Below are 115343 nucleotides of genomic sequence, written 5' to 3' on the forward strand. Positions count from 1 at the left end.
TTGGTTAATTCATTGATAGATAAAGTCACTATCAGTCAGAATTAACCGAACTGCCACATTCAACGTCAGACCGGAAAAGCTCCGGTCTCCACTAATGATTCTGATATGGAGGTGATTGAAATTCCACGCACGTTGTGCGGGATTCTCTTGATACATTCCATCGCATATATACCTTCCGAGCCGGAAGGGTTTGACACATTTTTGGACAATGTGTCGACATGCGTGAAAATGTATAACGTTTTTCAAACTCTCAATAGATCGTGTCAGAATCGACAGCGACCAGCTCACTGAGAGCACCCCTACAACAGTAGTCTTGTATTTATACATTGTGTGTCAATGATTGACACGGATATATATTAGATGCAAATATAAGCCATTCCTGACAGAACATATCGTAAAATTATTACCATTGTGTGGCTTTTTACAGATGTCCTGAACATAAGTGAAAATGAAACGAAATCGGCATCAATGGACCGTAATAATAAAAATTGACAGATTTTTCCTTCACACGGAACTGGTCGTAATAGTTGCCCTGACAGGCCTTCTGGAACGCTGCTGTGCCGTGACCTTTACCGGGATAATATATCTTACATTACACATCCCCAAAGAAGCTACAGAAATAGCCAATGAATAAATTACAAGCAAAAAATGGGAAATGACCTGATCGTCCATAGTATACAATACAACCCACCTGATGCCTACGAAGTATACTATAGAAGGATCTTCAATGGCATACCATCAATAACGGGATAGAAATGGAGCCCAAAGTAGGGATCGATGTCTATACAGGAAAGATTTTTACCTTGACATGCCGCCTATTGACCTTTAAAGGGCTAACAACCACCATTTCCTATTTATACAATTAATCGTGTAGTTTATATGATTATTATGGATACAACTACACAACTGAGGGATCGCTTTTTACGGCGATAAACCGATTCGAGACCGAAAGATAAGCATTTTTGACACGACCCTTCGTGATGGCGAACAAACCCCCGGTGTATCCCTTACTCCTGAGCAAAAGATAGAGATCGCTCATCAGCTTGCAAAGCTTGGAGTAGATACTATCGAGGCAGGATTTCCAATTGCCTCCGCAGGCGATATGGAATCCGTACACAATATCGCAACCGCGGGCCTCACATCAGAGGTATGCGGACTTGCACGTGTCCTCACAAAGGACCTTGATGCCTGTATCAAAGCAGACGTAGGAATGATACACACATTCGTCTCCACCTCTGACATCCAGAGGATACATACCATCAAGAAAAGCCGTGAAGAAGTTGTTGAAATGGCAACCAATGCCGTACAGTATATCAAGGACCACGGCATGCGCTGCATGTTCTCTGCAATGGACGCTACCCGAACAGATATGGACTATCTGATAGAGGTCTACAAAGCAGTAGAAGATGCCGGGTGTGACATCATCAACGTTCCTGATACAGTGGGAGTGATCGCACCATCAGGCATGTATCGCCTCATAAGTGAACTGGATAAAGAGATCAACATCCCTATCGACACTCACTGCCACAATGACTTCGGACTCGCCGTAGCAAACAGTCTGATGGCCATAGAAGCCGGTGCAAGCCAGGCACAGGTTACGGTCAACGGACTTGGAGAGCGTGCAGGGAATGCAGATCTTGCGGAGACAGTAATGAGCTTGTGCTCCATCTATGGTGCAAAGACAAACATCAACACCGAATACATCGTTGAAACTGCGCGCATGGTAGAACGCTGCACAGCAGTCACCATCCCACCGCACATGCCGGTCGTCGGAGAGAACGCATTTGCCCATGAATCAGGCATACACACACACGGCGTCCTTGAAAACTCCGATACATTCGAACCCGGCATCATGACACCGGAAATGGTTGGTCACACACGCAGGATAGTACTCGGAAAACACGCAGGCAAACATGCAGTTCTCAGATCACTTCAATCTGCGAACATCCAGCCTTCCGATGAACAGCTCGATGCCATCATCGATAAGGTGAAACTGCTTGCAGACAAAGGTAAACGCATAACCGATGCCGACCTCTATGCAATAGCATTCGATATCCTTGGTAAACCGGAAGGAATGCCAACCATCGACCTCAAAGAGGTGAGCGTGATGACAGGAAACGTCATCACATCCACAGCTGTTGTAAAGGCACTGGTCAACGGAACCGAGCGCATCACATCCGACGTAGGTGTCGGACCTGTGGATGCAGCTCTGAAAGCCGTTGAGACCCTCATCGGAAAACATGCAACAAACGTAAGCATACATGACTTCAGAATAGAAGCCGTGACCGGCGGTGCAGATGCACTAGCAGAGGTCATTATCGGCGTACAGGACAAAAAAGGCAGAATAGTCACAGCCCGCGCAGCAAATGTGGATATTGTCCTGGCCTCGGTAGAAGCACTCGTAACAGCTATTAACATGCTCCTTAAAACATAAGGAGCATGCAAGAGGTCATAGATTCGCACTGTCACCTGGATTTTCAGAAATTCAATCGTGACCGTGAAGAAGTAATTGAACGAGCACGCAATGCGGGTGTTGTTGAAATGGTCAATTCAGGTATTGATCTTAAAACAAACCTTTCAACACTCGCACTTGCAAAAGAATACGATTTTATTCATCCTACAATAGGCCTGAGTCCACTTGTTGTTTCCCATTACGGTAACGAAGTTGCCGATGAGATCCTTCTCCAGCTTGAACAGGAAGCCGGGCACAGCGTTGGTATCGGCGAAGCAGGTCTTGATTACCACTATTATAAGGACAGCAAGGAAAGGGAACACCAGAAAGAATACTTCCGAAAGGTCATCGAGATAGCAGACAGTTACGATAAACCCCTCGTCATCCATGGAAGAGAAGCCGAAGAAGATTCTTTCGAGATGGTACGGGACCTTGATAAGGTCATCTTCCATTGCTACGGAGGCTCAGTAGAGACCGCCAATATGATAACAGATGCCGGATACTACATCTCAATCCCCACGATCGTATGTTTTTCAGATCATCACAGGTCCATAGCTGAAAATGTACCCCTTGACAGAATACTGATCGAAACCGACAGCCCATACCTATCCCCCAGAAAGGGACGCAATGAACCTGCATTTGTCCTGGACACAATTCCGGTAATTGCAGAAGCAAAGGGAATTGAGGAAGGAACAATTGCAAAGGCAACCCTTAAAAATACAAGAAGTGTATTTGGTCTTTAAGGTCACAAAAGGAGACAGATAATGAAAGTTCAGAGGATCAACACATCGCCATATGCATCCAATTCATACCTTATCAATGGAAAGATACTCATCGACCCGGGAATGGATATGAACAAGCTTGTCGAAAAACTTGAAGAACTGACCGATCTCAGGAACATCGACCTTATCATCCTCACCCATGGTCATTTCGATCACAGTGCAGCTGCAAAACCTGTAGCCGAGCTCTGTGATGCACCCATCGCGATACACAAAGACGATGCCTCATCTTTGAAAAGTGAAGAAACAAGCGCATCCATGTTATTCTCATCCCCGGCACCAAACTTTGAACCGGATATACTATATGAGAACGGTGACATCGTCCGGATAAGTGATACCGAAGCACTTCAAGTGATCCATACGCCGGGACATACTCCAGGTGGTATCAGCCTCTACGAGCCTTATTCCAAAGGACTATTTTCAGGGGACACCGTGTTCCCTAACGGAGGTATTGGCCGTACTGATTTTGCAGGAGGGGACATGGAAGACCTTTCAAAGTCGATCGAAAGGCTCACCGAACTTGATGTCATCACCCTTTACCCCGGACACGGACCTGTAACCAGTGAGGACGTGAACAAACAGATACGTCTGTCCCTGCAGATGTCAAAAACATTCCGATAAAGAGAAAGATAATGTCAGGAAAAAAACGTAAACAAAAGAGCTCTGATGAGTCAAAATTCCTCCCCATGGACCGCAAAGAGTGCAAAAGACGCGGATGGGATGAGCTTGATATTATCATCGTGACCGGGGATGCATACGTAGACCATCCCGGTTTTGGTGCAACAATAATAGGTCGTGTTCTCGAGGATGCCGGTTTCAAAGTTGGGATCATCGCCCAGCCAGAATGGGATAATACTGATGATTTCATGAAACTTGGCAGACCACGCCTCTTTTTCGCAGTAGCTGCAGGCAACACTGACTCAATGGTCAGCAATTACACACCTGCACTCAAGCCCCGGCCAAAGGACCTGTACTCCCCTGGCGGCAAAACCGGACTGCGTCCGAATCGCACAACCGTCGTATATTCCAACAGAATAAAGGAAGCCTACCCTGACGTACCGATCGTGGTAGGAGGTATTGAGGCATCCCTTCGCCGTTTTGCAGAATATGACTACTGGTCCGACAAAGTAAGGCAATCCATACTTGCAGATGCCCCTGCAGACCTGCTGGTCTATGGAATGGGAGAATTGCAGACCGCGGAAATTGCCCGCAGGCTTGATGCAGGCGAAGATATCAGCAGCATAAGGGATATCAGGGGAACCGCCTGGAAGCTGGAAGTGAAAAAGTGGAAGGAAATGAAAGCAAATGCGGATAGCACTTTCCCTTACGTGGAGCTTCCCTCCTACACGGAAGTATCATCTGACAAGCAGCTCTATGCAAAAGCATTCAAACTGATGTATGAACAGCAGGACCCTGTCAGAGGCATAGCGCTAATACAACCCCATCCAAAAACGACCATCATCCAGAACCCTCCGATGAGGCAGCTTTCCCAGGAAGAACTTGACCATGTCTACGAGTTGCCTTACACAAGGGAAGAACATCCCTCTTACAAGGAAAAAGTGCCGGCACTGGAAACTGTCAAATTCTCCATTACCACTCACAGGGGCTGTTTTGGTAGCTGCTCTTTCTGCGCCATAACCCAGCATCAGGGGCGTACCGTCTCAAGCCGAAGCATCGGTTCCATAGTGCATGAGGCTCACTTGCTTACGAAACTAAAAGGATTCAAAGGCAATATAATCGGAGTTGGAGGTCCCAGCGCCAACATGTACGCCATGAAGTGCAAGAAATGGGAAAAGAGTGGAGCATGCAAGGATAAGCTCTGCCTGTACCCGGAACCCTGCCCTTCCATGGACACATCCCACAAAGAGAACATAGAGATGTTACGTCGCCTTCGGGAGATCCCGGAGGTAAAGAACGTCTTTGTAAGTTACGGTGTACGCTACGACCTTGCACTCCTTGATCCCGAATATATCGAAGAGCTATGTGAACATCATATCAGTGGCCAGCTGAAGATCGCTCCTGAGCACTATTCAAAAGAGGTCACTGACTGCATGAAAAAACCTGGAAGAGATGTTTTCGAGGAATTTGCCGATATCTTTGAGAAGACGAACAAGAAGCTTAACAAAGACCAGTATCTCGTAACATTTCTCATGTCAGGACACCCTGCCTGCACCATGGAAGATATGATCGAACTGGCAGAGTACATCAAAGAAACGAACAGGTATACTGAGCAGGTGCAGGACTTCACACCAACACCTATGACAGCTGCCACCTGCATGTTCCACACAGGGCTGGACCCCTTTACAGAGAAGAAGGTATATGTAGCTACATCACGAAGGGAAAAGAACATACAGCGTGCTATGATGCACTACCGTGACCCCCGCAACCAGACTCTTGTATACGAAGGTCTCAAACAGGCAGGTCGACAGGACCTCATCGGAAATACATGGAACTGTCTCATATCGAGAAAAGGAAAGAAAACATCATCATATACGAAAAGATGAAAGATTTTATAACATAAGGATATCGGTAATACTTGAAAGGGTCAGAAAATAGCAAATGTGGCGTTACTGCGATTTAAAATATCAAAAAAGTGTAGCGCACACAAAGTTTCATTATCGTTTCGAGGATCTGTTATAAATCCGTTATAGTTTTCATGGAGAAAGGAATGAACCAGAAAGAAAGGTCAAAGATACTCATCATCGACAACGAAGACCTCAATGTCGAGCTTCTGGAATCCATTCTTATCTCTGAATATGACATGATCAGATCATATTCCGGAATCGAAGGGCTTCAAAAAGCCATTGATGATGAACCGGACCTTATCCTGCTTGATAACATGATAGCAGACATTGCTGCCCATGAGATATGCAGAACACTGAAGAACAACGAAAGGACAAAGCTCATACCAATAGTCATTATCACAACTCCCGATGAAAAGGATGAAAAGATAAAAAGCCTTGAAGAAGGAGCTGATGATTTCGTTAACAAACCAGTAAGTTATCTGGAGATCTCCACCCGTGTGAAGGCTTTGTTAAAGATCAAGCGTTTGCAGGATAGAGTTGTCAAAGAACGTAATCAGGCCTACCAGTACCTTGATGTTATCGGTTCCATCATAATAATACTTGATAAAGATGTAAGCGTTGCTTTTGCCAACATGAAAGCTTGTAACGTGCTGGGATGGAAGAAAAAGGACCTTATCGGCAAAAGCTGGACCGATTTCTTCCCGGAAGATACAAAGGAGATCCAGGAAAAGGAACTATTCCAGATACTTGAAGGCAAGATGGAACTGCCTGAATTCCACGAACTGCCGTTATTGACCAGAAACAGCGATGGAACCACAGAAAAAAGGCTGATACTATGGCATGATGTGGTCTTGAAAGATGAGGAAGGAAAGATCATCGGCATGATCCGGTCAGGAGAGGACAACACCGAAAGAACGAACATGGAAGAAGAGCTCACAAAAGCAAACGAGAAACTTCGTCTTTCCCATAAGATGAAAGATGAGTTCCTGGCAAATATCAACCATGAGCTTCGTACTCCCCTGATATCGATAAAAGGATTTAGTGAACTTATATACAATGAGCGTCTGGGTGAACTGAACGAACATCAAAAGAAGACCATGAAAACTGTTGTGCATAACTCAGAACGTCTTCGGCATTTGATAGAATCCCTGTTCTATGTCAGCGACATGCAAAATGAGACCATAAAGTACACATTTAGCCTGATGGATCTCAAAGAGATGCTGGAAAACGTAACTACCGACATGCTCTCCAACGTAGAGCATAAAGGTATTGAATTCAAAAAAGAGATAGCTGACACATTGCCAATAGTAAAAGGTAACAGCAAATATATCGAATCTGTGCTGATGCATCTGCTTGACAATGCAATAAAATTCACTCCTGCCGGAGGAATGGTATCGCTATCCGCTTCAGAAGATAACGGAATTGTGCATATTATTGTACGAGATACAGGTCCGGGAATTCCAAACGAGATACTTTCCCAGTTTTGTACCGACATTCCGGAAAATGCCAGTGAAAGTAACATCTGCTGCACTAACCGTGACTATGGCCTGATCATTTGTAAGAAGATCATAAATGCACACAAAGGCGATATGGGAATCGATAGTGAGAAAGGCCATGGAACTGAGATACATGTCCGGTTACCAGTGTTTGAAAATGAGAAAACCATCAGTGAATAAGGCAAGATCGGTAATCACTGGACTTTAGATCGAATAATAAACAGCTGGAGATCAGTTCAATTCTTTATTCTTTTTTTGCGCCCATGTCAGAAGATCCAAAAGATCGATCACCGGAATTTCACTAAATGGTGCCATATTGGTACGGCATAATGGACAACACGTCACAATGTAATCCACGCCTTCCGGAACTTCTGCAACTCTCTTTTCTGTAAGCGCTTTTGAGAGTTCAGGATAACCTTTGCGAACACCTCCGCCTCCACCACAGCACCTCGCATTCTCCCTGGATGTTCTCATTTCCCTGAGCTCACAGACAGCGGTTATTAATTTTCTTGGTGCATCAAATATCCTGTTTGCCCTTCCAAGGTGGCATGGGTCATGATATGTTACAGTGATATCAAGCCTTTCAAGTTCTAATTTATCCAGGTTCTCTGCAAGGAATTCCGTGATATGAACAACCCTGAACCTGTCTGGGTAGTCATTTTTGAGAGTATTATAGCAACCTGCGCAACTGGCGATCATGGTATGGGCACCCACCTCTTCCATCTGCCTGACATTATGTGCTATCAACTCACCTGCATCAGACCCTGTTCTCAAAAGCGGGGAACCGCAACAGACCTCATCAGGAAGCACTGTCACATCGAGATCGCTGATCAGGTCGTATGTCCTAAGTACGGTTTCCTGATAGCGATAAGATCCAAGGCAACCAACAAAATACACGTTCTCAGCATGATCCGGCACATCACGCTGTTCCATAAGCCATTCGAGCCTTGGATGTGTTTCATTCATCGGGTTACCTGTGGAAAGCGTGTTCTCACGTAGGTCCTTCTGGGACTCTGTCTCCTTGCCCATTTCTACAATTTCATGCCGTATATTTTCAAAAACATCAGGAGGTATTGCTCCTGCAGGACACATCTCCTCACATATACCACATGTCGTGCAGGTATTGATGCTATCAATAATGCTCTCATCAAGGTCCATCCCCTCAGAGATCCCTTTTGCGATCATCATGCGGCCCCTGGTGCTGAAAGATTCCCATCCGAGCTCTTCAAATATCGGGCATACCGAGCGGCACGTTCCGCAACGCACACATTTCAATATGGACCTTAACTGCTCATCCTCCATCATCACAACCCCATCTTTCCCGGATTCAATATCCCGTGAGGATCAAGCGCCTTCTTGATCTGTCGCATCACATACATCGATGTGGGGTGTTCCAGCTCCATATAGCTCTCGCGCGCCTTTCCCACCCCATGTTCAGCACTCACAGTACCACCAACATCGATAACACGCCTGTATATCCGGTCAGCCACAGTGTTGACCCGCTCCATCCCATTTTCATCCAGCATATCGATGGTCATACCTGTGTGAAGGTTCCCGTCACCAATGTGCCCATAGGTCATTATCGGGATATTGAACTCCTCTGACAATGAACGGACATATTCCAGCATTCCGGGAAGCTCCTTTATTGGAACCCCGATGTCCTCTCCAACATAAACGCGGGTGCGTTTTGGATCTATTCGGGATACGGCAGCACCCACAAGCCTGCGCGCATTCCAGAGACGTGCACTTTCATCTGCAGTTGAAGCGACCTTTATTCCAGAAGCCAGTTCAGAACATACCTTACCGACAGCATCTGCCTCTTCCTTCACAGCATTCTGCATCCCATCCACTTCTATCAGCAGAATTGCCCCTGCATCAGGAAGCTCCACAGTCGGATCATATCTGCGGACAGTCTCGATCGCAGTGCTATCAAGGATCTCACATGCAGAGGGGATAATTCCTGCTGACAGTATCTTTACCACTGTTTTGCCAGCAAGGGCGGTATTATCAAAAGAAGCCAGTATCACACTTCGAGCCCTGGGAAGCGGATGTATCCTGAGCACTGCCTGAGTGATAATTCCAAGTGTCCCTTCCGAACCGATCATAAGATCGGTCAGATCGTATCCGGATGCGGTCTTGAGTGTCCTTGAACCTGTCCGAACGATCCTGCCATCCGCCATAACGACCTCAATGTCAAGCACATAGTTCCTTGTTGTACCATATTTTACGGAACGCATCCCGCTTCCGTTGTTCGCCATCAGTCCACCAATGGTACACATGGCAGTGCTTCCGGGATCCGGCGGGAAGAAAAAACCATAGGGAGAAAGTGCCTGGTTCAGTTTCTCATGTACAACTCCCGGCTCCACAGTTACCTGGAGATCATCAATATCAATGCCAACAATGCGATCCATCGAGGACATATCAAGTACAATACCACCATTAACGGGAACAGCGCCTCCGCAAAGACCGGAACCTGCACCCCTTGCGACCACAGGTAGCCCAAGCTCACCCGCCAGCCTGACAACCGCTGCAACCTGCCCGGAATCGTGAGGTCGGACAACGGCATCAGGATCTCCTTTTGCCTGGGAAGCGTCAAAAGAATAACAATAAAGCTCTGAGGATCTTGTTGAGATGTTTTCCTCCCCAACAATGGCTTCCAGTTGTTTCTTGAGCATTAACATACCCTGCAACCTTTTTGAAAATAAACGTTTGGGTATTTCAAACAAATTCGGTAGAAAAGATTTACATCTACCTTAAGCATATTAGAGAAACATGACATCGTATTTTGAGGTAGAACAGCGGGATGGTGCTGCCCGTATTGGAAAAATTCTCCTTTCAACACCTATCAGGACACCACACATAATTGACACGGTATCACTTAACGATCCAACAGGTCCTTTTGCAGATGCCGGGTCCATGTGGGACCTTTCTGCAGAAGAAGCCATGGAAAATATCCGTAAGATACGCGAGCTTTCCGGTGATGACGTAATCCTCATTTTGCCGCACCAGGACCTCACACCCGATGTGCCGGATGATGTGGCAGAGAGAATTGCAAAGAAGATCGAAATGGAAGCTACAGGTCCTGTAGGCCGCATTTACCGACATGGTCAGGATATAAAGAAAGCGGACCTTTACAGTATGGAAGGAGCAGGTTCCTTCCAGGGCAATGCCAGGAAGTTCATGGAAAGGATAATTGAGATCCGGGAGAGAATAGCACCTGACACTGCTCTCTATGTCCCGAACCTGTGCACACCTGCAAATGCTGCCATGCTGATCTACCTTGGCATCGATATCATGGACAACACCCGCGCCACTGTTGCCGGGTACAATGATATTTATCTTAACACATCAGGAAGTTACTTTGTCGACTCTATGGCCGAACTTCCATGCAGATGTGATGCCTGTGCTCCCATAACACTGGCAGAACTCAAGGAAATGCCAAAAGCAGAACGTGCTGAGATATTAACAAGGCACAACTGCAACATGCTTGAAGCAGAGGTCGTCCTGGCAAGAGAGAGGGTACGCGCAGGCAACCTGCGTGAATACGTGGAAGGCCAGTGCCGTGTAGAACCCTGGCTTGCAGGACTCCTGAGACTTTTCGATACCCAGTATGGTTACATGGAAGAGCATGCACCCCTTGCACGCTCCAACCAGTTGCTTGCAACAACTTCCGAATCAATGACCAGACCTGAGGTCGTTCGCTTTGCCAGAAGGATACAGGAAAGATATACCCCTCCTGAAACCGATATTCTGGTGCTGTTGCCCTGCTCTGCCAAAAAGCCATATTCGATCTCGAACTCACATAGCAAGTTCATAAGATCACTGGGCAGGAACCGCAGATACGTCCATGAAGTAATAATCACATCTCCGCTTGGGATCGTACCAAGGGAGCTCGAACTTACCTATCCTGCATCCCATTATGACACCGTTGTGACCGGGTACTGGGATGCTGAAGAGATAAAATGGGTAGCATCGTGTCTCTCTGAATATCTTTCCAAAAACAAGTATTCACATATAATAGCCCATGTGGAAGAAGCATACAGGGAGATCTGTGAGATGGTTTCAAAGGAGCTTGATATTGAGATCATCTATACAAGCTCGGGCAGTGTGACCTCCTACGAGTCCCTTGACAACCTCAAGAACACCATATCCGGCATAGTCGCAGAAGGAGAATTTGGACAGAACAAACCAAGAAGCGACCTGATGCGCGCTATTGCAGACTACCAGTTCGGCCCTGGTGCGGGAAAGTTGCTTGTTCCTGACAATTCAAAGATAAAGGCACCATTCCCCAAACACCAGGTATTCATTGACAAGAAACAGATAGCTACCCTCATACCACAATATGGAACAATAGCACTTACTATCGATGGCACCCGTCTGCTTGCCACATCAGACGATTATGAAGGCTACACTGTAACGATCGATGATTTCCTTCCAAGAGGTTCTTTGCTTGCACCAGGTGTTATTGATGCTGATGAGAAGATCCGACCCGGGGACGAGGTCCTTGTCACAGGAAGCAAAGCGATCGGAGTAGGGCGTGCTATGATGAGCGGGAAAGAAATGGTTGCCTCCTCAAGAGGTGTTGCCGTTGATCTGCGTCACATAAAAAAGGCTGATCAAGTTAAGGATTGATATTTAAGGTCCTTTTCTTCTTTTTTTCAATATTCTTTTTAAGAAAAAGAACATTATATTCCATGATGATCATCAGACAGTTTGAACCTTATGATTTTGAAGATGTTCTGAACATTGAAATGGAGGCTTTCACAGAACACAATCCTTTTGTCTATATGAATTTCTATGAAATGAACAAAGAAGGGTTCTTTGTCGTTTCCATGAACAACAGGATTGTGGGTTTTGTCATGGGATATCGATCTGCAGTTAACGAAGGCCGTATCTTTTCGCTGGCAGTTAAGAAAGAGTATCAGGGAATGGGAATCGGGAGTCAGCTTATGCAGACCATACTGAACGTGTTCCAGCAGCAGGGATTAAGGTCCGCTACCCTTGAAGTAAGAGCCAGCAACCACATAGCTAAAAAGCTATATCAGGATCTGGGGTTCATAGCATGCTGGGTGGAACAGAGATACTATTCAGACGGAGAGAACGGCATCATAATGAAGAAGCAGCTTTCCCCTCTATGCTGGGTTAATAGCATCCAAGCTAGCCTTTAAGGATATGTTTTATACCTGAAAATGAGATCAGGTTAACCGACAGCATTTAATTGTTGCTACCGGAAACATTCCTGCTGGTACGTTTTGCAAATTCCTGCATTCTGGCGGAGGTTCTGCCAATACCTGAAAGCTCATCTTCTGACATTATTGATGCAAGATGGTTACCAAGTACGAATATAGCATGTTTGTGCTCTGCCTTGCTTCGATGGATGTGCACAGGACTTATGGCAAGCGACTGGTACTCAGAAAAGTCATGATCTGTGTCCTGGGTTTCCAGATGCCTCTTTATTTGAGCCAGCAATGTATGCAATTGAATCAATTCATCTTTGTGCATGGTTTTTATCCATATTCATTTTTTATACGACAGCACTGCGTAAGAGCGGGCTGCAATATAATAAACTAAAAACTCAAATAAAACCATTTTTCGCAGCAATGCCCTTCCTTATCATCACATAAAGCTTTTTCGATTTAATTTTTATGAATAATAATGCACAATAGGGGGAAAAAAGAAAAAAGAGAAGTAAAAGGGGGTAAAACCCCCTTAGAAGATCAGAAATCTGATGCTGTTAGAACATTGACGGTCGCAGGACTCTTGGCAATGTTACCTTTCTTTACACCTATAAGGTTCTCGATACCTTTGTCTGATGCTATGTCAAGGATGCGCTGTGTCACTACACCATCAAAAACAACTGTCTTGATGCTATCACTGGTCTCTTTGAGAGTGTTGACAAGATCGCGAACTGCGGTCTCCTCAATGACCTTATCCTTTGAATCCAGGAGCCTGGCCCCAAGAGTACCGAGAAGTGCATCGGAATGAGGCTTGAACCTGCGAGCCTGTGGAGATATCTGAGCTGGTTTAGCCGGTTTAGCTGGCTTAACCAGTCTTGCCGGTTTTACCTGTTTAGGCTCTTCCTCAGAACGGTCTGCCTTCTTCTCCAGTTTCTGTGCACCTGCAGATGGCCTTGAAAGCTCACCTTTAACTCTTTCCTTGCGCTTTGGCAAACGTGCGATCCTGCCTGTCTTAGCTGGCTTTTCTTCTTTGGCTGGCTTGGACTCTCCCTTTATGCTATAGCTTTCAAGGGCCTGCTCCACAGGGATCTTCTGCCTCAGGGAACGTACGATCTCTCTCTGCACAAGGTCTTCCACGCTCTTTCCATCAGGAGCACGTGCAATATAATCAATGTCTGCAACCTGCAAAAGCTCTTTAATGATGAGCTTCCCTCCACGGTCACCATCTGTGAATGCAGTTACTGTCTTCTTCTTTGTAAGTTCAGCAACTTCAGGAGGAACATTGGTCCCACCAACACAAATGGTATTCTTGATACCGTATCTCAAAAGGTTCAGGACATCTGCCCTGCCCTCGACGACCACAATGGCATCTGAATCAATCACATTAGGACCACATGGGATCTTGTTCTTACCGTAGTACTGCATCTCTTCGATACGAACTGACTGGCGAACTTCATCTGCGATCTCCTGTGACTCAGGAAGGTTCTCATCGAACATGTCGGTAAGTATGTATTTTGCACGGTCTATGATCTGTTTCCTCTTGGTAGCACGGACATCTTCAACCTGTGACACCTCGATCTTTGCAGTGCATGGACCGACCCTGTCGATGGTCTCAAGGGATGCTGCAAGTATTGATGTTTCAACTCTGTCAAGGCTGGATGGTATGAAAATATTACCTTTGGTCTTGCCGCCTTTTGCAGCAACTGAGACCTCGATCCTACCAATTCGTCCTGTTTTCTGCAGATCGCGCAGGTCAAGGTCTGAACCTAGCAAGCCCTCGGTCTGACCAAAGATCGCCCCGACTATATCCGGACGTTCGATTATCCCATCAGCATTGATCTTTGAATGAATGATATATTTAGTTGTATCAGTATTTTGCATATGTAAGTCTCCATTTGTGTGTGGTATATTGCCTTATAGACAGTATCCGAACGTAACAGAACAGCAAAACAGAATCATTCGGACATAACACAAATATAGGATCTCGAAGATCAAGGGAAGAACTACTTATCGGCTACTGGTATCCTGACCATTAGGATGCTTGTTCTATAAGCAATCCCGTTAAGGAGATCCCTGTTTGTTCAAACTAACAAGTAATGCATCAACTATCCGGATAGTCCACAGACCTGACCGCTTAACGGCTGGCAAAGGAACTACATTATCAGCATGTAGCTATGCCATGGCATTATTTGTGAACGTTCCGGCATTTATTTACCTTGAACCGTATGAACGGTTATGGAACAATATGATGCTAGATCTAAGATGCCGGTTGGTTCAATTCCAATAAGATATGAATGAAACCTGGTCCTTTAGATAACTCCCTACGTTTGTATTATGTGATGTGGTACAACTATTTTCCCAATAGTGTGACCATGATATGATTCAGATTATATTTTGATGATCTGCTTACCCCCATTGGATAAAGCACCCAATGGGATTTTTGATAAACCAATTAAATTTTACTTATGACGTGATCTTGCTTCGATCACAATAGGCTAATTAGTCCTTACAGTTTAATAACCTTGTGGTTTTCAACTTTCAGGAATATCTCTGCAACACGATTATAATAAAACAGTATAAATTGTCCTCATGACAAATAAAGTTTATATTTGAAAACAATGTATTTTGTCTTGTATTTTTCCAGAAAGGAATCCTACAATAAGGAGCTACAATAAGAGAAATACATTGCATAGAACTTCACAAGGGGATTCACCAACATATATATATAGAATGATATTGTAGAACACCATTAGACGAGCGGGACACATTATTTTTTGCTACAATAACCCCCCACTCCCCAAACTCGCTCGTCGATTAACTTCATCTTTTTCTATACATTCTTAACATCATTCTTGCATTGCTTATTCTATACGTTGATTGTCTATACATTTTTAACATTGCTAAACCTGTTAGTTCAGGTTCTGTACAAAAATCTATTAACCAGGCTGTCGAACTTATATTATGAAAGATATTACAAAATATGACGTTACCATTCTCGGCGGAGGAGCCACCGGAATGTCAACCGCCACACATGTGAGACGATGCTGTGATCTTTCTGTTATTGTTATTTCGAAGGACAGTCATGTATCCTACAGCGAATGTGGAATACCTTTCAAACTGGCAGGCAAGGTACAGGATTTTGATTCCCTCATCGTAAGAACCCCGGATTTCTTTGATAAAATGGGAATCGATATCCTGCTGGAAACAGAAGCAAAAGAAATAGATCTTAACGAAAAGAAGATAAAACTGGAGGATAGGGATATCGGTTTTGACAAACTGGTCATTGCTACCGGTGGAACCCATCACATCCCTTCTCATCTGCAGGCTTTCTGTGAAATGGACGGCGTATTCACCTTGCAAACACTTTCTGATGGCATGAAAATAGAAAGTGCACTCCTGTCTGCTGAAAATGTGGTTATCATCGGTGCCGGTGCCATTGGAGTGGAAACAGCTGCAGGAACTGCAAAACGCGGCATAAGAACCACACTGATCAATCGCAGTTCCTCGATACTCTCGCGACTGATCGATACTGACATGTCGGAGATAGTTAAAGGCTACCTTACCTCCATAGGGGTCGATCTTATCACAGGAGAGGTCCCGGAAAGCATTGAAGGGAAGAGTAAGGCTGAATATGTGGTCCTTTCAAAAGAAAAGGTTCCCGCAGATGTAGTTATTATTAGTACCGGGATAGTTCCTGACATAGAAATTGCAAAGAAGGCAGGTATTTCCATTGGGGAAAGAGGTGGTTTGGTCGTCAATGATAATCTTCAGGTCCGGATCGATGATCAATTCTCAACCGATGTCTTTGCCGGTGGAGATTGCTGCGAAGTTACCGAACTTGTCACAGGAAGGAAAAGCATGATCCAGCTGGCACCTGTGGCAAGAATGATGGCTACCGTAATAGCAGACAATATCTGTGGTAAAGGAACCGTATTGGAACCTGTTCTCGGACCCAGTGTTTATGTTGCAGGAGATCTCCTGATCGGTTCTGTGGGCCTGACTTCCAGAAAAGCAGAAACAGAGAACATCGGGATAGTAACAGGATATGCCAAAGGAGTAACGCATGCGACCTTCTATCCGGGCAGCAGTGATATCCATATCAAACTTCTTTTCAGGGAAGAATATCTTATGGGTGCACAGGTCATAGCCAAAGACGGAGTTAAAGAACGGATCGACAGCCTTGCCTTCATGATAAAGAAAAAGACCACGGTAGATGAAATGCTCATAATGGAAACCTGCTATGCACCACCAGTTGCCACTGTTGTAGATCCCCTTTTCTATGCTGTAAAGGATGCTTACAGGAAAATGAGGAACGTTAAATGAGGAACTGGCAATGATCCATATCGACGGATCCTACGGTGAAGGTGGTGGCCAGATATTAAGGACATCAGTAGCACTTTCAGCAGTCACCGGGGAAGCGGTGCACATCACTGACATACGCAGCAATCGCCCAAAGCCAGGCCTTTCGGCCCAGCATGTAAAGGCAATCGAAACAGCTGCCATTATCTGTGGTGCCACTGTGGAAGGTGTTAGCATTGGTTCTACCAGCATCACTTTTTCTCCACACGAAGTGAGGGGGGGTTACCATACTATTGATATTGGCACCGCCGGCAGCATAGCCCTTCTGCTCCAATGTATCATGCCGGCTGCAGCATACTCTGATACTGATATCGAGCTGAACATTATCGGAGGCACAGACGTTTCGTGGGCTCCAAGCATTGATTACCTTGAGAATGTCACACTGAAAGCACTGTCAAAGATGGGATACAGATGTGAGATAGATACTCGCAAAAGGGGATACTACCCCCGTGGTGGCGGAGTTGTTCATGCAACGATCACTCCATCAGAACCGGAACCCCATGACTTTACAGAAGAAACCGGGGACATACTTGGCATATCTCACTGCTCGAACCTTCCTGAACATGTTGCAAAGCGTCAGGCAGATTCTGCAAAAGACATCATTGGAAAAGCCGGATATGACTGTAACATAATCACCGAATGTGCCGAATATCCTTCCACAGGCAGTGGGATAACATTATACTGTGGAATGAAAGGAGCATATGTTCCGGGAAAAAGAGGATTACCTGCCGAAAAGGTCGGTGCTCAGGCAGCTGCGGAACTTCTGGATGAGCTCTCGAGCCGCTCTTCTGTCGACGTACATCTTGCTGACCAGCTTATACCCTATATAGGACTCGCAAAAGGAGGTTCATTCACAGTTAGAGAGATCTCATCTCATACAACAACGAACATCCGGGTTACAGAACAGTTCCTTGATGTGAAGTTCAAGATACAAAAAAAGGATAATATGATGGAAATATTAGCAATATGAACAAATTTGTTCACTCTTCAATTTCCACAATGGTCAGATATTCAGGCGGTACAGATTCGGTCAGAACGATGTCATCGTTAACAGCCATGAACTCAATGCCGTCATTTTGTGCCTCATCCGCATCTATCTCAAGTACAACCGGATTCTCTGTGTGAACTGATGCTGATTCCGTAGCCTTTTCCAGAGTTGTGCTAAGATGCACGTATGTCTGCCTGAGAGGTGCAATACCGGCATCGAGAAGCATGTCAACTTCTTCCTGGCTGACACCGTAGTACAGGTAAGGCAATTCATTCTCAGGATAATCCAGTTCCACATCTACAGAATGACCGTATCTTGCCCTTATTCCGGAACCTGTTATCTCATACCTGTTCTTAACGTCAGATTCTACAAGTGATATAAGGCGCTCCCTGCTTGCCCACCTGTAGCGGCGTTCCATGAGATCACAAAGCAGGTCCATGTTGACCCAGCCCTGCTTATCCATTGTAAGACCTACATCATCCGGAAAATGTCTCAAGGCACCTGAAACGAACCTTCCAAGGCGTTCTTCACGTTCGTCATCCAGTACATACCTGCCACTTTTGCCGCAATCAGGACAAACTTCGCCTCTGAAGTATCCATGCTCTTTACATTTTCGAATCATGCTATCTAATTGCAGATGCATTTAATAGTTAATATAACTTTATCCATAATCCCGTTCACAGGAAGCCGGATATAAAAATGATTCCGGAAGATGAATATAAGAAAACTACAACGTGTCTTTCGTCAGGATTATATCATATCGGATTAAAGTTAATCGGAGTTCATGCTATTGCAAAATAGAGGGACGAACAAATTGCTTTACATATCACATATATTCTAAACGGTTCTGCGAACCCATGTTCCAGAACCTATTTACAGGTGTCATCAATGGACGATATAACTGAAATCTACAATAAGCTTGGAGGCATTATCAGCGAAGATGATTTTCGAAAAAAGGTCGATGAAAAGGTCGATCAGATGAGTGGTCTTTGTGATACTAAGACAGCGGCAATGCTTGTTGCCCATGACCTTGGTGTCACGGATACCGCAAAAGAAGTTATAAAAATAAAGGATATAACCCCTGAGATCGGTAATGTCAACTTCGTTGCAAAGATTGTCTCAGTATTTGATGTACGTGAGTTTAACAGGAATGACGGTACCACCGGAAGGGTCGGCAACATCATGGTAGCTGATGAGACCGGTTCTATCAGGCTGACACTATGGGACGAACGTGCTGAGCTTATTAAGAACGGAAGTGTAGAGGTAGGCGACTGTATGGAGATCAGTGGCTATGCAAAAGATGGATATTCCGGCACTGAGATCAACATCGGAAGGTATGGTGTCATCAATAAGACCGACCAGAACGTCGAGGTCAGAATGGACTCACAAAAGATATCTGAGATAAAGGATGGCATGGGTGACATCAACGTCTCCGGAAAGTTGCTGGATGTATCAGATGTCAGGACATTCCAGAAGAAAGACGGCAGCCAGGGCCGTGTTTCTAACATACTCATTGGTGATGAGACTGGAAAGATACGTGTGACATTATGGGATGAAAAGGTCGATTCTGCCAGTAGCCTGAACCTGGATGATGCTGTTGAGATCATAAACGGATATGCCAGGACCAACAATTTCAGCCAGCAGGTCGAGATCCAGATAGGCAATCACGGAGTTCTCAGGAAAACAGATACCAGTGTCGAATACAAAGAAAGCTTCACTCCAATAGCTGACATAATACCCGGGGAATCCTATTCCATCGAGGGTTCAGTTTCAGGTCTTGGAGAGCTAAGGGAATTTGACAGGGATGACGGAACAACTAACATGGTCTCAAATATCTATGTATCAGATGACACAGGACGTATCCGCATAGCATTGTGGGGAGATCATGCACTTCTTGTGGACGAACTGGACATTGATACCCCTATCAAGATCATTGATGCATACTCAAAATCAGGCTTTAACGACGAAATCGAACTAAGTGCAGGAAACCGCACAAGGATCAACATATTGTGACCACAATCACCTATATATGCTATTAAGTCAGAATATTCTTTGTGTAGTGTGGGAACACAAATAATAGCATAGGAGGGTGATATCGTATGGTCATTAGGACCAAATGGGATGTCGAGGCTGATGGATCTGCAAATCAGTTCCTGAACGATATTGTCGTGCGTGAGATCATGACACCGGACGTTCTTGTCCTTGACATTACCAATACAGCACTTAAAGCCGCTCAGACAATGAAGGAGAACAATGTAGGTAGCCTCATTGTCTCGAAAGATGGCAACCCTGTAGGTATTGTCACTGAAAGGGATATTGTTCACAAGATCATGGCAAAGGATGTCAAACCCAGCACCATGCTTGCTGAAGAGATAATGTCATCTCCTATTATAACAGTAAAACCATCAACAGATGTTATCAAAGCATCTGAGATCATGGTCAAATCCGGGATTCGCAGACTTGCGGTTACCGATGAAGAGAAGATCATTGGTATCATCACGGATCGGGATATCCTTACAGTAGCTCCAGGTCTGAATACTATTCTTGAAGACTTGATAGAAATTAACCGGGAGCAGGATGATATTCCTGCAACGACCGAATTTGAAAGGGGGATCTGCCAGAGATGTGATTCGTATGTGGATAGCCTTAGCCCTGTTAACGGTCTTATGTTATGTGAAGACTGTAAGGAAGACGAAGGCTACTACGACTGATCCGCTTCTTTGAAAGATCGTATGGACGGGGGTTCGTATGAAAGTCAATGAAATTATGGCAAAGGATGCCGTATGCATAAAAGAGCATGATAACATCACCCATGCACGTCAGTTGATGAGAGATCACTATCTCAGGGGTCTCCCTGTAATAGATGAGAAACAAAAAGTTGTTGGAATACTAAAGGACCAGGATGTCCTCAATGTCAAGTCCACACGATCCAATGTCACGGTCGAAGGGTACATGCACGATTGTCCGTTGATAACTCCGGAAACAGACATTGCTGATGCTGCAAAGCATCTTCTCGATTCGAAGATAGGGCGTTGCCCTGTCATTGTTTCCGGTGAGGACAGGACGATAGCCGGAATGTTAAGCAATTCAGACATACTTGCAAACATTGGCAGTGACAGGAAACTGAATGCAGCTGTGGCTGACATCATGACCGCAGATGTGATCACCTGCACACCACAAGAAAATCTCACAAAGGTCTGGCCTGTTCTGCTCGAATCAAACTTTTCCGGCCTGCCTGTGGTCTCCGACAAGGATGAACCCATTGGAATGGTAACAAGAATGGACATAATACGTTCCGGATTCGTCAGGACAGCCCTGAACGATACACACGGCACTCAACCAAAAGATACCACTGCAGTTGAAAAGATAATGTCCACGCCTGTTTATACCGTGTCTACCGACACATCGGTAAAGGAATGTCTCGAGAAGATGCTCCATTATGATGTTGGCAGAATGACGGTTCTTGATAAAGATCGGATCGTGGGTATCGTGGATCGCACTGATATCTTACGGGTATTTGTAATGGGAACTGATCCTGTTCAATAATGGAGGGAATTCCATCTGAAATTTATAAAGTAGTTAAATCCGGGTCTGTATCCTAAATCCCAAAGATCATTCCGGGTAATCTAAAAATCACTCCCGAACCCGTATCGCCAGTCGAACATTATTAAAAAGAACGAAAAATATGGAGGATAAAATGAAACTTGAAGCACATAGCCCTACGAAAAGCAGAGTTCAAAAAAAGGATAATGTGTTGATCACCACTTCCGGCACAATGGATCGTGGGGCTTTTGATTTTCATACAAGGATCTCAGAGCATGAAGGAGATATTATGTCGGTGGCAACCCGGGAAGTTATCACGGCCCCGCCTACTACAAGGATCATCGATGCCATAAAGATCATGACAAAAAAGAACTTCAGGCATATCCCCCTTACTGATGCTGGCACAAATCGGATAGAGGGTATCGTTACCTCTTTTGATGTTATCGATTTCCTTGGAGGAGGGGATAAGAGCCAACTTGTTGAAAAGAGGTATAAGGGCAACCTGCTTGCAGCCATCAATGCAGATGTAAGCACCATAATGCAGCATAATGTGATATCGATACGCAGTGATGGTAATATCAAAGAAGCTTTTGATCTTATGCTCAAGAACAATATCGGAAGCCTTCCGATCGTAGATAATGCAAATCATGTACATGCCATCTGCACAGAGAAGGATTTCCTGACATTTACAGCTGGAATAGTTACCAACAAAACTATCGCTGAGTACATGAGCAAAAGAATTGAGAAAGCGTCTGCAGACATGACCATTAGTGATGCTGCAAAGATAATGGTAATGAATCGTTTCCGCAGACTTCCTGTGGTCAAAGGAGATATTCTCATTGGTGTTGTTAATGCGTCGTCCATAATGCACTTCCTGGGAAATGGAGAGGCATTTGAAAAGCTCACCACCGGTAACATCCATGAAGCAATGGATGCTCCTATCAGCTCACTGATCTCAAAAGATGTTGTCTGGGTATCATCAGATGCAGATCTTGGGAAAGCAAGCGAGCTTATGGTGAAAAATGGTGTTGGGGCACTGCCTGTAATTGACAACGGAAAGCTCTGTGGTATAATCACAGAAAGGGATATACTTAGAGCAATGGCTGAATGAATGAAAATCCACAAGGATAACAAAAGAACAAGGAGGATAAGATATGAAAGTATCAGACATTATGACATCGCCTGTCCATGTAATGGGACCGGATGAACCTGTATCACATGCAAGGAACCTTATGCTCAGGCACAAGATAAGCACTGTTGTTGTTGTAGAGAACGACAAGATGGTGGGGATAGTCACTAAGTCCGATCTGGGAAGACGTCTTGCACAGGCAGAACCCATGTGGAGAAGAAGACCGATCGACAAGGTCCCTGTAAAAATGATAATGACAGAAGAACCTGTCACGATCTACCCTGAAGCATCTGTTTCCCAGGCGACGGCACTGATGGTCGATAACGATATCAACAATATCCCTGTGGTCAACAAAGACAGCCTTCTGGGAATTATCACAAGAGTTGACGTGGTACGCTGCATGTCAGAACTTCCAACTGATAAGAAAGTTGGTGAAATAATGACAAATGATCCTGTATTTGTACACAGGCATCACACCGTCAATCACGTGGTCGATGAAATGGAAAGTAACAATGTCAGCAAACTTATTGTTACCGATGATTCCGGTGAAGCTGTGGGAATCATAACCACAAGAGAACTTGCACTCCACGTACTGGCAAATAATCAGGGAGAGCTACCATCCAAGAACATCAAGATGGCAAGAAAACCACAGGCAGGCGGTGAAAAGGTATACAGATATGTGAAGGCAGTTCCCCTTGTTGCTGAGGATATGATGGCCGAGATTGCAAGCATATTGGATATAAATGACCCTATCACGGAAGCTGCAAAGGTGATGATCGATAAGAACGTCACAGGCATCCCCATTGCTGAGAACGATGAGATCGTTGGTATTGTCAGCAGAACAGATGTAATGAAGGCAGCCTGATAAAAGGTGTAGCAAGGAAGTATAGACTAAGAACATGAGTTAAAGAGGTGACAGACATGCAAGTAAAGGACATAATGGTACAACCAACATCAATTGACAAATCAGACACGATCTCACATGCACTTGATGTGATGGAGAAGAAAAGTACACGTCGCCTGTTAGTGACACATGATAATGATCTGGTCGGTGTTCTCACCATGAGAGGCCTTACCAAAGAACTGGGAACACGAAAGAAAGGTGCAAAACCAGCTTCTTCACTTCATGTTGCTACTGCTGTATCAGACAACTATGTGAAGGTCCTGCCTGATATGGATCTCAATGATGCGGTCGTATTAATGGCTAAAAACAGTGGTGTTATCATTGTAAGCGACAATGAGAACGTTCTTGGGTGGGTCACGCCCGCTGAACTGCTTCAAAATGTAACATTCGACGGGTATGCTGCCGAGGTTATGAACAGTAACCCGATAACTATACATCCCGGAGACAGGGTAAGCCATGTCAGGCATCAGATGCTTGATGAGGATGTTGGAAGGTTCCCTGTTATTGAGGATGATAAGCTTGTGGGAATCGTTACAGAGAAGGATATTGCAAAGTCAATGCGTGCTTTCAGGGATGTGGTTTCAGGAAACAAGCAGGATTCCCGTATCAAGAACCTCATTGTAGAGGATATCATGAAGAGGGGGGTCAAGACCGTACAGACCAACACCCCGGTATCAGAAGTAAAAGAAATGATGCTTGAGGAGAACATTGGTGGTGTGCCTGTTATAAACCTCGAAGGATATATGGTCGGGCTCATTACAAGAAGGACGCTTGTGAACACCATTGCAAAGTGAAAACTATGCAACGGGATGCTGGTAAAGATATTGAACTGGACATAGAGGGTGTGGCAGAATATCTTGGCATACCCATTTCCAGACTTCAGAGACTGCTGGATAAGCGTGAGCTTTTGCAGAACTGGGGAGAATACCAGCATCTTTTTCGTTTTGAAACCACTTTTTCACAGATCGAAAGTGGAACTGTTGTCTAGCAGAAGGATGGCTGTTTTGAGCTGATCAAGGGTTTTCCAAAGATAAAGCGAGCCATGCTGCTTGAACCTGCCATCAATTCCCAATTTTCCGATATTGATACCGTCTGTGTGGAAGAGAAGATGAATGGCTTTAATGTACGAGCCATAGCTCTGGACGGAAAGATAACCGCTATCACACGCGGCGGATATGTCTGCCCCTATTCCACCGAAAAAGCAAGGTACCTGCTGAATATTGATTTTTTTAATGACCATCCGGACCTAGTCCTTCACGGGGAAATGGTCGGACCCGATAACCCTTATGTGCCCAAGAAAATATACGATATCGATTCCCTTGACTTCTATGTCTTCGATATCAGGCATAAGGACAGTGGTGAACCTCTGCCTGTATATGAAAGAAGGAAGATGGCAGAAGAATATGGTTTTACACAGGTCAGGCTTTTCGGGGAATTTACAAAAAAAGAGGCTCCTGCGAAGATACGTGCCATTATCAAAGAACTCGGGAAAATTGAACATGAAGGTGTTGTGATCAAAGACCCCGATATGAATATCCCGCCCATAAAATACACCTGTTCACAGAGCAATTGTGCGGATCTGCGACATGCTTTTAGGTTCTATAATGATGTTGGACGTGACTATCTTTTTTCAAGGGTGGTGCGGGAAGGTTTCCAAGCCTTTGAATGGGGAGAAAGCGAAGAAGATTTCAAAAAGCGCTGCCTTCAGCTTGGGGAGAGCATACTTAGTCCAATGGCAGACTCCATTACTGAGATAGGAAAAGGTGAAAGAGTATCTGAAGAAGTACAGATACGGGTTAGAAGTCTTGATACTCTTTCAAAGTTCAAGGAATACCTCCGGCGGCAGGGAATAGATACAATGTTCGATGAACCGGAAAAGATCGGCGATGAATTCCTTGTGAAGATAAAAAAGCTGAACAAGAGTACTAATGATAAGACCTTGTCCATGTTCAAAGGAGAACTCTGGTGATCTCAAAAAAGCATATATGACAAAAGGTATTTCTGTACACTAAAAGTGTGATCACATATGACAAAAATAACTATTATCGGAAGCGAAAAAAGCGGCAAAACCACCCTTGCTTCAAAACTTGGGAAAAAAGGAAATACAGCGGACATTACGATGTACGATTTTTCCAAGAACGACAGGGTCCTGACGACCATAGATGCGGTAGGGTATCCAACTTCTATCAAACCCATGGTTACCGCCTTCAATCTTTCAGACATTGTCCTCTTGTGCGTACCTCCTGAAGGCCTTGATGCACATACAGGCGAATGTATCATCGCACTTGACCTCCTGGGATACAAGCACGGCATCATCGTCCTTACAAAGGCAGATACAAGCTACCCTTATGCTTTAGATGAGCTCAAGGAGAAACTCAAGAAGGTAACAGCGGGTACTGCTCTTGAGAACTGGGAATATATCTCCGTATCCACAATTTCATTTGAAGGAATGGAAGAATTGAAGGAAATGATATTCGAGACAGGAGATATAGTTGCAAAGGAGCAAGAGGAACTGAACGATCTGCCAACACGCGTTGTTATCGACCAGTCCTTCAATGTAACAGGTATCGGTTGTGTGGTACTTGGAATTGTGATGCAGGGCACCCTGAACGCAAAGGACAAACTTGTAGCGTTCCCAACAGACAAAACCATCGAAGTACGCTCGATACAGCTGCATGATGTGGATGCCAAGAGCGCACCTGCAGGTGCCCGGGTGGGACTTGCACTCAAGAACGTCCAGTCAAAGGACATTGAGAGAGGTTTCATACTCTCGGAAAAGGAAGATGTGACCGAAGACCTTACACTCAAATGTCAGTTTTCACCATTCTCAAAAGGCTTTGCAATCGGAGATGTTCCACATATCTTCGTCGGACTTCAATCATCCCCGATGAGAGTTGAAAAGATAGTTAAAGATAGCGAAGAAGTTGATAGAACAACAACTGACGCCGAATGTATTGTAACACTATTAGGATCGAAGTTACTGGCTTACAATGAATCAGACAGGTTTACCATCTGTAATCTGGATGATAAACAGAGATTCGCGGGATATGGTTACAAGGCTTAAAGCCCAATATCCCACATTTTATATTTTATTTCTTTGGCATTAATGGTTTGAAACCATCAAGATTTGCAGGGCGTTCAACAGCTTTGGCCAGGGAAGTACACGAAGGATTTTCAAGAAACTTCGGACGGCCCACAGGAGCAAATATAGCATCATTTCCTGCATAATCTTTGTATCCCTCGGGAGCCTCTTCCTTCGGCTTCTTGAAAGCCAGTTCCTCCGATAAAGAGTACTCTCCTTCCTTTTTCATTGCAGATGTTACAGAACCGATATTAAGTCCTTTTTCCCTCGCAATGCCACCTTCGCCTTTGCCCTGAATGTACTTGTCGGAAACAATATCTCCAAGGCCCAGACTGTTGGCGAGGCTTTCCAGCTTCACAAAATTCTCTTTAACCCAGCCGATCTCCGAGTGCTTATGGTAACCCACCTCAAAGCCAAGCTCAAAGGCTTTCTTTTCAACTTCTGCCCTTTTCAGTTCAGCAAGGGTAGGCTTATCCTTATTTTTATTGGACAGGTCCATTTCCACACTGCCATTATTCAAGGTAGGAAGATACTTTCAGTCCTTTCTCAGTGAACTCAAGCTGCATCATATTACAATCATGCTTTGTTCCACGCATCTTTATGATCTGCAATGCACGGGTCATCTTCTTGCCATAGAGGAAGTTGTGAAGGAACATTACTCCATGTGATGCAAACTGTTCTGTTGAATATGCAGTCGGATCTGTCATCTCAGAAAGTAGTATAGTAGTGCACCCAATGCGCTTCAGATTCCTGATGAACCTTCCCATCTCCTTTTCTTCTGAAACACGGTCCTTTGCCGTAAAACGGATAGCAGATACAGAGTCTATAACAAGCCTTTTTACATTGTATTCCTGAACATAAGCAGCGATCTCTTTGAACACCATTGCAGGGGAAGGAGCTTCACCTTCTACAGATGAGTGGCTTACATCATAATCTGAAGTTATAACTTCATGGAGGTCATCCATGTATCCGTATTCCATTCTGGGACCAAGATCTGCAAAAAGCAACTTCTTCATCTTTATTAAGGTCGCCACGTTCAACGAGTAATTGGACATATCATTGATGATGTTCTGGGGGCTTTCAAGCAGGCTAACATAGAGACCGACATCCCCAAAAGTAGCACCCTGTGCAAGGAATTGCATGCCAAAAGTGGTTTTTCCGCTTCCAGGGGGACCACTTAAAAGATAAACACGTTCCGGAACCAGTCCACCTTGAACAAGTTCATCGAAACCTTCAATTCCAGATTGTATCCTCATATTAAACCTCTCTTTAATAACAAACCATGAATCTCTTAGATATATTTGTATGGAGATATATTTTAAGTCATCGATGAAAGTTATATTTATCATTTACAGATTATAAAAAGTGGAACAGTTAAAGTTAAGTGAAATCCTGATAAACATAAGTAAGAACTAAGAATACAATAACTGTTTATTCAGACAAATATCATTTTACTCTAAATTATAACTCTGAATAACCATAGTCCAAATCGAACAAGTGACAAAAATGATCAATATAGCAATCCCAAAAGGCAGTTTAGAAGAGCAGACATTACTATTGTTCAAGCAGGCAGACCTTGAGATAAAAAAGACATCCAGGGAGTACAGCCCAAAGATCAATGATCCAAGGATAGAAAAAATAAAGATCCTGCGCCCACAGGAGATCCCAAAATATATCGAGGAAGGCTATTTTGATCTCGGTATCTCCGGACGTGACTGGGTAGTGGAATCAAGTTCAGATGTGGTAGAAGTTGCCGATATGCCCTACAGCAAGCAGGGTGCCGGTATTGTAAAGATCGTTATTGCTGTTCCACAGGACAGCGATATCCAGAGTGCCAAGGATATCAAGCCCGGAAGCAGGGTTACAACCGAGTATCCGAATATTACAAAGAAGTTCTTCGATGACCTTGGTATTCCGGTCGATCTGCACTTTTCATACGGTGCAACCGAAGCAAAGGTCCCTGACCTTATGGATGTCGTGGTCGACCTCACAGAAACAGGATCCACTCTCCGTAAGAACGGACTGAAGATCGTGGATGTTATGCTGGAATCTTCTTCAAAGCTTATAGCTAACAAGGAAAGCTGGGACGATCCTGCCAAGAGGAAAGAGATAGAAGAGATCAAGACCTTGCTTCTGGCGGTTATCGAAGCACGTGGAAAAGTACTCATCGACATGAACGTACCTGCTGACAAGCTGGACTCTGTGATCAAGGCACTTCCATCACTCAAAAGGCCAACTGTCTCCCAGCTTTACAATTCTGATTACTATGCCGTAGAATCTGTTGTGAACAAGAATGAAGTGAATATCCTGATCCCAAAACTCAAGGACCTCGGTGCTGAAGACATCCTTGAGCTTGATATTTCAAAGATAGTTCACTAAAACGAACAATAATGAGAAAGGAAGAAAGCAGCCAATTCAAAATAAAACGGAAAGATGTAATATGGTCAGTGAAACTGTTCACGCTATTTACGATACTGGCCTTTGTATTCAGCATATCTGTTTACGTAGTTGCTTTCTTCTTTTCACAGCCTGAATCGGTAAGTGCTGTCCTGATCTCAACAGCACAGGCTGCTACTTCAGAAGTTGATGTCGTCAACGAGGCAATTATTTCAACCTCAGAAGCTGCTACTTCAAAAGTGGACTTCGGTGCCAGATATATCGGTCCGCTATATTCTGTTTTTTTCTTCAACATAATAGCAATATTTGTCACATCTATCGGTGCCGGAGCCATAACATACAGTCACAGAATAGTATTCAAAGAATTACTATTGCGCTCTCAGCACCCGTTCTATTCTAAGATCTCCTGTAATATGGAAAAATTATCTTCACCCTTTTTTTCATTTGTACAGAAGGTCGCCCTGCACATCTATCCTGATATAAAGAAATATGATGTGGATGAGAAAAATGATAGCTCAAATTCTATCTGGAAACATTGCGGTTATACAGGCGAGGACTACAGGGCAATAGCATCAGTACTCCCACTCATATTTCCTGTGATGACATTGTTCCTAAATGGCCTTATAGCAGGAACTATCCTTGCATTTTTCGTGTTCAATGGTATACTGTGGGGGATTCAAACAGCAGGATTTGCTGGTATTGTTCTAGGAGCAGACTTCGCTTTCATATATTACCTTGCTTCAATACTCCCTCATGGTATCATTGAACTGCCGGCAATTTTCATAGCAACATCCATTGCATACAGGTTTGCAAGAGTGCACTCAGAAGAGATCATAAAAGGGCATTTATTCGAAGCTGAAAAAGAAGAGGATCTAAAAGAAGACATTAGAATAATCGAGAATATCACAAGAGCATATCTGAGATCCAGATACCTGTATAAAATATTTTCAATTGCGATCTTTATGCTCCTTGTTGCTGCATATATAGAAATACGATTGACACCGACAATAGCAGGATATGTGATCGACCTGATGGATATGTTGATCAGCAGGATCCTGATATGATCTATATGTTGTGTTTTCAGTACCTGAATTATCTTATTTGGAGAACTTTTCGATACCTTCGGATACATTCCTGAGCAATTGTCCTGCGATCTCCTGTGTTGGCCAGGAACCAAGACCACAATCAGGACCAACATACTTAATGCGATCCCCGAATATGGAATCTGCTTTTTCAAGGCGCTTTGAGATGACATCCGGAGTTTCCATTTCCGTTACGATCTCCGACAGATACTGAGTGTCCTTCCAGACATTGGTGTTGTACTTTTCGTTGAGTACAGACGCAAGGTTGAAAATATCGGTCCTCGCAACACCCACACGCAGGAACGAATCAGTATCTTCCAAAACTTTCCTGTCGATAAGATCAAGATAGGAAGGGTTTGCTGCAGACTCCACACCTATGACATTAATGGTCGGTGTATCACAGGCTATCCTATAATGAAGCGGGGAGTGCAGATGGATCTCCACATCCACATCCTGCTTGCCGGCATAGGAAGTGGCAGTGCTCAGTGCTTCCACCAGTTCGGCATCCTCGAACATGATCTGTGGATTGATACCAATACTTGGCTCATCGATGGACACCGTCCTAATGTTGAAGTTCTTTGCAGACTTGATCGAATTGCTTATGAAACGGTCGATACTTATTGCAAGCAGATTCAGGATGTCTGTGTACTGGGTTCCCCCGAAGTCCTTAAGATAAAGTTCAAGCGGACCGGTCACACAGATACGGACATCCGGTTTTTCACCGGTCTCATCCCTGTATTCTGCAGCAGCTTCTTCTATAACATCAAGCTCAAGAATACGTGCGCTGTCCTCTTTGACCTTGAAAGGCTCTTCCACACATTCCGGATCATTGATAATTGACAGGAACTGCTGGTTCATGTCCTGGAACTGGGGATATGTTGCTACCTGCACACCAGCATCAAGTTTCTGACTAAAGGCCGAACGTATGACAGAAAAAAGCTTCTCATCACTATCCCTTTTCGAAAATGCACTCTCCATCCACTCCTTTGTTACGCCTTCAGGTAGCGGATAACTGCCAATGTCATCAAAGATCAGGTCACTCATAACTATCGTATGTGCGAGTATCATTTATAATGTTAGCGAATTATTTTCTTTGGGAGTATGGAAAAAAGAACTAAATGCCGAACCTGCAAGTTTTATATGTAAAGACTCCCAAGTTGAAAAGAAGCTTAATAGACAGTAATTTTCTTAAATAATATCATTCTACCACTGGTGAGATAATTGAAAATAATGATCATAGGCGGCTTTCTCGGAAGTGGCAAGACCACCACATTGTTAAGGCTCGGTAAGCATTTGAGCGAAACAGGCCACAAGATCGCGATAATCGTGAACGAGATAGGTGAGATCGGACTTGACGGTGACACACTTTCAAGCACCGGGATCGTCACTGAAGAACTTACAAGCGGCTGTATCTGCTGTACTCTCAAGATCAGCATGGAATACACCCTTGCCAAACTTTCAGATGACTTCCACCCTGACGTTATTATTATCGAGCCTACAGGCATCGCCTTCCCAAGGCAGATCAAGGAAGATATCAGTCTTATGAAGATAGATGACTTAAGCTTTGCACCGATCGTTAACATTGTGGATGGAACAAGGTTCAACACTGAGATAAAGCAGACACCAAAGTTCATCCTTACACAGATCGAAGATGCTGAGATCCTCTGTATCAACAAGGTCGATATCGCAGAGGAAGAAAAGGTTGCAGAGGTCAGGAATTTCCTGGAGGAGATCAACCCCGAAGCAGAAGTTATCGAATTCTCTGCAAAGGAAGCCGATGAGAAGTTCCAGAGGCTCATAGACCTGCTGGCAGGCAAGAGCAGGGAAAGGGAATCAAGAGAAGCCATCAATTCTATTGAAGCCTCTGAGGTCAGTTCCTATTCCGGAGAACTTACCATCAAGGACTGCGAACTGGAAGAGCAAAAGGCAGAAAAGTATGCAACAGATGTCTTAACTTCCATCAGCGGGCAGGTCAAAAAGCTCAATCCGGATTTCGTAGGTCACATAAAAATGGCTCTGGAATACCCCGGAACCCTCATGAAAGCCAGTATCACATCTTCCGAAAGCATACCTCATATCGAGTTCTTTGAAACAAAAGGAAAGGATTGCAGCGTGAAGTTCCTTTCAGCAGTTACAAATGTGGAAAAAGAAGAGCTTGTGAAGATCGTTGAGGGCACGATAAAAGAGCATCTGGAGCAGGAAGGAATACCTTTCAGTAACAAGGTCAAGAATATACAGACCATCAACATCCTTTAAGCTCAACTACCTTTGAGCATAAGATAATTAAATTGAAGCATAGACACTATTAAAGAAGATTCTTTGGAAAAAGTTGACCTTTTCCTTACCTCTTTTTTGCAGAACACTATTTGTTCAAAATGGCCAGTTCTCACTTTTCCTCGAACAGTTCAATGCCTTCAAACCTGCATTCCGCAATTCTTCTTTCAAAGAGCAGATAGCGGAAACGTTTGAACAGTGCATACATCCTGAAATATAAGCCGAACAATTTTTCAGAATACCTGTCTCCAAGATAGAATACTTTCTTATCGTCCTGAACAGAATCATCCACAAATCTGACCACACCACCGGCATTGGTCAGTTTTACCAGGGTGCCCTGAGGAAGCCGGGGTCCGAGTACGATAGCATCCTCTTCCATCCCATCATCGCCTAAGGTATCTTCAATGAAACCATAGTTGAATATTGTAGGTATCGGGGAAAAAAGGACTCTTTTGTACTCATCATCCACTTTCTGATACTTGAAAAAGCTGAATTTGGGAGTTTCGATCCGTATCTTCATTATTGAGTAATCAACTCCTTTTTTATAAAACGCTTTGTAGACTAGTTTTTCAGATAGGTATCTGAAATCAATGATGCAGCTACATAATAGCCACACGATGATCATATGATGGTGATACTATCATCGCATGATAATTGCATTATTCAATGGTCTCAAAAAATTGCCGGTAAAGCATATTCCAGAAAAAGATAGCCTTCCACAATAAATATCAGGGGCATCCCGATCCTGAATTTCGGATGTCTGGTCTTATGCCTGAACTTCTGCATCCCCATTATGGAACCTATGCTTCCACCCAGCAATGCCCAGGTGAAAAGGGTCTTTTCCGGTATCCTGTACTGGTTCTTAATAGCTTTCCTTTTGTCAGAGTACATCAGCCAGAAAGCATAAGCATTTACTAAAAAAAGATACAGGAGAAAGTACATGTATAATTTCATATTCCATTCTCCCTGGTCTGTGTTGATATGTTTTTCATGCCTGACTTACATCGATTCCGGTGCACCCATTCCAAGGGTGTCCAGAGTGTTAGCAAGCACTATCCTTGCACAGTCCACAAGAGCCAGACGGCTTGCACGGACATCCTCTTCCTCAGCATTGAGGACGGACACGAAGCGATAGAACTGGTTGAATGCATCTGCAAGTTCCCTTCCGTAGATAGCAAGCATATGAGGTTTTAGTTCCTTTGCACACTGGTCCAGAACATTGTCGAACATTCCCATCTTCTTGATAAGAGCTATCTCAGTATCTTCCACAAGAAGTGAAGGGGCAATAATTGCCTCACTGTCCCACAGGCCTTCATCCTTTGCCTTTCGCAGGATACTGCAGGAACGTGCATGTGAGTACTGTATGAAAGGACCGCCCTGCTTCTCGAAATCCAGAGCTTCCTTCCAGTCGAAGACCGTGGATTTCTCAGGGGAGACCTTCACGATATCGTACCTGACAGCACCGATACCGACCATGTCAGCAACCTGTTTCTTGAAATCGTCAGGCATCTCAGGGCGGCGCTTGTCCACTTCTTCCAGTGCCCGGACCTTGACTTGGTCGAACAGTTCGTCGGCACTTATGAACTTGCCGCGCCTTGTGCTCATTGAACCTTCAGGCAATGAAACGAACTCAAAGATAACGAACTCAGGTTCTTTTTTGCCTATGGCATTCAACGTGGCCTTGAGCTGACCGGAGATAAGTTTATGGTCTGCTCCAAAGATATCGATGATCCTGTCAGCACGCTCTCCCTTCCATTCATGGTATGCAAGGTCACGTGTTGTATAAAGTGAAGTACCATCAGAACGCTGTATAACGAGCGTCTTTTCAAATCCGTAATCCAGAAGATCTACAACAAGCGCACCATTGTCGATCTCAGTACGTCCTGTAGCCTTGATCTCATCCACTATCCTTGAAACATCACCGGACCTGATGAAACTTGATTCCTTCGGGAACTCGTCGTGGGAGACGTTCATCTTTCCGAGGGTTTCCTTGATACCTGCAACTGCAAGACCTACAGCCTTATCGAAACGCTCGATCGTCTCCTCATCACCGCTCTCAACAAGCTGCATGAGCCTGTCTATCTCGGCAACCTTTTCGGGGTGTGCCTCAAGCTCTGCGTTCGCCTTTATGTAAACATTTGCAATAGCATGGTCGGGCTTGGAACTTTCATCGAACTCGAAGTGCTCAAGAGCCCAGGAAACTATGGCTATCTGTCGACCCATGTCATTTACATAGTAGTGCAGTTCGACATCATATCCTGCACGTTTGAGGATACGTCCAAGGGTATCTCCGATAATGGAATTTCTTATGTGTCCGACATGAAGAGGACCATTAGGATTAGCAGAAGTGTGTTCAAGCAGTATCCTGCCCTCACAGAAATTGCCTCCGAAAGACTCCTTTTTCTCCCTGATCCCGAACACGATAGCATCAATAAAATCGCGACTGGCACTGATATTCAGATACGGACCCAATGCCTCTACCTTCCCGATATAGGAACCCTCTGGTATTACTACCTCAGAAGCGATCCTGTCAGCAACGTCCTTTGGGCTCTGTTTTGCAACAGAGGCCAGCCTGAATGCGACCCTTGATGAAAGGTCTGCATGCTGGGACGGACCAAGCTCCGGATCGTTCACTTCAAAACCTGCCGAACGGACAGCATCGTTCAGTACGGATGTAACCTGCTGTATAAAATTTAGGAACAAAATGATCACCTGTTAATTAGCCTCAGATGCCTGTGTTGAAACGCAAGATAGCAACGATACCACCAAAAGCGTTCAGAAGCTGTGCACCCTCTTCAAAATCAGTGGAAATGAATTCTACCGTGGTACTCATCTGGTCACACATTTCGGATAGTTCATCCACAACATCGACCTTCTCCACTACCTCAAGATAGGAACCACATTTCGGGCAGTTACCAAGACTTGTCTTCGAATCACCAGGCTTGAAATCCCTGGTGGTCTTTTTCTCATAATCGCAAGACGTACACCTGACGGTCTCCCTCTCAGCTCTTAGGTCTTCTGATACGAGCATTATATCGACAGCACCTATCAGGAGGTTCTCACGTACGTTGTCCTCACCATAGGTCGCTTTGCCTGAATCCGATACCAGTTCCTTGAAGAACTGCTGCATCAGTTTCTTCTCTACCATGAGATCAAGGTCCTCAAGCCTTTCACTTGCCGCGTTCACAAGTTCTGAAAGACCGGACTCATCCGTATATGCTACATCGAAAAGCCCAAGTATCTTCTTCTCTATTTCATGGTGGAAGAAATGACCGGACTCGAACTCCTCTTTTGTTGGTGAAGGACCACCAACAAGCACGCCTTCAAAGTCCTTCTGGTCAACTGTGAGGAAGACCTCACTTGCTGCATCACCGATACGCTTGTAGAAATCGTGTATGGCAATAAGTCGAAGCTGCTGGAACCTGTGGGCACTCTGTCCTCCTTTCCTTTGTTTACCAGGAACGGTTGAGGTCAGGTTACGATATGGTTCTATGTGCTTGCCCACCAGGAGCCCTACTGAGGCCTCACGCCTGTCAAGGACGAGCAGACCATAGGTCTTTGCTTCCCTTAACATCTCCTCCAGTGGATCAAGGTAGAATGAAGAATCACAGTGATACCTGTATGTAATAATAGGCTGTGGAGGCTCAATGATAGTTGTCTCCATATTTGTCTTGTTGGCTCCGATATCAACAGCGCCTGTGAAATAGACGATACCGTTCTCAGGGACTGTCAAATACCTGAGTCTGGACATAATGGATTCTATGGCGCCCTGCACATTTGTCTTGGTCAGCTTGGATTTGATGTTGGAAGCCTGACCGTGCTCGGTCTTGAGCTGTGCAACCACATCTGAAAGCTGTTTGTCAGGGGGAATATACAAAGAGATCAGTTCAGTACCACGACCTCGCTTATTCCTTAACGATTCCAGTTTCTTTTTAAATTCATATTTTTGATGTGAAGATTGGTCAGCCATTGTGGGAATACTCCATAATAAGGATCAATTGTGATTATAGATGCGTTGAGCATCTTGATGATCATGTTCTGCATACAGAACATGGATGCTATTAGCTAAATGGATGTACCCTATGTAAACAAGGATATAAATATAGATTGTGACTGGCCAGAAGCCAGAAACTCAGCTTTGATCAAGATAGCTAACTTTACCGTCCTTTGAAATCAATGCGATGCGGCTTACTTCCACTTCATCTGCAATGGTATATCCAAGATGGTCAGCAAGTTCTTTTGCAAAGCTGACAACTTCCTCATGTGAAGGCATCGCTTCACGAGGAAGGCGACCTCTGGAAAAACCAAGGTGCATATATGCCTTGACCTCAACGTAATCCGGATCTGCTATCTCAATAAGACGTGCATAACCTGCCGGATCGATCATGTTCATACCCTTTACAAGGGTTATGCGTATTGCTTTGCGGTTATTCTTCTTTCCAAGTATTTCCAGGGACCTGTTTATATTGTCCCATAGTTCAGCGGATTTCGGATTGCAGACCTTTTCATATGTTTCCCTGTCAGGAGCATCAAGGCTCATGTATAATTGAGAAGGTTCGATCCTTTCCATCATATCAGGAACAGTACCGTTGCTTACAACAAAAGTGGTAAAACCCTGTTTCTCGTACTCTTTCACAAGTTCAGGCAGATACGGATACAAGGTCGGCTCCCCTGAAAGTGAGATGGCAACGTGTTTGGGCTGGTTTGCTTCCTCCCAGCGCTCCCTTGGCGCAGAACCACCAAATCCGGATATTAATTTTCGCTGTGCATTGATTGATGACCCCACTATTTCCACTGGAGAATCCCAATCTTTCGGGAAAGATACCTCCGCTTCTGTAGGCCTCCAGCAAAAAAGACAGCGCTGGTTGCACCTCAAAGTAGGTGTCATCTGCAGACAACAATACGAAGTAATACCATAGAACCTGGACTTATAACAGTCACCTTCTCCTTTCATGGAACGACCAAGCCACAGGCAGGTCTTTACAGCAGAATGGGTACCTGCGAGACTATATCCCTGCTTTTTCAGCAAGGCCTCAAAGTCAGGTATTTCAGGAATTGTCATAAGTTCTTCCTTCTCTTTCAGGGACATCTGGTGCATACTTTCCTGTTGCACTATATATAGTAATCGGATTTGAAAAAGAAGTGATCATCTTTTACCATGGAAACACGAACAAGACAAACTTGCCATTAGTTTCAAAACATAAGATGCTCATTCCAGAACTATAAGGTACTATTTCAGAAGTGCAAGAGGGTTGTCCTGAGAGTTGAAAGGTCCACAATCGGAACCTGCGCAGGTGTTGGCATCAGATTTACCATCTTCTGGAACTCTGTCTGTGACTGCCATGTACCGGAATTTATCGCAAGGACATTCTTGTATCTTCCAATACCTATGGTATGCACATGACCACAATGGAGGATATCGGGTATTGGATCGATTACAAAATGGTCCTGTTTTTCCGGTGCAATGGAAACCCTGCTTCCATATATAGGGGAAAGATGCCTGCGCTTTAACATCTCTATCATAGCCTTTTCAGGCTCCTGATAGGAAACTCCCGGAATCGATGCCACCAGGTCATCGATGGAACGACCATGATACATCAGTACCTGAACACCATCAAGGTCCACCAATGCGGGATTTCCCACAAAAGTGATCCTGTCCTCAAAAAGGGAAGTTATGCGCTCCGGAAAACGGGGCTGTGGCTCTGCCTGACGGACTGCATCGTGGTTCCCAGGTGATATTATTATCTGAATATGTTCCGGTACCTGATTGAAGTATTCAGCAGCCTTTGCATACTGATCATAGATGTCAAGAATGTCCAGCTCATGTTCCTGACCCGGGAAAATTCCAATCCCATCGACCAGATCGCCTGCTATCACAAGGAACCGGATATCTTTGGAAAGCTCTTTCATTTGGTCATTGTCACACTTTCCGTTGAGAAAATCAAGGAAACTGCACCATTCTTCTTCAAGGAAAGTCGAGCTTCCGATATGAACATCAGATGTGAACACCGCTTTGCCCCAGGTACCTTCCCTCCTGTGTGAGATATTCGGAAGGTCCGGGAAGATTATCTTCTTTGCCACAATAAGGCTGCCATCATTGGTAAGTGAACCTGTGATACCGATAACCTCGTCCAGAATGATCTTGCTGGCCTCTTCGAACAGATCTTTCTCCGCCTGATGCACAAGCACCAGAAAAGAACCTGTGGGATCTTCCAACTGCAACATCTTATGGCCATTTGCAGTACTTCTTACCTCGGATACCATTCCAATAATAGAAACTTCACTGTAATCACCGCCTCCGCTCCGCTTTAAGCCACCTCCGTGCTTGCGGTTCCTGTTAAGGCTCTCAATTGGTCTGGCAGTTATCCTTCCACGGATCATATCACTAAGCTTGCTATACCTGTTCCTGAAATACTGAACAAATTCCATATATTCGCCAACACACGTTGACATGTCCGTGATATCGGACATGATGTTGATGTTGTTTCCATTAACATTGCCCTTGGAATTAGAATTTGCATGAATGCCGGTATTTAATGATCTGTCAGTTCCATATCCAGATGGAGATGAAGGTGAAGGTGAAGGTGACGCTACTACTGGATTTACAGGTGCTTCTACCGAAGTAACCTCTGAATTCTGCAAAATCTGTGAACCAGGATGTGAAGAAGCCTCTGAAGTTGTTCTGGAATCAGCTTTCTGGCTGGTCGGATATTCAGATTCAAAGGACGGAAGATCAATATGTTCGATTTCAATAACAAAGACCGACTCATCGATATGCTCAAGGATGTAACAAACCAGGTCCTTTGGTGAACTGTGAGATACTATCAGCTTTACAGCTTCAGGGCTGATCTGATACCCGGCTTCTAAAAAAACTTCCTGAACATTGATCTCTTTCATTATTGGACCTGAAATGTCATTTGTTTGCAAATTGTAAGTGATTTGACAACTGATCAACAATTTAAATTCTATTTTTTGTCTTTACAGTTTAAGCTTTAGTAACTAAGTCATGTAATTCTTGTATCAAACTCTTGTATCAAACTCTTGTATCAAACAAAAGCATTCCTATAAAATAAATAGGCTACGTACTGGATGCTTCAATACCAAATTTTTTAACTAATCAGATGCTATTGTTCAAAAGATAATATGGACCTAAAAGCCTCATTCCAGACATTCAGAACAAGTGATAAATTCTGGATATCCCTTTCAAGGGACATTCTTTCTGTAATTCTGGCCGTTCTTGCATTTGCAGTCATTTCCCAGGCGTTATTTGGGATGTGGACACCTATGGTTGCTGTTGAATCCGGAAGTATGGATCCCCATATGAAGATCGGGGATATAATTTTCATCGAAAGCATAGACAGGACACAGATAATAACCAATCAGGATGCTACTCCGGATTACATATCCTTCGAAAAAGAAGGTGACGTTATACTTTACCGCCCTTACGGACAGGAAGGTGTCACCCCGATCATACACAGGGCCATGTACTTTGTTGAAGCCGGGGAAAGTATGTGGGAAGGCGGTCCAATTGCACCACATAGTGGTTACATCACTAAAGGTGATAACGAAAGGACAAACATGTACTATGACCAGCAGGGTCAGATAAGTTATCTTCAACCTGTAAAAGAAGAATGGGTCATTGGAGTTGCAAGATACAGGATACCATATGCAGGCCATCTCAGGCTTATGCTTTCATGATTTTCCTGTCGTTAATGCCTTTTTATAAATGTAATCTCATTTTCCTTTTTTCTTCCTTTTGAACAAAAAGTGTTTATGCATCACAGATGCATCTGTGATGTGATCACCGGTTTGAATCCTGCAAGCATCCCAAGCCTGTAATCCTCAAGGAGGACACGGCGTGTGCTTTCGATAGGCACGCTCAGGACGATCTCTTTTGTTCTTCCATAGCGTCCTTTGCTTACAACCACTGCATTAAGAATACCCAGCATATCCAATTCCGAAATCAGGTCAGTGACCCTTCTTTGCGTCAGGATGTCCATGTCCACATTCACACACAGTTGCCTGTAAACGTTGTATACTTCACCTGTGGTGACATTCCTGTGTCCGTTGTTCCTCAAAAGCATGACACTATAGAGAGATAACTTTGACTGTGTAGGTAAAGTTCTGACAACTTCAACGATACGATCAATCTCGATCTTTTCCTGAGCCATTCTGACGTGCACTTCACTAACATTTGTCTCGTTCTCACGCTCGGCAAGTTCGCCGGCAACTCTCAAAAGATCAAGTGCACGCCTTGCATCACCATGTTCCTGGGCTGCAAAAGCAGAACACAGAGGAATTACCATTTCGTCAAGCACCTCTTCTTTGTATGCAATGGATGCTCTTTGCCTCAGGATATCGCTGATCTGTTCAGCATCATAAGGAGGGAAAATTATCTCTTCTTCCCCGAGGGAACTTTTTACCCTTGGATCAAGGAATTCCGTAAATTTCAGGTCGTTAGAAATACCGATCATACTTACCTTTGCATCTTTAAGGTCAGTATTGATACGAGAAAGATTATACAGAACGTCATCACCTTTCTTGACCAGTTTATCAATCTCATCAAGAATAATTATGATAACCTGCTTTTTTGAATCAATAGCTTCTTTGAACTTTGTGAATACCTGGTCAGTAGGCCAGCCGGTCATAGGGATATCTTCACCAAAATGTTTGGCAAGATTTGCCAGTAGTCTGTACTGGGTATCGATAACTTCACAGTTGAGATATAACACTGAACAATCAATATTGATATTATCACTTTTTGTTTCAAGTTCAATACCAACATAACGTGCAACAGCTGTTTTACCAGTACCCGTCTTTCCATAGATCAGGATGTTGGATGGCGTGTCTCCCCTAAGCGCTGAAACGAGAATCGTAGCAAGAGTGTTCACCTGTTCAGTTCTGTGAGGAAGGGATGCAGGAGTATATGAAGGTCTCAAAACTTCTTTGTTCTTAAAAAGAGATTCATTTTGTAATAAATCCTCAAATAATCCATCTAATGATTTGTTCTCCATTTTTAACCTTCCATATATTAGTGTAATGACAAAACAGGATAATAGATCTAAATAATAGACAAATTTCGAAATGATCAATATGATGGTAATTGATCTATTCTCCCGTATTGATTTTACTGTATTGACAAATGATGATTTTTTAGTTACATTGAATGATGTTATTGAAAGAATCTTACAAAACCATATTCTCAATAATTCATCAAAAAACAAAATATTTGATGAATTATATCTAAATGTGAATTGTTTAATTCTCCACCCGATGCAATGGAAGTGTACCTTATTAATACTTATGGCTATAACCCCTTTGTTTCCATTCCAGCTTTCTATAAATGTAGGCTAATAATAAAAGAAACAGGTTCTAATGAAGAATGTTAGTTTTGTTGTTAAAACTTTTATTGATGTAGATTTTATTTTAAAAGCTTTCATTTGGAGCTAGACCCCTCTGTTTCTCATGGAAGTTATATAAAGGAGGGTGACCCTATGGTTTCGACTGGAGTGCAGAAAAAAAATAAGAGAACATATTTTTTATTATGTTAAAAAAACAGGGTGCTCCAAATATAAGAGTAATAGGTAATAAAGGTTTCTCAAGGTAAAGATAAGAACACGAAAATTAAGCTCAATATTCCAGTCGAAATAATGGGGTGACCCTCTACTGCAAAAAAAATGTAAAAAAAGATAACAGCAAAAATATAGGATGTGTACCATCATAAAATAGGGAACTAATAATGAAGGGTATATTAAAATTTTAAAGGAATACTCTTTTTTTGAATTTATAACATCTTCACATGAACAATACTAACAAAAAGATATAATTGAAAGCACCATCACTATTATCTCATTTTGAACAAAATCGTTTTAAGCAGGTTATATGTTCTACTAAACGAGAATTCATGGAAGAAACCGGACTATCCAGAGATGAGATACTCTCTATTTTTAAAAACGCTAAATCAGCAGATACCAGTTATGATCGTGTTCTAAGTTCTATGTGTACTTATCCACATGAAATTGCAGTTTTAGCACATACCAAATTCATTGAAGCTAATATGGGAGATCCTGGTCTTTTCCCTGGAACTTATGATCTTGAAAAAAAGGTCCTCAAGATGTTCGGTTCTCTTCTACACCATAACAATGATCCTGAAGAATGCGGTTATTTAACAACTGGTGGAACCGAATCTAATATACAGGCTATCAGGTCCATGGTAAATTCCCGTCGTGATGTAAAAAAACCAAATGTTGTAATGCCGGAATCTGCCCATTTTTCTTTTGACAAGGTCGCAGACCTGTCAGGAATAGAAATAAGGAAAGCTTCACTTGACAAATTTCTGAAAGCTGACCTTGGATCAGTAAGATCATTGATCGATGAGAATACAATAGGTATTGTTGGTATAGCAGGAACAACAGAATTTGGTCAGATAGATCCTATTGAACAACTTTCAGAGATCGCTCTTGAAAAAGGTCTTTTTTTGCATGTGGATGCTGCATTTGGTGGCTTTGTCCTTCCATTTATGGGTTTGGATTATCGTTATGATTTTGAGGTCGAAGGCGTAACTTCAATGACCATTGATCCTCACAAGATGGGATTAAGCACCATTCCTTCAGGTGGATTGATGTTCCGTGAAACTGAATATCTGGATGATCTTGAGATACATACTCCATATCTGAGCATCAGTAAACAATATTCACTTACCGGTACCAGAAGTGGTGCAGCAGTAGCTTCAACATATGCCGTTATGAAACATCTTGGAAGAGAAGGTTACAGGCAGGTGATCGATCAATGCATGGAACAAACAGAAGATATCGTTGCAGGTGCTAAAGCGCTTGGGATCGAACCTGTTATTGATCCTGTCATGAATATTGTAGCGCTTCAGGTTCCGGATGCCGATAATATCAGAAAAAGATTACTTGATGAATTCGGCTGGCATGTTTCCATCACACGAAAACCCCGGGCTCTACGCCTGGTCATCATGCCTCATATTAATAGTAGTACGATCGAACTTTTCCTGAATGATCTTGAAAAACTGATCTGATGAACAGATCAACTTATTTTTGATTCAATTTTCAGTTCTATTCTATTTAATTTTAGTTTAAGTTTTAGAATTGCACGGATTGAGGGGATGGTTCGATGGCACCTAGCCTTGAAACTTGTAAAGGCGTGTGTCCATCGAATCCGTGACTAATACTACCTATGACGTGAGCATATATACTCTTAAGCCAAGCGGGGTGAAAGTATTATTAAAAAGAGCCATGTTAGCATTCATGCTAGCGCCTGTTGATCAGATTATCCTGACAACAATACTAATAATAAAATCAATATTGTCTAATTGATTCACTTGCTACTGATCATTGATCAGCAAATTGCTAACATGATCCTAAAAATACTGCTGGAACATAATACTGACTACAAGTACTAATTAAAGGTACTAACTAAAAATACTGTTTAAAAGTATTTATTAAAGGTATCATCAAAGCAACCTAAGCAAGTTATTGACCGGAAAATAAGATCACTAAAAGTGTTGACCAGATAATACTAAATATAATAAAGCTAAAATTTGAATCTATGGCAAATTCTTTCAAAATTGGAACAATTATCGGTATCCCTATTAAGATACACATAACATTCCTTTTAGTTCTTCCATTCTTTACACTTGTTTTTGCCATGAATCCGGCACCGTATGGCTTCAGTGATGTAGTGCCGGTAGTATTGAGATACGCCTTATCTTTTTTGACAACTATACTTCTCTTTGGCTGTGTTCTGCTTCATGAGCTGGGGCATTCTTACCTTGCAAAGAAGTATGGTGTAAAAATCACAGATATAACTTTGTTCCTGATAGGTGGTGTCTCTTCCATGGAGGAGATCCCGAGGGACCCGAAGCAGGAAGCAAAGATGGCTTTTGCAGGGCCTTTGGTCAGTTTTATTATCGGAAGCTCATTGCTACTGCTTAATTTTGCAGTAGCCGGTGCTGTTGCTTCGTTTGCGGATTCGGTCATATTCAGGCTGGTACAGATGTTAGGTGCCATCAACATTGTCCTTGGTATGTTCAACCTGCTCCCTGCTTTTCCTATGGACGGCGGACGAATACTTCGTGCATGGTTTGCAAGGAAGATGCCCTACATACAGGCAACCCACGCAGCAGCAGCTGTCGGTAAGATGTTCGCATTCCTGCTGGGAATGCTGGGTCTGTTGTCAAATCCCTGGAATCCCTGGCTTATCCTTATTGCTATCTTTGTTTACATGGGAGCATCAGGTGAGGACCGTTCCACAGCTGTTACAGTGACCCTTGAAAAAGTACCTGTCAGTGAAGTTATGACAAAGGATATTGTCTCGGTAGAGCCGTCATTGACGATCGATGATCTGACCCAGTTCATGTTCGAAAAGAAGCATATGGGATATCCTGTGATAGAACACAACACTTTAAAAGGTATCATTACATTTACAGATGTACGCAAGGTAATGCCTCTGGACCGCTACAGTGTACTGGTGTCCGATGTTATGACAAAAGATATTGTAACGATACCAAAAGAGGCGACTGCCGCAGATGCTTTTAAGCTGATGGTCTCTAACAACATTGGCAGGGTATTGGTGGTCAATGAAAATGGTTCTGTGTCTGGTATCCTTTCCAGGACCGACCTGATGCATACAATGATGTTATTGAACGAGTGATGTAGAAAATGGACAGTATGACCTACAAAAAAGCAGAAGAGAGGCCGGATGATCAGGTCATAACGGATTCTCAGAAAGCTGCTTCTAATTATAATTACGATACGGTATCGGGTTCAACTTATTCAGGCCAGGGCGATGCAACTTTTTCACAAACGCCTTCTCTTGTTCCCATGATAAAGCAACCGGATTCTCTTCAGCCTGCTCCCCAGCCTTCCCAGATAATCATCGTGGGAACGGCACATGTTTCGGAGAAGAGTGTCAATGAGGTAAAAAGTACCATTGAGCGCGAGAAACCCGATATAGTGGCTGTAGAGCTTTGCAAAAGCAGATATGATTCACTGAAAGGTGAAGTTAAGGATTCAGAGATACCCATCAAGGATATTCTAAGCGGTGGGAAGATCTACTATTTCCTTGTACACATGTTGCTTGCCTATGTGCAGAAGAAGATAGGGGATGAGATGGGTGTCCAGCCTGGTGCTGAGATGATCGCTGCCATCGATGCTGCAGAAGCCAGTGGGGCAAAGATAGCTCTTGTTGATCGTGATATCCAGCTGACCCTGCAGCGTTTCTGGAGCAAGATGGGATTCTTTGAAAAACTGAACATTGTTGTAACTCTTGTTGCTTCTGCTTTAGGGATCGGCTCATCAAAGAACATTGATATTGATAACATCACCAATCAGGACATGGTTACCATGCTCACGGATGAGCTGCGTGCTGCATCTCCGAATGCTGCCGCTGTTCTGATCGATGAGAGAGATGCTTACATTGCAGGAAATCTCGTCAAGGTTGCCAGAGGGGGCAACAAGAAGATAGTTGCAGTTCTTGGTGCCGGACATAAGACAGGGGTTGAGAAATATCTCAAGGATCCAAAGTCCATACCTCCAATGTCCTCACTTACCGAACTTCCACAGAAGCGCTTCAATTTCATGAAGATCATTGGAATTGGCATCGTGGCTCTGGCAATTGCAACCTTCATTTTATTGATAATGTCAGGTACACCGATCGAGCTGTTGCTTCTGGCTTTTGGCTGGTGGTTCATCATAAACGGAATCTTAAGTTCCATCGGAGCTGCTCTTGCAAAAGGACATCCGTATTCGATCATCACCGCTTTCCTTGTAGCATGGCTCACATCCCTGAATCCGATGATGGCGGCAGGATGGTTTGCAGGATTGATGGAAGCTAAACAGAGGAATCCTACTACTGCAGACCTTAAGGAAGTTGTCAAGCTTGAAAGTTTCAAAGAGCTTCAGAAAAACAATTTCTTCCGTGTGATCATGGTAGCTGCATTTGCTAACATCGGAAGCACCATAGGTACGTTCCTTGGTGTTTATGTTATGGTGCAGGTGACAGGTATCGATCCAAGGGAAGTGATCAGTGCAGGTCTTATGGCGATAGGTCTTTGAAATGACCTATTGCTCATGATTTTTTGAATGATGGTTTTTGTATCAGTGGGATGTCAGGAAGATTTTCCCAGACATCTTCATAATTATCATATTTTGTCAGCACATCAACGATGACAGGTAACGGATCAGCCCAAATTTCGGGGAGGTCAGCTTCGCCTTCTACCTTAATTTCGTATGCAAGTTTCTCTTCCGGAGGGTTGAACTGTGCATCAATACTTTTCTTATTTCCTCTTGCATCGATGCGATGCCAGCCGATCCCAGGCAGGTAGACAGCATTTAATCCGTGAAGGCAGAACGGTTCACCATTTTCATCCCTGCTCAAACGCTGGTAGCAAAATCCCGTGGGAATGGAGCTTGTTCTCAATAAAGCTGCAAGCAGATGGCTTTTTGCATAACAATAACCAGTACCTGCTTCCAGTACCTCCGAAGCTTTCAGTGTGATAGGGTTCATGCAGTGGTCATGACTGTGGTAGATCTCATCCCTTACCCATTCAAAACAGTTCCTTGTTATTTCGACAGGGCCATCCAGTCCAAAAGCAAGTTCCTTTGCAAGCTTTTCGACTTTCGGATGGCTCCAGTCGATTATTTCAGTAGAACGTAGGTATTCCTGCATGGTCTCACCTGTGAAGTTCTAAGACTTAAATGTTAATGGATTTAGTAAAAATTCCTAAGAGAAACCTAAAAGAGAAAAGAGAAAAAAAGGACGACCTTATAAAAGGTCGTGCAGGTTAAACTTGTGTGGTCCGAGGTTTCCGCCGTAATTACCTGCGGTGATCTTCTTGACACCTGGAACTGCTACAGCTGCTTCGATACCTGCTGCCATTGCTTCGTTGATAACATCTGCGTCTACACCGTTAATAACGATCTCATAGACACAGTTGACATCTGCAGGGATCTCTGAACCTTCTACCTGATCCTTGATGCTTGGGCAGAACTTCTCATTAGCTGTTGCCTTAAGGAACTTGTACTTGTTTGCTCCTGCCTTGGAACCACTTGCAACGATTCCGCCTGGGAATGGTGTGACTACACCCTCGACAGCCTGGATAGAATCAACTGCATTTTCTGCTGCGGTAAGAGCGTTCATCTGTGTGTCTGCGAAAATGAAGAAGTTTCCACCTGCAATAGCTTCTACTCCACCAATGGAATCCTCTACAAGGAAGTCACCCTCCATCATTGGGATCACATGCATCTTGCGGTCGCCGACCTCTGTCTGGGATTCTGTTCCGTCTGCGAAGTATCTGAGCTTGTTTCCGGTGTCGAACTGTTTCTCTGCATCAGGAAGACCGTTGAACACTGCGGTTGTTGGTGCTGTCAGGATACACTGGCCAATGCGCTCCAGAAGCTGCCCTTCAAGTGACTTGTATCCGAAGGTGTAGATCTGGATGTAAACCCCAGGTCTGCCATCTGGTGTCTCACTACCGTCTACATACATCTCAATGCCGGCTTCAGCAGGGCATCCAATGACGGATGTTCCGAATCCGGTTGCTTCCTGAGCTGCAACTGTTGCCCAGCGCATTGTTGCGGCTGTGATCAGTACACGGGCCATTTTGATTGGAAAGGCCTCTGCGAATGTATCTTCGATCTCTACTCCGTTAAGTTCCATTAAAACACCTACATAATTGATTATTTAGTATGAATTAGAAGACTATTACAATACATATATGTTATGTCCATAGCGATAGACAATATATTTCAAGGAAGAATTTGAAAAAAGCTTGATTTGACTGCAATGACAGATCGGTTTGAAAGATAAAAAATGTTGTTTTTACACAAAGTATATGCAATATACAGAATTTTGCAAACTGGAAATTGGCAGAAAGGTTGCTGAATTCAGGGCTATTTCACAGATTTTACTCTTTCTTTTTACCACAGCTATAGCAATATCTCCTATGTACACAAATAGTGCCTCCACATTCAGAACAAGTCCATCTCTTCTTTTCATTTTTCACAAATTCTTTTAGACTTAATTCTTTGATGTTCTCGAGATTTTCGACCATGCTCATATTATATTTGGTACGATATCTTTCATCCAGATGTTTCAATTTATCACAAGGGAACTTTTCACACTCAAAACAAAATTGTAATTTGTCCCTTTTAAAAGGGGGGCAGTTCTTAATTTTGCATTTAGTCCGGGTAACAGGTTTATTGATGTCGGATCCTCTGCAACCGGGACACTTATTTTTATCCCTCAAGTAAGCTATGCAAATACCACAATTCATTCCGCAAGGAGCAATAAGTGACAGATCGTTTGAGGATTCCATATATTATACTATTTTATTTTTCAAAGCTATACATGTTCTGTTCGACGTCTAAGACATTCCAATAGTCTTAAAAAGGGTCAGGCAGGAGTTAGTAAGTTTTCCCGCCGTATTCCTTTAAAAAAAGCTGATAGAACTTATCCTCGCCTGTTTTGTATTCTGCAATATCCATTACAGAATCCTGTATCATAATGGCAGCTTCATCGTATTTTTCTATCCTTGAAAAAGCAGTTCCAACTGCGCTGACAGGCAATGTGAGTTCTGAACGCATTGAAGAGATGCATATCTCCTGAAGTGAAATGATAATCTGCCGGACCATTTCATCAGCCATTTCATCAGCCATTTCATCAGCCATTTTATCAGCTGTTCCATCAGACCCGTCCTTAAGGGCTGTAATTCCAACTTCTTCGAGCTCTTTTATGACCCTCAGGGTTTCGTCTCCAAGATGCTCGCGTGAGGCTGCAATTCCAAGGTCACGCATTGCCCAGGTTACCTCTAGCCCATCCCTGTGGGACATGAATTTACCCATTTTCCTGAAGGAGTCCATCAGTTGTTTGAAGGCTTCCTGCCTTTCGTTGCTTTCCAGTCTCAGGATCTTAGTACCAATATCACGCATTGTGAGTACGATCGATCTGGCATAGGTCGTATATTCCTTGCTTGCTGCTATCCTTGCAATTTCCAGCATTTCTTCATTTACTGCTGTCATTGTGGATGTATCCCCTGAAAATGCAGCGTGATGGGCTATCTCTTTGAACAGGATTAGCCCCTTTTCCACTGTGGCTTCCTGTTTCCGGCTGGCAGCTGATCGTGTAATATCTCCTGTGGCTCCAACGAACTGGCGCTGTATATCCATTGTGTGTCTTCTTTTTGCTGCTGCGAAAAGAGACCCGATAGTCGCAATTGAAACAACAGCACCGGCCTGGCTTCCATGGTTTGAAGCAGACGTCCCGATAGCTCCTATGGAATTGATAATAGTTTTTGTTGCCTTACCATCATTTTCCAATGCAATGAACCCCATTTCAAGCAAATGTGAATTCATATGCCTGGTAATTTCAGTGGTGTCCTTTGAACCTGTCATGAGGTTCTGCGCGATCGTTGTGATCTTTTGCAATCCTGTTCTGAATTTGTCTTCATCATCTTCCCTGATAGCGCATCGAATACTATCAACAGCCGGAGATAATGGATCATCTTCATCTCTTGATGTGCTTTTTGTCGAAATCTCTATCAGGTCGTAAGCGGTAACCTTGCCCAGCATATGATCGAACTTTTTCACGATGGATTCGTTATAGAGATTCTTTGTTAGGGTAGAACCAATAAAGCCCAGGATCACAGCAACTGCAATTGCAGCTCCCAGTAAGGAGGGGTTATGGAGTTCCAGCAGGTGGGCTATGGAAATTGTAAAAATCGTTGTGCCTGTTATGAATGAGATCATATAGCCGGATATCTTTCTTTTTGAGCTTTGCCAGAGAGTAGTTGCCCACAAGCATCCAAAGAAAGCAAGAAGGATGCTGTCAGTTGCTATATCTGGTATAACCTCGCCTGTCAGCAGTGCTGCTATTACTGATATCTGAATTGAAAAAGCTCCTATAGCAAGATCTGAACCGATACCTGAAAGGCTCATTTTAAGGCTGTGACGGATAATGATATCAGAGAAAAGGAAAGCTGCTGTCAGACCTATTACTATGGCGGCATCGATGATCGTGGTTAGTAATATCTCCATGTTATCACCATCTTAAGATATATTTTTCAAAGCTTTGCTCCGCAGTATTTACAGTAATAAGCATCAGTATCGTGACCCTGCAAGCCACAGTTGTGACATGCTATATTCACTGCAACATCCTTTGTCTCTTCTGCTATTTGTATAGGCATGGCGTCCATGCTCCTGTTAATGATCGAATGGGTAACAATGCCTGTGGGAACCGCAATTATGGAATAACCGAGAATCATTACAACGGATGCCATTGCCTGCCCCAGTGGTGTTATGGGGACTATGTCACCGTATCCTACAGTTGTCAGTGTTATTATGGCCCAGTAGATACTTCGCGGGATGCTTGTATATCCGCTTTGCTCCCCTTCGATGACATACATCAGGGAGCCTAATATTATCACAAGGTTCAGGACAGTGAACATGAAAACGGTTATCTTCCTGCTACTGTCTTTAAGGGCCTGTACCAGTATCTCGGCCTCTGAGAGGTACTGGACAAGTTTGAGTACCCTGAATATTCTTAGCAAGCGCATCACTCTTATTATTAGCAGATACTGGCTTCCTGGAAGGAGCATGCTAAGATATGTTGGGATTATGGCAAGAAGGTCGATGATACCAAAAAAACTGGTCGCATAACGTACTTTGCTTTTGACACAGATGATCCTCAGGAAATACTCAATGGTGAAAAGGGCAGTGAATATCATTTCTGCCAGGTAGAATTTCTCATGGTGAACGATGTTGATCGAATGGACACTGTCGAGCATTACCACAGCAACACTCAGAACGATCGTTACGATTAAGGCAACATCAAAAGATTTTCCATAAGGAGAATTGGCTTCAAAGATCAGTTTGTATAGGTCCAAACGCCAGTCATCAGTGTCTGGTCTGTTCTCTCCCTCTTTGCCTAATCTGTATACCATTATCCTTCTCCTTAGGAACAAGGCGATGACCTTGTATTCCCATGCATCTAGCATCCGGAAACTGAAATCAAATATCTCTTTATTGTATTATAAAGCATTCTGAATTAGAGGCACGATTTAACAAAACATTTATTTCCTTTCATCTCATATTTGAGATGCATCTCATATTTGAGTCAATAAAGGTCCTGCAAATGCATCGCATAAATTCTTTGAAACACCTGGCCCTTCTGGGCGCACTCAAGAGACCTGTCAAGATCTCGTCCAGTGAGTTTACCAAATATACTTTCACCAGTTCCAAGACAGCTGCAAGAACATTGAAACAGCTCGAAGAGGAAGGTCTGATAAAGCGCAGCATTATCCCTGAAGGTCAGATGATCTCCATAACAGATGAAGGTCGTATATGGCTTGAGAGAGAATACAGTGATTACAGGCACATCTTTTGTGGTGATGAAAAGAAGGTGGAACTGTACGGTAATGTGATTACAGGCCTTGGAGAAGGCCAGTATTATATTGCCCAGGAAGGTTACCGTTCCCAGTTCGAGGAAAAGCTGGAATTTGTACCTTATCCAGGTACGCTTAATGTGAGACTTACCGATCATAGTGCAGACGTACAGAAGAACAGAAGTCTGAAGAATATGATACAAATATCCGGTTTTACTAACGGGCAGCGTACCTTTGGAAGCTGCAATTGCTATTTTGTAGAGGTTGAAGGTATTCCCGGTGCAGTGGTGACACCTGAACGTTCACATTATCCCCATGATCTGCTGGAGATCATATCCCCTGTCCATCTCAGGGAGACACTGGATCTCAAGGACGGGGATGAAGTAAAGATTACAATAGAAGACCGAAGCGCATGTGAGTGATCCCTATGAGTTCCAATGAAAATTACAGTGATAATATCAATAAAGCATTGAAGGCCGCACAGAACGGTGAGATGTTCTTCATCTTCGATTCCGATAGCCGTGAAGGAGAGACTGATTTTGTGATCGCTGCAGGAGCTGTTACTCCCGATGACGTGCGCTGGATGCGCAGGGACGGTGGCGGATTGATCTGTGTTGCGCTTGATGGCGAATCCTCCGAAAAGCTTGGTCTTCCTTTCATTTCCGATATCCTGCGTGATGAGATTGAGAACTATCCTGCTCTTGGCACTACTGTTGAAAGGGGTGGCGATCTTGCCTACGACAGTCGCTCTTCATTCTCCATATGGGTGAACCACAGGAGAACACGCACAGGCATTCCTGACAATGACAGGGCACTGACCATAAACGAGCTGTCGAATATCACTGAAAAGGTCCTTGATGGCAAAGAAGTGGATTTCGGTTCAGAGTTCCGTACACCTGGCCATGTTGCACTTTTGCGTGCAGCTGACAGACTGGTACATGAGCGCAGGGGACAAACAGAGCTTTCCATTGCTATTGCAAAGATGGCAGGAGTCACACCTGCAATGGTGGTCTGTGAGATGCTCGATGATTCCAACGGCAAGGCCCTTTCCAGAGAAGATGCAATAGAATATGCCCAGCTTCATGATCTTGTCTTCCTTGAAGGACAGGAGATCGTGGACGCATATGAGCAGTGGGAGAGCTCGCAGGCATCCCATCAGAAAGAATGATATACTGATAGTGACTATTATAGTTCGACCCCGTGGGGCCGTAGGGTAGCCTGGTCCATCCTGCAAGGCTGGGGGTCTTGCGACTTGAGTTCAAATCTCAGCGGCCCCATCACAAGATCTCGCTTCTTGAGCGCGGGTCCGTTTCGCGCTGCTCAAGCGGACTTATTCTCGAGTCTCCATTCCTATTGATTTTCATTCTGATGTTATTTTTACATTGAACTTCTTTACTGAAATTTTGGTGTTTTCTGATCTGAGATTTCAACTTGCTTTTTTATACACATAATAAGAAAAATAAGAAATCTATATCAAGTCTCATTGCAATTGTTTATTATAGACAATAGAACTGGTGATGTATCATTACTGCTGTTATCGTAGCTGAGAATTTGAAAAAGGTGTTCGGGGATTTTCTGGCCGTGGATTCTGTGGATTTTTCTGTGGAAGAGGGAGAGCTTTTCGGCTTTCTGGGACCCAACGGTGCGGGAAAGACTACTGCCATGCGAATGATACAGTGTGTTTCTCCGATGACCTCAGGTAAGCTGGAGGTCTTCGGGATGGATGTGAATACACATCAGCGTGAGATCAAGTTCCGGATGGGTGTTGTTCCACAGGAGAACAATCTTGATCCTGATTTTACTGTATATGAGAATCTCTTAGTTTTTTCACGATATTTTGATATTCCTGAAGATGAGGCTAAAAGAAGAGTGGACGAGCTTCTTGAGTTTGTTCACCTGGAAGAGAAGCGAGATACGATGACCGAAGCCCTGTCGGGTGGTATGAAGAGACGGCTGGTGCTTGCAAGGGCATTGATAAACAAGCCCAGGCTGCTGATACTGGATGAACCTACGGTGGGACTGGACCCCCAGTCCAGGCATTTGATGTGGGATAAGCTCAAAGGGCTCAAAAAGGAAGGGGTGACCATTGTGCTTACCACGCATTACCTTGAGGAGGCTGCCCAGTTGTGTGATCGGCTGGTGATCATGGATCATGGTGAAATACTGGTCGAAGGTACTCCTGAAGACATGATCAATGAATACATAGGTCCCGCTATAGTAGAAGCCGATAATGATCCCAATGTTATCTCATGTCTTGATAAGCATCAGGCAAACTATGAGATCCTCGGGGACGAAGTACAGATATATACCGATGATCCACAGGAAATAACAGACCATTTGCTATCGGAGTGCAGGCTTACCAGTGTCACTGCAAGGGCGTCGACCCTTGAGGATGTGTTCCTTAAGCTCACAGGCAGGAAACTGAGGGAGTGAGATCATGAACATGGGTATGTATTTCAAAATTCCGAAATTAACATCGGGTGCCATCAAGGTCTGGCGACGGAACAAGGATGTTTTCATGAAGAACGCAAAGCTCAATTTCCTTCCGCCGTTCATTGAACCTCTGCTCTACCTTTTTGCCATGGGTTTCGGGCTGGGATTGTTCATCGAAGAGATCGATGGTGTCTCCTATGCAAAGTTCATTGCTCCGGCATTGATATCGGTATCTGTGATGTATGGTGCGTTCTTCGAATGCAGCTACGGTTCCTATGTGAGAATGTATTACCAGAAGACCTTCGATGCCATTATCGCAACACCGCTTAGCATTGAGGATGTGATCGTTGGTGAGCTGCTGTGGGGGGCCACAAGGAGCCTGATAAGCGCCACATTGATGCTTCCAGTGATCGCACTTTTCGGTCTGATCGACATCCCTTATTCGTTGTTGATCATACCATTTGCTTTTCTGGCAGGGTTGTTATTCGCAGGTCTTGCTATGTGCATTACTGCTGTGACCCCGAACATAATGTCGATCAATTATCCGATACTTCTTTTTATAACTCCTATGTTCCTCTTCAGTGGAACGTTCTTCCCCCTGAACGTCTTGCCTGAAGCCATTCAGTATATTGCACTGGCAGTATTGCCGCTGACGCATGTGGTCATGATAATACGTTCACTGACCTTTGGAACACTGGATCTGTTCCTGCTCTGGCATCTGCTGTGGATAGTCGTAGTATGTTTCATATTGTTCGTGGTCTCGGTCAATATGATGAAAAAGAGGCTGGTTATCTGAAGATGAGAACGAATCATATCATTCATCTTTTTTGTTCATCTTCAGGTCCATGCACCTTCGGGAATTCTCACATCCAAGACTGCGCCTGTAATCCGACCTGATATGCTCTTTTGCTGTTTTGATCATCAGGTCATCGAGTTCTTCATCGTCGAGCAGTTCTTGCTCCTGCTTTTCTTTCTGCTCTTGTCCTTCGTTCTTTTCAGTTATCATTTTGTTTTCACTTTGATCCTTGTGAAATAAACCTTGATTATCCTTAGATAAGTTTAAGCATAAAAAATCTACATATGTATTGTTATCTCAGGATGTGAAATCATGAAAGTATTGGGTATTGTAGGAAGCCCCCGAAAGAACGGGAACACGGATACTGTAGTGCAGAAAGTGCTTGAAGGAGTAGCAGAGAGCGGTGCTGAAACAGAAACGATCTATATCAATGACCTGAACTTCAAGGGTTGTCAGGGATGTGGGTTCTGCAATGTGATGCCGGAATGCAAGATCAAAGATGACATGACAGAGGTTTACAAAAAGATAGAAGAAGCAGACGGGTTCGTATTCGGTTCACCTATCTATTTCTTCCAGTTCACAGGCCAGATGAGGCTTTTCCTTGACCGCTGTTATGCACTTGTGGACGCTGAACTGAAACCAAGGATACCTGTGGGGAAGAAAGCTGTTCTTGTAAGGTCACAGGGGGCGCCTGATAAATCCACCTATGAGAACGTGTTTGATGAGTTCAGTGAATGCCTGACAACCTTCTTTGGAATGGAAGTCAAGGACAGGCTGGTTGCTGCCGGATTTGACCTTCCGAGAGAGGTCAGGAAAGACACCGAACTTATGGAAAAAGCAAAGTTAGCGGGTTTGCATCTGCTGGATTAATTTAATTTTACCGTGTGTCCGGGGCAGAAATGGCAGGACACAACTTTTCTTTTTCATCCTCTCCATCTTTATTTTCCTCTTTTCTTTTCTTTTCCTTTCCGGCTTGAAATTGAAATTTATAGCTACGAACAGTTTCGAAGTTTAAGCTAAGTTTATACCAGATAGGGACTAATTTTCTTTTAGATAGTAATCATATTGATCTATGGGAGTGTTAAAATGAGGTCCGTCGGAATTGTGCAAAAGTCATTCATCGTATTGTTCCTGCTGTCATGTATCCTGATAGCAGGTTGTATAGGTCAGGATGAAGGGGTGGATTATCCCCCTGCGAACGAAGCCCTTTCCTGTGAGGAAGGAGGTACCTATTCCACAGAGGATGAGTACCTGATAATGGTTCCAAAGGCGCTGTTCTCAGGTGGAGAAAGCTCTGTAACCATGTCGGCTTTCCTTGATGATGCTCCTGTAAGCCGGTGTTTTGAGTACACACTTACAAGTGCTGCAGGCGAGGTAATTCCACTGGTAAAAGCTGCTACCTCTGATTCGGGTAATTCTGTTGCGAAGTTCGATGTCCCGGAAGTTGAGGAAGGCAGTTACACACTTACTGCAACTCCAGTGGGTGCAGAAGCCGGTTTCACAACGACCATACAGGTCGTTCAGAACAACCCGATCTTCATAGAGACCGATAAACCGATCTACAAGCCAGGGCAGACGGTACATGTGCGTCTTCTTTGCCTGAACAACAATCTGGTCCCTGTGGTTCAGAACACAACTGTGGAAATATCAGATGCTAAAGGCGTGAAAGTGTTCAAGGACGATCTGACCACCAACGATTATGGTGTTGCATATTTTGATCTGCCACTGGCTTCCGAGCTGAACCTTGGTACATGGAAGATAAAGGCAACATCCGGCACATCTATGTCAGAGGTGGATATCAGGGTGGAGAAATATGTGCTTCCGAAGTTCGATCTGGAAGTTTCCACCGAGAAAAGCTGGTTCCTTGTGGATGATCCGATCACAGGAACAGTTTCGGCACAGTATTTCTTTGGAAAGGATGTCGAAGGTGACGTCGAGATAAAGGCTATGCGATATGTGGGAGTGTGGGAGGAATATGCGACATTCAGCGGACTACTTGAGGAAGGTTCAGTTGAGTTTGAACTTCCACCCACAGAGTATGTTGCAGGTACCTATGGTGCCGGCGGACAGGGCAGTGTTATGCTCAACGTTACCGTAACAGACACCGGAGGGCACAGTGAGGAAACCACCGAACTGCTGACCATTGCACAGGATCCGCTTGTTCTCCAGATGATACCTGAGTCCGATTCCATAAAGCCGGGAATGCCGCTTCAGGTTCTGATAGTGACAAAGGATCCCGGAGGAGAGCCACTGGAGAAGGAAGTAAAGCTCATTGTGAATTTCAGGGACAATAACTATGAGAGGAACGAGCAGGAACAGATCGTCAACACTGAGAACGGTGTTGCCCTGATGACACTTGAAGTACCTGAAGATGCCCTTGATCTGGAGATATATGCTATCTCGGAAGGTGTGGAGGTCTCCGATCATCTGAACGCGGTATATTCCCCGAGTGCAAGTTTCCTTCATTTGAGCCAGGTAAGCGAAGGCACACCTGAAGTGGGGGAAAGTATCACTTTCAAGGTATATTCTACCAACAAGGGAACAGTGTTCTATGATGTGTTCGCAAACGGCAGGACAGTCTATTCTGCTACAAGCGATGAAGCACAGATAAGCATCCCGGTCACACCGCAGATGAGTCCTTCTGCAAAGGTGGTCGCATACATGATCAATCCGAACAATGAGGTATCAGCCGACAGCCTGCCTTTCGATGTGAAGTTCAGCACCCAGGTGGACCTGTCCTCAGGATTCAATAAGGAGACAGTGGCACCAGGTGAGAACGTTTCAGTGGAACTGGATGCAGGCACACAGTCCATGATCGGCCTTTCCATAGTTGACGAATCTGTCTATGCATTGAGCGAAGGCAGGCTCAATCTGAAGCAGGTATTCGATGAGCTTGAGCTCAGGTTCATGGAGCCACAGGTCGAGGCACATCCGAGATATGGCTGGTATCAGGAAACTGCCTATGATGTAATTGATGATGCAGGCCTGATAGTTCTGGCATCCGATAGCTTTGATGTTCCGAAAAGTGAGGTTGAAGTGGCTGAGGGTGGCTTTGTTGACCGTATGTTCGCAATGGATGACATGGCGATGGTAGAAGTCGAGGAGGAAATGGTCATGGAAGCTCCGGCCATGGCACCAACTGATGCAGATTCGGGCACCACTCTTGCAGAACCGGAAAGGGTGCGCCAGTTCTTCCCTGAAACATGGATATGGATGCCTGATCTCATGACGGATGAGACCGGTCTGGCATCCCTTGACCTGAATGCACCGGATTCCATCACCACCTGGAGGCTGCATGCAGTGTCCTCCAGTCCGGAAGGTATTGGAATATCCGAAGCAGGACTTACAGTGTTCCAGGATTTCTTCATAGATCCTGACCTTCCTTATGCGGTCATTCGCGGGGAAGAGTTCCCTGTCCAGGTGCAGGTCTACAACTATCTTGACAGGCCTCAGGATGTACAGCTGACACTTTCCGGTGCAGACTGGTTCGACCTGGTGGGTGAGGATGTCGTAAAGGTCAGTGTGGATGCCAACAGTGTGACCCATGCAAGTTTCACCATAAGGCCTACGGAGGTAGGTGTCCAGGAGGTCGAGCTGACGGGACAGACCACAGAGAAGGCCGATGCTGTGCGCAAGACGTTGATCGTTGAAGCAGAAGGTGTCACAAGGGAGATCGTGGACAATGGTATCCTCAAGGAAGGTTCCGTTGAACTGGATACCACGCTGCCTGCGGACATTGTGCCGGATTCCGGCAAGGTGATGGTGAGCTTTACTCCGAGCATTGTAGCACAGACCATCAGCGGTGTCGACGACCTTCTGGGCATGCCATACGGTTGTGGCGAGCAGAACATGATGTTCTTCTCAACTGATGTGGAAGTGCTGAGATATCTCAAGGCTACCGGACAGCAGAACCCGGAGATCGAGGCCAAGGCGCAGACATACATAATAACCGGTTACCAGAGGGAACTTACTTTCAGGCATTCGGACGGCGCCTTCTCCGCATTCGGTGAAAGCGATCCTGAAGGCAGCCTGTGGCTGACAGCTTTCGTGCTCTCACAGTTCAGCGGTGCCAGGGACATCACCACCATAGACGAGAACGTCCTGCGGGATGCAGCGGACTGGATCGGTTCACACCAGAAGGAGGACGGCTCTTGGGAGTCCGTGGGATTTGTGATACATCAGGACATGATGGGTGGTGTCAGCGGTACCTATGCCCTGACAGCATACATCACTCTCGCACTTGATGAGTATGGCTATTCCACTCCAGAGGTCATGAATGGTGCTCTGGGATATCTTGAGGACAACCTCGATGCACAGGATGACCCATACACCCTTGCTGTTGGTACGCTTGCTCTTGAAAAGCTTGAGAGCGAGAGGGCAGACGAGGCAAGGGCCAAGCTGCTTGCAATGGCAAAGGAGGATGAGAACGGTATGTACTGGGGCTATGATGACGTGGTTCCGGAACCTTATGAATACGGTGGCTATGGCATCTATCCTGTCTCAAGCAAGAACGTTGAGACCACAGCCTACGCAACCCTTGCCCTGATAGAGGTCAATGACCCTGCAGCAAGCTCATCCCTCAAATGGATCGCAGCACAGCGTAATTCCAATGGTGGCTTCTCAAGCACCCAGGATACCGTCATGGCATTCAGGGCACTGATGACAGCTGCAGCAGTTGCTGGAAGGGACGTTGATGCTACCATAACGGTCACCGGAGATGGTGAGGAACTTAAGAGCATCAGGGTCACATCCGAGAATTACGATGTGGTCAACATCATCGAGGTTGCTGAAGGTACCGAGAGTATCAACATGACCCTTGAAGGAAGTGGTGAGCTCAACTACCAGCTTGTCAGGCGCTTCAATGTGATTCTTCCGGAAGTCATCGAGCATGAGGAGATCGAGCTGGATGTGGAATACGACTCCACTGATGTGGCTGTGGACGATATTGTGAACGTCGATGTGCGCCTGAAGTACAATGGAATGTCGGGAATCAGGGGAGTTGTTGAGTCCAGTGGCATGATGATAGTTGATATTGCAGTACCCACAGGTTTCACACCTGTCTCTGCAAGCCTTGAGGAGCTCAAGGACGATGGCACCATCACGAGGTATGAGATCGCAGGCCGCAAGGTCGTGCTCTATATCGATGAGATGATGGCCGGCGAGGAAATGAACTTCTCAATGCAGATGAGGGCCATGTTCCCTGTCAAAGCAATGGTGCAGGAGAGCAGTGCCTACTCGTACTACAACCCGGATGTCAAGGCTGAAGCAAAGGGAATGGACATCAATGTGACATGATCCTTCCCTTTTTTTCTTAAGAGCAGCAGGCGATGTGAGTTTCCTGCTGTTTTCTTTTTTCCTTTTCTCTTTTTTTGAACATCACAAGTACTATCACTTTTGTTGAGAACACATTGAATGCATTATATTTTGAAGCCAAAATTTATATACAGTGAACATGTATTCAACATGTCGAAAAATAGACAAGTATGTCTATATTGTGAACAAACATATGAAACACCAGTATCTGAGGAGATCGAATGAAAGGAATTAGTACTGCGACTGCTGAATTTTTGAGGACGATCCTGGATATTTTTGTGAGCATATTTGAGATATTTGCAAAATAAGTAATGGACTGATAATAAATGTTTGATGAAACTTTAATGTTAATTTTTATTGTGGTAGCTCTTGGTCTATATGTATACTATTCCTATTCGCTGCAAAGGATCGCAGACAGAACAAACACGGAGAATGCCTGGATGGCATGGATACCGATCCTTAATGTTGTACTCATGTGCAGGACAGCGAGGAAATCCCTCTGGTATTTCCTTGGTATGCTGATCCCATACGTCAATATCCTTGTATTGATGTACATCTGGGGTGAGATAGCAGGCGTCCTTGGAAAGTCGAAGTGGTTCGGGGTCCTGACCATTGTACCAATAGCAAACCTTGCACTTCCGGGATATCTGGCTTTCTCGGAATGATAGGATCATTTTGTTCCTATCCCACCATTTTTAAAATTTATTGACTGAAGAACAGTAAAATCGGAACTCAGACGTTGAAGCTTTTACAAGAATACTAGGATTGTAAAGATAATAAAAAAGAAAAGGGAGATGTATATAAGGTTTGTTCAGACCTTGCAAGCCTTCTGAAGATCTCCATTCTGTCCTCTTCTGTGAATGAATTTCCCTGAAATGTTTCGATACAGTTGTTCAGCAGGGTTACGGAGTAGGCAATGGATGTTCCGCCGCCAAATGCAACTGCGAGCATACTGACCTGAAGGATCTCTTCTTTTGTAGCTCCTGAATCAAGAGTATTTAATGAGTGAAGTACGATACAGTAAGGGCAGCGGTGGTATAGTTCGATACTGATACTGATACGCTCCTTTGTCTTGAAATCAATGATGGATTCTTCATACACGCTTTCAAGCAGTTCATCAAGTTCAGATATATAAGGATCAGTATTTTATCCATTTCTCATATTCTCCAAGGAACCTGTAGATAATCTCCTTTTTTGTCAGTTCCTCAATATCGTATTCTTTCAGGGTACCGGTTCTCAATACGATCTCTGCTTTCTGAACGCGTGGCTGGTCTTCCTCGGCATGCTGTGGGAATGCGAATTGCATCTTCTGGTAGGTCTTGCCTCTTATCCGGAAGCAGAATTCTTCTATCTCTTCATTCGGGTTGGTCTGGGATGGTGTGTAAACTATGATGGATGCATAATTCAGGTTTGGTTCATCCACATCGATGACAACATCTTTTCCGTGTTCTTCAAGCTCTGTCTTCAGCTCATGATAAGATGGAAGGACCACATTTTTAATAAAATCCCTGATGTTCATCCGGGCGAATTTCAAATAGACATCGGATGGAGTTCCTTCTTCATCTTCACTTTTAAGTATATTATTCAACTTCTTTTTCAGCTCACTCACTTCTTGATACCCCCGTTCCTGAAGATGTTGTCTACCAAAATTTTTGTCCTATTAATAGATGTTTCTTCCGGCTCATTTTTATTGATCTTTGTATCCTCAATGATTTTTGTACCCCTGACCTCACTTCTAAGACCTTTTACAATGCTGTAGCACATGAGGATCATGACCATACAGAACGGAAGAGCGGTTGTCAAAGCTGCTGTCTGCAATGCAAGAAGACCTCCTGTAAGCAGGAGCACAGCAGCCACTGCACCCTGAAGGATAGCCCAGAAGAACCTGAGACTAACAACAGGTCGGGGATTGCCGTTGGATGATAGAATAGAAATGACCAGTGATCCGGAATCCGATGAGGTAACAAAGAAGGTGGTGATAACAACGGTTGCAAGCACAGAGCTCAAAAATGATACTGGAAGCTTTTCCAGAAGGACGAACAATGCAGTGGGTACACTGGTCTGAACGACCTGGGATATCCCGCCGGCTCCGAACAGTTCTATGTGTATAGCCGTATTTCCAAAGACGATGATCCAGAAAAAGGTAATAAGTGCAGGTGCTATCAGGACACCTCTTATGAACTCTCTTATGGTCCTGCCCTTTGATATACGTGCAATGAACATGCCCACAAAAGGTGACCATGAGATCCACCATCCCCAGTAGAACATTGTCCACATGCTCTGCCACTCCACACCTCTGTAGGCATCGGTCTGGAAGGTTAGGGCTACCAGGTGCTGCATGTAATATCCGATGCTCTGAACATAGGAACTGGCAAGGAAGACCGTCGGGCCTGTGATGAAGACAAAGAGTATGAGTAAAGCTCCAAGACCTACGTTCACCTGGCTCAATATACGTATTCCTTTGTTAAGTCCGGAGACCACAGAAGTTGTGGCAAAGATGGTGATTATTACAATAAGGATTATCTGGTTGCGAATGGATACCGACATAATTCCGATATATTCCAGGCCTGCATTTATTTGCATGACACCAAGACCAAGGGATGTTGCCACACCGAAAAGTGTTCCGAAAATAGCAATTATCTCCACAAGGTTCCCGCGGAAACCGTAGATCTTGTCTCCGAATATCGGATACATTGTTGATCTTATAGTAAGGGGCATATCATGGCGATATGAAAAGTAGGCAAGTGCAAGCCCGACTATGATATATATAGCCCAAGCATGAACACCCCAGTGGAAGAACGTCAGGTTAATGGCTTCCTTTGCTATGGAGATGCTATCCATCCCGGGATTTCTTGGTTCAACAATATGCAATATGGGCTCTGCAACACTGTAGAACAGCAGTCCGATCCCCATACCTGCACTGAAAAGCATTGCAAACCAGGTTCTGTCCCTGTATTCCGGAAGATCATCCTCTTTTCCAAGCTTTATGTTGCCAAAGGAGCTGAAATAGAGCCATATCACAAAGAAGAGAAAGAATGCAACTGAAACGATATACACCCACCCAAAGCTTGTAACGATAAAATTCTGGATGGTTCCAAAGACATCTCCAATGGACGATGTAAAAAATATCCCGAGGATAACAAAAACAGATACCAGTGTGGCCGACGTATAGAATACGGTCTTATTTACTTTTTCTTCTGCCGTTTCATCCATTGAACACATATCCTCCATATACTTGAGATCATGATATCCGAAATAATTGACCGTTTATCACAATGGACCAGTTTTAGAGGGCTAATGTGTTAAATATTTGTATTATTTTTATACTGTCCCAAATTTAAATGAGCAGTATCTGCAATGCAAAAACAAAAATACCAACAAACTGATAAATTCACCAGACCAATTCACCGTGGAGCAAGAATGAATAAATTAACACCTGCAATGAAACAGTACTATGATGCCAAGCAGCAACATAGCGATGCACTGATCTTCTTCAGGATGGGGGATTTCTATGAGTCCTTCGGGGAAGATGCAAAGACCATTGCAAAGGAACTTGAGATCACCCTGACCACGCGGGGAAAGGACAAGGACGGTGAAAAGATGCCTCTTGCAGGTATCCCCTATCATGCTATTGACAACTATCTCCCGCGTCTGATCAAAAAGGGCTACAAGGTAGCTATCTGTGAGCAACTTGAGGACCCGAAGAAGGCAAAGGGCGTTGTGAAACGTGGGGTCGTCAGGGTTGTAACACCGGGTACTGCAATTGATACATCGATGTTCACGGATTCATCTAACAATTATCTCATGTCTGTCTCAGGCGGGGAGGGAAACTATGGGGTCTCATTTCTGGATGTATCCACAGGAGAGTTCCTGACAACCCAGTTCGCTGATGCTCCTCCATATGACAGGATAGCCAGCGAGGCTGCAAGGATGAGGCCCTCGGAATGTATCCTGTCTCCTGAGATGTATTCTGACAGGCATGTCGTTGACAGGCTGAACGAACTTAAGATAGTGGTGCATGAGTTCGAAGAAGAGGCATTTGACATCGGGACCTCTGAAAAGAAGCTTAAGGAGCACTTCAAGGTCTCAACTCTTGAGGGCATGGGGTGTGATGGCCTGCCCTATGCAATATCCTCAGCAGGCGCTGCCCTTGATTATGCGTTGAGCACCCAGATGAGGGAACTCGGGCATGTGAGTGAGCTGAAGACGTATTCCGATTCTGAGTTCATGGTGCTGGATTCCATCACTTTGAGAAATCTTGAGATCGTAAAGAACGTGCGCGGGGAAGGAAATGACACGTCCATACTGAAAGTGCTGGATGATACCAAAACACCAATGGGCGGCAGGCTGCTTCAGAAATGGCTCTTAAAGCCACTTATTGATGTGGATGCCATCAACTACCGTCTCGATGCTGTAGAGGCGCTGGCAAACGGTACCATGATCCGGTTCGATGTCAGGTCCCATCTTTCCTTTGTAAAGGACATTGAGCGCCTTATCGGAAGGATCATGTATGGTAATTCCAATGCACGTGACCTTATTGCACTAAAACGCTCCCTTGAGTCAGTGCCTTTGATAGTGGAATGTCTTGGGGACGATGACCTCTGCGAGATGCTTAAAAGCATCAGGGGTGGCCTTCTGGAATTTGACCAGCTTGACAGTATCGTGGAGCTCATCGATAGTTCCATAGTAGAAGAGCCACCGGTAAGTGTCAGGGAAGGGGGGATGATAAAAGCAGGCTATGACGAGGCTCTGGACGAGTTGAAGGAAATGTCCAAGGGAGGCAAGTCATGGATAGCTTCATTCCAGCAGAAAGAGCGTGACAGGACCGGGATAAAATCACTTAAAGTGGGTTACAATAAGGTATTTGGATATTACATCGAGGTCACAAAAGCGAACATCTCACAGGTCCCTGATGATTACATACGCAAGCAGACCATGAGGAATGCGGAAAGGTTCTACACTCCGGAACTGAAGGAATGGGAAAATGTCATCCTTTCTGCTGATGAGAAGATCACAGCACTGGAGTATGAGATATTCTCCAATATCACTTCGAACGTTGCTTCATATTCATCGCAGTTGCAGACCATTGCGGGCCTGATAGGGCAATTGGATTGTGTTACAAGCCTTGCAGAGGTTTCCGTAAACAATAATTTCGTCAGGCCCAACATCACTTCTGATTGCAGGTTACTGATACGTGAAGGCAGGCATCCTGTGGTAGAGAGGTCCGTACCCGGTGGTTTTGTTCCCAATGATGCGGAAATGGATTGTGTTGACAACCAGTTCCTGCTGATAACAGGACCTAACATGGCAGGAAAATCCACTTTCATGCGTCAGGTCTCACTTATAGTGATAATGGCACAGGCAGGTTCATTTGTGCCTGCTTCCCATGCATCCATTGGTATCGTGGACAGGGTATTTACAAGGGTGGGAGCCTTTGATGACCTTGCAAGCGGGCAGAGTACTTTCATGGTGGAAATGGTGGAGCTTGCCAATATCCTGAACAACGCCACTCCGAAAAGCCTTGTACTTCTTGATGAGATCGGCAGGGGTACCAGTACCTATGATGGTTACAGCATCGCAAAAGCTGTGGTCGAGTATATTCACAATAAAGGTCGTGTCGGCGTACGCTCACTTTTTGCCACACATTACCACCAGCTTACCAACATCTCATCTCATCTGAAAAGGGTGAAGAACTATCATATTGCAGTGAAAGAGGATGGTGATGACCTTGTATTTTTGCGCAAGATCGTTCCCGGGGCCACGGACAAAAGCTACGGAATACATGTCGCCCGGCTTGCAGGTGTACCTCACAAGGTGACCCAGAGGGCAAGGGAAATACTGCAGGATATCGAGGATGAGAGTTCCATCAGCAAGGAAAGCAGTTCAAAGGGTGGCAGGAGAAAAAGGTCGGCACAATATACACAGCTCATGCTTTTCGATCCGGAAGGTTCGGCCCCTGTCGAGAAGGATCCTGTCGTTGAGGAACTTAAAGGGCTTGATGTTAACAACATGACACCGATGGATGCTTTGAACAAGCTCTGTGAACTTCAGAAGAGAACGGGAAAGAACGCGGAGGAATAATATGGCAGAAGCGAGCGGTAACAGGATCCATGTGCTGGATGAGGCTACCATCAACAAAATAGCTGCAGGTGAGGTCGTAGAGCGTCCGGCATCTGTGGTGAAAGAGCTTCTGGATAATTCCATTGACGCGGAAGCTACCGAAATTCGAGTGGAAGTGAAGGGGGCCGGAACGGAACTGATTATAGTTACCGACAACGGCCGAGGCATGTCCCGGGAGGATTCCACCCTTGCGTTCACAAAACACGCTACCAGCAAGATAGGGCATATCGAGGATCTTGAAAGAGTACTTACCTTGGGCTTCAGGGGCGAGGCTATCTCTTCCATTGCAGCGGTTGCAAAAGTGTACCTGACCACACGTGAAAAAGGGAGCATCTCCGGAACAAAGGTAGTTGTCAGCGGTGGTTCAATAGAGAATGTACTGGAAGTTGGTACTGCGCCTGGGACCACTATCTCGGTAGAGTCATTGTTCTATAATACACCGGCCAGGAAGAAGTACCTGAAAAGCATGCGTACCGAGCTTGCACATATTACTGATGTTGTTACAAGACATGCTTTTGGTCATCCTGGGATCTCATTTACTCTCATAAGCGACGGCAAGGTGCTTGTACGCTCTCCGACATCGGGTGATATTTTTGACAGCATCGTCTACCTGCTTGGAAGTGAATCCGCAAAGAAGCTGATACCTGTGGAGTTCAAGTCGGATATCGTGAAAATATCCGGTTATATCTCAAAACCTGGGCTAAGCCGCAGCGGTACTGACCTGCAGTACTTTTTCATAAACGGCAGAGGCATATCCTCAAAGAGTATCAGCAATGCGGTGAGACTTGGTTATTACAACCTGATCCCAAAGGGACGTTTCCCGGTTGCGGTCCTTGATCTGGAACTGGACCTTAGTGAGGTGGATGTCAATGTCCATCCTGCAAAAAGGTATGTGAGAATGAGCCATGAGCGTGAGGTATGTGATGCAGTCACTCTTGCTGTGGAAAATGCATTGAAGGCCGAGCAGCTGGTACCTGAGATAAGTTTACCGGAAAAAAAGCCGGTACAGGCCGTTTTTGTGGAAAAGGCCGAAGAGATGCTTGAAGATATATCTAAAGCGGACGCTGAAGTGTTTGTTCCTGTAGAGAAACTTGAACTGGAGGTCCCTGTTCCTGAGAACAAAATCTCTCCATTGATACGGGAAGAGGAAGAATCCTATCATTTCACTGCCAGGGATACGGAAAAGCGCCTAAAGCGTTCTGAAAGGGTATTGTCAAAGACCCCGAAGAAACCTGAAAGAGCACCTACGGGTCTTGATAAAGCAAGAATAGTAGGTCAGATCAATGAGCTTTATATTATTGTGGAGCTGGAGAATGGGCTTGTCATAGTTGACCAGCATGCTGCGCATGAGAGGGTCATGTACGAGCAGATATGTGACATCAGCAGTTCCGGCTGGCAGGAGCTTATAACACCTGTTACGCTTGACCTCACATCCAAAGAAAAGGTGCTGCTTGAGGAGTATATACCTTATCTTGAAGAAATGGGCTTTGCAATATCGGAATTTGGTCCGAACAGCTATGTGGTAACTACGGTTCCGGCTCTTCTTGGAAAGATGGAAAGTGCTGAGCTGATCCATGATATAATCATAGACCTGCTTTCCACTGGCAGGGTGAAAAATGATACCGGAATGTTTGATAATCTTTGCAAGACCATGTCATGCCGTGCAGCGATAAAAGCCGGTGCTGGTTGCAGTATGGGACAAATGGAGAGCCTTCTGAAGCAACTGGATATGGCAGATAATCCATACACCTGCCCGCATGGTCGCCCAACGATGATCTCATTTACTCGTGCAGAACTTGATAAACTGTTCAAGAGGACAGGATAAGTTAGCTCGTTGGTCGGTAACTTTTATAACTATAAGATATTGAATAACTGGCAATGTCAATTATCGATCCTGTTAACAAATCAAAGATCCCGGATGAGTGGGTCAATAGATCAAAAATACCCCGCGATGAGCTTGAAGAGGGTATAAAGAGCGGGATGCTGGTGGTGCTTAGCGATGGTTCAGTGCTAAGACGAGGCTATACCACAGGAACCACTGCTACCGTTGCGGCAAAGGCAGCTGTCCTGTCACTCAGGAAGGATGTGGACAGGGTCTCAGTGCCCACACCTGTAGGACTTCGCGCTGTCATGGATGTAAAAGCAAAAGATGGCTATGCTGTTGCTGTTAAACTGAAAAACGACCATGAGTCTGATATCACCCGCGGCCTTGACTTCGAGGCAAGGGCGGTTGAATCCGACAAGATCAATATAACTGCCGGCGAGGGTATCGGTATCGTCACAAGAGGCGGCCTGCAGTCCAAAAAGGGTTATCCTGCTATCAATCCAAAACCAATGCAGCAGATAAAGGATGCAGTTGCAGAGGCTGTGGAAGAGATCGGCATCAAAGGCGTTGAAGTGGAGCTATCCCTTCCAAGAGGTGCTGAGATCGCAAAGCGGACCCTGAACAGTCGTATAGGTGTCGAGGGTGGTATCTCCATTCTTGGTACTACTGGTTTTGTCGAGCCATGGAACGATCATCTTGGTGAAATGAAGAGTGATCTTGTACGTGAAGCTTCAAAGGTCGTCCTTACAACCGGTCGCATAGGTATCCGTTATTCTACAATGCTGTTCCCTGATCATACGGTAGTTCTTGCCGGAAGCCGCATATCCGAGTTTCTGGATTCCACAACCGGTGAGGTAGCTATTTGTGGCCTGCCGGGTCTGATCCTGAAATGGGGAGATCCCGATATGCTCAAGGACAGCGGTTTTGCAACGGTCTCTGAGATGATCGAGGTGGAACCTGAAGGGGAACACATTAAACGTGCATTTGCAAAAACGGTGGAGAAAGGAAAAGGTGCACGCATTGTTGTAGTAGACAGGGACGGCACCGTCCTTATGGATAGTGGGGAAAAGAAATGATAATCGCAGGGGTCGGCGTCGGGCCGAACATGTTGACATTGGAAGCTATCGAAGCTATACGCAACGCATCGGTGGTCTATGGTTCGAAGCGCTCCCTTGAGATCGCTGAACCTTACATTGAGTGTGAGGCAAATATCATCAAGAACTACAAGGCTTTACACGAGCTGCCTGATGATGCGGTCGTGCTTTCCACAGGTGATCCCATGTTCTCCGGGCTTGGCAAGTTTGCCAGGGAAGGCGACAGGATCATACCGGGAATTTCTTCCATTCAGGTCGCATGTTCTCGATTAGGTGTCAGCTTATCTAACATAACCGCAATAACAGCTCATGGGCGTGACCCTGCACCTGCAAAAAAGGCCTTTATCCAGGAGATCGAACTGGGGAAAGACATTTTCATGCTTCCGGCTGACACTTTTGGTGTTACAGAGGTGGCTGAAGTGCTAAAAGAAATGGGTGTTGATGCTAAGCTCTATGTTTGCGAGAACTTCGGTTATCCTGAAGAACGTATTGCAGGCGGAACTGTGGATGAGCCACCACAGGCGGAATCAGTTCTTCATTGTGTCGTAGTTGTAAGGTAATACTTACGTATTCTTATTTTTCTTCTATTTTTTCTTATTTTTGTCGTGGTAATGAAAATCATTTTAAACAGTATTATCCAAAAAACTTATACGATTTAGCTCAAAGTATTTATATAAAGTTTCCATTGTAGGAATATCCAAATCAAGTAATATTGATTTAGGTATATTCATCTAGCTAGATATATAAATCATTATAAATCAGGAATGGAGTAATAAAAATGCATATATTTGAGGGATTTTTACCATCACCATGGTGGCAACTGTGGTTTGTGTTCTCTATACCAATAATATTCTTTGGTATATACAGGTTGAACAAACTTGTATCTGAAAAGCGCGAACTATTGCCTTTACTGGCAGTAGCGGGAGCATTCATCTTTGTACTTTCATCTTTGAAAATGCCATCTGTTACGGGTAGTTCTTCACACCCAACAGGAACAGGAATGGCAGCTATTCTTTTCGGTCCTGCAATTGCAGCTGTACTGAGTACAATAGTACTGCTTTACCAGGCAATTTTCCTTGCACACGGCGGTCTTACAACACTTGGTGCAAATGTTGCATCAATGGGGATCATTGGTCCGGTTGCAGCATATATTATCTATAAGGTAGGTATGAAAGCGAACATCAACTTCTATGTGGTCGTATTCCTCGCTGCTACATTCGCAGACTGGATAACTTATGTCGTAACATCTGTTGAGCTTGCTTTAGCTTTCCCGGCAGAGGTTGGTGGAGTTGCAGCGTCACTGAAAGCGTTCATGCTGGTATTCGCAACAACACAGGTTCCTCTGGCTATCATGGAGGGTGCATTAACAGCTCTTATCTTCAAGTACGTGATACAGGTAAAGAGCGATGCACTTTTACAACTCAATGTTATTTCAGAATCAGTCCTTGATAAAATAAAGGGGGCTAGCCAATGAAAGGTGAAGCAATATTTGCAGTGATAGCAATTTTATTCGTAGCATCATTCTTCTATGGAATGGCAGCAAACCCGGACTCCGAGTTTGGTGGTGCTGACGGTCAGGCAGAAGATGTCATCGCTGAGATAACAGACGGTCAATACGAAGAATGGACCACTGATTCATGGGTCAACTCTGTAAAGTTCGAACCTCCTGGAGGAGAAACCGAGAGTCTTCTCTTTGCACTTCAGGCTGCTATCGGCGCAATCGTTCTGGGTTACTTCTTCGGATATTACAAAGGCAAACAACAGTCTGAATAAGATTGTTTATCTCTATGGTGATCCTTATTAAGGATCACCTTTTTCTATTCTTTTTCCTAATGATGTTTAATTACGTAATAAACGAAATAAAATGAAATTAACGGTGTGAACATAATATGACGAACATTCTTGATGATTATGCTCTGGTGAGTCCGTTAAGGTATCGAAACAACTGGCTTAAACTCACTATCATTACTTTTGGTCTGTTAATGGGTGTTTCTTCACAATCCTTCATCTTACCTTTTACTGTAGCTTTTTGCATGAGCTTTGCAACAGTTCATTTCGGAAAGATCCCTGTCGGATTTTACCTGAAGCTTCTGTCTGCTCCAGCTGTTTTTGTGATCTTAAGTGTTATCATCATAGCATTTTTCTTTGGTTCCGGAACTGAGCTTTTCGGATTTAATGTTTTTAGTTACAGATTTGGTATAAACACAGGTGGACTTGATATGGCATTGCTGGTATTTTCAAGGACACTTAGCGGTATGTCATGTCTGTTCTTCCTTGCACTGACAACACCTATGGTAGAGTTGTTTTCAGTTCTAAAGGCTACAAAGTTGCCTGATTCCTTAATTGAGCTATCCATGATGATGTATCGTTACATCTTTGTTTTTCTTGAGGTTGCATGGGGTATCAGATATGCACAGTCCGTAAGGCTTGGATATAAGGACTGGAGAACTTCCCTTAATTCACTTGCTATGCTTGCAACAACCCTTTTCATAAGATCATGGGAGCAGGGAGAGAAGATCTTCATTTCCATGAGTGCACGTTGCTATGATGGAAGAATACTCTTCTTTGAGGAAAAAAGGCCCGTCAGGGCAACTGAATTGATACTCACAGGTACCTACTTTTCCGCGATCCTGGTGTTATGGTATCTGACCAATGATATTTCTATATTTTAAAGGTCTCGGAGGTAAAAATGATGATATTGGAAACAAAAGGCTTGAAGTATTCCTACCAGGATGGGACCCAGGCTATAAAAGGCGTTGATGTAAAGATCAAAAAAGGTAAGAAAATAGCTTTTGTCGGAAAGAACGGTTCCGGCAAATCAACTCTTTTCATGCTGTTGAACGGTACCCTTAAACCTAAAGAAGGCGCGGTATATTTCCATGGCAAACCCATGGAATACGATGCAAAGTCCCTGCGTGAGGTACGAAAAAGTGTGGGTATTGTTTTCCAGAACTCGGATGACCAGATATTTGCCCCTACAGTCTATCAGGATGTAGGTTTTGGTCCCACTAACCTCGGTTATTCTAAAGAGGAAGTTGAAGAGAAAGTAGAGCAGACTCTCGAATATATCGGTATAACCGAATTCAAGGATAAACCACCCCACCATTTGAGTGGAGGACAGAAAAAAAGGGTTGCTATTGCAGGTGTCTGTTCAATGGACCCCGAGATTATGATCCTTGACGAACCATTAGCGAACCTCGATCCTGTAGGTGCGGATGAGATCCTTGACTTGCTGAATGAATTAAATCACAATGGTACCACCCTGATAATTTCAACTCATGATGTGGAACTTGCCTATAGCTGGGCAGATTATGTATATTTCATGACAGAGGGTAACGTAATAGGCGAAGGTCTGCCTGAAGATGTTTTCAGAGACGCTGATCTTCTGAGGAAATCATATCTAAGACAGCCTCGCACACTGGAGATATATAGCGAACTTGAAAGAAGGAACCTTGCAGTTCGTAACAGGTTCCCAACAAGTGTTCCTGAACTGGTAAATTCATTCAAGCCTCCTGAACTTATGTGGATAGAAGTATCACCCGATGTAAAAGAAGGTGATATCATCAATCTTGGTGTCATGCACGGAGAATATGCTATCAGCAGTCCTTATGAGGCAGTCAATGCAAAGGTCTTGCATATCCATCCGGATGGACATGCTATTGCAGAAATGACAAGGCATGGTATCAAGTCCGGCGGTATTGTGATCTATGATACTGACAGGTATGACGAGGCATCTTTCCGTAAAGTTGTCGCTGAAGAAGACATCGACAATATCGGTGCAATGGGTAAAAAGAGCAAGACACTTGCTGAAAATAACCTCATCGACCTTCAGATAACTTCCGGTGTGATCGATAAATCCATACTGATGGCGCTTTGTGGTAAGAGATCTCTGATAATGACATCCGGTGGAATGGTAGAGCATGCTGTAAAACGTATCGACGGATATGCTGAGAACAGTGGAATAGCCATTCAACTATCTCTTGCAAATATTGAAAGGGATGAACTGGACCTTTAAGGTCCCTTTCATCTTTTATCTTCTATTTTTTTCATAATTTTGGTTCGGTTGTAGCGGTAGCTTTACGGATACATGTAATATTTGTAGGATGAAAGGAATAATTTACATGGGTATTTCCCACGCATTATAGCTTGAAGGGGGGGAAAGCTGTGACAGATGCTGGAAATGAAGATTGTATACAATGTGGTCGATCTTTTTCTGAAAGTTGTAACGAGAAATTGATAGAACAGGTTATGACAAAGGATGTTGTAACAATCCATGAGAATGATCCATTAGACAAGATCTTGGATATTTTCAGCAAACATCATTTTCATACATATCCTGTGGTGAATGACAATAATGACCTTGTGGGCATAATTAATCAGGATGTGATGCTTCGTATTCTTCTTGTGCAGAGAACCCCGAGACTGGATCACACGCATCATGCTGCAGTGGTAGCTCAGGGGGAGACTGCAAAGAACATAATGATACCTCATCCGGTATCGATGTCTTCAGGTGAGTCCCTTTGTGAAGCAGCTGACATGATGCTAAAGCACAAGATGGACCGTGTATGTGTTGTTGATGGCGGGAAGCTTGTAGGTATCATGTGCAAGCCTGATATCCTCAACGAGATCTACGAGTTAAGAGGGTCCGAGTAATGGAAGTTCTCTTCTATATACTGCTGATTCTTCTTCTGGCAAAGGTCTTTGGTGAACTGTTCGAAAGAGTGGGCTTTCCTTCCATTCTCGGTGAATTGCTTTCCGGTGTGGTGCTTGGGACATTTTTGATACATCAGGAATCAGAGATCATCACATTCCTTGCTGAAATGGGAGCTATTTTCCTTTTGTTTACGGCAGGCTATAAGGAAGTACATCTTCGCGATCTGAGGGAATCGTCCAAAAAAGCATCAATAGCCAGTGTATCCCAGATATTAGTGGCCTTTTCTGCCGGCTTCCTGCTGGGTATGTATTTCCAGTTCAGCACTTTTGAGAGTATCTTCATGGGAGTGGCATTCAGTCCTACCAGCATTGGGGTGGTTGTCAGGACACTGATAGATATGGATTACCTGTCAAGCAAACCCGGTTCCATGATGCTGAGCTCATCGATATTAGATGATATCATCGGTATCTTCCTTCTCTCTATTGTAGTTACCATGGCAACATATGACCAGTTTCCCTCTGCTGTGCAAATATTGTTCATTTTGTCAAAGATAGTTGCTTTTGTGGCAATAATGCTCATTTTCAGAGTAAAGTTCTTCCCTACGCTTTTTGCCTATGTTCATAAAATGCATGTCAAGGAGTCCATTTTTGCATTTGTGATAATGGTGGCTCTTTTTTCTGCCTACCTTGCGGAGGTCTTTGGCCTGCATGCTGTGATAGGAGCATTCATTGGAGGGGTAATGATCTCGGATATCTCCCATGCAAAGATCGAGCATGTGCAAAGTAAGGTGACAGGAGTTGCATACGGTCTTTTCGTACCGATATTTTTTGCGTTCATAGGGCTGTCCGTAAATATTGCCACTTTGCAAACGGTTGGTCTGTTCTCTGTAGCTGTAGTCCTGCTGGCTCTTGCCGGCAAGTTGATCGGAGGGTTTGCAGGAGGTCGACTTATCGGGTTTGACAATTACGACAGCCTGATATTCGGGGTAGGTGTAATGCCAAGGGCAGGAGTGGAGCTGGTGCTGATATCTATTGGAAAGGAACTGGGTGTCATAGGCGATGAGATATTTTCAGCCATTGTCCTGATGGTTGCAGTGTCCATTTTCATATCACCTGTACTTTTGAAAATGGCGATACAGTCTAAAGAGAGAACAAAATCGATCAATACTTAAGCTCATCAGACAATAAGAAATTGAAAGTGTTAATCTAATGGGGGCAATCTATGGGATCTAATATATCAGTTAAAAATGATGACAATGGTTCTGAAAGTGTATTGGGTAAAGTACTGGACAGAAAAGAGGTACTTGAAAAAATAATAGATAACAGTCCTGTCATTGCCTTTCTCTGGAAGGCAGAGGACACCTCCGAGGAAAAATGGCCGGTCGAATATGTTTCAGGCAACGTAAGTCTTCTTGGTTACACAGTAGAGGACTTTATTTCCGGTCGCCTCCTTTATGCTGATATAGTCTATCCTGATGATCTGAAGATGGTGGGAGAAGCCCTGAGACAACGTTGCAGGCAAGGGGGAGATTTTTTTGACCAGGAATACAGGATAATTTTAAAGTCCGGTGATGTGCGCTGGGTTGATGAGAGAACCTATATACAGCGGAATGATGCCGGAAACGTGACACATTATCAGGGTACTATTTTTGATATAACAGAACAGAAGAACAATGATCTGGCCTTTGATGAAGCAGTGAGGAAACAGAGGTATCTGGAAGATATCATCAACAATAGCTCTACGATGGTATTCCTGTGGAGGGTGGAGGAGTTCTGGCCTGCCGATTATGCTTCTGAGAATGTTTCAAAGCTTGGTTATTCTGCTGAGGATTTCGTACTTGGACGCATTGTTTATGGTGACCTGATCCATTCCGATGATTATGAGATGGTCAAGGATACACTTGCAAAGAAATGTGAGGATGGCAGTGATAACTATACTCAGGAATATCGTGTGATAACAAAAGATGGGAAGTTATTGTGGGTAGATGAGAAGACCTTCATTCTTAGGGACAAGGCTGGAAATGTAACTCACTTCCAGGGAATTGTTCAGGACATCACAAAGCAGAAAGAAAGCGAGATAGCATTGAAGGTTGCACTGGAAAAGCAGGCTGAGCTGCTGGACAGGAAAAAAGCACTTGAGACGATCGTTAACCACAGCCCGGTGGTCGCTTTCCTCTGGAGAACGGATCTTGAGGATGAAAAAGAGCTCTGGCCTGTTGAATTCGTTTCAGATAACATAACCCAGTTCGGATATACTGTTGATGATTTCCTATCGGGAGATTTCCTTTATGGTAACATAATCAATCCTGAGGACCTGCCTGAGGTACAGATGGAACTTTCGGACATCTGCAGGGAAGGTGGCAAGGTCTTCGTCAAGGAATACAGGATAAGAACAAAGTCGGGGGGAGAGAGATGGGTGGAAGAGCAGACGTTCGTCCAGCGCAACGATGAAGGTGTTGTGACCAATTATCAGGGTGTTATCCAGGATATTACGGAACGCAAGGAGAAAGGCTGCTAACTGAAAGATCCAAAGGCAAAAAGAGATAGCAGATATTTAAAAGGTGAAAAGGGCGAAGTCAGTAATCGACTTCGTACCTGAATCCGAACTCTACATTATAATCAAGGAAGAAAGCTTTTGTTGGTTCGACCTTTACTATCCTGTTATCCGGTTTCTCTGGCATATCTGCTGCAAATGGGAATTTTTCTACCATTAACTGGAAAAACGTCTGTATTTCAGCTTCATCTGTAACAAAAGGGATCTCTTCAACATCGTGTGGGTAACTAAATTTATTTACATCTACCTTTCAAGCGTCATGGAATTCAAAGAACTAATGCAAATCGCAATCGAATGAGCAAAAATACCACATCACAATTAAAGGATTGTACAGGGAGATGATCTATAATTGCGAATATTTGCTTGCAGGACGTTAAAATTACCCACTCGATGTTAATGAGAACCAACAAAAGATGCTTTCCCTTCCATCTGTATACCTGTTATCTTGAACACATCAAGACTGTCTTCATCTACAGTGAATGCAACTGAAGGGTTCTTTTCGATATTCTGGTATTTTCTTGTGTTCTTGCCTGTTCCAAAGTAAACAACAGGTCCTGCGGAGACAAAACCCATGCTGTGAACCATTGGTTTTCCTTCAGGACTGACAGTAGCAAGATTCAGGTATGGATGACTTTTCAGGTATATTTAGCTATGCGCTCTTTGGTCCCTGAATCACATTGACATTGCATTTTGGTTCCTCCTATAATAATGATCCATCAAATTTCATCAATGGTAGTAAAAAATGGCATGTTAAGTTATTTAGCGTTACCTAAAGATATTTGGAGAGTAGCGGTCATAGATGTTAGCTATTACTCTGGGCAAATTAAGAAATACTATTGTAACATATTTTATTCTGAGTGGGTGTCCTGATGGAGTATGAAAATGCTGATATTGATTCTGTTCTTGCGGACCTGAAAACTTCAAGAGAGGGACTTTCAGAAGAGGAGGCAGCAAACAGGCTGCTTGAATCTGGTTTTAATGAACTTGAAGAAAAGACAAAAGTAACTCCTCTCAAGGTCCTGTTGAGACAGTTTTCAAATTTCATTGTGTGGGTACTCCTGGCAGCAGCTATTATCTCATTAACAATAGATGAGGTTGTGAACTTCTGGGTAATTGTGGCCATCATAGCTTTTGTTGTAATTCTGGGATTTGTCCAGGAGTTCAAGGCCGAGAAAGCCATGGAAGCTCTCAAGAAAATGGTTCAGCCGGTAACCCATGTTGTAAGGGGAGGGGTTGTGATCGAGATCCCTACAAGAAATGTTGTTGTAGGGGACATAATGGTTCTGGAAACCGGTGATAAGATTGCAGCTGATGGCTTTATTTTTGAGATCCAGGGTATGAAGGTGGATGAATCCGCGATAACCGGCGAGAGCATGTCTGTGAAAAAAGGAACAGGCGATCTGATCTTTTCAGGAACACAGATAGTTCATGGAAAATGCAGGGCGATCGTCACAGCGGTGGGCATGCAGAGCAGGCTTGGAATGATCGCAGGCATGATACAGGAGAACGAGGTCAGGACACCTCTTCAGGAAAAAATAGCCGACCTTGCCAGAAGTCTTGCTATTATTGCCCTTATTGCATCAGCTCTCACTTTCATGCTTGGTTACTTTACCGGTGCACCCACTGAAGAGATGCTGATAATAGCTCTTGCACTGGCAGTAGCAGCGGTTCCTGAAGGTCTGCCACTGACCATGACGATCACGCTGGCATATGGTATGCACCGAATGGCAAAACATAATGCAATAGTCAGGAAGATGCTGGGTGTCGAGACCCTGGGTTCCACAACAGTGATATGTACCGATAAGACCGGAACTCTGACAAAGAACGAGATGACAGTTCAGAAAATATATGCTGGTGATGAGTTCTTTGATCTTACCGGTGTAGGATACGACCCGGAGGGTTCCCTGTTAAAAGATGGCGAAGATGTGGAGGTGGAGAATAACCACACTCTTGGTATGCTGCTAAAGGCAGCAGCATTATGCAATAATTCCTCGATGGTCCAGAGACAGGGCAGATGGGATGTGGTAGGAGATCCTACGGAAGTATCATTGATAGTTGCAGCTTCAAAAGCCGATATCTGGAAAGATGACCTTGATGCTGAGTATGAAAAACTACATGAGATCATGTTCACTTCCGAGAGGAAGTTAATGACGACGATCCATAAGACCGATGAAGGCAGGATAGCTTTCTGTAAAGGTGCACCGGAATTTGTCCTTGAAAAATGTGTTTCCATTGAAAGGGACGATGGTGTCCATGAACTGAACGATGATGATGTGGGCAGGATAGTGCAGCAAAACACCGAGCTTGCACGTTCTGCATATCGCGTACTTGGAATATCATACAGGAACCTTCCTGAAGGGTTACCTGTAGAAGGATCCGAAAACGAGTTGACATTCCTGGGACTGGTGGCCATGATAGATCCTGAAAGAAGGGAAGCAAAGGATGCGATAGCCCTTTGCAGACAGGCAGGCATCAGGGTCGTGATGATAACCGGGGATAATGAGGAAACTGCAAAGGCTATCGGGAAGAAGATCGGTCTGTCTGCTGATTATGATGGTCCTGTGGACCGGATGGATGATAAGCTCAAACGTATCATCGGTGATGCTGCTATAACAGGAAGCGAGCTCCTGTCCCTTGATGATGAGGAATTTGATTCTGTTGTTGAAGGTGTCAGTATCTATGCAAGGGTCATGCCTGAACAAAAGCTCAGGATCGTGCAGGCGCTGCAGAACCGGGGTCATGTTGTTGCAATGACCGGGGATGGTGTCAACGATGCACCGGCACTAAAGAAAGCTGATATCGGTATCTCCATGGGAATTAAAGGTACTGATGTTGCAAAAGAGTCCAGCCTGATGGTCCTGCAGGATGATAATTTCGAGACCATCGTGGAAGCTGTAAAACGCGGTCGTGGTATTTATGAGAACATCGAAAAGTTCACAACCTACCTTGTCTCAAGGAACTTTACCGAAGTAATTCTCATAATGCTGGGAATAACCCTTCTGGGATTTGACCTGATACCACTTCTGGCGTTACAGATATTGTTCATCAATATGTTCGATGAGATCATGCCTGCAATAGCACTTGGGCTTGATCCGGTAAGGGATGAAGTGATGTATGAAAAACCCCGCAAGCCAGGGGAGAGGATACTCAAAAAGAGAAACCTGTTACTGGTGGTCAGTATTGCCTCGATCATGGGTCTGATGTGCTTCCTTGTATTCTTGTTCTCCGATCCTGTGGGTAACATCGAAAGAGCACGTACCATGACCTTTGCAACCATCGTAAGTATGATACTTTTCATTCCATTCGTGTTCAGGTCACTGACAAGGTCAGCTTTTAGTGTTGGTCTTTTCACTAACAAACTGATGCTTGTAGGTGTCGCCAGCACATTCCTGCTGACACTGACGGTGATGTATGTTCCATATCTTGGGAATGTATTCGAGCTTGTAGCTCTGGGTCCGGCCGAATGGATAGTTCCTATCTCCGCAGCTTTTGCAACACTCTTTATTGCTGAAGCGATAAAGAAAATACTGGCAAGCAGTGGAATATGAATCAGAGTAAACCTAATATATAGCTCTGGTCAATATAAAACAGGCTTAATAAAAATTAGAATCTGGATCGGTGAAGTAAAATGAACTACAGATGTCCATTGTGTGAAGGAAGGATGAATCGCTGGAGATATCCTACTATCAAAAGACATGACAATTTTGGTCGTGTGCTTGTGATATATAAGTGTATAGAATGTGGGAACGAAGAGACCTATCCTGATCTCTGATACTTTTGCTTTTTGTAGGTTTTTCAGGCATCTTAAAAAGTATCCTTCAAGATGCCCGAGTTCTTTCTTTAATTATTCTTTATACTATTACAGTGCCCGGATAAGTTTTTCAGAATGAGGCATACACTTCTTCGTGTGGGTGTATCACAAAACCTTCTGAAGTAATATCATATGGGTGTAGCTTCTTGCTGTGGTCTGAACCACGCATCTTGAATACCTCAATAGTGCGGGTGCGGACCGTTTCACGCATGTCGTAATGAAGCACGAAGGTCCCGTCTGTTACGAAGGTCTCCACACCGAACCTTGCCGGCTCCTTTTCATTGATGATCTCACATGTCATCAGTGAGGTCAGTCCGATAACTTCCAGGGTCGTACTGAGCTTGAGGAGTTCCACACGGATCTTTGCAGGGTCGTGCAGGTAGAAACTGATAGAAGTCGTAGAGTCGATAAGAGCTCTTTTTGCATCGATCTCTTCCTGGGTGGAAATTATCTGGTCCATCATGGAACGAGTGTCAAAAGGCCTGACATCGACATATTTCTCCTGTGAGGGGATGCCGATCTTGGTGGAACATGCATCAATGATGACAAGTTTGCCTTCATCTTCCAGTGCCTGAAGGTCCCATCCGAATTTCAGTACGTTCTCCCTGATCTGTTCCGGTCTTTCTTCTGTTGCGACGATAATACCGTTCTCACCGTATTTTGTAATACCATTATATATGTACTGGACGGAAAAGTTCGTCTTTCCTGCACCGGATGTACCTGATACAAGGTATGAACGGTCGCGGATAAGTCCTCCCCCACAAAGTTCATCAAATCCGGGGATACCGGTCTTGACCCTGTTCATTTCATCTTCCATTGATATTTCTTCAGAGGCTGACCCTTCGAACATTTATCTTTTCACTCCTCATTATATTATTGTGCACCTGGTTTGAGGCTATTATCTGCAAAACATGGGACACATCTGAATAATTAACGATTATTAGTAATTATATGATACAACAGGTTTCACTGTTATTATTATAATAATTAACACGCTGTACATATAAATTTATTGAAGATAGCTGGATATTGGGAGCATTGATCATCATAACAAAAAGAATGATGTGGACAAAATCGACAATCTACGAATTATATCATGTGATTTGTGAAGATTTTATATTAAATCCCCCGTATTATCTTCGACATTCACCGTTATTTGCATCGATATTTACCTTTGCATTACGATAAATACTCTTAAAGAGACCACAAAAGCTTTAAAAGCCAATTAACTTAATAGTCAGTTGTAATCCAATATGACGGGATTAAGAGGGTGATGATGCTCCTTCGGCAATGGACGAAACTTCGTGCGTTGTTTGGAGGAATGATACACGTTAATACGTTTATCTTGATTCTCACTCTTGATATATTTAAAATAATGGAGGAAAATAATGAAAGGCTTTTTAGCAATCGCAATGGCTGCTCTTATGGTACTGAGCTTTGTATCAGTAGCAAGTGCAGAACCTGTTGAAGTGCGTGGAGAAGTTACAGATCTCGCAACCTTCACATGGGATGCCAACAACTTTGCTGGCTTCTGGATAGACATTGACACCGGTGAATTCTCTGAGACACTGGAATTGACCAACACCGCTGGTGACATTCTTGATGGTGACCTTGTTTACACAGCAGTAGGAATCCCTGCTCAGGAACCAGAATTTGAATTCACCGTAGCTGTAGACGACGCAACTCTCTACGAGTACACCAAGGTCGGCTTCCTCGCAGAGGAATACTTCGCAGTTGACGGTGATGTAGCAACACTCTCCAAGGTTCTCCTGGATGACGACACAAGCTACACTCTTAGAACCGGCGAATCCCTTGAGCTTGAAGAAGGCTATGCAGTCACTCCAAAGCAGATCGATGTTGATGGTAACAAGGTCTGGCTCGAGATCACCAAAGATGGTGACTTCGTCGAAGACAAGATTCTCACCACAAACGTTGATGAGGCATATGAAAAGACCTGGTACTACGAGATGGAACTCAATGACATCGAAGATGTTGCTGTAGTTATGATCCATGTCGATCAGGTATTCCAGGGACAGGTTGACAGTCTCTGTATTATCGATGGTATCTTCCAGATCTCTGATGACCCAACGGTCATTGAAGATGATGATGAGTTCGGAGAGCTTACTGTAACCTCAGTTGATCCTGCAATCGTTATGATCAATGACGACAATGAGCTTGACATGCCAGATGACGACACCCTTGCAATCACTGACACCCTTGGTATTGCTGCAAACGAAGACACAACACTCTGGTATCTCTACACCGAGTACACAGAGCCTGGAACCTATGAGATTCGTGGTGAACTCACAGATCTCGCAACTTTCACATGGGATGCCAACAACTTTGCTGGCTTCTGGTTAGACATTGACACCGGAGAGTTCTCCGAGACAGTGACCCTTATCAACACCGCTGGTGACATTCTTGATGGTGACCTTGTTTACACAGCAGTAGGAATCCCTGCTCAGGAACCAGAATTTGAATTCACCGTAGCTGTAGACGACGCAACTCTCTACGAGTACACCAAGGTCGGCTTCCTTGCAGAGGAATACTTCGCAGTTGACGACGATGTAGCAACACTCTCCAAGGTTCTCCTGGATGACGACACAAGCTACACTCTTAGAACCGGCGAATCCCTTGAGCTTGAAGAAGGCTATGCAGTCACTCCAAAGCAGATCGATGTTGATGGTAACAAGGTCTGGCTCGAGATCACCAAAGATGGTGACTTTGTCGAAGACAAGATTCTCACCACAAATGTTGATGAGGCATATGAAAAGACCTGGTACTACGAGATGGAACTCAATGACATCGAAGATGTTGCTGTAGTTATGATCCATGTCGATCAGGTATTCCAGGGACAGGTTGACAGTCTCTGTGTTATCGATGGTATCTTCCAGATCTCTGATGACCCACTGGTCATTGAAGATGATGATGAGTTTGGAGAGCTTACTGTAACCTCAGTTGATCCTGCAATCGTTATGATCAATGACGACAATGAGCTTGACATGCCAGATGACGACACTCTTGCAATCACTGACGAGCTTGGTATTGCTGGAAATGAAGACACAACACTCTGGTATCTCTACACCGAGAAGACCATCGAAGGTGACATGGATGAAGAGCCTGTTGATGAAGTCGAAGAGCCAGTCGAAGAGCCTGTTGACGAGAATGTAACAGAGCCTGTTGACGAGAATGTAACAGAGCCTGTTGACGAGAATGTAACAGAGCCAGTCGATGAAGTTGAAGAACCAGTCGATGAACCAGTACCTGGTTTTGAAGCAGTCTTCGCAATTGCAGGTCTCCTTGCAGTAGCATACTTCGTCAGAAGGAACTAAATAACTAAAATCTAAGAAGGGTGCAAACCCTTCTAACATTTCTTTTTTTTGTCTGGTTTTTCGATAAATTAAAATACCTCTAAGCTTATTGTATCTCATTCTAATTTTAGAAAAATGAGGTCTTTAAGAATGAATATGAAGGTATTGATGATCCCGGTTATTGCATTACTACTTGTTGCAATGTCTGGATGTACAGATCCGGCTGAGCCGGAAGGTCCCATAACAACTGCTAACCTTAGTGTTGATGGGGTAGTGCTTGAGAATGTTCCTGAAGGTTTCGAATACCTTGGTGCCCGCTCTCTTGAAGTCGAATATGTAAAGACAGACTATGCGAATGTCTCCGGTATCGTCCAAGCTTCTGAAGGCATATACCAGCTTGATTCTGTGGATTATTTCATTGTGGCCATAGAGCTGGAAAGTAGTGAGGCTGCAGAACAGTTCATAACCACCTACAAAGATGGTTTCCCGGATCTGGTAGTTGAGGGGTTCGTAGAAGAATCATTCAATGATCATAATGCAACGCTTGTAACAAAGCACATTACACGAAATGGTGAACAGGTCCCACGTTATCACTATGTATGGACCAATGAGAACTTCGTGTTCCTTGTCAAAGGCAACACTAATGACAACACAACAGTATTGGATCTTGCCAAAGCGACCGGATTCTGATCTGGTCCCTTTTTAAAAATTCAAAAGGATGTTGATGTCAATCGATATGCTTTAATATCACTATGTCCATTTAGGTGCTGCAATGCCCGGATAGCCTAGTTGGTTGGGGCGCCAGACTCATAGGGACTTTTAACCGAGCGTCCAAATCTCCTGAGAAATCTGGAGGTCGCGTGTTCGAGTCACGCTCCGGGCACTTTGCCTTTCATTAATTTTGTTTTTTGCTATCAGTTTTATTTTCGGTTTTGGCTTTGACAACAAAGCATATATTATGCCTTCACATTAAGTAGTTCCATGAATTTCCAGATCCTGGATGCAGATTATTTCCGTGAAGAAGATCGACCTGTAGTACGCCTTTTTGGCAGGTCCGACGATGGGAAGAGCGTCTGCTGTCTTGTTCCGGGATTTGAGCCTTATTTTTATCTGAGTGCATCAGGTGACCTCCAGAAGCTGGGTCAGACAATAAAGGACAGGTTCGATGTTGTAAAGGACATTGAAGTGGTCGAGAGGTTCGAGCCAATAGGCTATCAGGAAACAAAGCAACCGATGCTAAAGGTCACCACATTTGACCCGCGCAACGTTCCTGAGATAAGGGATGAAGTGGCAGGAATGCCGGGTGTCAGGGAGATATATGAAACGGATATCCTGTTCAGGAACAGGTTCCTTATAGACAAGGGTTTCAAAGGCATGGGATGGGTCAGTGCAGAAACAGATGCCGATGTATCAAAAGGTGATCTGCTCTGTGACCATGTCATGAGAGCTTCAGAGTTGACCGAAGTTGACAGGATCGCCAACGCTTCATTAAAGTATATGGCCTTTGATATCGAATGCCTGCCTCATGACGGTGGAATGCCTACGCCGGATGTTTCTCCCATTATCATGGTAAGTTTTGCTTTTGAGCCGGCTTACAAGGGGCACAGTACTATTGTACTTGTCAAGAAAGAGGTGGAAGGTGTTAGTGATGACGTTGAGATGTTCACGGAAGAAGCCGATCTCCTTAACCGGTTCTTTGAGATCATCACGGAATATGATCCCGATGTGATCACCGGTTATAACATAAATGATTTTGATGTTCCCTATATCGTTGACAGGGTGAAGACCCTGAACGAATCCGGTGGCGGTATAAGATCGGTTGTCGGAAGGGATTCGAGGCAGCTCAGTTATCGTAAGATCATAAGCCGCACAATGGTGTCGATACCCGGAAGGGTGGTCGTGGATGCGCTTCCTCTTATCAGGCAACAGTTCAGCCTGAAAAGGTACACCCTGCGTAACGTTTCAAAGGAACTGCTCGACAGGGAAAAACTGGACGTTGCACCGGCGGATATGGAAGAGCACTGGAACGATTCCGGTGAGAAGATCAGGAAGTTCATCGATTATTCCAGGCGTGACTCCGAGCTTGCCCTTGAGCTTTTGCTTAAGCTCAAGCTTTTGGACAAGTATATTGCTTTATCAAGGGTCAGCGGTGTCCTGCTTCAGGATACGGTCAGTGGTGGGCAGACCAATATGGTGGAGCATATCCTGATGACGGAGTTCGGTAAACAGGGTAGGGTCATGTCCACAAAGCCGGATGATGAAACTTCAGCTTTCAGGCGCAAGCAGAATGAGGGCCTTAAAGGCGGTGCAGTTCTTGAACCTGAGAAAGGGCTGCATGAGAATGTTATCGTTCTGGACTACAAATCCCTTTATCCTACCATTATGATGGCTCACAACCTCTGTTATACAACTGTTGTGAAACCTGGGACATATCCTGAAGAAGATATTATCAGGTCTCCTTCAAAGGGAGAATTCGTTAAGCCCGACATATTCAAAGGCGTTGTGCCATCAGTTCTGGAACATTTGCTTGATCAGAGGATCAGTACAAAGCAATTGATGAAAAAGGCGAGCGATGAAGGGGAATATCGTGTTCTTGATGCAACACAGCTTGCCCTGAAGATCCTGCTTAACAGTTTTTATGGTTATTCTGGTTATGCCCGTGCAAGGCTCTACAGCCTCCAGATGGCCAATTCTGTGACAAGTATAGGCAGGGGGAACATAGCAAGGACCGAAGATATCGTCTGCAACAAGATCGGCAGGATACTTCTCAGGGATAATGTAGCTTATCTCACAGATGAGGTCAGTGATTCCAGAGAGGATGATAAGGTAGTGAAACTTTCCGTAGCTTACGGTGATACGGACAGTGTTTTTGTTCATTGCAGGAACGATTGTGACGAGGAGTTCGCAGAAGGTGAGTTCTCACTTGAAGACTCCGCATTGGTGGGAAGAAAGGTCGCAAGCATTGTCACAGCATCGTTGCCTGATCCCATGGAGCTCGAATTTGAGGCAGCTGCAAAGCGTGTTCTTCTGATAGCCAAAAAACGATATGCGCAGTGGATATTTGAGCCAACGAACGACGGCTGGAAAGATAAGATAAAGGTAAAGGGACTTGAAACGGTACGTCGTGACTGGTGTGAGCTAACATCCAAGATGCTCAACAGGGTACTGGAACTTGTACTAAAAGAAGGTGACATTGATGGCTCTGTTCGTCATGTAAGGGAACTTGTTGACAGGGTGCGCAATCTGGATGTACAGAAGGATGCTGATATTGTTGAGGACCTTGTGCTTACAAAGAGTTTCTCCAAGTCCCCTTCAAGCTACAAGAACAAACAACCCCATCTTACCGTGGTGGAGAATATCCAGAGGCGCACAGGTGTTCGCCCGGCCATTGGTGAGAGAATACCATTTGTTATTACTGCAGGGAAAGGTCTTTTCGTAGATAGGGCAGAGGATCCTGAATATGTCCGTGAGCACAATATAACTCTGGATGTGGACTACTACATACAGAAGCAGATGCTGCCACCTGTGGAGCGTATTCTTGGCGTATTTGGGGTTGATGTGGCTACCCTGAACCACGATTCAAAACAAAAAGGTCTCTTTGATTTCGATAGATCTCCTGAAGAAAAGGTCGAAACTGTAAGAAAGACCTGCAGAGGAACCGAAGCATCTGCTCAACAGGCGGATCAGAAAACGCAGAGTTCCCTCTTTGATTTTTAAATCTAGAAAATTAAGTTAAAAACAAATTTAATCTAAATTTAATATAAGTTTAAAATAAATTCAAAATTGAATTAAATCAAAATAAAAAAGATCAGAGCTGCACATAACGTGCAGAATCTCCGAGATCTTCTTCTATTCTGAGTAACTGGTTGTATTTTGCAGTGCGCTCACTTCTTGCAGGTGCTCCTGTCTTGATTAGGTCAGCACCAATTGCAACAGAAATGTCTGCGATCATTGGATCTTCTGTCTCAGCGGAGCGGTGGCTTACCACAACGCTGTATCCATTGCGAAGTGCAAGGTTTGCGGCATCAAATGACTCGGAGATCGTACCTATCTGGTTGATCTTGAGCAGGAGTGCATTTGCAGCATCCATTTCAACACCCTTTGCAAGGCGGTTCACGTTCGTCACGAACAGGTCATCACCTACGATAATGGTGTCCCATGCCTCACTGGTAAGTGTTGCAAAGTCTTCGAATGACTCTTCATGAAATGGGTCCTCTATGGAAAGGATCGGATAGGTGTCGATAAGTTCAAGGTAATAATCCACAAGTTCAGCAGGTGTAAGCATATTTCCATCGATGGAGTATTTGCCATCTTCAAAGAACTCTGATGCAGCAGCATCAAGACCGATGGTGATCTCGGATTCGGTATATCCTGCTTCATCAATGGCAGATACAAGGGCATCCAGTGCATCGGATGTCATTGAGATCGGTGGTGCATATCCTCCTTCATATCCAACGTTGGTTGCGGATGCACCGTATTTATCTTCAAGGACCTTGCCCAGTGCATGGTAGGTCTCGGTTCCCATTCTCAAAGCATTGGAATAAGTGTCTGCTCCCTTTGGCTGTATCATGAACTCCTGTATGGAGAGCTCGTTACCGGCGTGCTTTCCACCGTTGATCACGTTCATGGTCGGTACAGGCAGTGCGAACGCGTTGGTTCCACCAAGATAGCGGTAAAGTGGCATGTTAAGTGAATCAGCTGCTGCTTTTGCAACGGCCATGGAAACACCTAGGATCGCATTGGCACCAAAGGTCATCTTGTTATCGGTTCCATCCAGTGCGATCATCAGTTCATCGATCTCACGCTGGTTGCGAACGTCCATTCCAAGCAGTTCCTTTGCAAAGGTGGAGTTAACATTTTCAACTGCATCAAGTACACCTTTCCCGTTGTAACGATCATCCTCTTTGTCCCTTAGCTCGAGTGCCTCATTACTTCCGGTCGATGCCCCGGAAGGCACACTTGCCCTTCCAAATCCACGGCTAGTGTAGATATCGACTTCAACAGTAGGATTTCCTCTGGAATCAAGGATTTCCCTGGCATGTACTTTTTCAATTGTATACTTTGCTTCTTCGCCAATATAGCTCATGTTTTCCACCATTAGAACGTTCTATTGACCAATCGTACATTACAGTATATATCGTTACCGCATTTGTTGTTTCAGGGTTCTAATGTTATAGTTTCCTTATGTACTCAACATTCTCAACAGCATAAATTTATAATGGTGTAGCATTATTATTGTATATAGGGAGTGAAAATATTATTTTAATGGATGATGAAGGGTATGAAGTATCATCACTTTTGCAAAGTATTGACGTTCCGAGGATCGAAGCGCTTTCGATCGCCTGTCTTTTCAATGTAGAGGAATTGAGCTCGCAGGACATCGAGAGGGCCACCGGGCTGAGGCAACCGGAGGTAAGCGTTGCCATGCGCTCACTTTACGAACGTGGATGGATAGATGAAAGGGATGATAAAAGGACAAAGTGCAGGGGAAGGCCTGCAAAATATTATTCACTGAAAGTGGACTTTGCAGATATAATCAAGGTCTATGAGTCGAAGATATTGAAAATGAACGAGGAAAAGCTGAAGATCATTCAGGATCTCCTGGGGATGGCTATTTGATCTTGAAGTCTTAAGGACTTTAGCTTTTCTTATTTCATTGCTCCGAACGTAATTGGGGCAAATCCTTTTGCAGTATCAAAAGCGCGTTTAGCGTCCATGCCGGATATTTCCAGTATGAATACTTCAAGCACCATGAAAGCCTCACTTTCCCCACGCATGCATCCAACATTCACATTATCGCCACGACCGGCAGAGGTGTGAAGGTGTATCTTTGGTCTTCCTTCTTCTGAAAAGATATTTCCGATCCCTATGACTTCATGGGGGTCAGAGTAATTCACCCACATAGGTTCGGGTGGAATTGCATTCTCTTTTGGACCGACAACAAGGTTTGCTTTAGCAACAGCACCCAGCAGGATGAAAACTGCAGATGTGATACTTTCTTTTTCAGCGAGTCCTTCGAGTTCTTCAAGCAAATCTTCTCCCGTGTCTATCCTTACGGTAAAGACCCTTCCTATATTCCCTTTACTATATTCCATATTTCCACCGTTATAGATCATTCATTGACTATTTTTCCATCTACCAGCCGTACGATACGTTCAGTCTTTGCAGCCATGTTCTCGTCATGGGTCACAAGTATGAAGGTCTGGTCATGTTCCCTGTTAAGCTTCCTTAGAAGCTCATATATCTTATCACTGGAATGGCTGTCCAGATTGCCTGTGGGTTCATCACCTATGACTATCTTTGGACTGTTTGCCAGCGCACGGGCTACGGCAACCCTCTGGTTCTGGCCCCCTGATAGCTGGTTCGGCCTATGATCCATTCTATCTTCGAGATCAACTTCTTTCAGAAGATCGCGTGCGATCCTTTCAGCTTCACGCTTGCTTTTCCCTGCTATCAGCAGAGGCATCATCACATTCTCAAGTGCAGAAAAGTCAGGCAGCAGGTGATGGTACTGGAAAATAAAGCCCAGCATTTCGTTGCGTGCTCTGGAACGCTCCCTGTCAGACATCGTAGTTACATTTTCCCCGTCTATCAGGATGGTCCCGCTGGTAGGCGTATCCAGTATGCCTATCATGTGAAGTAAAGTACTCTTTCCTGATCCTGAAGGACCGATTATTGAAAGGAACTCTCCGCGTTTAACGGTCATGTCCAGTCCGTCAAGCGCTTTGACCCCAAGACCATCGGTATAGATCTTGGTAAGGTCTCGTATCTCGATTATGTTGGGTTCACTGGTCATACTATGCCTGCGTTGTGTTAGGTCTGTGCACATTCTTTTATTTTCAGGATTATTTATAATGAATGGTGCTCTCTCATGAGCAAGCAATAGTCTTCTGATGAGATACTCAACTCTTGTAATAGCTGCCTATAAAAAAGCTGAAATAGTTACAAAAAAGTTCAAAAATAGTATAAAATATCCCTTAAAGGGATATTATGGAATGCTTAATAATCAGGCTCAAGCCCATCGATCTGGGAAAATGCCCTATCGACTCCTTTCTGCTCGGTAATCCTTGTTTTCTTTTCGCGTTCCTGATGGATCGCATCTACGGCAACAGAATAAAGGTTCTCAAGTTCTTCTGCAACTTCAAGTGTCAGCACAGCAAGTACCTGGGGCGTTTCTCCTTTCCTGACAATGATGCCTTTGAAAACGTGACCAACCGATGAGGAAAGTTTTTCCACTTCAGTGGATATCTCATCAATGCTCAGGTATGACTTGTCACCTTTTATGATGATCATTGCCCTGCTACCTTCCTTGTAAACATCAGTGGAGAACAGAAGTCCGGAAGGTGAAAGTGCTTTTTGTATCGCTGACTTGATGGGCGTTCCCTTATCGGCCTCATAGAAACCGATGGTTGCAAGCCCTGCACCGCCACTCATAACTGTCTTGAAGTCACCAAGATCGGTCACCATCATCATTTCGCTATCCAGTGCATCGATAAGGAATAAGATGCGCTTTGCGATCATATCATTGATGCTGTTGTATGCTGACTGTACATCTCCTCCAATCTGTTTGAGGAACTGGTTGTCGGCAAGTATTATACCGTCCACGCCGCTGTCACGTATATCCTTCAGGCAGAATGCAGCATTCTGCAGGTAGAGTGTACCCTCCTCTCTGAACGGAAGGACGACGACCGCATAGATCGGGAAATCATAACTCTTCTTTAGTTCCTCGATAAGTGGAGGTGTAAAGGATGATCCTGTTCCGCCTGATGCAGACGTGATCACAAAACCGATATCGAAGTTTCCCCTTTCCTCGATCTGGCGCATGATGTTTGCTTTGTTCTCTTCAAAGACCTGTTTGCCGACATTGCGGTTTGCACCGACTCCGTGAAGGTGAGGAATATGTACTCTGTCCTTTGCTTTGGTGAACCTCATCTCTTTCAGGTCGTTCATTGCAGTGTTGATTGCTATTGTCTCAACATTGCTCTTGTATTTCTGCTGTGAGTAGAACTTTGCAAATTTGCTTTTACCACCAAAAGCCTCTTTGTTTATCGCATCAAGGATACGGTTACCACATTGACCATTTCCTATGACCAGTATATTGAGCAAATAATTCCTCCGGATTTAATCTCTCTTGAAACGTTCATTATGAAGTTAGCTGGCGATCAGTACCTGTATTGTCTGGACCGATAGACGATCCATCCTCCGATGGCAAGAATGACTACCAATGGGATGGCATACACATACAAAGGCTGTTCGAAAAGCACATCATATTCACCTTTTGCCACAGTGAATGTGTTTGTAGTTAGCTCCCCGCTGACAACCTCTGGTCCTGTGGAACTGCCACTGTCATACTGGTATGAATATTCTGTTGTAATGGTATAAGTTCCCACTTCAGTTGGCTTGATATTGTATCTGATCTCTTTTTCCTGGTTCAGGCCAAAATTCTCAATATACACTTTTGGTACATTGTTGATCATTTCAATGTTATCACTGCTGCTTTCAAAATCAAGTCCTTCGGGGATCTGGATGTTCAATACGACACCATTTGCAGAGGCTTCACCTGTGTTCCTGATACTGATCGTGACCTCTACATCGTCGCCTCTTTGCACGCTTCTGGTGTTCATTGAAGTGGAGAACTCAAGTTCTGCTACTTTCTCTTCGCCGGTGACCGTAACAACAGGTCTGTTCGAGGTAGCCTGTGGGAAGTCCAGATCTGCTTCATTGGAGAATGTTGCAACAGTGGGTTTAAGTTCAAATGTACCTGGTTCATTTGCCTGCAGCTTATAGAGGAAAATGGTCCTTTCTTCATATTTGTCTATTGACATTGGACCTGCTTCTTCAAGAGTAATCTCCTGTAATATGAACCCGGCAGGTTTTGGATCAGTGAAACGAACTTCTGTAGCTCTTCCGTCTCCGTCATTCCTGACCACTACTTTGATCGTGACGACCTCGCCCTGTTCCACACTGTAGGAACTTACTTCCTTTGTGATCTTCAGTTCAGGTGTACCCGAATACTTTGCTTTATCATGACCACCATCAACTACCTGTTCCAGATAAACAGAATCGTCATCATCTATGGTAATAGATATTTTTGCATGTGGGACCAGTCCCCCGATCACGGAGTATAATGTGAATTCAATAGTTCCTTCTTCCACGTCAAAAGAGTAAGAATTGCCCTCGTTAAGCATCTTATCATGTATCAGTTCATCCTGGTCGTACACTTTAAAGACGCAGGTCCCGGCATCTACAAAGACCTCGGCCACATCGATCACAATATTATTGATCTGGTATCCATCCCCTTCTTCTATGGTTCCATTGAACAGGATATCTTTGGCAGATGCACTCGATGTGAACATCAAAGCTATCAATGTTATTGCCACTATCGTCACAAACAAATTTTTAGACCGAAACATAATTCCCTCGACGCAAAAGTAAATTGCTATTTATTAGTATTTTATAGTATATACTCTACCAGCATCAATACAATATAAGAATCCAATAAATAGTTTGTGATAATGGCATCACGTATCAGTTTCTACAAACTCAAGACTGACATCCGTCCACTGTGATCTGTGAACCAGTGATCCCACGGATATCACATCAACACCTGTTTTGGCATATTCTGAAATGTTGTCCAGGTTTATGCCTCCTGAAACCTCAATGATAACATCGTCCCTGAGCCCTTCGTGCTTCAATTCTTCCAGCGCATGGATCACCTGTCCGGGTAACATGTTATCGAACATGATAATATCGACACCCAGTCGTGCTGCTGTGATCGCATCTTCTGCGGTTTCGACCTCTACATCGATCTTCTGTGTGAATCCAGCCAGTTTTTTGGCGGAAATGATCGCGTTCTCCAACCCCATAGCGTTTATGTGGTTGTCCTTGATCATAATGGCGTCTGAGAGATCGAACCTGTGAGGGTCTCCTCCGCCTGCAATAATAGCAAGTTTTTCGAACTTTCGGATTCCAGGCGTTGTTTTCCTGGTCCCGGCCACCTTTGTATCCGAATACTGTCTGACGATCTTCTCATATTTGCGGGTCAGTGTTGCAATTCCGGTCAGATGTCCCAGAAAGTTCAGGACAAGGCGTTCGGCGCGCAAGATTGCTACGGAATTTCCAGTTACTTTAAAGATAGTGTCCCCTGCTTCGATCTCATCCCCGTCCACAAGTTCCGTATGTGTCTGGATAGCAAAATATTCCATTATCTTTTGTGCAACTTCGATCCCTGCGACAACACAATCCTCTTTTGCAAAAATTATCGCATTGATCTTTGTTTCAGGAACAAGGGTGCAGGAAATATCGTTAGCCCCAAGATCTTCACTGATGAATCGTTCTATCTCACAGTTCAGTATCATATTACCACATATATTAATGCCTCAAGAGGTTTATATGCTTTTAGAGTATTTTGGAATATCATGGTCGAACTTATAGGTCGACCGACATTCAACTAACCATAATCGAATTAATAAGATATTCATAAGGAGTCCAGAATGCTAAAGATCGGAGTGTTCGGATGTGGAGCTATCGGTACCGAGCTTTGTAAAGCTATCGATTCCGGCCACATAGATGTCGAACTGTATGCAGTATATGACAGACACGAACAGGCAACAATTGATTTGGAAAAGCAGCTCAGGAACATGGATCCGAAAGTTCTTGAGATCGCAGAGATGGTAAAGCACGTTGATCTTGTGGTAGAATGTGCTTCCCAGCAGGCAGTCTACGAAGTAGTTCCTACTGCTCTCCATGCAAAGTGTGATGTTATGGCGATAAGTGTAGGAGCTTTTGCTGACCAGAATCTCCTTAAAACTACCATTGACCTTGCAAAGGAGTATGACTGCAAGATATACCTTCCCTCAGGAGCAATTGCAGGGCTGGATGGCTTAAAATCTGCATCTGCAAAAACGATATATTCGGTGACACTGACCACTGAGAAGCACCCCAGAAGCCTTGCAGGAGCACCCCATGTTATCCAGAACAACATAGACCTTGATGCTATCACAGGAAAGACCGTGATATTTGATGGCATGGCATCCGAAGCTGTCAAAGCTTTTCCTGCCAATGTTAACGTTGCAGCTTCCCTGAGCATTGCAGGTATCGGTTTTGATAACACAAAGGTCAAGATCGTTGCAAATCCTGCTCTTTCAAGAAACATCCATGAAATTACCGTGGAAGGAGAGTTCGGAATGTTCACAAGCCGTGTGGAGAACGTCCCGGCCCCGACAAACCCCAAAACAAGTTATCTGGCTGCCTTGTCAGCCATTTCCACTTTGAAAAAGATCGCATCTCCCCTTCAGGTCGGCACATGATAGGTCCGATGGGGAAAAATGTTAAATCCTTATCTGGTTATTGTAGCGCGGTCCATTAACATGTCGTAATCAGCGACTAAATTGAAAAATCAAGTGATCATATGCAGGACAGGCAAACCATCATCAATAAGATAAGATTGTTAAAAAAAGAGCGCAATGCCGTAATCTTGGCTCATTGCTATGCACGCGATGAGGTTCAGGATATTGCAGATTTTGTAGGCGACTCCCTTGGATTGAGTCAGGAAGCAGTTGATCAGGAAGCCGATGTGATCGTGTTTTGCGGTGTAAGCTTCATGGCTGAAAGCGCTGCGGTCCTCTCTCCTGAAAAGACCGTGCTTATGCCGGATGCAGATGCTAATTGCCCCATGGCAGCAATGGTGGATGTACCATCTCTCCGTGAGCTGAAAAAAGAACATCCTGATGCAATGGTGGTATGCTATGTGAATACGAGGGCTGATGTCAAGGCCGAAAGTGATATCTGCTGTACATCTGCCAATGCGGTGGATGTTGTGAATTCATTGGATGCGGATGAGATCATCTTCGTTCCTGACAAGAACCTTGCAGCTTATGTTGCAAAGCACACTGACAAGAAGATAATTCCGTGGAACGGTTACTGCCCTGTGCACAACCAGATCCTTGAAGAAGATGCTCTGATGGCTATGCACGATCATCCGGATGCAGAAATAATGGCGCATCCCGAATGCCGTCCCCAGGTACTTGAGGATGCAGATCATGTGTTCAGTACCACGGGTATGTTGAAGTATGCAAAGAATTCTTCATGCAATGATTTTATCATTTCCACAGAGCAGGGAATAATGCACCAGCTGGAACTTGAGAACCCCGAAAAAAGATTCTATCCTGTTTCTAAATTTGCCTTCTGCTCTGACATGAAGATGATAAACCTGGAAGCAGTACTGCGTTCACTGGAGAACATGGAACACGTTGTGACCGTACCGGAAGATATCCGCTTGCGTGCAAAACAGTCCCTTGATCGTATGTTAGAGGTCAGGCGTAGCAGGTAACATTACTTAATGGGGACATAAAGATGCGATCCTATCTCGAGCTGATGCGTGCCGGCAATTGTTCAATGGCAGCTTTTGCTGCACTGGTTGGTGTCCTGATAGCGTATAACATTCTTTCATCAGCAGGTTCAGCTGCATCCCTTTCATTGTATGATGCATCGCTTGTGTTTTTCATCGTCTTTTTCGTGACAGGTGCCGGAAACGGGCTTAACGATTATTTCGATATCGACATCGATACCGTGAACAAACCTTCAAGGCCAATCCCCTCTGGAAGGGTTTCATTAAAGAGCGCTCTTTATTTCTCTCTCATACTTTTTGGTGCAGGGGTTGCAATGGCATTTCTTGTCAATATGCTCTGTGGCATCATTGCCATGCTCAATTCACTTGTTCTGATACTCTATGCAAAGAACCTGAAACGTACCCCCTTCTTCGGTAATGCTTCGGTCGGTTACCTTACAGGTTCCACATTCCTTTTCGGTGGTGCCGTTTTTGGGATGGACGGACTTCAGGCTGTGATCGTTCTTTTCCTGCTGGCAACGCTTGCTACCATCGCACGTGAGATAGTAAAGGATATCGAGGATGTAGAAGGTGACAAAAAAGAAGGTGCAAGAACATTGCCGATCCTTATCGGGCCAAAGAAAGCATCTTATATGGCTGCATCTTTTGGTTTTATTGCTATGCTTGCAAGCCCCGTTCCATATTTTCAATCAATACTGAACGAAAGATACATTTTTGTTGTGGCAATTGCAGACATATTCTTCCTTATAGCGGTCTACCAGATACTTGGAAAGAATGACGCTGCAAGCTCTTCTAAATTCTTCAAGTTCGCAATGCTCTTCGCATTGGTCTCGTTCATCGTTGGTGCTTAAAACTCACTTTCTGTCGTTCCCCTTCGAAGGTGTGTGCTTAAGATATTCCTGAAGCATCATGGGAAATGTTGTTGCAGGTACGAACCTGACCCCAAGTTGTTCTGCCCATTTCTGGATACCATAATCACTTGCAACAACTGCGGCATCCAGCTCCTTTGCAAGCAGCAGCACATCAATATCCGGTGCGCTGTCAAGAATGCCATAGCGAAGTGCTGAACGGTACTTGTTCCTGAACTTGCCTACAATGCCACCAATAAGCTCACGATCGATCACATTATCCATGTCATAGCCGGCATCCACATCAGGATTGACAGAAAGGCATTGTACGGATGCTTCCCTGATGGCTTCTTCTGCCACGTTCATGCCTTTGTTGATACGCTCACGCATGTATGCCACATACTCGTGGAAAATATGGGATGTAATCTTCACATCATGCCTGTCAGGTGCTTTTTTAACGAGCCATGTATCGATCTTTGCAATGACTTCATCATCACAATTGTTGTTCTTTGCAAACTCATGAAGCTCTTTGTATACGGACGGGAACGGGACATAACAGCTTATCTGTAGGTGAAGTCTTGATTCAGCTATCAGGTCCAGTATTGTACGCATGCCCTCACAAAGATCATCTATCCCCATCATTTCCCGAGTCTGAAGATCGGTCAGAGCTGTAGTATCTATTACAAATCTTTGCTTTAACGTTGTTTACTCCCCCTAAAGTGATACGATATCTGTATTAAGACTCTTATTTTCTTTTCCCTCAGTCTCTATTTTCTTCAGATCCTGATGATCTTGAAAACATGCAGGCAGTTTCGACATACATCTCCATCTCACTATTTGATGTAGAGGGTCTGACGCGTGAAATTGCCTTCTTGAAATGTGGTATCTGAAGCACTATCCTTCCGGCTGCTTCATAAGCTTCTTCCTTTGTCATTTTCGGTTTGATGTTCTCTCTTAATGCCATCATTGCAGCTTCCCTGCAAACTGCTTCGATATCGGCACCAACATAACCTTCTGACATATCGGCAAGTTCGGAAGAGCTGATTTCATCTGAGAGGGGTTTGCCGGCAAGATGGATGTTGAATATCCTGATACGTTCCTCCCTTTCAGGTGCTTTTACATAGATAAGCCTGTCAAAACGTCCGGGTCTTAAAAGTGCAGGATCGATAATATCCGGACGGTTGGTAGCAGCCACAACCACAATGTCCTTCATCTCCTCTATGCCATCGATCTCGGTAAGGATCTGGCTGACAACACGTTCAGTTGCCTGTGACTCAAGCCCCATTCCTCGCTTTGGGACCATGGAATCAAGCTCATCAAAGAAAATGACTGTTGGAGATGCCTGCTTTGCTTTTCTGAACGTTTCCCGGACCGCCTTCTCGGATTCTCCCACGTACTTGCTGAGAAGTTCGGGTCCCTTGATACTGATGAAATTAGCTTCACTTTCGTTTGCAACAGCCTTTGCAAGGAGTGTCTTTCCTGTTCCGGGAGGTCCGAAAAGCAGTATGCCTCTTGGCGGGGTAGTGTTCAGGCTTTCGAACATGTCCGGGTATTTCAGAGGCCATTCCACGGCCTCGATGAGTTCCTGCTTTGCCTGTTCCAATCCACCGATATCATCCCACATAACATGCGGGACCTCTACGAACACTTCCCGCAGCGCAGATGGTTCGATGTTCCGATGAGCTTCGACAAAATCAGCTTCAGTAACCTCCAGCTGTTCCATTATCTCGGGTGGGATCTCCTCCTCTATGCTGATCATAGGGAGCATCCTGCGAAGTGCATGCATTGCTGCTTCTTTACATAGTGAGGACAGGTCCGCGCCTACGAAACCGTGGGTCATATCAGCGATCATATCAAGACGCATGCTTTTCTCTATCGGCATCCCACGGGTATGGACGTAGAGTATCTGCAGTCGACCACTCCTGTCCGGTATTCCGATCTCGATCTCACGGTCGAAACGCCCGCCGCGACGCAAGGCCTGATCGATGGAGTTCGGGCGGTTTGTAGCCGCTATGACTATCACTTTTCCTCTGCTTTTCAATCCGTCCATAAGTGAGAGCAGCTGGGCAACAACTCTTCGTTCCACTTCTCCGACAACGTCGTCACGTTTTGGTGCGATGGAATCGATCTCGTCGATGAAGATGATGGATGGTCCTTCTTTTTCGGCGCCTTCGAATATCTCGCGGAGCTTCTGCTCACTCTCCCCGTAGTATTTGGATATGATCTCGGGCCCGCTGATCGGAATGAAGTTAGCCTCACTCTCACTGGCAACCGCTTTTGCTATCATGGTCTTGCCTGTTCCGGGAGGTCCGTAGAGCAGTACTCCTTTTGGAGGATCGACACCGAGCTTGTCAAAAAGTTCCGGGTGGCGCAGGGGAAGCTCTATCATCTCGCGCATCAGACCCAACTCCCGTTTCAAGCCGCCGATATCCTCATAAGAAATTCCCTCGCTGATATCGGTTTCAGCAGTTGGCTTGTCCATTACGATGTGGGTGGTACGCGCCACAACAACGGGGCCCTGGGGCACTGTAGATTTGACAATAAAGGTGAGAGGATTGTTAACTGTCTCTATCCTGATACGCTGTCCTCTTTCCAGAGGTCGACCTTCCAGATTACGGTGTATTGAGCGTGAAAGCCTTTCCTGGGGGAAGGCCCGGGTGGGTGCAAGAGTTATTCGTTCAGCTTCCTTTTCAACAATTCTCCTGACCGTTACCTGATCGTCTATGCCAACCCTTGCATTGTTTCTCAGGTTGCCGTCGATGCGGATGATCTTTTTCCCGTCATCATCAAGGTTTGCCGGCAGGACCCTTGCATAGGTCTTCTTTTTACTCCTGATCTCGATGATGTCCCCGCTTACTGCGCCAATTCTTTGCATAAGGGCATTGGCAAGCCTGGCGATGCCTCTGCCTGCATCACGGTGGTTTGCTTCTGCAACACGAACAATGAGATCTTCGGCCATATCGGGAACCTATATCAAAGGATCAAAAGAAATGCAGTGCCAGAGGCAATAACTGCAAGATCCACTATGGAGTAAATTTTACAGTAATAGTATAAATAAAAGATGATGCAGAAGGGTTTTCTGCAAAAGTAAAATGGTGTGAGACCTATCAGATCTCACTCTTTAATTTCTCAACAAGTTCCTGTTTGATGGTAGTGCTGCGGTCTCCGCCACAAACAATGCCGCGTACACCAATGATGGTAGGCTGAATGCGCTTTAATGCTGGGATGTCATCGAATTTGATGGTTCCTGCAATTGCGGTTTCAAGTCCGCGTGCGTGTGCATCGTTAACGAACTCAATGAGGTCATCTTCGCTCATGAACTCGAAGGTGGAGCGACCGTCCTTGATACCAGTGTCGACCATAACAAGGTCCACACCTGCTTTCTCTCCAATAGCGGGGAGTAACTTCGGATCGATGGAGTCGATACGCTCATAGTCAGAATATCCGCAGGCAACGACCTTAATGTCCATTCCCTTTAAAGATTCGGCAATGCCGGTCATCATTTCAAGCGCCTGATCTTCGTTCTTTACATCGTAGAGCCCGACCTTCACATAGTCTGCACCTGCAGCTGCAGCCCCGTATGCGGCAAGTGCTGCGGTGCCTGGCTTGTAATTAAAGTCACCGAGTGCGGCACTGATAGGTTTTTTACCCTCGACGGCATCTTTCACATCCTTGATGACCCATGGGAAATTAGCACCCAGTGAGCCTTCTTTTGGATTTTTGACATCAATCACATCTGCTCCTCCGTTGAGTGCAGATATCGCTTCTTCAGTGTTAATAGGACTTACCAGTAATTTCATGTATTGGCCTCTTTTTTATAGGATGAACTAAAGTATCGATTAAATATGTTTCGAATCGTGTTTGTATTTGATGTATATAACCATAATGCTGTCCATGCACAGGGTGGGGACCGCCGCATGTACCGACCGGTACATGAGTCCAGCTTGATATGCACGACATCGGACCCTGTGGAGATAGTTCGCAGTCTCAGGCCCGCAGAAGTGTATATTGCAGACCTTAACCGTCTTCAGGGTCAGGGAGTGCCGGATATCAACTTCGATGTTATCAGGGGTGTTTCAGACCAAACAAATGTCATGCTGGATGCGGGAATTTCCTCTTTTGAGGACATTATGTCCGTAATGGACCTTGCAGACCATCTTGTAATGGGCACTGAGACCGCTTCACTTGACACCATCTCGAAGGTAGCTTCACAATACCCTTCCAGGGTAAATGTCAGTATCGATAAAAAGGATGGTGTGATCCTTTCTTCAGACCCTTCAATGCCCCGCGATCCACTTGAGATCGTTGAGGTGCTCAACGGCCTTGATATCAATGATGTCATATTCCTTGACATGGATATGGTGGGAACCTCGGCGGGTTTCGATGCACAATTCTTAAGTCAGATAGCAGATGTTTGTGAACACGACGTACTTCTTGGTGGAGGCGTAAGGGGCTTAGAAGACATCGATCAGCTTGAAGATATAGGTATCAAAGGCGTATTGGTGGCTACAGCCTTGCACAATGGCTCTATCCCTGTTACAATGTTACAATAAAAATCACAATTTTATAACTAAACTTACAATAAACAGACAAAAACTGAAAATTACATATCTGGTGATAATATGGCAGAAGATAATACGAATGTTTCTGAAGGCGAAGAGTACATGGAGATCAAGATGGCAGGCGGCTGGTATCTTACCATGACCCTTGCAAAAAGCGAGAAGTATGACAGTGAATATGTTGAGGTCGCAAAGGAAAGAAGCGGTCAGAAAAGGAGCCGCTTTAACATAAATCCGAAATACGCACGTGAACTTGGCGAGACCCTCATAAAGTTCGCAGACGCGAACGGTCTTTAACTTTCCATGATCGATGTGATTGCCTGCAACACATCGTTCTCTATTTCTTTAAGGTCCCTGTCGGTATCTATTATGACGAACCTTTCAGGTTCTTTCTCTGCAAGCCTGAGGTAGTTCTCCCTTACTCCGTTTAATAATTCGATCTTCTCGAACTTTGTCTGTTCCCCTCTTTTACCACAGCGACGAACCGCAATTTCCGGGTCGATGTCAAAAAGGATCGTAAGGTCAGGGACCACTGTCCAGCCTTTATGGATCTGCTGCACCCATTGCATAGGCTCATCGAACCTTTCCTTGAGTGTAATGCCCTGATATGCATACCTGCTATCCGAATACCTGTCCGAGATAACGACCTTTCCGTCTTCAAGTGCCGGGCGTATCAGGGTTGCAATATGGTTTGCATGGTCTGCGGTGAAGAGCATCAGCTCTGCAAGGTGGTCTGTGTTGGATTCAATGGCTTTATAGACCGCGTCACCTATCCAGCTTGTAGTAGGCTCCCTTGTGAACACTGCACTGGAAAAGGCAGGATGCGAGTTCAAAAAACGGGTGATGGTGGATTTACCGGATCCATCGATACCTTCCAGTGTTATGAGCTTTCCTTTCATGAGTGTCAATGTACTGCTATCTTCTTAACTTTATGTTCTTCGATCTTCTGTTCTTTGATCTTATGTTCTGGAAGTATCCTCACTTCCGCATTGAGGGCATTTTATGGGAAAGAAGTTAGGATCTGCCTGGAATACAAAATCACACACATTACATCTGAAATATACCATTGACTGGTCGATATCTTCCATTTATATCACCTTAATATTTTAGCAGTAATACTAAGGTTGAACAGTAAACAATATTAATATACCGCTGTTCCAATAATATCACAAGTAGGTATTGAAAATGACAAAAATAGGAGTTATACTGCGCGGAAAATATGGGTCACGGCTTGTCGAGACCGTGCGTTCAAAGACAGATATGGAAGTCATAGTGGCAGAGCTTCCCGCTTATCTTCCGGATTTCATAGATGAGCCCGAGGAGTTCTTTTCCGGGCTGGACTTTGATACGAAAGTGTTCGATGCTGACATCATAATCACTTATTCCCTGCATCCTGATATCACTCCCCAGATAGCGCGCATGGCAGGAAAGGCCGGTGTGCGTGCTCTGATAGTGCCCGGAGGTGCTTCAAAGGCACCTGTTAAAGAACTGGAAGATATATCAAAAGAGTACGGCATCTTCATAGAGGTCGATGAGATCTGCTGCAATGTAGCATCTGATCCTGCTACTGATGACTTCACCTGCTTCTTTGGAAATCCGGTACTTGATGTTGAAGTAAAGGACGGGAAGGTCGCAAAAGTGAATGTGATACGAGGGGCACCGTGTGGCAGTACCTGGCACATGGCAGAGGCTCTTGTAGGCACTCCGGTAGAAGAAGCCGGTCCAAAGGCCGGTCTGATAGTTTCCCAATATCCCTGCCGCGCGGTCAGGGGAAATATGGGTGGCATACATGAGTCTTCGGAGATGCACAAGCAGGAGATAGAGGCGGCCATAAAACGGCAGCAGGCTTCTGCTAAAGAGTGAAGGGCAAAAAACAGAAACAGAAACCGAAACAGAAAATAAAGAGTGGCAGGATAGAATACCTGCCTTTCAGATCATTTGTTCTGAAGTTTGATACGCTGTCCAAGGATACATTTTCCGCCGCGGTGGCCTCCAAGCGGGTTGAATGTGGTGCCCAGGGAGTTCATGCATCTTGCCATGACCGCAGCGCCTCTTGCAAGACCGTCGTCTACGAAGACAACGTTCTCTTCGATCTTGTCGTGAAGCCCGAGCTCATCCAGATACTTCAGTGCAAGTTTGGCCTTCTCACCACTGATGCCGGCACGTCCGGTAATTCCAATGGCCGTCTCAGGATACACAAGTCCTTCTTCCTTTGCGACCTTGACCAGCCGGTAGATAACCTGTGCCATAACTTCATCTATCACTGCAAAAAGTACTTTGAGGCCGTATTTGCTGTAGATCTCACCGCCTAACATTGATAGTTTGTCCATGTCGGATCCATTATCTCCAACATCGCATCCTATAAGCACAACTCCGATCTCTTTTGCAGCTTTAGGGTTTACCGGTACGCTACCGTATCTATCCCGGCTTTCCGGTACTTTTTCTATGATAACGTAATCGAGTACTTTCTTTGCGTATTCCTTGATGTTTTTGCCCTTAAGCAGCATTGTAAGCCTGTCTGTATGGATATCATTAAAGACATCCAGGGCAGTGCCAAGCCGACTGTCTACTGTTTCCGTACCTTTTATCAGGGCATCGGGTATCGCTCCTGCATATCCGCAGAAGTTACCGATGGTCTTTGCATAAGGTTTGTCAGGACTGATTATCCTGCCATCAAGGGTTGTTCCAAAGTCCATGGACATGCATGGGTTACGGAAATCCACATCCACCCATTTTGCACCTTCCTTGATACCTGCGGTAGCGAGCTCTCCTTCCATCTCATTGGCAACGATCTCAACACCGGTGGCACCGGTAGGCGGTAGCACACTGGCAACAGCCCCATCGAAGAATACTTTGTCCAGTTTACTGTGTTTCTGGAACTTTTCCGGAAGGTTTTCCACGCTCATAGGTGGTGTCATGTGCTTTGGTGGTACACCTGCGCTCAAACAGCCATCTGCAAGGGCTTTGATGAATTCCCCAACTTCCTCGGGTGAGTCGAATCCGGCAACAACCCCTGTTGAGCGCACAACGAAGCTGATGTCTGTTTCGATGTCAAGGTGAGCATCTTTCACAGCTTCCATAAGTGTATCCTTGACAAGTTCGGAGACTGATTCGCGGCTGAGTTCCACTCCGTTCAGGGTCTTACCGAAAATGGTTTCATCGGCTTTTGGTGGCCTGACATCCCTTGTCATTTTGACTGTCTTTGTAACGTGGTATGTCTTTCCTTCATCCATATTGGTGGCTGTCAGAATACATTTAGTGGTGGTGTTTCCTACCTCCACAGAGGCTACAATAAAGAAAGGCTTTGAACTTGATTTAAGGTCAAGGAGCCTGACCTCGGGATTTGCTGCGAATCTTGGTTTAAGTGACATTATATCATCTTCCGGTAATTATCAGATAAATTTGTTCAATCTTTCAACAAGCTGTTCTTTCTGGAGCGCACCCACTGTCTGTCCGGCCGGCTTTCCATCCTTGAATACCAGAAGTGTGGGGATGGCTGTGATATTGAACTTTCTTGCAGTCGCCTGGTTCTCATCAGTGTTCAGCTTGCCGAAAGCTATCTTGCCCTGCATCTCTTTTGCAAGGGTATCAATTACAGGTACCAATTTTCGGCATGGTCCACACCATTCTGCCCAGCAATCGATAACGATTACCGGATATTTTGATATAAGTTCATCAAAGTTCGCATCCGTAGCATGTATGGGGCTGTCCGGGAATGACCTCGACTCAAGGTTATTTTTGATCTGTTCCAATCGTTGTTGTCTGATCTTTTCTATATCATCCATTGTGCTCACCTGATCTGCTTGTGAGAACGGTTCTAAATTTTATAATAACATTAATATTTGATATGGTATTATAATCTACCATGTACTTTTATGCGTTTGCAGATTAATGTTGTGAAATGATTTAAAGTTTTATATGGTTAGTCATAAAACACACACAACCATGTGGTTGCGTACGGCATACCTTTTTAACAGCTTCATACAAAGATCGGATATGGTGTGTTCATGAAATACAAGGGTGAGAAAAAACAGATGGACCGGTCACTCTTTGACCAGAAATGTGTAACTTGTGGTACGTGGATGGTAAGTACAGAAAAAAAAGTAAATGACGTCACAACTATCACATATTCCTGCCCGAAAATGTGGTCTTACATATACGGTCGATAAATGAGTGGTATTACTATTTGGTCTTTGGATCAGCTTCTTGAAACAGACCCTTACGATCTTGAGAACCTTGTAGCTTTTCTTTTCAGGAGAATGGGATATAAGGCAGATGTAACTGCACGATCAAAGGATGGCGGAGTGGATGTGGAGATACAGCTTGAGCATTTTGGCCTTTCACATCGCTGGCTTGTCCAGGTAAAACGTTACCTTAATCCCGTGGGGGTAAAAGAGGTCAGGGAATACAGCAGCCTGCGTTACAGGGAAAAAGTTGATGGGGTTATTATCGTTACGACTTCCACGTTCACCGAAGATGCATACAGGGAAGCCACAGAGCATAATGTAAAGCTTATTGAGGGACAGCTGCTGGTTTCGATGCTCAATCATTACTGCAGTGATGCAGCTAAGAACGTTTCAGATGGAATTGAAAAGAAAACTACCACATCAGGCGGTGCTGTCCTCAAGACAGGCGAATCTGTTCATCTAAGGGAGCCTGCAATCGTTGGGAACACGCGACTTTCATTGGTTATTACGAACAGGAATATCTATTTTGAACAGAACTCAGGCGGTCTGTTCTCAAAAAAGCCGGAGATATCACGTCGCATAGAGGTCAGGGACCTTGTTGGGTTTTCACATGTAAGAAAGGAGATCCTTCTTGTACTGGGCAAAAAGAAGTTCGAAGTGATCCGGATCCAGCCAAAGGACATGGGGCATGTGTTGAATGTACTCGAGCAATTAAAGACCGATTACATGAGGGGGGAGTCTCTTCTCCGGCTGGAGCAGGCAAAAAATAATTTCGTTATCCTGACAAACCGCAGGCTTGCTACCATTACACCCCGGGGGGAAGAGGCCCTGGAGCTTAAGTTGAAGGATATTGTTGGATCGGAAGTAGCGGGTTCAGGGATGTTTAGCAGGCAGAAGCTCATTATTTCAGAGGTTCGCGAGGATGTAAAAAAGCATATATTTGAAGTGGCCGACGCAAAGGGATGGAAAAATGAGATCGATAAGGCTGTGCGTTCAGCCTGATCCTGATCTGTAAAGTATTATTTTGGGAAAAGGCCGCCATGTTTCTGGTAGGCTATAGCCCTTGTGATGAAAAGTGCGACGATACCAATGGAAATTCCGATCAGGATGACCATGACCGCATTTCCTTCATCAGCAAACTTCAACATGCTGTTGAAAAGGAATGCACTGACCAATATGCCTCCCAGCATAATGTAGGCAATTGGGGATTTGTAAAGTTTTTCAATCATATTTCTTCGCCACTTTGTATTCTATGATATCCTATTTTATTGTTATCCATGGTCAAATATCCGGATGTTTTTCTATGGGGCTTCGCTTTAGAACGCCCTCGATGTATTCGATCTTATGTATCCTTTCGATGGTCATGAAATCGAATATAAGCTCAATATCGTCCGGATATGGGCTGTTAACATACAGCGGGTGGAATGGTTCCATATCCTGCTGTGACACATAGAACATGTCTTCCCCAAAAAGAACAATATGCCTCAGGTCGTAATTCTCAAAAATATGAGTGATAAACTCCTTTGACATTGGCGGAGTTGCAAATTCAAAGTCCTCATCGGTCATTTCAATGGAGGTTTCGAATGCAGGTTCATTTCCTATTTCAGACATTTGTTTCCCACAAATTCTGTTCTTTCAGTCTTCATCCTCACAAAGATCCGTATGAGGGTTCATGTCGCATCCGGTACATGGCAGGCACATGGTCTTGAATACATCTGCACGGAGTCCGTTCTCGTCCAGGATCTTGCGAAGTAGCCTTGTAAGCTTAAGCAGCCTTTCTTTTGAAGGTCTTTCAATGAAAACTTCCCCTTCACGCAAAGGGTGCATGCTTGCAGGTCGGAGTATAGGTACTACTCCTATGGAGATCAGCTCACGGATTCCTTTTTCCACAGTTTCATCTGTCTCGCCCAGACCGATGATGAAATTGGCACATACCTTGTTCTTGCCAAAAACCTCTACAGCTCCCTTAAGCGCCTGCAATATCTCTTCCATGTCCTGTCCGGGACAGACTTTTTTATAGAGTTCCCTGTCCATTGTTTCAACGTTGTACTTGATCTCGTCAACGCCTGCTTTTTTTAGAAGTATGTTAGAATCAGGGGTGGGATAAACTGCAACACCAATGGGAATGCCGTATTTCTTCACAGCATGGACGACCTCGAGGGCTCTTTCAAGTTCTTTCTCCACTGATTCATCAACACCTGAGGTGATAGATATGGCCTTCATCTTGCCGGTGGCGTTCGCTTCGCCTATTAGATCCACGACCTCTTCAATGGTCTTGACCTTGCCATTGAGCTTTGGGACAGGACAGAACTTGCAGTCGAAGATACATCTCTCTGTCATGTTTATGTAGGCCTGGTCGGGGCAATGGATAAGCTCTTCTTCGATCTCTCCCCTTGCGATCTCTTTACCATCTCTCATTATGACAATGTCATCTCCATCGGCAACTGCTTTGAGAGGGGAGTCCTTGTTCAGGGCAAGCCTGACCCTTTGGTTGCCTGAGTGGAAGAAAAATGCTGTTTTGCCTGCTCCCGGTCCTGCGGTCGGGACTGTGACCTTCCCCAGCAGGGATGGCTCTATATCAAGGCTACCTACGGCTATAAGCTCGGCTTTTGTTTCTGGTCTCATCGGTATCTCCATCTTTTTCTGGACATTAATTGTTCTATAGCTGACAAATTGGCATTTGCCTATTATATATGCTTCTTCCGGTATATTTTGCCACTTTCATGGTAAATAAATTAATTACTATTTTTGTGTATTGAAAATATGGCTGCCAGGAATAGGACGAAACCCAGTCCCCAAAAAAGGCCATTCAGTGCCAATCCTATTGTAAGTATGATAAAACCCAATGTGAGAGCTACCTGCCAATTTGATGATCCCTTCATCATGTTGACCCTGCCGGTTGTGATCAAATATGCAGAGCTGAAGAACAATATCGATGTGATGAGGTACAGTATCCCTATGTGGTATCTCTGGTCAACTATTATCATTGCAGTGGCAATTGTCAGGAGAATTATTGCTGCAAGTGCAAGTAATATTTTCCAGACCTTGTTCTGATCGCCTTTAGGTTTGTTCTGAATATCTCTCACCATAATATGTTGTTTTATTATGGTATAAAAGAATTTTTAGTGGTCGTTCTGATGGTAAACAATTAGTCGGGTATAAAAAGAAAAAAATGGCTACAAATGGATGAAAATAATGAAGGAAGGGGATAAAAAGAAGGGGGGAAGGCTCAGAGCAGCCTTTCCAGATCCTCGTCGACGGTTGTGTTGGGTGCGATGTTGAAGTTCTCAACAAGGACGTTGAGGACATTCGGAGAGACAAATGCCGGCAGTGTCGGACCAAGTGTTATGTTCTTGACACCAAGGTACAGCAGTGCAAGCAATACAAGAACTGCTTTTTGTTCATACCATGCGATATTGTATGAGATCGGCAGTTCATTGATGTCATCAAGTCCGAAAGCTTCAGCAAGCTTCTGTGCGATGACCACAAGGGAGTATGAGTCATTACACTGTCCTGCGTCGAGTACTCTTGGAATTCCATCGATGTCCCCAAGATCAAGCTTGTTGTAGCGGTATTTTGCACAACCTGCTGTCAGGATGACAGCACTTTCAGGAAGAGCTTCTGCAAATTTGGTGTAGTAGTCCCTTTCTTTGTGCCTTCCGTCACAACCAGCCATGACCACGAAGCGTGTGATCTTTCCACCCTTTACGGCTTCCACGATCTTGTCTGCAACGGAGAGGACTGCACTGTGGGCAAATCCTCCAATCAGGGTGCCATCTTCCAGTTGTTCCGGAGAGCTGCATTTCTTTGCCTGCTCGATCAGGGCAGAGAAGTCCTTTGCACCGTTCTCGTCTGCATCGATGTGCTTTACATCATCAAAACCGACAATGCTTGTGGTATAGATCCTGTCAATGTAACTGTCCTTTGGAGGGACGATACAGTTTGTCGTCATCAGTATGGGACCGTTGAACTTTTCGAACTCGCTCTTCTGTGCCCACCATGCACCACCATAGTTTCCGACGAAGTGATCATATTTCTTGAATGCCGGATAGTAGTTCGCAGGCAGCATCTCTCCATGAGTGTAGACATCAACACCTGTTCCCTAGGTCTGCTTGAGCAGTTGTTCCATGTCCTTAAGATCATGTCCGCTGATGAGGATGCCCGGATTGTCCCTGACCCCAAGGTAAACCTCAGTTGGTTCAGGGTTGCCGTAGGTGGATGTGTTAGCTTCATCCAGCAATGCCATGACCTTTACACCGTATTCTCCACATTCGAGGACCAGTCCGACAAGATCGTCTACGGAAAGGGTGTCGTCAAGGGTTGCAGTAAGTGCTCTTTCTGTGAATGCAAATATCTTGTCATCGCTGTATCCAAGAACGTTTGCATGGTGCGCATAGGCTGCAAGACCTTTAAGGCCATAGGTAAGTAATTCCCTGAGTGACCTGATGTCTTCGTTCTGGGTTGCAAGGATACCTGTGTTTGTGGTCTTGAGAGCTTCGGGTGTGACGATCGCAGCACCGGGGATGTCAAATCTGGTTTCCGGATCAGACATGCTGAGTGTGGCTTTGACCTTGTTACCGAATGAAAGCCCTTTTGTTTCTCCAAGGTCGATGTTCCTTGTAACAAGATTGCGCTTGACACCATCTCTTATTTCAAGTCCTTCCCTGATGTATTTCTGGAAGTCCTTTGCGCTGAAGTTCGTGTTAGTGATGGTTGAGAAAAGCCCGTTCATGATGAACTGATCGACTTTCTCGTCGGTGATACCGTTCTCACGTGCCTTTGCGTTGTAGTATGCGATACCTTTGAGGATGTAGGTGAGCTGGTCCTGAAGGTCTGCAACTTCCGGTTTCTTTCCACATGCTCCTGCTTTGGTACATGCCTGTCCACTTACTGTTTCTTCACATTGATAGCAATACATCTTTTTGATCTCTCCTTTTTGTTGTAGTTATTGTAAATTTGGTATCGTTAGGATATTAAGTACATTAAAGATACTCGTATATATAGCCCCGGTTTCTTGTTGGATACCCGGTACCAAAACAAGTTTTCATGAACCGATGTTTCCATCCTTGTGAGAACCTATTTATAGAAATGAACAAATTTACCCGAAAATGATCCTATTTTTTGTTTCGGAGCAAACCATATGATATCTCCTGAGATCCTTGTCATCTTCTTCAGTCTTGCAGCAGCTGCAACCTGGGGTGCCGCAGATTTTGGTGGCGGATTTGCGACAAAGCGTGCCAGTGTCTATTCTGTTGTCATAATAACACAGGTAGTTGGTCTTGTTCTTTTGCCATTTCTTGCATTGTATTTCTCAGAAGAATTCCCGCCAATGAATGGCATGTTCTGGGGATTTGTTGCAGGTGTTGCCGGAAGTTCTGGTCTTCTGGCGCTCTATCATGCGCTTTCCATGGGCAAGATGGGGGTTGTGGCACCGATCTCTGCTGTGGTGGCCGTTGCTCTGCCTGTGGTTTACGGTGCTTTCAATGAAGGCTTGCCTGCAGGGCACCAGATAGCAGGTTTTGTGATAGCTATTGCCGCCATGTGGTTGATCAGCAGTACCGGTGAAAAAGGTGAGATCAAAAGGAAGGATATCGTTTATCCGTTACTGGCGGGGGTTGGATTCGGCATTTTTTTCATATCGGTCGATCTTTTCAGTGAATCAGCAGTATTCTGGCCTCTTACGTTCGCAAAGCTCTCTGCAGTCGTGGTGATCCTGGGATTTGCCTTGCTGAGAAAGTCAGCAACTGTGCCTTCAAAAAGTGTTCTTCCACTTATAATATTTGCAGGATTGTTCGACACTGGTGGGAACCTTTTCTTTGCACTGGCTTCCCAGGTCGGGAGACTTGACATTGCAACCGTGATCGCATCTCTGTATCCCGGAAGCACTGTGTTGCTTGCATGGATAATCCTGAAAGAACATCTGTCTTCAATGCAGTGGATAGGAGTCGTGCTTGCTTTGGCAGCGATTGCATTGATCTCTTTGTGAACGTTGAAGCTTTCAATGTCTGAACAACGAAAGTTAGCTTCTAAGATTACATAACTTATCCCTATGCAATACTATTTATACTCAAAGTAACAACCTAGTAGCAAGGTCAATGTATGGGGGTTGCAGGTGGGATCCGGCTGGGTTTTCTCAACTAATGATTTCCATTTGCTGGCATGCATCGATCTGACTTAAAGAATATAATGTGTAAATATTTGGGGACTAAGAATATGGCAGATACACCTGGGAATATGGTAGATGCATATAAGTATGAATATCTTTTGAGCAACGTGGTTTTATACAAGCCACAGAAGGCAAATGACCCTGCTGTCGTTTTCTCTTCGATAGTGAATGATGATGGAACTATCAAACGAAGGCGTCTTTATCGGATATATTCCGGACATGGGTATAACCGACCTAACTGATATTTCAGGATAGGAAGCTTAAAAGATAAACTTTGGAATAAATGAGGGATGAAAATGGAAGATACAACTTTGCTCTATGTGCAGCCAAATGCGGAGGATTCCTCTGCAATTGCATTTTCCATCAGCATTAGTGCAGATGGCAGGATCGACAGCAGTAAACTGTTAAAAATAGATATGAACAATCAGGATGACTCCTGAACCTCCATTATTTTTTAAAATTCATCCTGTGAAACCATCCATTCGGGAACTCTCCTGAATGGATATATTTGTTGTTTTTTGTTAGATCTTTAATTTTGTTAGATATTAATTATTGAATAGCGTCAGCTTTGGCAATTTGAGTTAGTATGACGTTGTCATCTCTGAGGATGGACACGGAAAATAGTGAAACTTAGGCCAAACCTGCTCATCAGGCTGACCATTTCAGAAGAAAGAATTCGTTAGGGGGGCTTTTCGGGATCCTCATCAATCTCGACAAAAGACAGTGAGATCGTTCCCCATAGTGAACTTGAGAGCTCCAACCTGAAGTTTGAACTTCGTCTCATTTGTACCACCTTCTTTTATTCCCAATTATAAATTGGTTATAATGGTATTTATATATGACTGGCAATAAAAAAGAAATGCGGACACTCGTAATGTATATTTATCTCCCTATTCAATTAATACAAGTCTGAATTGCATTTCATGGGATCGATTTTTACAGGATATAATGTCCGGGCCATCTTAAAAAAAAGTAGCTGAAAAATAGTGTGTTATCTGGTTATTAATAGGACATTTGCTGAAAATACGATCTTATCATTCAATTCTGTTCAGTTTTCTTCCTCTTCCTGTGATATCTGCCCTGACTCAAAAGTTCTCTCGCTAGTATATGGTCAATTACATCATATCTTGCTATAGTTCACACCTAATTTCCCACAAGTTCAGCTATGAATTGAGTGCCTCATAACCCTATACACTGATCTGGTATTCACCTCGTTCTCCACGCTGCCTGATCATTCCCTTGTTCTGCAATTTCTCCAGGTGGAGGAGAAGATTTCCTCCGCGAAGTTCTGTGAGCTTTGAAAGTTCGGTGAATGATCTTCCTTTTTCGACCTGCTTTTATCGATATTCTTTCGACAGCTGAGAATCCGTGATGAACTGGTCCTTTTACACGTTACTATTATTGTTCACTCGCACAACCCAACATATTAATATTAAGTACTTGATTTCTATCAGTCATATTAGAATACACTATGTTATTATCCCAATTATCTGAGGAACCTATAATGATCACTAAAGACGAGGTAGAACACGTAGGATGGCTTGCCCGCATCGAGATCGATGATGCGGATGCCGAGGACTACGCTGTGAAGTTAAGTTCTGTATTGGATTATTTCGGTCAACTGGATGAGGTGGACACTGAAGGTGTCGAGCCTACATATCATGTGGCAGATGTCATGAACATCTTCAGGGAAGATGTTGTCACACCATCACTTGACCAGAAGGATGTGCTTGCGAACACTGCAGCCGAGAAAGATGGTTACATCAAGGCACCGAGGATCATTTGAGGTGGAAAGATGGTTGAATGGTTGAGCATATCTGATGTGAAGAAGAAGATCTCCGAGAGTTCTGCAGAAGAGGTTACAGCTGCATATCTTGAAACGATCGGAAAGAGCAGGATCAATGGTTACACGTGTACCTATGACGGTGCACTTGAGATGGCAAAGGAAGCCGATAAGGGCGAAGGACTGCTTGCCGGTGTACCTATTGCTATCAAGGATAACATTTCTACAAAGGGGCTTGCAACGACATGCAGCTCAAAGATACTGGAAGGCTATGTGCCACCTTATGATGCACATGTTATCGAGCGGTTGAAAGCAGAAGGTGCTGTCATACTCGGTAAGACCAATATGGACGAGTTCGCAATGGGTACATCTACCGAATCAAGCTGTTATGGTGTTACAATGAACCCATGGGACCTTGAGAGGGTGCCGGGAGGTTCATCCGGTGGCAGTGCTGCTGTTGTCGCAGCAGGCGAGGCTCCAATTTCACTTGGTTCTGACACAGGCGGTTCAGTTCGCTGTCCTGCCGCATTCTGCGGTGTTGTTGGACTCAAGCCAACATACGGTGCTGTCTCACGTTACGGTCTTATTTCCTATGCGAACTCCCTTGAGCAGATCGGTCCAATGGCAACATGTGTCGGGGACATTGCTACTGTCATGGATGTAATAGGCGGATACGATCCGCGTGACAGTACTTCCATTAACATGGAGATCGGCTATCGCGATGCACTTGTTGATGATGTCAAGGGACTGAAGGTCGGAGTGCCGGAAGAGTACTTCGGTGAAGGTGTGGAAGGCGGAGTTGAGAAGGCTGTCTGGGATGCAATCAGCAAGTACGAGGAAATGGGTGCAACATGGGAGAAGGTCTCCATGCCTAACACGAAATACGCTCTTGCAGCTTACTATACCATTGCCATGAGCGAGGCATCATCCAACCTTGCGAGGTTCGATGGTACACGCTACGGTCCAAGGAACGACGGTGAGAACTGGCATGTAATGGCATCAAGGACACGTGCCGAATATTTCGGGAAAGAAGTGCAGCGCAGGGTGCTGCTTGGAACATATGCTCTATCTGCCGGATACCAGGACAAGTATTATCTCAAGGCACTGAAAGTGCGCACCCTTGTCAAGCAGGATTTTGAGAAAGCATTATCCAATGTGGATGTCCTGATGGGCCCGACAATGCCAATGCCTGCATTCAGGATCGGTGAGAAGATCGAGGACCCATTATCCCTGTACCTGACCGATGTGAACACTGTCCCAATGAACCTTGCAGGAGTTCCATGCATATCAGTTCCATGCGGACTTTCCGATGGCATGCCTGTGGGATTACAGATCATAGGAAAGCAGTTCGATGAAGCGACCATTATTCGTTCAGCATATGCATTCGAGCAAAATACCGATCATAATAAAGCACGTCCTGCAGAGGTGATCTAAATGGTATACGATAATCCTGATGGTGTTATGATCGGACTGGAGGTTCACGTCCAGCTGAACAAGCTCAACACCAAGATGTTCTGCGGTTGTTCTACAAAATACCACGATGCAGAACCTAATACTCACGTATGTCCGGTCTGTCTGGGCCTTCCGGGCGCATTGCCTGTGATCAACAGGAAGTCAGTAGAAGCTGCTATGAAGATCGGCCTGGCGCTCAATTGTGAAATTGTGGAGCAAACACAGTTCCACAGGAAGAACTATTACTATCCTGATCTTCCAAAAGGTTTCCAGACCACCCAGTATGATTTCCCTATTGTCAGTGGTGGAAAGGTCGTTATTGAAGGTGAGGATGGGGAGCATGTGGTAAGGATCACACGTGCGCACATGGAAGAGGACCCTGGTCGTCTGATGCACATGGGAACCATTGAGAAGTCCAAAGGAACACTTATTGATTACAACCGTTCTGGAATGTCCCTTGTCGAGATCGTTTCCGAACCTGATATGAGAAGCCCGAAAGA

107 protein-coding genes, 2 tRNA genes and 1 pseudogene (1 of these 110 running past the window's edge) are annotated in these 115343 nt (G+C 44.5%); 64 read left to right on the forward strand and 46 right to left on the reverse strand.

The window, feature by feature from the left end; translation table 11 throughout:
- Positions 1–504 precede the first annotated feature (504 nt).
- A complete protein-coding gene (locus E7X56_RS11815) occupies positions 505–681 on the reverse strand; it encodes a hypothetical protein (protein ID WP_167879507.1) in 177 nt (58 codons plus the stop codon).
- A 256-nt stretch (positions 682–937) separates the two neighbouring features.
- On the opposite strand from E7X56_RS11815, the gene E7X56_RS09500 reads away from it, so the two are divergent.
- The 5 genes from E7X56_RS09500 to E7X56_RS09520 all read left to right on the forward strand — a co-directional run bounded on the left by E7X56_RS09500 (position 938) and on the right by E7X56_RS09520 (position 7432).
- The gene (locus tag E7X56_RS09500; RefSeq protein ID WP_135606531.1) at positions 938–2434 is read left to right on the forward strand and encodes a 2-isopropylmalate synthase; all 1497 of its coding nucleotides are present in this window, start codon (positions 938–940) and stop codon (positions 2432–2434) included.
- A 5-nt stretch (positions 2435–2439) separates the two neighbouring features.
- Positions 2440–3195 (forward strand): TatD family hydrolase, encoded by a 756-nt coding sequence (locus E7X56_RS09505; RefSeq protein ID WP_135606532.1) that lies wholly within the window; start codon positions 2440–2442, stop codon positions 3193–3195.
- A 21-nt stretch (positions 3196–3216) separates the two neighbouring features.
- Positions 3217–3852, forward strand: coding sequence for an MBL fold metallo-hydrolase (locus E7X56_RS09510; protein WP_135606533.1), 636 nt, complete (start codon positions 3217–3219; stop codon positions 3850–3852).
- Between the two features lie 11 nt (positions 3853–3863).
- A complete protein-coding gene (locus E7X56_RS09515) occupies positions 3864–5735 on the forward strand; it encodes a YgiQ family radical SAM protein (RefSeq protein WP_135606534.1) in 1872 nt (623 codons plus the stop codon).
- 164 nt (positions 5736–5899) lie between these two features.
- Positions 5900–7432, forward strand: coding sequence for an ATP-binding protein (locus tag E7X56_RS09520; RefSeq protein ID WP_167879508.1), 1533 nt, complete (start codon positions 5900–5902; stop codon positions 7430–7432).
- A gap of 51 nt (positions 7433–7483) precedes the next feature.
- Here the strand turns inward: E7X56_RS09520 and E7X56_RS09525 are convergent, their stop codons facing one another.
- Positions 7484–8557, reverse strand: a complete 1074-nt coding sequence (locus E7X56_RS09525; RefSeq protein ID WP_135606536.1) for a (Fe-S)-binding protein — start codon at positions 8555–8557, stop codon at positions 7484–7486.
- Positions 8557–9927, reverse strand: a complete 1371-nt coding sequence (locus tag E7X56_RS09530; protein WP_135606537.1) for an FAD-binding oxidoreductase — start codon at positions 9925–9927, stop codon at positions 8557–8559. The genes E7X56_RS09525 and E7X56_RS09530 overlap by 1 nt, the downstream gene beginning before the upstream one ends.
- Before the next feature lie 97 nt (positions 9928–10024).
- Here E7X56_RS09530 and arcS point away from each other — a divergent pair, with 97 nt between their 5' ends.
- Together arcS and rimI are read left to right on the forward strand one after the other, a co-directional pair.
- A complete protein-coding gene (gene arcS, locus E7X56_RS09535) occupies positions 10025–11884 on the forward strand; it encodes an archaeosine synthase subunit alpha (RefSeq protein ID WP_135606538.1) in 1860 nt (619 codons plus the stop codon).
- 62 nt (positions 11885–11946) lie between these two features.
- Entirely contained in the window at positions 11947–12420 is a 474-nt protein-coding gene (gene rimI, locus E7X56_RS09540) for a ribosomal protein S18-alanine N-acetyltransferase (protein WP_244603481.1), read from the forward strand.
- Between the two features lie 46 nt (positions 12421–12466).
- Here the strand turns inward: rimI and E7X56_RS09545 are convergent, their stop codons facing one another.
- Positions 12467–12754 (reverse strand): UPF0058 family protein, encoded by a 288-nt coding sequence (locus tag E7X56_RS09545; RefSeq protein WP_091690304.1) that lies wholly within the window; start codon positions 12752–12754, stop codon positions 12467–12469.
- Positions 12755–12969: 215 nt separating this feature from the next.
- Positions 12970–14310: a DNA primase DnaG gene (dnaG, locus tag E7X56_RS09550; RefSeq protein ID WP_091690303.1), complete on the reverse strand. Its 1341-nt coding sequence runs from the start codon at positions 14308–14310 to the stop codon at positions 12970–12972.
- Between the two features lie 1080 nt (positions 14311–15390).
- Between dnaG and E7X56_RS09555 the strand changes: the two genes are divergently transcribed.
- Both E7X56_RS09555 and rtcA read left to right on the forward strand, forming a co-directional pair.
- Positions 15391–16752 carry an FAD-dependent oxidoreductase gene (locus tag E7X56_RS09555; RefSeq protein ID WP_135606539.1) on the forward strand — a complete coding sequence of 454 codons (1362 nt, stop codon included), beginning with the start codon at positions 15391–15393 and terminating at the stop codon, positions 16750–16752.
- Positions 16753–16762: 10 nt separating this feature from the next.
- The gene (rtcA, locus tag E7X56_RS09560; protein ID WP_135606540.1) at positions 16763–17758 is read left to right on the forward strand and encodes an RNA 3'-terminal phosphate cyclase; all 996 of its coding nucleotides are present in this window, start codon (positions 16763–16765) and stop codon (positions 17756–17758) included.
- Between the two features lie 10 nt (positions 17759–17768).
- On the opposite strand, the gene E7X56_RS09565 is transcribed toward rtcA, so the two are convergent.
- Positions 17769–18398, reverse strand: coding sequence for an RNA 2'-phosphotransferase (locus tag E7X56_RS09565; protein ID WP_091690300.1), 630 nt, complete (start codon positions 18396–18398; stop codon positions 17769–17771).
- 266 nt (positions 18399–18664) lie between these two features.
- Between E7X56_RS09565 and E7X56_RS09570 the strand changes: the two genes are divergently transcribed.
- The 9 genes from E7X56_RS09570 to E7X56_RS09605 all read left to right on the forward strand — a co-directional run bounded on the left by E7X56_RS09570 (position 18665) and on the right by E7X56_RS09605 (position 26416).
- Entirely contained in the window at positions 18665–19789 is a 1125-nt protein-coding gene (locus E7X56_RS09570; protein WP_135606541.1) for an OB-fold nucleic acid binding domain-containing protein, read from the forward strand.
- Between the two features lie 86 nt (positions 19790–19875).
- Positions 19876–20487 carry a cyclic nucleotide-binding/CBS domain-containing protein gene (locus tag E7X56_RS09575; RefSeq protein WP_135606542.1) on the forward strand — a complete coding sequence of 204 codons (612 nt, stop codon included), beginning with the start codon at positions 19876–19878 and terminating at the stop codon, positions 20485–20487.
- Between the two features lie 37 nt (positions 20488–20524).
- Complete coding sequence (locus tag E7X56_RS09580) at positions 20525–21322, forward strand: HPP family protein (protein ID WP_135606543.1); 798 nt, start codon at positions 20525–20527, stop codon at positions 21320–21322.
- A gap of 151 nt (positions 21323–21473) precedes the next feature.
- Positions 21474–22430 carry a CBS domain-containing protein gene (locus tag E7X56_RS09585; protein ID WP_135606544.1) on the forward strand — a complete coding sequence of 319 codons (957 nt, stop codon included), beginning with the start codon at positions 21474–21476 and terminating at the stop codon, positions 22428–22430.
- Positions 22431–22473: 43 nt separating this feature from the next.
- Positions 22474–23313, forward strand: a complete 840-nt coding sequence (locus E7X56_RS09590) for a CBS domain-containing protein (RefSeq protein WP_135606545.1) — start codon at positions 22474–22476, stop codon at positions 23311–23313.
- Between the two features lie 56 nt (positions 23314–23369).
- Positions 23370–24146, forward strand: a complete 777-nt coding sequence (locus E7X56_RS09595) for a CBS domain-containing protein (protein WP_210409267.1) — start codon at positions 23370–23372, stop codon at positions 24144–24146.
- Between the two features lie 5 nt (positions 24147–24151).
- Positions 24152–24340: a hypothetical protein gene (locus tag E7X56_RS12360; RefSeq protein WP_371413368.1), complete on the forward strand. Its 189-nt coding sequence runs from the start codon at positions 24152–24154 to the stop codon at positions 24338–24340.
- 24 nt (positions 24341–24364) lie between these two features.
- Complete coding sequence (locus E7X56_RS09600) at positions 24365–25321, forward strand: RNA ligase (protein WP_371413369.1); 957 nt, start codon at positions 24365–24367, stop codon at positions 25319–25321.
- Between the two features lie 57 nt (positions 25322–25378).
- Complete coding sequence (locus tag E7X56_RS09605; protein WP_135606547.1) at positions 25379–26416, forward strand: EF-Tu/IF-2/RF-3 family GTPase; 1038 nt, start codon at positions 25379–25381, stop codon at positions 26414–26416.
- Between the two features lie 25 nt (positions 26417–26441).
- Here E7X56_RS09605 and E7X56_RS09610 read toward each other — a convergent pair whose 3' ends face one another.
- Together E7X56_RS09610 and E7X56_RS09615 are read right to left on the reverse strand one after the other, a co-directional pair.
- Positions 26442–26954 (reverse strand): hypothetical protein, encoded by a 513-nt coding sequence (locus E7X56_RS09610; protein WP_135606548.1) that lies wholly within the window; start codon positions 26952–26954, stop codon positions 26442–26444.
- Positions 26947–27690 (reverse strand): ATPase domain-containing protein, encoded by a 744-nt coding sequence (locus E7X56_RS09615; protein ID WP_135606549.1) that lies wholly within the window; start codon positions 27688–27690, stop codon positions 26947–26949. Before E7X56_RS09615 ends, E7X56_RS09610 begins: the two co-directional genes overlap by 8 nt.
- A 250-nt stretch (positions 27691–27940) precedes the next feature.
- On the opposite strand from E7X56_RS09615, the gene hisG reads away from it, so the two are divergent.
- Positions 27941–28813 carry an ATP phosphoribosyltransferase gene (gene hisG / locus E7X56_RS09620; RefSeq protein ID WP_135606550.1) on the forward strand — a complete coding sequence of 291 codons (873 nt, stop codon included), beginning with the start codon at positions 27941–27943 and terminating at the stop codon, positions 28811–28813.
- A gap of 68 nt (positions 28814–28881) precedes the next feature.
- A complete protein-coding gene (locus E7X56_RS09625; RefSeq protein ID WP_167879509.1) occupies positions 28882–29895 on the forward strand; it encodes a stage II sporulation protein M in 1014 nt (337 codons plus the stop codon).
- Between the two features lie 33 nt (positions 29896–29928).
- On the opposite strand, the gene E7X56_RS09630 is transcribed toward E7X56_RS09625, so the two are convergent.
- A complete protein-coding gene (locus E7X56_RS09630) occupies positions 29929–30957 on the reverse strand; it encodes a methionine synthase (RefSeq protein WP_135606552.1) in 1029 nt (342 codons plus the stop codon).
- 186 nt (positions 30958–31143) lie between these two features.
- Here E7X56_RS09630 and E7X56_RS09635 point away from each other — a divergent pair, with 186 nt between their 5' ends.
- Positions 31144–32169 (forward strand): GTP-binding protein, encoded by a 1026-nt coding sequence (locus E7X56_RS09635; RefSeq protein WP_244603490.1) that lies wholly within the window; start codon positions 31144–31146, stop codon positions 32167–32169.
- Positions 32170–32299: 130 nt separating this feature from the next.
- Here the strand turns inward: E7X56_RS09635 and E7X56_RS09640 are convergent, their stop codons facing one another.
- The 6 genes from E7X56_RS09640 to E7X56_RS09665 form a co-directional block, all read right to left on the reverse strand.
- A complete protein-coding gene (locus E7X56_RS09640) occupies positions 32300–32707 on the reverse strand; it encodes an inorganic diphosphatase (protein WP_135606554.1) in 408 nt (135 codons plus the stop codon).
- Between the two features lie 152 nt (positions 32708–32859).
- A complete protein-coding gene (locus E7X56_RS09645; protein WP_135606555.1) occupies positions 32860–33141 on the reverse strand; it encodes a DUF1294 domain-containing protein in 282 nt (93 codons plus the stop codon).
- A 45-nt stretch (positions 33142–33186) separates the two neighbouring features.
- Positions 33187–34890 carry an arginine--tRNA ligase gene (argS, locus tag E7X56_RS09650; protein WP_135606556.1) on the reverse strand — a complete coding sequence of 568 codons (1704 nt, stop codon included), beginning with the start codon at positions 34888–34890 and terminating at the stop codon, positions 33187–33189.
- Between the two features lie 22 nt (positions 34891–34912).
- Entirely contained in the window at positions 34913–36157 is a 1245-nt protein-coding gene (gene prf1, locus E7X56_RS09655) for a peptide chain release factor aRF-1 (RefSeq protein ID WP_135606557.1), read from the reverse strand.
- Positions 36158–36319: 162 nt separating this feature from the next.
- A complete protein-coding gene (gene twy1 / locus E7X56_RS09660; RefSeq protein ID WP_135606632.1) occupies positions 36320–37276 on the reverse strand; it encodes a 4-demethylwyosine synthase TYW1 in 957 nt (318 codons plus the stop codon).
- A gap of 146 nt (positions 37277–37422) precedes the next feature.
- Complete coding sequence (locus E7X56_RS09665) at positions 37423–39084, reverse strand: DNA-directed DNA polymerase II small subunit (RefSeq protein WP_135606633.1); 1662 nt, start codon at positions 39082–39084, stop codon at positions 37423–37425.
- 246 nt (positions 39085–39330) lie between these two features.
- On the opposite strand from E7X56_RS09665, the gene E7X56_RS09670 reads away from it, so the two are divergent.
- Positions 39331–39885, forward strand: coding sequence for a signal peptidase I (locus E7X56_RS09670; protein ID WP_135606558.1), 555 nt, complete (start codon positions 39331–39333; stop codon positions 39883–39885).
- 80 nt (positions 39886–39965) lie between these two features.
- Here E7X56_RS09670 and E7X56_RS09675 read toward each other — a convergent pair whose 3' ends face one another.
- Entirely contained in the window at positions 39966–41201 is a 1236-nt protein-coding gene (locus E7X56_RS09675) for an ORC1-type DNA replication protein (RefSeq protein ID WP_135606559.1), read from the reverse strand.
- An 890-nt stretch (positions 41202–42091) separates the two neighbouring features.
- Here E7X56_RS09675 and mfnA point away from each other — a divergent pair.
- From mfnA to E7X56_RS09690, 3 genes are all read left to right on the forward strand, one after another.
- Positions 42092–43228, forward strand: coding sequence for a tyrosine decarboxylase MfnA (mfnA, locus tag E7X56_RS09680; RefSeq protein ID WP_135606560.1), 1137 nt, complete (start codon positions 42092–42094; stop codon positions 43226–43228).
- 530 nt (positions 43229–43758) lie between these two features.
- A complete protein-coding gene (locus E7X56_RS09685; protein ID WP_135606561.1) occupies positions 43759–44862 on the forward strand; it encodes a CBS domain-containing protein in 1104 nt (367 codons plus the stop codon).
- Positions 44863–44870: 8 nt separating this feature from the next.
- Entirely contained in the window at positions 44871–46265 is a 1395-nt protein-coding gene (locus E7X56_RS09690; protein ID WP_135606562.1) for a TraB/GumN family protein, read from the forward strand.
- Positions 46266–46278: 13 nt separating this feature from the next.
- On the opposite strand, the gene E7X56_RS09695 is transcribed toward E7X56_RS09690, so the two are convergent.
- From E7X56_RS09695 to E7X56_RS09715, 5 genes are all read right to left on the reverse strand, one after another.
- Entirely contained in the window at positions 46279–46878 is a 600-nt protein-coding gene (locus tag E7X56_RS09695; protein WP_135606563.1) for a transglutaminase family protein, read from the reverse strand.
- A 96-nt stretch (positions 46879–46974) separates the two neighbouring features.
- Positions 46975–47868, reverse strand: coding sequence for a formylmethanofuran--tetrahydromethanopterin N-formyltransferase (gene fhcD / locus E7X56_RS09700; RefSeq protein WP_135606564.1), 894 nt, complete (start codon positions 47866–47868; stop codon positions 46975–46977).
- 247 nt (positions 47869–48115) lie between these two features.
- Positions 48116–48526, reverse strand: a complete 411-nt coding sequence (locus E7X56_RS09705) for a DUF3795 domain-containing protein (protein WP_135606565.1) — start codon at positions 48524–48526, stop codon at positions 48116–48118.
- 88 nt (positions 48527–48614) lie between these two features.
- Positions 48615–50243 carry a hypothetical protein gene (locus E7X56_RS09710; RefSeq protein ID WP_135606566.1) on the reverse strand — a complete coding sequence of 543 codons (1629 nt, stop codon included), beginning with the start codon at positions 50241–50243 and terminating at the stop codon, positions 48615–48617.
- A 26-nt stretch (positions 50244–50269) separates the two neighbouring features.
- Positions 50270–51148 (reverse strand): ion transporter, encoded by an 879-nt coding sequence (locus E7X56_RS09715; RefSeq protein ID WP_135606567.1) that lies wholly within the window; start codon positions 51146–51148, stop codon positions 50270–50272.
- A 191-nt stretch (positions 51149–51339) separates the two neighbouring features.
- Here E7X56_RS09715 and E7X56_RS09720 point away from each other — a divergent pair, with 191 nt between their 5' ends.
- From E7X56_RS09720 to E7X56_RS09740, 5 genes are all read left to right on the forward strand, one after another.
- Complete coding sequence (locus tag E7X56_RS09720) at positions 51340–52011, forward strand: winged helix-turn-helix domain-containing protein/riboflavin kinase (protein ID WP_135606634.1); 672 nt, start codon at positions 51340–51342, stop codon at positions 52009–52011.
- A gap of 5 nt (positions 52012–52016) precedes the next feature.
- Positions 52017–52757, forward strand: a complete 741-nt coding sequence (ribB, locus tag E7X56_RS09725) for a 3,4-dihydroxy-2-butanone-4-phosphate synthase (RefSeq protein ID WP_135606568.1) — start codon at positions 52017–52019, stop codon at positions 52755–52757.
- Positions 52758–52791: 34 nt separating this feature from the next.
- Positions 52792–52866 (forward strand) — tRNA-Pro (locus tag E7X56_RS09730).
- A 283-nt stretch (positions 52867–53149) separates the two neighbouring features.
- A complete protein-coding gene (locus E7X56_RS09735; protein ID WP_244603492.1) occupies positions 53150–54022 on the forward strand; it encodes an ABC transporter ATP-binding protein in 873 nt (290 codons plus the stop codon).
- A gap of 4 nt (positions 54023–54026) precedes the next feature.
- Positions 54027–54818, forward strand: coding sequence for an ABC transporter permease (locus tag E7X56_RS09740; protein ID WP_135606569.1), 792 nt, complete (start codon positions 54027–54029; stop codon positions 54816–54818).
- An 18-nt stretch (positions 54819–54836) separates the two neighbouring features.
- On the opposite strand, the gene E7X56_RS09745 is transcribed toward E7X56_RS09740, so the two are convergent.
- The gene (locus tag E7X56_RS09745; protein ID WP_135606570.1) at positions 54837–55028 is read right to left on the reverse strand and encodes a hypothetical protein; all 192 of its coding nucleotides are present in this window, start codon (positions 55026–55028) and stop codon (positions 54837–54839) included.
- Positions 55029–55130: 102 nt separating this feature from the next.
- Here E7X56_RS09745 and E7X56_RS09750 point away from each other — a divergent pair, with 102 nt between their 5' ends.
- The 3 genes from E7X56_RS09750 (at position 55131) to E7X56_RS09760 (ending at position 60796) form a co-directional block, all read left to right on the forward strand.
- Positions 55131–55688, forward strand: coding sequence for a flavodoxin family protein (locus E7X56_RS09750; protein ID WP_135606571.1), 558 nt, complete (start codon positions 55131–55133; stop codon positions 55686–55688).
- Between the two features lie 216 nt (positions 55689–55904).
- Positions 55905–60113: an alpha-2-macroglobulin family protein gene (locus E7X56_RS09755; RefSeq protein ID WP_135606572.1), complete on the forward strand. Its 4209-nt coding sequence runs from the start codon at positions 55905–55907 to the stop codon at positions 60111–60113.
- A 362-nt stretch (positions 60114–60475) separates the two neighbouring features.
- Complete coding sequence (locus E7X56_RS09760; RefSeq protein WP_135606573.1) at positions 60476–60796, forward strand: DUF5684 domain-containing protein; 321 nt, start codon at positions 60476–60478, stop codon at positions 60794–60796.
- Between the two features lie 94 nt (positions 60797–60890).
- Here E7X56_RS09760 and E7X56_RS09765 read toward each other — a convergent pair whose 3' ends face one another.
- Genes E7X56_RS09765 through E7X56_RS09775 form a run of 3 tightly spaced genes read right to left on the reverse strand, consistent with a single transcriptional unit; the run spans position 60891 to position 63344 of the window.
- Complete coding sequence (locus E7X56_RS09765) at positions 60891–61262, reverse strand: carboxymuconolactone decarboxylase family protein (protein ID WP_135606574.1); 372 nt, start codon at positions 61260–61262, stop codon at positions 60891–60893.
- 7 nt (positions 61263–61269) lie between these two features.
- The gene (locus tag E7X56_RS09770; protein WP_135606575.1) at positions 61270–61740 is read right to left on the reverse strand and encodes a hypothetical protein; all 471 of its coding nucleotides are present in this window, start codon (positions 61738–61740) and stop codon (positions 61270–61272) included.
- A complete protein-coding gene (locus tag E7X56_RS09775) occupies positions 61737–63344 on the reverse strand; it encodes a BCCT family transporter (protein WP_135606576.1) in 1608 nt (535 codons plus the stop codon). The genes E7X56_RS09770 and E7X56_RS09775 overlap by 4 nt, the downstream gene beginning before the upstream one ends.
- A 207-nt stretch (positions 63345–63551) precedes the next feature.
- On the opposite strand from E7X56_RS09775, the gene mutS reads away from it, so the two are divergent.
- The 11 genes from mutS (at position 63552) to E7X56_RS09830 (ending at position 76341) form a co-directional block, all read left to right on the forward strand.
- Entirely contained in the window at positions 63552–66212 is a 2661-nt protein-coding gene (mutS, locus tag E7X56_RS09780; RefSeq protein WP_135606577.1) for a DNA mismatch repair protein MutS, read from the forward strand.
- Between the two features lies 1 nt (position 66213).
- On the forward strand, positions 66214–68076 hold the full coding sequence (gene mutL, locus E7X56_RS09785) for a DNA mismatch repair endonuclease MutL (RefSeq protein WP_135606578.1): 1863 nt from the start codon (positions 66214–66216) through the stop codon (positions 68074–68076).
- A gap of 59 nt (positions 68077–68135) precedes the next feature.
- On the forward strand, positions 68136–69152 hold the full coding sequence (locus E7X56_RS09790; protein ID WP_135606636.1) for a cobalt-precorrin-5B (C(1))-methyltransferase: 1017 nt from the start codon (positions 68136–68138) through the stop codon (positions 69150–69152).
- Positions 69149–69730, forward strand: coding sequence for a cobalt-precorrin-7 (C(5))-methyltransferase (locus E7X56_RS09795; RefSeq protein WP_135606579.1), 582 nt, complete (start codon positions 69149–69151; stop codon positions 69728–69730). The genes E7X56_RS09790 and E7X56_RS09795 overlap by 4 nt, the downstream gene beginning before the upstream one ends.
- 218 nt (positions 69731–69948) lie before the next feature.
- Positions 69949–70644 carry an energy-coupling factor ABC transporter permease gene (locus E7X56_RS09800; protein ID WP_135606580.1) on the forward strand — a complete coding sequence of 232 codons (696 nt, stop codon included), beginning with the start codon at positions 69949–69951 and terminating at the stop codon, positions 70642–70644.
- Positions 70641–70943 carry an energy-coupling factor ABC transporter substrate-binding protein gene (locus E7X56_RS09805; protein WP_135606581.1) on the forward strand — a complete coding sequence of 101 codons (303 nt, stop codon included), beginning with the start codon at positions 70641–70643 and terminating at the stop codon, positions 70941–70943. Before E7X56_RS09800 ends, E7X56_RS09805 begins: the two co-directional genes overlap by 4 nt.
- A gap of 116 nt (positions 70944–71059) precedes the next feature.
- A complete protein-coding gene (gene cbiQ, locus E7X56_RS09810; RefSeq protein WP_135606582.1) occupies positions 71060–71842 on the forward strand; it encodes a cobalt ECF transporter T component CbiQ in 783 nt (260 codons plus the stop codon).
- Between the two features lie 17 nt (positions 71843–71859).
- Positions 71860–73185 (forward strand): energy-coupling factor ABC transporter ATP-binding protein, encoded by a 1326-nt coding sequence (locus tag E7X56_RS09815; RefSeq protein ID WP_135606583.1) that lies wholly within the window; start codon positions 71860–71862, stop codon positions 73183–73185.
- Positions 73186–73334: 149 nt separating this feature from the next.
- Positions 73335–73823: an HPP family protein gene (locus E7X56_RS09820; RefSeq protein ID WP_244603483.1), complete on the forward strand. Its 489-nt coding sequence runs from the start codon at positions 73335–73337 to the stop codon at positions 73821–73823.
- Positions 73823–74995, forward strand: a complete 1173-nt coding sequence (locus tag E7X56_RS09825) for a cation:proton antiporter (protein ID WP_135606584.1) — start codon at positions 73823–73825, stop codon at positions 74993–74995. The genes E7X56_RS09820 and E7X56_RS09825 overlap by 1 nt, the downstream gene beginning before the upstream one ends.
- A gap of 50 nt (positions 74996–75045) precedes the next feature.
- The gene (locus E7X56_RS09830) at positions 75046–76341 is read left to right on the forward strand and encodes a PAS domain-containing protein (RefSeq protein ID WP_135606585.1); all 1296 of its coding nucleotides are present in this window, start codon (positions 75046–75048) and stop codon (positions 76339–76341) included.
- 58 nt (positions 76342–76399) lie between these two features.
- Here E7X56_RS09830 and E7X56_RS12230 read toward each other — a convergent pair whose 3' ends face one another.
- Positions 76400–76534, reverse strand: coding sequence for a hypothetical protein (locus tag E7X56_RS12230; protein ID WP_256360059.1), 135 nt, complete (start codon positions 76532–76534; stop codon positions 76400–76402).
- Positions 76535–76770: 236 nt separating this feature from the next.
- Positions 76771–76962, reverse strand: a complete 192-nt coding sequence (locus E7X56_RS09840; protein WP_244603484.1) for a pyridoxamine 5'-phosphate oxidase family protein — start codon at positions 76960–76962, stop codon at positions 76771–76773.
- 284 nt (positions 76963–77246) lie between these two features.
- Between E7X56_RS09840 and E7X56_RS09845 the strand changes: the two genes are divergently transcribed.
- Positions 77247–79925, forward strand: coding sequence for a cation-transporting P-type ATPase (locus tag E7X56_RS09845; RefSeq protein WP_135606587.1), 2679 nt, complete (start codon positions 77247–77249; stop codon positions 79923–79925).
- Between the two features lie 80 nt (positions 79926–80005).
- A complete protein-coding gene (locus tag E7X56_RS11820) occupies positions 80006–80149 on the forward strand; it encodes a hypothetical protein (protein ID WP_167879511.1) in 144 nt (47 codons plus the stop codon).
- 109 nt (positions 80150–80258) lie between these two features.
- On the opposite strand, the gene E7X56_RS09850 is transcribed toward E7X56_RS11820, so the two are convergent.
- Entirely contained in the window at positions 80259–81038 is a 780-nt protein-coding gene (locus E7X56_RS09850) for an ATPase domain-containing protein (RefSeq protein WP_135606588.1), read from the reverse strand.
- Positions 81039–81576: 538 nt separating this feature from the next.
- Here E7X56_RS09850 and E7X56_RS09855 point away from each other — a divergent pair.
- From E7X56_RS09855 to E7X56_RS09870, 4 genes are all read left to right on the forward strand, one after another.
- Positions 81577–83520, forward strand: a complete 1944-nt coding sequence (locus E7X56_RS09855; RefSeq protein ID WP_135606589.1) for an S-layer protein domain-containing protein — start codon at positions 81577–81579, stop codon at positions 83518–83520.
- A gap of 129 nt (positions 83521–83649) precedes the next feature.
- Positions 83650–84189, forward strand: coding sequence for a hypothetical protein (locus tag E7X56_RS09860; protein ID WP_135606590.1), 540 nt, complete (start codon positions 83650–83652; stop codon positions 84187–84189).
- A gap of 84 nt (positions 84190–84273) precedes the next feature.
- Positions 84274–84382: transfer RNA gene (locus E7X56_RS09865), tRNA-Met, on the forward strand.
- Between the two features lie 98 nt (positions 84383–84480).
- On the forward strand, positions 84481–87216 hold the full coding sequence (locus tag E7X56_RS09870) for a DNA-directed DNA polymerase (RefSeq protein ID WP_135606591.1): 2736 nt from the start codon (positions 84481–84483) through the stop codon (positions 87214–87216).
- 91 nt (positions 87217–87307) lie between these two features.
- On the opposite strand, the gene eno is transcribed toward E7X56_RS09870, so the two are convergent.
- On the reverse strand, positions 87308–88585 hold the full coding sequence (gene eno, locus E7X56_RS09875) for a phosphopyruvate hydratase (protein WP_135606592.1): 1278 nt from the start codon (positions 88583–88585) through the stop codon (positions 87308–87310).
- Between the two features lie 179 nt (positions 88586–88764).
- Here eno and E7X56_RS09880 point away from each other — a divergent pair, with 179 nt between their 5' ends.
- The gene (locus E7X56_RS09880; RefSeq protein ID WP_135606593.1) at positions 88765–89118 is read left to right on the forward strand and encodes a transcriptional regulator; all 354 of its coding nucleotides are present in this window, start codon (positions 88765–88767) and stop codon (positions 89116–89118) included.
- 29 nt (positions 89119–89147) lie between these two features.
- Here the strand turns inward: E7X56_RS09880 and E7X56_RS09885 are convergent, their stop codons facing one another.
- The 5 genes from E7X56_RS09885 to nadC all read right to left on the reverse strand — a co-directional run bounded on the left by E7X56_RS09885 (position 89148) and on the right by nadC (position 93857).
- Positions 89148–89594 carry a PPC domain-containing DNA-binding protein gene (locus E7X56_RS09885; protein WP_135606594.1) on the reverse strand — a complete coding sequence of 149 codons (447 nt, stop codon included), beginning with the start codon at positions 89592–89594 and terminating at the stop codon, positions 89148–89150.
- Positions 89595–89611: 17 nt separating this feature from the next.
- On the reverse strand, positions 89612–90295 hold the full coding sequence (locus E7X56_RS09890; RefSeq protein WP_135606595.1) for an ABC transporter ATP-binding protein: 684 nt from the start codon (positions 90293–90295) through the stop codon (positions 89612–89614).
- 203 nt (positions 90296–90498) lie between these two features.
- Entirely contained in the window at positions 90499–91605 is a 1107-nt protein-coding gene (locus tag E7X56_RS09895) for a cell division protein FtsZ (RefSeq protein ID WP_135606596.1), read from the reverse strand.
- A 56-nt stretch (positions 91606–91661) separates the two neighbouring features.
- Positions 91662–92912, reverse strand: coding sequence for a DUF11 domain-containing protein (locus tag E7X56_RS09900; RefSeq protein WP_135606597.1), 1251 nt, complete (start codon positions 92910–92912; stop codon positions 91662–91664).
- A 108-nt stretch (positions 92913–93020) separates the two neighbouring features.
- A complete protein-coding gene (gene nadC, locus E7X56_RS09905; RefSeq protein ID WP_135606598.1) occupies positions 93021–93857 on the reverse strand; it encodes a carboxylating nicotinate-nucleotide diphosphorylase in 837 nt (278 codons plus the stop codon).
- 135 nt (positions 93858–93992) lie between these two features.
- Between nadC and E7X56_RS09910 the strand changes: the two genes are divergently transcribed.
- The 3 genes from E7X56_RS09910 (at position 93993) to E7X56_RS09920 (ending at position 96699) form a co-directional block, all read left to right on the forward strand.
- Positions 93993–94808: an aspartate dehydrogenase gene (locus E7X56_RS09910; RefSeq protein ID WP_135606599.1), complete on the forward strand. Its 816-nt coding sequence runs from the start codon at positions 93993–93995 to the stop codon at positions 94806–94808.
- Between the two features lie 101 nt (positions 94809–94909).
- Positions 94910–95830, forward strand: a complete 921-nt coding sequence (gene nadA / locus E7X56_RS09915; protein WP_135606600.1) for a quinolinate synthase NadA — start codon at positions 94910–94912, stop codon at positions 95828–95830.
- Between the two features lie 23 nt (positions 95831–95853).
- A complete protein-coding gene (locus E7X56_RS09920; protein WP_135606601.1) occupies positions 95854–96699 on the forward strand; it encodes a geranylgeranylglycerol-phosphate geranylgeranyltransferase in 846 nt (281 codons plus the stop codon).
- Between the two features lie 3 nt (positions 96700–96702).
- Here the strand turns inward: E7X56_RS09920 and E7X56_RS09925 are convergent, their stop codons facing one another.
- The 3 genes from E7X56_RS09925 to E7X56_RS09935 all read right to left on the reverse strand — a co-directional run bounded on the left by E7X56_RS09925 (position 96703) and on the right by E7X56_RS09935 (position 100496).
- Positions 96703–97338, reverse strand: coding sequence for an RNA ligase partner protein (locus E7X56_RS09925; RefSeq protein ID WP_244603485.1), 636 nt, complete (start codon positions 97336–97338; stop codon positions 96703–96705).
- Between the two features lie 118 nt (positions 97339–97456).
- Positions 97457–99655, reverse strand: a complete 2199-nt coding sequence (locus E7X56_RS09930) for a CDC48 family AAA ATPase (RefSeq protein ID WP_135606603.1) — start codon at positions 99653–99655, stop codon at positions 97457–97459.
- Positions 99656–99803: 148 nt separating this feature from the next.
- Entirely contained in the window at positions 99804–100496 is a 693-nt protein-coding gene (locus E7X56_RS09935) for a (5-formylfuran-3-yl)methyl phosphate synthase (RefSeq protein WP_135606604.1), read from the reverse strand.
- A gap of 45 nt (positions 100497–100541) precedes the next feature.
- Between E7X56_RS09935 and E7X56_RS09940 the strand changes: the two genes are divergently transcribed.
- Both E7X56_RS09940 and E7X56_RS09945 read left to right on the forward strand, forming a co-directional pair.
- A complete protein-coding gene (locus tag E7X56_RS09940) occupies positions 100542–101249 on the forward strand; it encodes a HisA/HisF-related TIM barrel protein (protein WP_135606605.1) in 708 nt (235 codons plus the stop codon).
- Between the two features lie 69 nt (positions 101250–101318).
- On the forward strand, positions 101319–101552 hold the full coding sequence (locus E7X56_RS09945) for a hypothetical protein (RefSeq protein WP_135606606.1): 234 nt from the start codon (positions 101319–101321) through the stop codon (positions 101550–101552).
- On the opposite strand, the gene tmk is transcribed toward E7X56_RS09945, so the two are convergent.
- Entirely contained in the window at positions 101549–102154 is a 606-nt protein-coding gene (gene tmk, locus E7X56_RS09950; RefSeq protein ID WP_135606607.1) for a dTMP kinase, read from the reverse strand. The genes E7X56_RS09945 and tmk overlap by 4 nt on opposite strands.
- 60 nt (positions 102155–102214) lie before the next feature.
- Positions 102215–102343: a hypothetical protein gene (locus E7X56_RS12235; protein WP_256360060.1), complete on the reverse strand. Its 129-nt coding sequence runs from the start codon at positions 102341–102343 to the stop codon at positions 102215–102217.
- A gap of 97 nt (positions 102344–102440) precedes the next feature.
- Here E7X56_RS12235 and E7X56_RS09955 point away from each other — a divergent pair, with 97 nt between their 5' ends.
- On the forward strand, positions 102441–103118 hold the full coding sequence (locus E7X56_RS09955; RefSeq protein WP_135606608.1) for a DUF166 domain-containing protein: 678 nt from the start codon (positions 102441–102443) through the stop codon (positions 103116–103118).
- A gap of 71 nt (positions 103119–103189) precedes the next feature.
- Here E7X56_RS09955 and E7X56_RS09960 read toward each other — a convergent pair whose 3' ends face one another.
- Positions 103190–104626, reverse strand: coding sequence for a methanogenesis marker 14 protein (locus E7X56_RS09960; RefSeq protein ID WP_135606609.1), 1437 nt, complete (start codon positions 104624–104626; stop codon positions 103190–103192).
- Between the two features lie 21 nt (positions 104627–104647).
- Positions 104648–105040, reverse strand: a complete 393-nt coding sequence (trxA, locus tag E7X56_RS09965; protein WP_135606610.1) for a thioredoxin — start codon at positions 105038–105040, stop codon at positions 104648–104650.
- Between the two features lie 408 nt (positions 105041–105448).
- Here trxA and E7X56_RS09970 point away from each other — a divergent pair, with 408 nt between their 5' ends.
- On the forward strand, positions 105449–106444 hold the full coding sequence (locus E7X56_RS09970) for a restriction endonuclease (RefSeq protein WP_167879512.1): 996 nt from the start codon (positions 105449–105451) through the stop codon (positions 106442–106444).
- 17 nt (positions 106445–106461) lie between these two features.
- Here E7X56_RS09970 and E7X56_RS09975 read toward each other — a convergent pair whose 3' ends face one another.
- The 5 genes and pseudogenes from E7X56_RS09975 to hcp form a co-directional block, all read right to left on the reverse strand.
- Positions 106462–106671, reverse strand: a complete 210-nt coding sequence (locus E7X56_RS09975; protein WP_135606612.1) for a hypothetical protein — start codon at positions 106669–106671, stop codon at positions 106462–106464.
- Between the two features lie 52 nt (positions 106672–106723).
- Entirely contained in the window at positions 106724–107053 is a 330-nt protein-coding gene (locus tag E7X56_RS09980) for a hypothetical protein (RefSeq protein ID WP_135606613.1), read from the reverse strand.
- A 24-nt stretch (positions 107054–107077) separates the two neighbouring features.
- Entirely contained in the window at positions 107078–108067 is a 990-nt protein-coding gene (locus tag E7X56_RS09985; protein ID WP_210409268.1) for a radical SAM protein, read from the reverse strand.
- Between the two features lie 110 nt (positions 108068–108177).
- Positions 108178–108531, reverse strand: a complete 354-nt coding sequence (locus E7X56_RS09990) for a hypothetical protein (protein WP_135606615.1) — start codon at positions 108529–108531, stop codon at positions 108178–108180.
- A 140-nt stretch (positions 108532–108671) separates the two neighbouring features.
- Positions 108672–110360, reverse strand: a pseudogene (hcp, locus tag E7X56_RS09995) (hydroxylamine reductase).
- A gap of 222 nt (positions 110361–110582) precedes the next feature.
- On the opposite strand from hcp, the gene E7X56_RS10000 reads away from it, so the two are divergent.
- The 6 genes from E7X56_RS10000 to gatB form a co-directional block, all read left to right on the forward strand.
- The gene (locus E7X56_RS10000; protein ID WP_135606616.1) at positions 110583–111428 is read left to right on the forward strand and encodes a DMT family transporter; all 846 of its coding nucleotides are present in this window, start codon (positions 110583–110585) and stop codon (positions 111426–111428) included.
- Positions 111429–111655: 227 nt separating this feature from the next.
- On the forward strand, positions 111656–111850 hold the full coding sequence (locus tag E7X56_RS10005; protein ID WP_135606617.1) for a hypothetical protein: 195 nt from the start codon (positions 111656–111658) through the stop codon (positions 111848–111850).
- Between the two features lie 54 nt (positions 111851–111904).
- Positions 111905–112048 (forward strand): hypothetical protein, encoded by a 144-nt coding sequence (locus E7X56_RS11825; protein WP_167879513.1) that lies wholly within the window; start codon positions 111905–111907, stop codon positions 112046–112048.
- A gap of 1064 nt (positions 112049–113112) precedes the next feature.
- Entirely contained in the window at positions 113113–113394 is a 282-nt protein-coding gene (gene gatC, locus E7X56_RS10010; protein WP_091690226.1) for an Asp-tRNA(Asn)/Glu-tRNA(Gln) amidotransferase subunit GatC, read from the forward strand.
- 9 nt (positions 113395–113403) lie between these two features.
- Positions 113404–114825, forward strand: coding sequence for an Asp-tRNA(Asn)/Glu-tRNA(Gln) amidotransferase subunit GatA (gene gatA / locus E7X56_RS10015; RefSeq protein WP_135606618.1), 1422 nt, complete (start codon positions 113404–113406; stop codon positions 114823–114825).
- Positions 114826–115343, forward strand: the 5' end (the start) of a protein-coding gene (gene gatB / locus E7X56_RS10020; RefSeq protein ID WP_135606619.1) for an Asp-tRNA(Asn)/Glu-tRNA(Gln) amidotransferase subunit GatB. It continues 904 nt past the right edge of the window; the window shows 518 of its 1422 coding nt (coding positions 1–518); the start codon lies at positions 114826–114828; the stop codon falls past the right edge of the window.

Origin of the sequence: Methanococcoides sp. NM1, assembly GCF_900774285.1 — an archaeon.
Taxonomy (GTDB): domain Archaea; phylum Halobacteriota; class Methanosarcinia; order Methanosarcinales; family Methanosarcinaceae; genus Methanococcoides; species Methanococcoides vulcani.

Bases quoted from the DNA above. Each gene is read 5' to 3' on its own strand.
- E7X56_RS12360 (WP_371413368.1), top strand. From the start codon at position 24,152: ATGCAACGGGATGCTGGTAAAGATATTGAACTGGACATAGAGGGTGTG.
- E7X56_RS09940 (WP_135606605.1), top strand. From the start codon at position 100,542: ATGTTTCGAATCGTGTTTGTATTTGATGTATATAACCATAATGCTGTC.
- mutL (WP_135606578.1), top strand. From the start codon at position 66,214: ATGGCAGAAGCGAGCGGTAACAGGATCCATGTGCTGGATGAGGCTACC.
- E7X56_RS09975 (WP_135606612.1), bottom strand. From the start codon at position 106,671: ATGATTGAAAAACTTTACAAATCCCCAATTGCCTACATTATGCTGGGA.
- E7X56_RS09805 (WP_135606581.1), top strand. From the start codon at position 70,641: ATGAAAGGTGAAGCAATATTTGCAGTGATAGCAATTTTATTCGTAGCA.
- E7X56_RS09985 (WP_210409268.1), bottom strand. From the start codon at position 108,067: ATGAGACCAGAAACAAAAGCCGAGCTTATAGCCGTAGGTAGCCTTGAT.
- arcS (WP_135606538.1), top strand. From the start codon at position 10,025: ATGACATCGTATTTTGAGGTAGAACAGCGGGATGGTGCTGCCCGTATT.
- E7X56_RS09745 (WP_135606570.1), bottom strand. From the start codon at position 55,028: ATGATAACTGAAAAGAACGAAGGACAAGAGCAGAAAGAAAAGCAGGAG.
- rtcA (WP_135606540.1), top strand. From the start codon at position 16,763: ATGATCCATATCGACGGATCCTACGGTGAAGGTGGTGGCCAGATATTA.
- E7X56_RS09945 (WP_135606606.1), top strand. From the start codon at position 101,319: ATGGCAGAAGATAATACGAATGTTTCTGAAGGCGAAGAGTACATGGAG.
- E7X56_RS09845 (WP_135606587.1), top strand. From the start codon at position 77,247: ATGGAGTATGAAAATGCTGATATTGATTCTGTTCTTGCGGACCTGAAA.
- E7X56_RS09695 (WP_135606563.1), bottom strand. From the start codon at position 46,878: ATGCAGGAATACCTACGTTCTACTGAAATAATCGACTGGAGCCATCCG.
- E7X56_RS09670 (WP_135606558.1), top strand. From the start codon at position 39,331: ATGGACCTAAAAGCCTCATTCCAGACATTCAGAACAAGTGATAAATTC.
- E7X56_RS09760 (WP_135606573.1), top strand. From the start codon at position 60,476: ATGTTAATTTTTATTGTGGTAGCTCTTGGTCTATATGTATACTATTCC.
- E7X56_RS09850 (WP_135606588.1), bottom strand. From the start codon at position 81,038: ATGTTCGAAGGGTCAGCCTCTGAAGAAATATCAATGGAAGATGAAATG.
- E7X56_RS09555 (WP_135606539.1), top strand. From the start codon at position 15,391: ATGAAAGATATTACAAAATATGACGTTACCATTCTCGGCGGAGGAGCC.
- E7X56_RS09980 (WP_135606613.1), bottom strand. From the start codon at position 107,053: ATGTCTGAAATAGGAAATGAACCTGCATTCGAAACCTCCATTGAAATG.
- E7X56_RS09775 (WP_135606576.1), bottom strand. From the start codon at position 63,344: ATGGATGAAACGGCAGAAGAAAAAGTAAATAAGACCGTATTCTATACG.
- E7X56_RS09935 (WP_135606604.1), bottom strand. From the start codon at position 100,496: ATGAAATTACTGGTAAGTCCTATTAACACTGAAGAAGCGATATCTGCA.
- E7X56_RS09705 (WP_135606565.1), bottom strand. From the start codon at position 48,526: ATGGAATCCTCAAACGATCTGTCACTTATTGCTCCTTGCGGAATGAAT.
- E7X56_RS09605 (WP_135606547.1), top strand. From the start codon at position 25,379: ATGACAAAAATAACTATTATCGGAAGCGAAAAAAGCGGCAAAACCACC.
- E7X56_RS09580 (WP_135606543.1), top strand. From the start codon at position 20,525: ATGAAAGTCAATGAAATTATGGCAAAGGATGCCGTATGCATAAAAGAG.
- eno (WP_135606592.1), bottom strand. From the start codon at position 88,585: ATGAGCTATATTGGCGAAGAAGCAAAGTATACAATTGAAAAAGTACAT.
- prf1 (WP_135606557.1), bottom strand. From the start codon at position 36,157: ATGGCTGACCAATCTTCACATCAAAAATATGAATTTAAAAAGAAACTG.
- E7X56_RS09675 (WP_135606559.1), bottom strand. From the start codon at position 41,201: ATGGAGAACAAATCATTAGATGGATTATTTGAGGATTTATTACAAAAT.
- E7X56_RS09960 (WP_135606609.1), bottom strand. From the start codon at position 104,626: ATGTCACTTAAACCAAGATTCGCAGCAAATCCCGAGGTCAGGCTCCTT.
- E7X56_RS09830 (WP_135606585.1), top strand. From the start codon at position 75,046: ATGGGATCTAATATATCAGTTAAAAATGATGACAATGGTTCTGAAAGT.
- E7X56_RS09720 (WP_135606634.1), top strand. From the start codon at position 51,340: ATGCATCGCATAAATTCTTTGAAACACCTGGCCCTTCTGGGCGCACTC.
- E7X56_RS09710 (WP_135606566.1), bottom strand. From the start codon at position 50,243: ATGGAGATATTACTAACCACGATCATCGATGCCGCCATAGTAATAGGT.
- E7X56_RS09570 (WP_135606541.1), top strand. From the start codon at position 18,665: ATGGACGATATAACTGAAATCTACAATAAGCTTGGAGGCATTATCAGC.
- E7X56_RS09565 (WP_091690300.1), bottom strand. From the start codon at position 18,398: ATGATTCGAAAATGTAAAGAGCATGGATACTTCAGAGGCGAAGTTTGT.
- E7X56_RS09795 (WP_135606579.1), top strand. From the start codon at position 69,149: ATGATAATCGCAGGGGTCGGCGTCGGGCCGAACATGTTGACATTGGAA.
- rimI (WP_244603481.1), top strand. From the start codon at position 11,947: ATGATGATCATCAGACAGTTTGAACCTTATGATTTTGAAGATGTTCTG.
- E7X56_RS09685 (WP_135606561.1), top strand. From the start codon at position 43,759: ATGGCAAATTCTTTCAAAATTGGAACAATTATCGGTATCCCTATTAAG.
- E7X56_RS09755 (WP_135606572.1), top strand. From the start codon at position 55,905: ATGAGGTCCGTCGGAATTGTGCAAAAGTCATTCATCGTATTGTTCCTG.
- E7X56_RS09750 (WP_135606571.1), top strand. From the start codon at position 55,131: ATGAAAGTATTGGGTATTGTAGGAAGCCCCCGAAAGAACGGGAACACG.
- E7X56_RS09635 (WP_244603490.1), top strand. From the start codon at position 31,144: ATGATCATAGGCGGCTTTCTCGGAAGTGGCAAGACCACCACATTGTTA.
- E7X56_RS12230 (WP_256360059.1), bottom strand. From the start codon at position 76,534: ATGGTAGAAAAATTCCCATTTGCAGCAGATATGCCAGAGAAACCGGAT.
- E7X56_RS09815 (WP_135606583.1), top strand. From the start codon at position 71,860: ATGATGATATTGGAAACAAAAGGCTTGAAGTATTCCTACCAGGATGGG.
- E7X56_RS09545 (WP_091690304.1), bottom strand. From the start codon at position 12,754: ATGCACAAAGATGAATTGATTCAATTGCATACATTGCTGGCTCAAATA.
- E7X56_RS10005 (WP_135606617.1), top strand. From the start codon at position 111,656: ATGGCAGATACACCTGGGAATATGGTAGATGCATATAAGTATGAATAT.
- E7X56_RS09900 (WP_135606597.1), bottom strand. From the start codon at position 92,912: ATGTTTCGGTCTAAAAATTTGTTTGTGACGATAGTGGCAATAACATTG.
- E7X56_RS09640 (WP_135606554.1), bottom strand. From the start codon at position 32,707: ATGAAGATACGGATCGAAACTCCCAAATTCAGCTTTTTCAAGTATCAG.
- fhcD (WP_135606564.1), bottom strand. From the start codon at position 47,868: ATGGAACTTAACGGAGTAGAGATCGAAGATACATTCGCAGAGGCCTTT.
- twy1 (WP_135606632.1), bottom strand. From the start codon at position 37,276: ATGTCCCTGAAAGAGAAGGAAGAACTTATGACAATTCCTGAAATACCT.
- E7X56_RS09575 (WP_135606542.1), top strand. From the start codon at position 19,876: ATGGTCATTAGGACCAAATGGGATGTCGAGGCTGATGGATCTGCAAAT.
- E7X56_RS09595 (WP_210409267.1), top strand. From the start codon at position 23,370: ATGCAAGTAAAGGACATAATGGTACAACCAACATCAATTGACAAATCA.
- E7X56_RS09740 (WP_135606569.1), top strand. From the start codon at position 54,027: ATGAACATGGGTATGTATTTCAAAATTCCGAAATTAACATCGGGTGCC.
- E7X56_RS09855 (WP_135606589.1), top strand. From the start codon at position 81,577: ATGAAAGGCTTTTTAGCAATCGCAATGGCTGCTCTTATGGTACTGAGC.
- E7X56_RS09930 (WP_135606603.1), bottom strand. From the start codon at position 99,655: ATGGCCGAAGATCTCATTGTTCGTGTTGCAGAAGCAAACCACCGTGAT.
- E7X56_RS09825 (WP_135606584.1), top strand. From the start codon at position 73,823: ATGGAAGTTCTCTTCTATATACTGCTGATTCTTCTTCTGGCAAAGGTC.
- E7X56_RS10000 (WP_135606616.1), top strand. From the start codon at position 110,583: ATGATATCTCCTGAGATCCTTGTCATCTTCTTCAGTCTTGCAGCAGCT.
- tmk (WP_135606607.1), bottom strand. From the start codon at position 102,154: ATGAAAGGAAAGCTCATAACACTGGAAGGTATCGATGGATCCGGTAAA.
- E7X56_RS09800 (WP_135606580.1), top strand. From the start codon at position 69,949: ATGCATATATTTGAGGGATTTTTACCATCACCATGGTGGCAACTGTGG.
- E7X56_RS09715 (WP_135606567.1), bottom strand. From the start codon at position 51,148: ATGGTATACAGATTAGGCAAAGAGGGAGAGAACAGACCAGACACTGAT.
- ribB (WP_135606568.1), top strand. From the start codon at position 52,017: ATGAGTTCCAATGAAAATTACAGTGATAATATCAATAAAGCATTGAAG.
- E7X56_RS09885 (WP_135606594.1), bottom strand. From the start codon at position 89,594: ATGGAATATAGTAAAGGGAATATAGGAAGGGTCTTTACCGTAAGGATA.
- trxA (WP_135606610.1), bottom strand. From the start codon at position 105,040: ATGGATGATATAGAAAAGATCAGACAACAACGATTGGAACAGATCAAA.
- E7X56_RS09920 (WP_135606601.1), top strand. From the start codon at position 95,854: ATGCGATCCTATCTCGAGCTGATGCGTGCCGGCAATTGTTCAATGGCA.
- E7X56_RS09530 (WP_135606537.1), bottom strand. From the start codon at position 9,927: ATGCTCAAGAAACAACTGGAAGCCATTGTTGGGGAGGAAAACATCTCA.
- gatC (WP_091690226.1), top strand. From the start codon at position 113,113: ATGATCACTAAAGACGAGGTAGAACACGTAGGATGGCTTGCCCGCATC.
- mfnA (WP_135606560.1), top strand. From the start codon at position 42,092: ATGGAAGAAACCGGACTATCCAGAGATGAGATACTCTCTATTTTTAAA.
- cbiQ (WP_135606582.1), top strand. From the start codon at position 71,060: ATGACGAACATTCTTGATGATTATGCTCTGGTGAGTCCGTTAAGGTAT.
- E7X56_RS09840 (WP_244603484.1), bottom strand. From the start codon at position 76,962: ATGGTTCACAGCATGGGTTTTGTCTCCGCAGGACCTGTTGTTTACTTT.
- E7X56_RS09645 (WP_135606555.1), bottom strand. From the start codon at position 33,141: ATGAAATTATACATGTACTTTCTCCTGTATCTTTTTTTAGTAAATGCT.
- E7X56_RS09525 (WP_135606536.1), bottom strand. From the start codon at position 8,557: ATGATGGAGGATGAGCAGTTAAGGTCCATATTGAAATGTGTGCGTTGC.
- E7X56_RS09890 (WP_135606595.1), bottom strand. From the start codon at position 90,295: ATGACCAGTGAACCCAACATAATCGAGATACGAGACCTTACCAAGATC.
- E7X56_RS09925 (WP_244603485.1), bottom strand. From the start codon at position 97,338: ATGATGGGGATAGATGATCTTTGTGAGGGCATGCGTACAATACTGGAC.
- E7X56_RS09590 (WP_135606545.1), top strand. From the start codon at position 22,474: ATGAAAGTATCAGACATTATGACATCGCCTGTCCATGTAATGGGACCG.
- E7X56_RS09860 (WP_135606590.1), top strand. From the start codon at position 83,650: ATGAATATGAAGGTATTGATGATCCCGGTTATTGCATTACTACTTGTT.
- dnaG (WP_091690303.1), bottom strand. From the start codon at position 14,310: ATGCAAAATACTGATACAACTAAATATATCATTCATTCAAAGATCAAT.
- mutS (WP_135606577.1), top strand. From the start codon at position 63,552: ATGAATAAATTAACACCTGCAATGAAACAGTACTATGATGCCAAGCAG.
- nadA (WP_135606600.1), top strand. From the start codon at position 94,910: ATGCAGGACAGGCAAACCATCATCAATAAGATAAGATTGTTAAAAAAA.
- E7X56_RS12235 (WP_256360060.1), bottom strand. From the start codon at position 102,343: ATGGAAGATATCGACCAGTCAATGGTATATTTCAGATGTAATGTGTGT.
- E7X56_RS09615 (WP_135606549.1), bottom strand. From the start codon at position 27,690: ATGAGGATACAATCTGGAATTGAAGGTTTCGATGAACTTGTTCAAGGT.
- E7X56_RS09870 (WP_135606591.1), top strand. From the start codon at position 84,481: ATGAATTTCCAGATCCTGGATGCAGATTATTTCCGTGAAGAAGATCGA.
- E7X56_RS09515 (WP_135606534.1), top strand. From the start codon at position 3,864: ATGTCAGGAAAAAAACGTAAACAAAAGAGCTCTGATGAGTCAAAATTC.
- gatA (WP_135606618.1), top strand. From the start codon at position 113,404: ATGGTTGAATGGTTGAGCATATCTGATGTGAAGAAGAAGATCTCCGAG.
- E7X56_RS09690 (WP_135606562.1), top strand. From the start codon at position 44,871: ATGGACAGTATGACCTACAAAAAAGCAGAAGAGAGGCCGGATGATCAG.
- E7X56_RS09520 (WP_167879508.1), top strand. From the start codon at position 5,900: ATGAACCAGAAAGAAAGGTCAAAGATACTCATCATCGACAACGAAGAC.
- E7X56_RS11825 (WP_167879513.1), top strand. From the start codon at position 111,905: ATGGAAGATACAACTTTGCTCTATGTGCAGCCAAATGCGGAGGATTCC.
- E7X56_RS09955 (WP_135606608.1), top strand. From the start codon at position 102,441: ATGACAAAAATAGGAGTTATACTGCGCGGAAAATATGGGTCACGGCTT.
- nadC (WP_135606598.1), bottom strand. From the start codon at position 93,857: ATGATACTGAACTGTGAGATAGAACGATTCATCAGTGAAGATCTTGGG.
- E7X56_RS09585 (WP_135606544.1), top strand. From the start codon at position 21,474: ATGAAACTTGAAGCACATAGCCCTACGAAAAGCAGAGTTCAAAAAAAG.
- E7X56_RS09880 (WP_135606593.1), top strand. From the start codon at position 88,765: ATGGATGATGAAGGGTATGAAGTATCATCACTTTTGCAAAGTATTGAC.
- E7X56_RS09910 (WP_135606599.1), top strand. From the start codon at position 93,993: ATGCTAAAGATCGGAGTGTTCGGATGTGGAGCTATCGGTACCGAGCTT.
- hisG (WP_135606550.1), top strand. From the start codon at position 27,941: ATGATCAATATAGCAATCCCAAAAGGCAGTTTAGAAGAGCAGACATTA.
- E7X56_RS09990 (WP_135606615.1), bottom strand. From the start codon at position 108,531: ATGGTGAGAGATATTCAGAACAAACCTAAAGGCGATCAGAACAAGGTC.
- E7X56_RS09505 (WP_135606532.1), top strand. From the start codon at position 2,440: ATGCAAGAGGTCATAGATTCGCACTGTCACCTGGATTTTCAGAAATTC.
- E7X56_RS09630 (WP_135606552.1), bottom strand. From the start codon at position 30,957: ATGAGTGACCTGATCTTTGATGACATTGGCAGTTATCCGCTACCTGAA.
- E7X56_RS09510 (WP_135606533.1), top strand. From the start codon at position 3,217: ATGAAAGTTCAGAGGATCAACACATCGCCATATGCATCCAATTCATAC.
- E7X56_RS09665 (WP_135606633.1), bottom strand. From the start codon at position 39,084: ATGAAAGAGATCAATGTTCAGGAAGTTTTTTTAGAAGCCGGGTATCAG.
- E7X56_RS11820 (WP_167879511.1), top strand. From the start codon at position 80,006: ATGAACTACAGATGTCCATTGTGTGAAGGAAGGATGAATCGCTGGAGA.